General features: G+C 68.9%; 105 protein-coding genes (1 of these 105 cut by a window edge). 72 read left to right on the top strand and 33 right to left on the bottom strand.

Annotated elements, in window-relative coordinates:
* Positions 1–416: 416 nt before the first annotated feature.
* Entirely contained in the window at positions 417–650 is a 234-nt protein-coding gene (locus B0293_RS30490) for a hypothetical protein (RefSeq protein ID WP_039918717.1), read from the bottom strand.
* Positions 651–711: 61 nt separating this feature from the next.
* Between B0293_RS30490 and B0293_RS30495 the strand changes: the two genes are divergently transcribed.
* The 3 genes from B0293_RS30495 (at position 712) to rraA (ending at position 2379) form a co-directional block, all read left to right on the top strand.
* Entirely contained in the window at positions 712–1311 is a 600-nt protein-coding gene (locus tag B0293_RS30495) for a TetR/AcrR family transcriptional regulator (protein ID WP_005159802.1), read from the top strand.
* A 136-nt stretch (positions 1312–1447) separates the two neighbouring features.
* A complete protein-coding gene (locus B0293_RS30500; RefSeq protein ID WP_005159803.1) occupies positions 1448–1897 on the top strand; it encodes a hypothetical protein in 450 nt (149 codons plus the stop codon).
* Positions 1894–2379, top strand: coding sequence for a ribonuclease E activity regulator RraA (gene rraA / locus B0293_RS30505; protein WP_005159804.1), 486 nt, complete (start codon positions 1894–1896; stop codon positions 2377–2379). The genes B0293_RS30500 and rraA overlap by 4 nt, the downstream gene beginning before the upstream one ends.
* A 6-nt stretch (positions 2380–2385) precedes the next feature.
* On the opposite strand, the gene B0293_RS30510 is transcribed toward rraA, so the two are convergent.
* The gene (locus tag B0293_RS30510; protein ID WP_039918722.1) at positions 2386–3279 is read right to left on the bottom strand and encodes an NADP-dependent oxidoreductase; all 894 of its coding nucleotides are present in this window, start codon (positions 3277–3279) and stop codon (positions 2386–2388) included.
* Positions 3280–3349: 70 nt separating this feature from the next.
* On the opposite strand from B0293_RS30510, the gene B0293_RS30515 reads away from it, so the two are divergent.
* Positions 3350–3919: a TetR/AcrR family transcriptional regulator gene (locus B0293_RS30515; RefSeq protein ID WP_005159813.1), complete on the top strand. Its 570-nt coding sequence runs from the start codon at positions 3350–3352 to the stop codon at positions 3917–3919.
* 7 nt (positions 3920–3926) lie between these two features.
* Here B0293_RS30515 and B0293_RS30520 read toward each other — a convergent pair whose 3' ends face one another.
* Genes B0293_RS30520 through B0293_RS30535 form a run of 4 tightly spaced genes read right to left on the bottom strand, consistent with a single transcriptional unit; the run spans position 3927 to position 6998 of the window.
* Positions 3927–4538 (bottom strand): class I SAM-dependent methyltransferase, encoded by a 612-nt coding sequence (locus B0293_RS30520; RefSeq protein WP_005159815.1) that lies wholly within the window; start codon positions 4536–4538, stop codon positions 3927–3929.
* A gap of 10 nt (positions 4539–4548) precedes the next feature.
* Entirely contained in the window at positions 4549–5211 is a 663-nt protein-coding gene (locus tag B0293_RS30525; RefSeq protein ID WP_005159817.1) for a cation transporter, read from the bottom strand.
* Positions 5208–5546 (bottom strand): Cd(II)/Pb(II)-sensing metalloregulatory transcriptional regulator CmtR, encoded by a 339-nt coding sequence (cmtR, locus tag B0293_RS30530; protein ID WP_005159818.1) that lies wholly within the window; start codon positions 5544–5546, stop codon positions 5208–5210. The genes B0293_RS30525 and cmtR overlap by 4 nt, the downstream gene beginning before the upstream one ends.
* 33 nt (positions 5547–5579) lie before the next feature.
* Complete coding sequence (locus B0293_RS30535) at positions 5580–6998, bottom strand: alpha/beta fold hydrolase (protein WP_158081887.1); 1419 nt, start codon at positions 6996–6998, stop codon at positions 5580–5582.
* Between the two features lie 78 nt (positions 6999–7076).
* Between B0293_RS30535 and B0293_RS30540 the strand changes: the two genes are divergently transcribed.
* The 6 genes from B0293_RS30540 (at position 7077) to B0293_RS30565 (ending at position 14100) form a co-directional block, all read left to right on the top strand.
* On the top strand, positions 7077–8159 hold the full coding sequence (locus tag B0293_RS30540; protein WP_005159820.1) for a sensor histidine kinase: 1083 nt from the start codon (positions 7077–7079) through the stop codon (positions 8157–8159).
* Positions 8156–8806, top strand: coding sequence for a response regulator (locus B0293_RS30545; RefSeq protein ID WP_005159824.1), 651 nt, complete (start codon positions 8156–8158; stop codon positions 8804–8806). Before B0293_RS30540 ends, B0293_RS30545 begins: the two co-directional genes overlap by 4 nt.
* Before the next feature lie 404 nt (positions 8807–9210).
* A complete protein-coding gene (locus B0293_RS30550) occupies positions 9211–10632 on the top strand; it encodes a family 2B encapsulin nanocompartment shell protein (protein ID WP_005159827.1) in 1422 nt (473 codons plus the stop codon).
* Positions 10629–12017, top strand: a complete 1389-nt coding sequence (locus B0293_RS30555; RefSeq protein WP_039918729.1) for a family 2B encapsulin nanocompartment shell protein — start codon at positions 10629–10631, stop codon at positions 12015–12017. The genes B0293_RS30550 and B0293_RS30555 overlap by 4 nt, the downstream gene beginning before the upstream one ends.
* Before the next feature lie 53 nt (positions 12018–12070).
* A complete protein-coding gene (locus B0293_RS30560; protein WP_005159830.1) occupies positions 12071–12934 on the top strand; it encodes a geranyl diphosphate 2-C-methyltransferase in 864 nt (287 codons plus the stop codon).
* 26 nt (positions 12935–12960) lie between these two features.
* A complete protein-coding gene (locus B0293_RS30565) occupies positions 12961–14100 on the top strand; it encodes a family 2 encapsulin nanocompartment cargo protein terpene cyclase (protein WP_005159832.1) in 1140 nt (379 codons plus the stop codon).
* A 39-nt stretch (positions 14101–14139) separates the two neighbouring features.
* Here the strand turns inward: B0293_RS30565 and ligA are convergent, their stop codons facing one another.
* The 3 genes from ligA to B0293_RS30580 all read right to left on the bottom strand — a co-directional run bounded on the left by ligA (position 14140) and on the right by B0293_RS30580 (position 18133).
* Positions 14140–16131, bottom strand: coding sequence for an NAD-dependent DNA ligase LigA (ligA, locus tag B0293_RS30570; RefSeq protein WP_005159834.1), 1992 nt, complete (start codon positions 16129–16131; stop codon positions 14140–14142).
* A gap of 54 nt (positions 16132–16185) precedes the next feature.
* A complete protein-coding gene (locus tag B0293_RS30575) occupies positions 16186–17283 on the bottom strand; it encodes a calcium:proton antiporter (RefSeq protein ID WP_039918776.1) in 1098 nt (365 codons plus the stop codon).
* Between the two features lie 313 nt (positions 17284–17596).
* Positions 17597–18133 carry a TetR/AcrR family transcriptional regulator gene (locus B0293_RS30580; protein WP_077241428.1) on the bottom strand — a complete coding sequence of 179 codons (537 nt, stop codon included), beginning with the start codon at positions 18131–18133 and terminating at the stop codon, positions 17597–17599.
* 78 nt (positions 18134–18211) lie between these two features.
* Here B0293_RS30580 and B0293_RS30585 point away from each other — a divergent pair, with 78 nt between their 5' ends.
* Positions 18212–19663 carry an aldehyde dehydrogenase gene (locus B0293_RS30585; RefSeq protein WP_005159844.1) on the top strand — a complete coding sequence of 484 codons (1452 nt, stop codon included), beginning with the start codon at positions 18212–18214 and terminating at the stop codon, positions 19661–19663.
* Positions 19664–19676: 13 nt separating this feature from the next.
* Here the strand turns inward: B0293_RS30585 and B0293_RS30590 are convergent, their stop codons facing one another.
* On the bottom strand, positions 19677–19928 hold the full coding sequence (locus B0293_RS30590; protein ID WP_005159846.1) for a hypothetical protein: 252 nt from the start codon (positions 19926–19928) through the stop codon (positions 19677–19679).
* Positions 19929–20172: 244 nt separating this feature from the next.
* Here B0293_RS30590 and B0293_RS30595 point away from each other — a divergent pair, with 244 nt between their 5' ends.
* Entirely contained in the window at positions 20173–20706 is a 534-nt protein-coding gene (locus B0293_RS30595) for a hypothetical protein (protein WP_005159848.1), read from the top strand.
* Positions 20707–20775: 69 nt separating this feature from the next.
* Here B0293_RS30595 and B0293_RS30600 read toward each other — a convergent pair whose 3' ends face one another.
* From B0293_RS30600 to B0293_RS30610, 3 genes are all read right to left on the bottom strand, one after another.
* Entirely contained in the window at positions 20776–22239 is a 1464-nt protein-coding gene (locus B0293_RS30600) for a trypsin-like serine protease (RefSeq protein WP_245191984.1), read from the bottom strand.
* Positions 22240–22364: 125 nt separating this feature from the next.
* Entirely contained in the window at positions 22365–22766 is a 402-nt protein-coding gene (locus B0293_RS30605) for a hypothetical protein (protein ID WP_245191985.1), read from the bottom strand.
* A 557-nt stretch (positions 22767–23323) separates the two neighbouring features.
* Positions 23324–24154 carry a helix-turn-helix transcriptional regulator gene (locus B0293_RS30610; RefSeq protein WP_005159851.1) on the bottom strand — a complete coding sequence of 277 codons (831 nt, stop codon included), beginning with the start codon at positions 24152–24154 and terminating at the stop codon, positions 23324–23326.
* A 101-nt stretch (positions 24155–24255) separates the two neighbouring features.
* Between B0293_RS30610 and B0293_RS30615 the strand changes: the two genes are divergently transcribed.
* Positions 24256–24525 (top strand): Atu4866 domain-containing protein, encoded by a 270-nt coding sequence (locus B0293_RS30615; RefSeq protein ID WP_039918734.1) that lies wholly within the window; start codon positions 24256–24258, stop codon positions 24523–24525.
* Positions 24522–25292 (top strand): SDR family NAD(P)-dependent oxidoreductase, encoded by a 771-nt coding sequence (locus tag B0293_RS30620; protein ID WP_005159862.1) that lies wholly within the window; start codon positions 24522–24524, stop codon positions 25290–25292. Before B0293_RS30615 ends, B0293_RS30620 begins: the two co-directional genes overlap by 4 nt.
* A gap of 12 nt (positions 25293–25304) precedes the next feature.
* Here the strand turns inward: B0293_RS30620 and B0293_RS30625 are convergent, their stop codons facing one another.
* Positions 25305–26345 (bottom strand): DUF2891 domain-containing protein, encoded by a 1041-nt coding sequence (locus B0293_RS30625; RefSeq protein ID WP_005159864.1) that lies wholly within the window; start codon positions 26343–26345, stop codon positions 25305–25307.
* A 10-nt stretch (positions 26346–26355) separates the two neighbouring features.
* Here B0293_RS30625 and B0293_RS30630 point away from each other — a divergent pair, with 10 nt between their 5' ends.
* Complete coding sequence (locus B0293_RS30630; protein WP_005159866.1) at positions 26356–27066, top strand: class I SAM-dependent methyltransferase; 711 nt, start codon at positions 26356–26358, stop codon at positions 27064–27066.
* A gap of 1 nt (position 27067) precedes the next feature.
* On the opposite strand, the gene B0293_RS30635 is transcribed toward B0293_RS30630, so the two are convergent.
* The gene (locus tag B0293_RS30635) at positions 27068–27529 is read right to left on the bottom strand and encodes a nuclear transport factor 2 family protein (protein WP_039918779.1); all 462 of its coding nucleotides are present in this window, start codon (positions 27527–27529) and stop codon (positions 27068–27070) included.
* 87 nt (positions 27530–27616) lie between these two features.
* Here B0293_RS30635 and B0293_RS30640 point away from each other — a divergent pair, with 87 nt between their 5' ends.
* Positions 27617–28195, top strand: a complete 579-nt coding sequence (locus B0293_RS30640; protein ID WP_005159871.1) for a TetR/AcrR family transcriptional regulator — start codon at positions 27617–27619, stop codon at positions 28193–28195.
* Here B0293_RS30640 and B0293_RS30645 read toward each other — a convergent pair.
* From B0293_RS30645 to aztA, 3 genes are all read right to left on the bottom strand, one after another.
* Complete coding sequence (locus B0293_RS30645) at positions 28176–30185, bottom strand: acyltransferase family protein (RefSeq protein ID WP_005159872.1); 2010 nt, start codon at positions 30183–30185, stop codon at positions 28176–28178. The two genes, B0293_RS30640 and B0293_RS30645, sit on opposite strands and share 20 nt — an antisense overlap.
* A gap of 296 nt (positions 30186–30481) precedes the next feature.
* Positions 30482–31087: an SMI1/KNR4 family protein gene (locus B0293_RS30650; RefSeq protein ID WP_005159874.1), complete on the bottom strand. Its 606-nt coding sequence runs from the start codon at positions 31085–31087 to the stop codon at positions 30482–30484.
* A gap of 68 nt (positions 31088–31155) precedes the next feature.
* Positions 31156–31866 (bottom strand): zinc ABC transporter ATP-binding protein AztA, encoded by a 711-nt coding sequence (gene aztA / locus B0293_RS30655; protein WP_005159876.1) that lies wholly within the window; start codon positions 31864–31866, stop codon positions 31156–31158.
* A gap of 48 nt (positions 31867–31914) precedes the next feature.
* Here aztA and aztB point away from each other — a divergent pair, with 48 nt between their 5' ends.
* From aztB to aztD, 4 genes are read left to right on the top strand one after another with little or no spacing between them, the layout of a single operon-like run.
* A complete protein-coding gene (gene aztB / locus B0293_RS30660) occupies positions 31915–32766 on the top strand; it encodes a zinc ABC transporter permease AztB (protein ID WP_005159878.1) in 852 nt (283 codons plus the stop codon).
* On the top strand, positions 32763–33959 hold the full coding sequence (locus tag B0293_RS30665; protein ID WP_039918738.1) for a hypothetical protein: 1197 nt from the start codon (positions 32763–32765) through the stop codon (positions 33957–33959). The genes aztB and B0293_RS30665 overlap by 4 nt, the downstream gene beginning before the upstream one ends.
* Positions 33956–34855, top strand: a complete 900-nt coding sequence (gene aztC, locus B0293_RS30670) for a zinc ABC transporter substrate-binding protein AztC (protein ID WP_005159882.1) — start codon at positions 33956–33958, stop codon at positions 34853–34855. Before B0293_RS30665 ends, aztC begins: the two co-directional genes overlap by 4 nt.
* Before the next feature lie 27 nt (positions 34856–34882).
* On the top strand, positions 34883–36049 hold the full coding sequence (aztD, locus tag B0293_RS30675; RefSeq protein ID WP_005159884.1) for a zinc metallochaperone AztD: 1167 nt from the start codon (positions 34883–34885) through the stop codon (positions 36047–36049).
* Between the two features lie 120 nt (positions 36050–36169).
* On the opposite strand, the gene B0293_RS30680 is transcribed toward aztD, so the two are convergent.
* Positions 36170–36805: a response regulator gene (locus tag B0293_RS30680; protein ID WP_005159887.1), complete on the bottom strand. Its 636-nt coding sequence runs from the start codon at positions 36803–36805 to the stop codon at positions 36170–36172.
* On the bottom strand, positions 36802–37977 hold the full coding sequence (locus B0293_RS30685) for a sensor histidine kinase (RefSeq protein WP_005159888.1): 1176 nt from the start codon (positions 37975–37977) through the stop codon (positions 36802–36804). Before B0293_RS30685 ends, B0293_RS30680 begins: the two co-directional genes overlap by 4 nt.
* A gap of 171 nt (positions 37978–38148) precedes the next feature.
* Here B0293_RS30685 and B0293_RS30690 point away from each other — a divergent pair, with 171 nt between their 5' ends.
* The 6 genes from B0293_RS30690 (at position 38149) to B0293_RS30715 (ending at position 43456) form a co-directional block, all read left to right on the top strand.
* Entirely contained in the window at positions 38149–39231 is a 1083-nt protein-coding gene (locus B0293_RS30690) for an ABC transporter permease (protein ID WP_005159890.1), read from the top strand.
* Positions 39228–39911 carry an ABC transporter ATP-binding protein gene (locus B0293_RS30695; RefSeq protein ID WP_005159892.1) on the top strand — a complete coding sequence of 228 codons (684 nt, stop codon included), beginning with the start codon at positions 39228–39230 and terminating at the stop codon, positions 39909–39911. The genes B0293_RS30690 and B0293_RS30695 overlap by 4 nt, the downstream gene beginning before the upstream one ends.
* 65 nt (positions 39912–39976) lie before the next feature.
* Positions 39977–40861 (top strand): GAF domain-containing protein, encoded by an 885-nt coding sequence (locus tag B0293_RS30700; RefSeq protein ID WP_143254675.1) that lies wholly within the window; start codon positions 39977–39979, stop codon positions 40859–40861.
* 153 nt (positions 40862–41014) lie between these two features.
* A complete protein-coding gene (locus tag B0293_RS30705) occupies positions 41015–41941 on the top strand; it encodes a universal stress protein (protein WP_005159896.1) in 927 nt (308 codons plus the stop codon).
* Positions 41942–41954: 13 nt separating this feature from the next.
* Entirely contained in the window at positions 41955–42560 is a 606-nt protein-coding gene (locus B0293_RS30710) for a CBS domain-containing protein (protein ID WP_005159899.1), read from the top strand.
* Positions 42557–43456 (top strand): universal stress protein, encoded by a 900-nt coding sequence (locus B0293_RS30715; protein ID WP_005159902.1) that lies wholly within the window; start codon positions 42557–42559, stop codon positions 43454–43456. The genes B0293_RS30710 and B0293_RS30715 overlap by 4 nt, the downstream gene beginning before the upstream one ends.
* A 138-nt stretch (positions 43457–43594) precedes the next feature.
* Here B0293_RS30715 and B0293_RS30720 read toward each other — a convergent pair whose 3' ends face one another.
* Positions 43595–43912, bottom strand: coding sequence for a hypothetical protein (locus B0293_RS30720; RefSeq protein WP_005159904.1), 318 nt, complete (start codon positions 43910–43912; stop codon positions 43595–43597).
* A 65-nt stretch (positions 43913–43977) separates the two neighbouring features.
* Between B0293_RS30720 and B0293_RS30725 the strand changes: the two genes are divergently transcribed.
* On the top strand, positions 43978–44940 hold the full coding sequence (locus B0293_RS30725; RefSeq protein ID WP_005159906.1) for an Acg family FMN-binding oxidoreductase: 963 nt from the start codon (positions 43978–43980) through the stop codon (positions 44938–44940).
* Between the two features lie 199 nt (positions 44941–45139).
* Here the strand turns inward: B0293_RS30725 and B0293_RS30730 are convergent, their stop codons facing one another.
* Together B0293_RS30730 and B0293_RS30735 are read right to left on the bottom strand one after the other, a co-directional pair.
* Positions 45140–46189, bottom strand: a complete 1050-nt coding sequence (locus B0293_RS30730; RefSeq protein WP_005159909.1) for a hypothetical protein — start codon at positions 46187–46189, stop codon at positions 45140–45142.
* Between the two features lie 159 nt (positions 46190–46348).
* On the bottom strand, positions 46349–46609 hold the full coding sequence (locus tag B0293_RS30735; RefSeq protein WP_407640110.1) for a hypothetical protein: 261 nt from the start codon (positions 46607–46609) through the stop codon (positions 46349–46351).
* 526 nt (positions 46610–47135) lie between these two features.
* On the opposite strand from B0293_RS30735, the gene B0293_RS30740 reads away from it, so the two are divergent.
* On the top strand, positions 47136–48869 hold the full coding sequence (locus B0293_RS30740; RefSeq protein WP_005159914.1) for a sensor histidine kinase: 1734 nt from the start codon (positions 47136–47138) through the stop codon (positions 48867–48869).
* Here the strand turns inward: B0293_RS30740 and B0293_RS30745 are convergent.
* Positions 48866–49528 (bottom strand): response regulator transcription factor, encoded by a 663-nt coding sequence (locus B0293_RS30745; RefSeq protein ID WP_005159916.1) that lies wholly within the window; start codon positions 49526–49528, stop codon positions 48866–48868. The genes B0293_RS30740 and B0293_RS30745 overlap by 4 nt on opposite strands.
* 218 nt (positions 49529–49746) lie before the next feature.
* Here B0293_RS30745 and B0293_RS30750 point away from each other — a divergent pair, with 218 nt between their 5' ends.
* Positions 49747–50733 carry an Acg family FMN-binding oxidoreductase gene (locus B0293_RS30750; protein ID WP_039918744.1) on the top strand — a complete coding sequence of 329 codons (987 nt, stop codon included), beginning with the start codon at positions 49747–49749 and terminating at the stop codon, positions 50731–50733.
* A 12-nt stretch (positions 50734–50745) separates the two neighbouring features.
* On the opposite strand, the gene B0293_RS30755 is transcribed toward B0293_RS30750, so the two are convergent.
* On the bottom strand, positions 50746–50979 hold the full coding sequence (locus tag B0293_RS30755; protein WP_039918746.1) for an SHOCT domain-containing protein: 234 nt from the start codon (positions 50977–50979) through the stop codon (positions 50746–50748).
* Between the two features lie 158 nt (positions 50980–51137).
* Here B0293_RS30755 and B0293_RS30760 point away from each other — a divergent pair, with 158 nt between their 5' ends.
* The 3 genes from B0293_RS30760 to B0293_RS30770 all read left to right on the top strand — a co-directional run bounded on the left by B0293_RS30760 (position 51138) and on the right by B0293_RS30770 (position 54349).
* A complete protein-coding gene (locus tag B0293_RS30760) occupies positions 51138–52532 on the top strand; it encodes a DUF4389 domain-containing protein (protein ID WP_005159921.1) in 1395 nt (464 codons plus the stop codon).
* A 120-nt stretch (positions 52533–52652) separates the two neighbouring features.
* Entirely contained in the window at positions 52653–53555 is a 903-nt protein-coding gene (locus tag B0293_RS30765) for a universal stress protein (protein ID WP_039918785.1), read from the top strand.
* Positions 53552–54349, top strand: coding sequence for a ribosome hibernation promotion factor (locus B0293_RS30770; protein ID WP_005159923.1), 798 nt, complete (start codon positions 53552–53554; stop codon positions 54347–54349). The genes B0293_RS30765 and B0293_RS30770 overlap by 4 nt, the downstream gene beginning before the upstream one ends.
* 32 nt (positions 54350–54381) lie before the next feature.
* Here B0293_RS30770 and B0293_RS30775 read toward each other — a convergent pair whose 3' ends face one another.
* Positions 54382–56964 carry a helix-turn-helix transcriptional regulator gene (locus B0293_RS30775; protein ID WP_245191987.1) on the bottom strand — a complete coding sequence of 861 codons (2583 nt, stop codon included), beginning with the start codon at positions 56962–56964 and terminating at the stop codon, positions 54382–54384.
* 186 nt (positions 56965–57150) lie between these two features.
* Between B0293_RS30775 and lanL the strand changes: the two genes are divergently transcribed.
* The 12 genes from lanL (at position 57151) to B0293_RS43795 (ending at position 78303) form a co-directional block, all read left to right on the top strand.
* Positions 57151–59901, top strand: a complete 2751-nt coding sequence (gene lanL / locus B0293_RS30780) for a class IV lanthionine synthetase LanL (RefSeq protein WP_005159929.1) — start codon at positions 57151–57153, stop codon at positions 59899–59901.
* 5 nt (positions 59902–59906) lie between these two features.
* On the top strand, positions 59907–60068 hold the full coding sequence (locus tag B0293_RS43255) for a listeriolysin S family TOMM bacteriocin (protein ID WP_005159933.1): 162 nt from the start codon (positions 59907–59909) through the stop codon (positions 60066–60068).
* Between the two features lie 82 nt (positions 60069–60150).
* On the top strand, positions 60151–61824 hold the full coding sequence (locus B0293_RS30785) for an ABC transporter ATP-binding protein (RefSeq protein WP_005159936.1): 1674 nt from the start codon (positions 60151–60153) through the stop codon (positions 61822–61824).
* The gene (locus tag B0293_RS30790) at positions 61821–63503 is read left to right on the top strand and encodes an ABC transporter ATP-binding protein (protein ID WP_005159940.1); all 1683 of its coding nucleotides are present in this window, start codon (positions 61821–61823) and stop codon (positions 63501–63503) included. Before B0293_RS30785 ends, B0293_RS30790 begins: the two co-directional genes overlap by 4 nt.
* Positions 63503–64087: a DUF3105 domain-containing protein gene (locus B0293_RS30795; RefSeq protein ID WP_005159943.1), complete on the top strand. Its 585-nt coding sequence runs from the start codon at positions 63503–63505 to the stop codon at positions 64085–64087. The genes B0293_RS30790 and B0293_RS30795 overlap by 1 nt, the downstream gene beginning before the upstream one ends.
* 738 nt (positions 64088–64825) lie before the next feature.
* A complete protein-coding gene (locus B0293_RS30800; RefSeq protein ID WP_280620676.1) occupies positions 64826–66094 on the top strand; it encodes an aspartate kinase in 1269 nt (422 codons plus the stop codon).
* Positions 66091–70155 carry a Pls/PosA family non-ribosomal peptide synthetase gene (locus B0293_RS30805; RefSeq protein ID WP_005159949.1) on the top strand — a complete coding sequence of 1355 codons (4065 nt, stop codon included), beginning with the start codon at positions 66091–66093 and terminating at the stop codon, positions 70153–70155. Before B0293_RS30800 ends, B0293_RS30805 begins: the two co-directional genes overlap by 4 nt.
* Complete coding sequence (locus B0293_RS30810) at positions 70152–71516, top strand: diaminobutyrate--2-oxoglutarate transaminase family protein (protein WP_039918749.1); 1365 nt, start codon at positions 70152–70154, stop codon at positions 71514–71516. Before B0293_RS30805 ends, B0293_RS30810 begins: the two co-directional genes overlap by 4 nt.
* 231 nt (positions 71517–71747) lie before the next feature.
* Positions 71748–72569 carry a type I methionyl aminopeptidase gene (gene map / locus B0293_RS30815; RefSeq protein ID WP_005159952.1) on the top strand — a complete coding sequence of 274 codons (822 nt, stop codon included), beginning with the start codon at positions 71748–71750 and terminating at the stop codon, positions 72567–72569.
* 172 nt (positions 72570–72741) lie between these two features.
* Positions 72742–73092 carry a beta/gamma crystallin domain-containing protein gene (locus B0293_RS30820; RefSeq protein ID WP_005159955.1) on the top strand — a complete coding sequence of 117 codons (351 nt, stop codon included), beginning with the start codon at positions 72742–72744 and terminating at the stop codon, positions 73090–73092.
* A 77-nt stretch (positions 73093–73169) separates the two neighbouring features.
* Entirely contained in the window at positions 73170–78041 is a 4872-nt protein-coding gene (locus B0293_RS30825) for a DUF6531 domain-containing protein (RefSeq protein WP_005159958.1), read from the top strand.
* Between the two features lie 112 nt (positions 78042–78153).
* Positions 78154–78303, top strand: a complete 150-nt coding sequence (locus B0293_RS43795) for a hypothetical protein (protein WP_005159959.1) — start codon at positions 78154–78156, stop codon at positions 78301–78303.
* Positions 78304–78319: 16 nt separating this feature from the next.
* Here the strand turns inward: B0293_RS43795 and B0293_RS30830 are convergent, their stop codons facing one another.
* Complete coding sequence (locus B0293_RS30830; RefSeq protein ID WP_005159960.1) at positions 78320–78994, bottom strand: hypothetical protein; 675 nt, start codon at positions 78992–78994, stop codon at positions 78320–78322.
* Between the two features lie 280 nt (positions 78995–79274).
* On the opposite strand from B0293_RS30830, the gene B0293_RS30835 reads away from it, so the two are divergent.
* The gene (locus B0293_RS30835; RefSeq protein WP_052014498.1) at positions 79275–79640 is read left to right on the top strand and encodes an ArsR/SmtB family transcription factor; all 366 of its coding nucleotides are present in this window, start codon (positions 79275–79277) and stop codon (positions 79638–79640) included.
* A 272-nt stretch (positions 79641–79912) separates the two neighbouring features.
* Here the strand turns inward: B0293_RS30835 and B0293_RS30840 are convergent, their stop codons facing one another.
* On the bottom strand, positions 79913–80962 hold the full coding sequence (locus B0293_RS30840) for a GlxA family transcriptional regulator (protein WP_245191988.1): 1050 nt from the start codon (positions 80960–80962) through the stop codon (positions 79913–79915).
* A gap of 121 nt (positions 80963–81083) precedes the next feature.
* Here B0293_RS30840 and B0293_RS30845 point away from each other — a divergent pair, with 121 nt between their 5' ends.
* Both B0293_RS30845 and B0293_RS30850 read left to right on the top strand, forming a co-directional pair.
* The gene (locus tag B0293_RS30845; RefSeq protein ID WP_005159966.1) at positions 81084–81674 is read left to right on the top strand and encodes a cysteine hydrolase family protein; all 591 of its coding nucleotides are present in this window, start codon (positions 81084–81086) and stop codon (positions 81672–81674) included.
* Between the two features lie 152 nt (positions 81675–81826).
* On the top strand, positions 81827–83983 hold the full coding sequence (locus tag B0293_RS30850; RefSeq protein ID WP_005159968.1) for a DUF6461 domain-containing protein: 2157 nt from the start codon (positions 81827–81829) through the stop codon (positions 83981–83983).
* Here the strand turns inward: B0293_RS30850 and B0293_RS30855 are convergent, their stop codons facing one another.
* Complete coding sequence (locus B0293_RS30855; RefSeq protein WP_005159970.1) at positions 83984–84562, bottom strand: TetR/AcrR family transcriptional regulator; 579 nt, start codon at positions 84560–84562, stop codon at positions 83984–83986.
* A 190-nt stretch (positions 84563–84752) separates the two neighbouring features.
* Here B0293_RS30855 and B0293_RS30860 point away from each other — a divergent pair, with 190 nt between their 5' ends.
* Genes B0293_RS30860 through B0293_RS30870 form a run of 3 tightly spaced genes read left to right on the top strand, consistent with a single transcriptional unit; the run spans position 84753 to position 87564 of the window.
* Positions 84753–85937, top strand: a complete 1185-nt coding sequence (locus B0293_RS30860; protein ID WP_005159971.1) for an oxidoreductase — start codon at positions 84753–84755, stop codon at positions 85935–85937.
* Positions 85937–86635, top strand: a complete 699-nt coding sequence (locus B0293_RS30865; RefSeq protein WP_005159974.1) for a type 1 glutamine amidotransferase domain-containing protein — start codon at positions 85937–85939, stop codon at positions 86633–86635. Before B0293_RS30860 ends, B0293_RS30865 begins: the two co-directional genes overlap by 1 nt.
* Before the next feature lie 17 nt (positions 86636–86652).
* On the top strand, positions 86653–87564 hold the full coding sequence (locus B0293_RS30870; RefSeq protein ID WP_005159976.1) for an acetoacetate decarboxylase family protein: 912 nt from the start codon (positions 86653–86655) through the stop codon (positions 87562–87564).
* Here B0293_RS30870 and B0293_RS30875 read toward each other — a convergent pair.
* Positions 87545–88381 carry an alpha/beta fold hydrolase gene (locus tag B0293_RS30875; RefSeq protein WP_005159977.1) on the bottom strand — a complete coding sequence of 279 codons (837 nt, stop codon included), beginning with the start codon at positions 88379–88381 and terminating at the stop codon, positions 87545–87547. The two genes, B0293_RS30870 and B0293_RS30875, sit on opposite strands and share 20 nt — an antisense overlap.
* 80 nt (positions 88382–88461) lie before the next feature.
* Positions 88462–89037 (bottom strand): TetR/AcrR family transcriptional regulator, encoded by a 576-nt coding sequence (locus B0293_RS30880; protein WP_005159980.1) that lies wholly within the window; start codon positions 89035–89037, stop codon positions 88462–88464.
* 224 nt (positions 89038–89261) lie between these two features.
* Here B0293_RS30880 and B0293_RS30885 point away from each other — a divergent pair, with 224 nt between their 5' ends.
* The 3 genes from B0293_RS30885 to B0293_RS30895 are packed head-to-tail and all read left to right on the top strand — an operon-like array spanning position 89262 to position 92834.
* Positions 89262–89714, top strand: coding sequence for a (2Fe-2S)-binding protein (locus B0293_RS30885; RefSeq protein ID WP_005159984.1), 453 nt, complete (start codon positions 89262–89264; stop codon positions 89712–89714).
* Positions 89701–90660 (top strand): FAD binding domain-containing protein, encoded by a 960-nt coding sequence (locus B0293_RS30890; protein ID WP_005159992.1) that lies wholly within the window; start codon positions 89701–89703, stop codon positions 90658–90660. Before B0293_RS30885 ends, B0293_RS30890 begins: the two co-directional genes overlap by 14 nt.
* The gene (locus B0293_RS30895) at positions 90660–92834 is read left to right on the top strand and encodes a xanthine dehydrogenase family protein molybdopterin-binding subunit (protein WP_005159995.1); all 2175 of its coding nucleotides are present in this window, start codon (positions 90660–90662) and stop codon (positions 92832–92834) included. Before B0293_RS30890 ends, B0293_RS30895 begins: the two co-directional genes overlap by 1 nt.
* Before the next feature lie 299 nt (positions 92835–93133).
* Here B0293_RS30895 and B0293_RS30905 read toward each other — a convergent pair whose 3' ends face one another.
* Together B0293_RS30905 and B0293_RS43595 are read right to left on the bottom strand one after the other, a co-directional pair.
* Positions 93134–93859, bottom strand: a complete 726-nt coding sequence (locus B0293_RS30905) for an AfsR/SARP family transcriptional regulator (protein ID WP_005159998.1) — start codon at positions 93857–93859, stop codon at positions 93134–93136.
* 114 nt (positions 93860–93973) lie between these two features.
* Positions 93974–94150 (bottom strand): hypothetical protein, encoded by a 177-nt coding sequence (locus B0293_RS43595; protein WP_005160001.1) that lies wholly within the window; start codon positions 94148–94150, stop codon positions 93974–93976.
* A gap of 209 nt (positions 94151–94359) precedes the next feature.
* Between B0293_RS43595 and B0293_RS30910 the strand changes: the two genes are divergently transcribed.
* The 19 genes in view from B0293_RS30910 to B0293_RS31000 are tightly spaced (at most 16 nt apart) and all read left to right on the top strand, a layout consistent with a single transcriptional unit that may run on beyond the window.
* Positions 94360–94932: a DUF4255 domain-containing protein gene (locus B0293_RS30910; protein WP_005160002.1), complete on the top strand. Its 573-nt coding sequence runs from the start codon at positions 94360–94362 to the stop codon at positions 94930–94932.
* Entirely contained in the window at positions 94929–95657 is a 729-nt protein-coding gene (locus tag B0293_RS30915; RefSeq protein WP_005160004.1) for a hypothetical protein, read from the top strand. Before B0293_RS30910 ends, B0293_RS30915 begins: the two co-directional genes overlap by 4 nt.
* A 15-nt stretch (positions 95658–95672) precedes the next feature.
* On the top strand, positions 95673–97940 hold the full coding sequence (locus tag B0293_RS30920) for a phage tail sheath family protein (RefSeq protein WP_005160006.1): 2268 nt from the start codon (positions 95673–95675) through the stop codon (positions 97938–97940).
* 16 nt (positions 97941–97956) lie between these two features.
* Entirely contained in the window at positions 97957–98415 is a 459-nt protein-coding gene (locus tag B0293_RS30925) for a phage tail protein (protein ID WP_039918755.1), read from the top strand.
* A gap of 10 nt (positions 98416–98425) precedes the next feature.
* The gene (locus B0293_RS30930; protein WP_005160015.1) at positions 98426–99889 is read left to right on the top strand and encodes a phage tail sheath subtilisin-like domain-containing protein; all 1464 of its coding nucleotides are present in this window, start codon (positions 98426–98428) and stop codon (positions 99887–99889) included.
* Complete coding sequence (locus tag B0293_RS30935; protein WP_005160017.1) at positions 99886–100386, top strand: phage tail protein; 501 nt, start codon at positions 99886–99888, stop codon at positions 100384–100386. The genes B0293_RS30930 and B0293_RS30935 overlap by 4 nt, the downstream gene beginning before the upstream one ends.
* A gap of 11 nt (positions 100387–100397) precedes the next feature.
* A complete protein-coding gene (locus B0293_RS30940) occupies positions 100398–100586 on the top strand; it encodes a putative phage tail protein (RefSeq protein WP_005160019.1) in 189 nt (62 codons plus the stop codon).
* A complete protein-coding gene (locus B0293_RS30945) occupies positions 100583–101245 on the top strand; it encodes a CIS tube protein (RefSeq protein ID WP_005160021.1) in 663 nt (220 codons plus the stop codon). Before B0293_RS30940 ends, B0293_RS30945 begins: the two co-directional genes overlap by 4 nt.
* A gap of 13 nt (positions 101246–101258) precedes the next feature.
* A complete protein-coding gene (locus B0293_RS30950) occupies positions 101259–102452 on the top strand; it encodes a phage late control D family protein (protein WP_005160023.1) in 1194 nt (397 codons plus the stop codon).
* A complete protein-coding gene (locus B0293_RS30955; protein ID WP_039918757.1) occupies positions 102449–103081 on the top strand; it encodes a phage baseplate assembly protein V in 633 nt (210 codons plus the stop codon). Before B0293_RS30950 ends, B0293_RS30955 begins: the two co-directional genes overlap by 4 nt.
* Positions 103078–103482, top strand: coding sequence for a GPW/gp25 family protein (locus tag B0293_RS30960; RefSeq protein WP_005160026.1), 405 nt, complete (start codon positions 103078–103080; stop codon positions 103480–103482). The genes B0293_RS30955 and B0293_RS30960 overlap by 4 nt, the downstream gene beginning before the upstream one ends.
* Positions 103479–105392, top strand: a complete 1914-nt coding sequence (locus tag B0293_RS30965; protein WP_005160028.1) for a baseplate J/gp47 family protein — start codon at positions 103479–103481, stop codon at positions 105390–105392. Before B0293_RS30960 ends, B0293_RS30965 begins: the two co-directional genes overlap by 4 nt.
* Entirely contained in the window at positions 105389–107422 is a 2034-nt protein-coding gene (locus tag B0293_RS30970; protein ID WP_005160032.1) for a putative baseplate assembly protein, read from the top strand. The genes B0293_RS30965 and B0293_RS30970 overlap by 4 nt, the downstream gene beginning before the upstream one ends.
* Entirely contained in the window at positions 107419–109344 is a 1926-nt protein-coding gene (locus B0293_RS30975; RefSeq protein ID WP_005160034.1) for a phage tail protein, read from the top strand. Before B0293_RS30970 ends, B0293_RS30975 begins: the two co-directional genes overlap by 4 nt.
* A 15-nt stretch (positions 109345–109359) precedes the next feature.
* Positions 109360–110589, top strand: a complete 1230-nt coding sequence (locus B0293_RS30980) for a hypothetical protein (RefSeq protein ID WP_005160039.1) — start codon at positions 109360–109362, stop codon at positions 110587–110589.
* Complete coding sequence (locus B0293_RS30985; RefSeq protein WP_005160042.1) at positions 110586–112559, top strand: coiled-coil domain-containing protein; 1974 nt, start codon at positions 110586–110588, stop codon at positions 112557–112559. Before B0293_RS30980 ends, B0293_RS30985 begins: the two co-directional genes overlap by 4 nt.
* Positions 112556–113686 carry a hypothetical protein gene (locus B0293_RS30990; RefSeq protein ID WP_005160044.1) on the top strand — a complete coding sequence of 377 codons (1131 nt, stop codon included), beginning with the start codon at positions 112556–112558 and terminating at the stop codon, positions 113684–113686. Before B0293_RS30985 ends, B0293_RS30990 begins: the two co-directional genes overlap by 4 nt.
* Before the next feature lie 2 nt (positions 113687–113688).
* On the top strand, positions 113689–114213 hold the full coding sequence (locus B0293_RS30995; RefSeq protein ID WP_005160047.1) for a hypothetical protein: 525 nt from the start codon (positions 113689–113691) through the stop codon (positions 114211–114213).
* On the top strand, positions 114210–115343 hold the 5' portion of the coding sequence (locus tag B0293_RS31000) for a hypothetical protein (RefSeq protein WP_005160050.1). Its footprint extends 528 nt past the window's final position; 1134 of the gene's 1662 nt are visible here — the first part of the coding sequence; the start codon lies at positions 114210–114212; its stop codon lies off the right edge, out of view. Before B0293_RS30995 ends, B0293_RS31000 begins: the two co-directional genes overlap by 4 nt.

Raw genomic sequence — 115343 nt, forward strand, 5'->3', positions numbered from 1 at the left:
GTGGCTTTCGCAACGCTTCGGGTACTCCGCCGCCCACGAGGACGGATGCCCCGGGGTGAAGGGGACTTTCCGCTCGCGCGATGAGGGGAAAGTCCCCCCTCACCCCGCTGACCACTGCCGAACGCCGGTCCGTGAAGGCCTCCTTGAGGGACCCAGAGTCCCTCAAGGAGGCCTTCACGGACTTGACACCCGACAGGACACCTTCGCCTTTCTGCTCAATAGAACGCTGTTTATCACTCACGATCCCTTCGTAAAGCGCCTAAAACGGGCACCTCAACGGGAAGGAGAGTCCCCTGTGGGCAGTCAGGGTCGCGATCGGCTCCCGCGGACCAGTTCAGGCTGCACTTGGAAGACCCTGCCCTGAAGCCGACGGAGAAAGCCTGCCCGACAAGAGACCCGATCGCGCCATATTTGCCTTACCTCCCAATAAGTTCGGGCGGATCGCCAGGGGAGGGCGTCTCCGGACTGCGTTCGGCCTCGATCTGGATCTCGATGTTGGTCTTGTGCGAGATCGGGTCCCAGATCTCCTCGATCGGCGCCAGCAGGGATTGGCTCACGCCGCGAGCACGGGCTCGCATGGCGTACCACGCGAACGCGGCCAGGAAGAGGGGGAGACTGAGGAATGCAGCCGCGGGGGCCAGGAACTCCATGCGCCCGACGATACAGTAACGTCGTGTTTCCAGAAACATCCTGTTACTGAATTGGTGGACGATGACCAGGCTGACGCGGGCCGAGCAGCAGCAGCGCACCCATGACCACCTGCTGGACGCCGGGCGCCAGGTCTTCCTGCGGCGCGGTTTCCTGGCGGCGACGGTCGAGGAGATCGCGGTCAACGCCGGTTACACGCGAGGCGCCGTCTACAAACACTTCGGCGGCAAGGAAGGGCTGTGGCTCGCGATCGTCGGGTCCGACGCGGACGGTCATCTCCAGGGGCTGCGTGAAGCGCTCGCCCGTGCCGCCACGCGTGACGACGTGATCGCGGCGCTGAACCCCGTCGATGTGGCGGACAAGGACGCGGCGAAATGGAGTGCGGCGGCCGCGGAGGTGCTCGCCGCGACGGCGCAGCAGCCGGAGACCGCCACCCTGGTCGCCGCCATCCAGCGACGTCACGACGACGAAGTGGCGGCTCTGCTCTCCAGGCATTCCCGGCGTTTGGGTCTCGAACCCGCGTTGCCCCTGGATCAGGTCGTCGTCATGCTGGGCGCACTGGGGATCGGGCTCGCGCTGCGTCAGACGGTCGCCCCGGCGTCGGATCCCGTCGCCATTCTCACCCACGTGCTGGAAACCGTGTTCCCGCCCGAGGCAACGTAAGGGGCAGGGCGGACGTACTCCCGGTGAAGATCCTGGGAGGGGTTCGATGCACACGTATCCGTTGCAAGAGGGCGAAGAAGTGCTGTGGACCGGAGCGCCAAAGCGCCCGCGAAAGTGGTTTCCGGAGCACACGCAGATGATCGAGGTGGTCGTGGCGTTCGTCCTGCTGATGGTCTATTGGGGAGACTTGCCGGTCTGGGCCCCGTTCGTCGGCTTGTTGATCGGCAGCCTGATTTTTCTCCATCAGCGCTTGACCGACCGGCGGTCGCGGGAGACCGTCCTCTCGTACCTGGTCACCACCCAGCGGATCGTGTTCGTCGCGAACTGGCCGAACGCCGCGGAGTTCCGCTGGGTCTGGTTCCAGTACCTCCAGTTCGCACCCTCGGTCAAGGTCGACGAGACGGGTGTCGGCACGATCACCTACGGAAGCCATTGGCGCCGCTTCAAGATGAAGAACGAAGAGCTTCGCGGCGCCTGGGCGCCGCCGGCGCTGGAACTGCGGGCGATCCGGGACGCCCGGCGTGTGGCGGATCTCATCGAGCAGGGGCGAAACCGGCTGATCGGCACCTACACTCAGGCGCCGTGATCGATTCCTTCACCACCGCCGACCTCGTCGACGAACACGGCGACCGGCTGCGCGTCTGCGACACCCAGTTCCGCCAGTTCGGCGGGCACCGGAAGTTCTCGGGTCCGATTCGGACGGTCTCCTGTCACGAGGACAACGGCCTGGTCAAGAAGCTGCTGAACACACCTGGTGAAGGCAGTGTCCTGGTGGTCGACGGCGGTGGCTCGCTGCACAGCGCGCTCACCGGCGACATGATCGCGAAATCCGCCGTCGACAACTGCTGGGCGGGCGTGGTCGTCCACGGCGCCGTGCGCGACAGCGCCGAGCTCGCCGGACTCCCGCTCGGCGTGAAGGCGCTCGGCACCAACCCGCGCAAGAGTTCCAAGGCGGGCGTCGGCGCTGTCGACGTCCCGGTCGGTTTCGGGGGAGTGACCTTCACTCCCGGCGACACTCTCTACTCCGACGACGACGGCGTCGTGATCCTTCCTGCCGCCACCGCCTGACCCCGCTCAGACGACGATGACCCGGCGCCCGCGGGTGTGCCCGGCGTGGCTGTCGGCGTGCGCCGCGGCCGCGTCGGTGAGCGAGTAGGACTTCTCGACCGGGATGTGCAGCTTGCCCCGCGAGATGAGGTCGATGGCCTCGGCCAGCGCGTCCGGCACACTCCCTGCGACGCCGGAGAAGCGGACGCCGAACTCGGGGGCGCCGAGGTCGGCGATGGTGATCACCTTGGCCGGGTCCCCGGTCAGCTCGACCAGCTCTTCGAGCACGCCGGACCCGGCCAGGTCGAGAGCCGCGTCGACCCGGCCGAGCCGCCGGACCCGCTCCACCCAGCCCTCGCCGTAGGTCGTGGCGACCGCGCCCAGTTCGCGCAGGTAGTCCTGGTTTGAGGCGCCGGCGGTGCCGATCACCGTGATGCCGCGTTCGCGCGCGATCTGGAGCACCGCCGATCCGACCCCGCCGGACGCACCGCTGACCAGCAGTGTCTCGCCGGGCCGCACGCCGACTTCGCGGATGACGCGCAGCGCGGTCTCGACCACGGACGGGTATCCGGCCGCCTCTTCGAACGACAGGCCTTCGGGCATCCTGGCCCACGCCGACAACACGGCGAACTCCGCGTAGGTATCCGAACCCTCGCCGAACACCGAGTCCCCGACCTCGACACCGGTGACGCCCTCGCCGACCTCGTCCACGATCCCGGCGGTGTCCAGACCCACCCCCGACGGCAACACGGTCGGATGGGCGCCCAGGACCTGGCCCTCGCGGATCCGCCAGTCGACCGGGTTCACGCCCGCCGCTCGCACCGCGATGCGCACCTGACCCGGTCCCGCGTGGGGATCTTCGGCGTCGACCAGCTGGAGGACTTCCGGACCGCCGAACTCGGTAAAGATCACTTTCTTCATACGACCGACCGTAGCACTAACGGTTAGTATTTTGGAACCGTTGTTGTTTTGGATCTGATAGCGTCGTCGCATGACCGCACCGCCGGGACGTCGCGAGCGCAAGAAGGCCGCGACGCGCCAGAAGATCGCCGACACCGCCCTGCGGCTCTTCCTGGAGCGCGGGTACGACGAGGTGGGCATCCGCGAGGTCGCCGCGGAGGCAGACGTCGCCGTCACCACGCTCTTTTCCCATTTCGGCTCGAAAGAGGCCTTGGTGTTCGAGCAGGACGCGGACTTCGAGCAAGGGCTCACACGGGCGGTCACCGAAAGGGCTCCGCACGAGCCGCTCATCCCCGCGCTGCGTCGTGAGATCCACGCGATGGTGCGGCACTGCACGGCGGACGGCTCGGCGCCGATCTTCCGCATGATCGACGAATCGCCCGCGCTGCGGGACTACGAGGACTCGATGCGGTTGCGCCACGCGGAATCGCTGGCGACGGCCATCGCCGCCGATCCCGATCTGGCGCGGTCCGCGACGGCTTGCCGCACGATCGCGCGGTTCGTGATCGACGCCTATTCGCTCGGTCGTGAGGCGGCCGATCCGGAGGCCGCGGTGAACGAGATCTTCCGGATGATCGAGGCGGCCTGGGAAGCCGCCTGACCCCTGTTCATTTACGGGCGACGAGCCGTTCCACCAGACCGAGTTTGAACCGTTCCCGGCGTTCCACGGTCAGGCCGAGGTCGCCGATCTTGCCGAGCGGGCGCCGGAGGAAGTGTTCGCCCGCCATCGGCACGGTGACCTTTTCGGTGAGCCATTGCAGGCCGCGGACCACACGTGACGAACTCGCGATGTGGTCGAGCAGGATGAGCCTGCCGCCGGGGCGGAGGACCCGCGCCATTTCCCGCAACGCCTTGCCGTCGTCGGGGATGGCGCAGAGCCCGAGGGTGCAGACCACGGTGTCGAACGAATCGGCCTCGAAGGGCAGGTCGTGCGCGTCGGCCTGTTTCAGCGTCACCGGATGACCGAGGCGTTCGGCGCGGTCGCGGGCGATGGCGAGCATGCCGTCACTGAGGTCGATGCCGGTGAGCGTGACGCCGTCAGGATAGAGCGGCAGGTTCAGGCCGGTCCCGACGGCGACCTCGAGGACTTCGCCGGTGGCCTGACCGCACGCCCACGCCCGGGAATCGCCGAAGAGCTTCCGGTCGAGGAACTGCATCTCCCGGTCGTAGTTCCGGGATTTGCTGTCCCAGTACCGGTTCCAGCGCGCTGTCCGGGTCATGGCGGTCCTTTCAGCAGCAGTGCTCGCCGCGCCAGGCTTCGCGGCCTTCCTTGATCGCGACGGCGGCGATGACGAGCGCGACCAGCGGATCCGCCCAGTACCAGCCGAAGAGGCTGTTGAGCAGCAACCCGACCAGCAGCACACCGGAAAGATAGGTGCAGAGCAAGGTCTGCTTCGAATCGGCGACGGCGCTCGCGGAGCCGAGCTCGCGTCCTGCGCGACGCTGGGCGTGGGACAGGAAAGGCATCACGAGCAGCGAGACCGCCGCCAGCACGATGCCGACGGTGGAATGCTCGGCGGGGTCGGCGCCGAACAGGGTGCGGATCGATTCGACGGTGACATAAGCGGCCAGCGCGAAGAAGGACACCGCGATGACCTTCAGCGCGGTGCGCTCACGGGCTTCGGGATCCTTGCCGGAGAACTGCCAGGCGACGGCCGCGGCGGACGCGACTTCGATGACCGAGTCCAGGCCGAAGCCGATCAGCGCGGTCGAGGAGGCGACGGTGCCCGCGGAGATGGCGACGACCGCCTCGACGACGTTGTAGGTGATCGTCGCGGCGACCAGGAGCCGGACCCGGCGTGACAGCACGGCGCGGCGATCTGCGTCCACAGTGGACTCTACGGGCTTCGTGGCGCAGCAACCGTCCGCGCAGGAAACACTCTCGACGCTCATCGGCGCACCTCGACGACGGCATCGTCCACACAGGGCTCGGCGGTGTCGACCGCGAGCACGACCTGGACCAGTTCCCGCAGAGCGCGGGCCAGATGCGCGTCTGCCAGCGCGTAGCGGACCTGCCTGCCTTCGTAGGTGGCCACGACCAGGCCGCAGCCCCGCAGACAGGCGAGGTGATTCGACACATTGGAGCGGCTCAAGCCGAGTTGCCCGGCCAGCTGGCCCGGGTAGCTCACGCCGTCGAGCAGGGCGACCAGGATGCGGCACCGGTTCGGGTCGGCCAGGGCGCGCCCCAGCCGGGAGAGCGCGGCACCCTGAGTCTCACATGTCAGCACCCGCAGAACAGTACAGTGACGAGTGAACAATACTCAAGGCGCCAGCTCCGCGGGACAGAACGTGCCGTCCGGGGGCAGGACACCGTCGAGCAGATACGCGTTGCCGAGAGCGCGCAGGCACGCATTGCCCAGCAGGTAGGCGGCGTGGCCGTCGCCGTGCCGAACCGATCGTGCCCGCGGGAACTGCCGGGCGACGTGAGCGGCCCCGAGGTGGCCGGTGTTGTTGTCGAGTTCGCCGATCGTCACCAGGACCGGGGGCGTACCCGACGCCGAGAGCGGGTGCGGGGGATAGGCGGGCTCACCCGGGATACCCAGGCAACGCCCGACCTCGTAGCGTCCTTCGATCCAGCCGAACCGTGGAGCGACGGCCTTCAGGCGGCGCTCGATCTCGAGAAAGCTCGCGTGATCGGGCAGCACCGGCATGAAGTCGTGGCACAGCGTCGCCGCTTGGACCGAGCCGGTCGGACCGGTGGGCGGATAGTCGAGGACCGTGCGGAAGTCGGAGTCGTCCCCTGCCCGCGCCTTGGCGATGGCACGGGCCAGATCGGGCCATCGCGGTGGATTCATGCCGACGAGCGCGCCAGCGAAGAGGTCGCCGGTCACGGCGGACGCCGAGAGGAGGTCGTCCCAGGCTTTCGCGGCGTCCTCACCGTGCAGCGCGCAGGACGGCTTGGACGCGCACCAGTCGCGAAAGCGCAGGAGCTGGAGTTCCTGGGCGCGTGCGTGGTCGGCGAGCCAGTCGATCAGCCGGGGGCGGGTGTGGTCCGCGACGCCGTCGAGGTACATCCGGTCGAGCCGGGCGCCGAACAGTTCCGCATAGGCCTGCCCGTAGGTGGTGCCATAGGAATTACCGAAGTAGCGCAGCTTCTTCTCGCCGAGAGCGGCCCGGAGCGCGTCCAGATCGTGTGCGATCTGCCAGGAGTCCAGTCCCGCGAACGCCGGGCCCGCGGCCTGTCGGCATCCGGCGTCGTACGCGGCGTTCTCCCGCGCGTGTGTCGTCCACGCGGCATCGTCCTGTCGTCGTACCAGGCCGAGGATCGGCGCCGGTGGTCGAGGACAAACGGTCTGCCGGTCTTCCCGTCCGAGCCCGCGAGGATCGAAGACGACGACGTCTGAGCGTTCGGTCAGCTGATCGAGCCAGCTCTGGATCGGCGCGGACCGCGGGCCGACGATCGCGGCGGTGCTGTTACCCGCCCCGAGGTTGGCCACGACCGTGCCGGTTCCACGCGCAGGGTCTTTCGACGGCACCCGCACCACGTCGACGCCGGTGACCGGCCCCGCCGGATCCGCCCAGTCCACCGGGACGGTCAGCACCGCACACTGAGTGTCCGCGCCGCAGTCGCGCCACCGCAGCGCGGGCTCCGGCGCGGCCGACGCGGGCTGCGCTGTCACCGCCAGTATGACGGCGACGATCGCCACGCGGTATCGTCCGGACATCCCCCGAATCGTCATCCGTCCTCCCTTGATCACCGCCTCACGCTGGCACCACGAGCGAGGACGGCGCATCTGCCGTCCGGCATAGGGGGAACGATGAAATCGGGCGCGACCTGGTGGACGGCGTACTCGGCGCCGACGCGGGACATCCTGATCACGACGGGCGTCCTGCTCGTCTCTCTGGGGTCGCCGTTGGTCGATGGCAGACCGCTGTCGACGGCCACGGTGTCCTTGACGGTCGCGGCCTGTCTGCCGCTGCTCCGGCGCCGCCGATTCCCCGTCACGTCGGTGGCCGTCGTCGGCGCGGTGACCCTCGGCTCGCTCGCGATCGGCCTGACCGTGCCCCCGTGGCCGGCGATGATCGCGGTGTTCTCCGCCGCCTGTCACCTGCGCCGTCACCGCGTTCTGCTCGCCGCCGTGGCCGTGGCCTGGATGCTCGCGGCGGCCATGCTGCGAGTGGGCACGATCGTGCCCTCGGACCTCCTCACCTCCGCGGCGCTCGCGGTACTGCCGGTCAGCCTCGGCTACGTGTGGCGGTCGCAAGCGGACCGGGCGGAGGCCCTGCGCCTGCTCGTCGAATCGGAGGCGGGCCGGGTGCGGGAACGCGAACGGAACCGGGTGGCCAGGGAGGTACACGACCTCGTCGGCCACCAGCTCAGCGCCATCCGGCTGCGGGCCCTGGGCGGCCGGAAGGCGGGCACGGACAGCGAGGAAACGCTCGCCACCGTCGCCGGGTTGGCGGAGGACGCGCTCGAACAGGTGAGAGCGCTCGTGGACACACTCCGGGAGGACAGTGCACCTGGACTGTCCGAAGTGGACGAACTGGTCGCCTGGATGGACGGCGTGCTGACCATGAAACTCAGGCGGGACCTCGGGGACGAGGACCTGCCGGTACCCGTGCAGGCAGCCGCGTACCGGATCGTCCAGGAAGCACTCGGCAATGCCGCCCGCCACGCTTCGGCGAGCCGGGCCGAGATCGTGATCGCCGTGAGGGGCGGGGAACTGCTGGTGACGGTCGACGACGACGGCAAGCGGGCCGGGAACCCGGTCGAGGGCAACGGGATTCGCGGAATGCGAGAACGGGCGGCGCTGCTCGGTGGCGCGCTGGACGCAGGCCCGCGCGAAGCCCGGGGATGGCGGGTCCGGGCGACGATCCCGCTGAACGGAGGCGCCTCGTGATCAGGTTGCTCATCGCCGACGACCAGGCCGCGGCCAGGGACGGCCTGCGACTGCTGCTGTCGTGCGAGCCGGACATCGAGGTGATCGGCGCGGCGGCGGACGGCGCCGAACTGGTCGCCCTCGCCCGGTTCCGGCGGCCCGATGTGGTGCTGACCGACATCCGCATGCCCGGAATGGACGGGATCGGCGCCATCCGGCGGCTGCGTGAGCTCGAGCCGGAGCCCGCCGTCGTCGCGGTGACCACCTTCGACCTGGACGACTACCTGTTCGGCGCATTGCAGGCCGGAGCGGTCGGCTTCGTCCTCAAGAACAGTGCGCCCGAACTGTTCGTCGAAGCGGTACGTCTCGCCGATGCCGGTCAGGGCCTGATCGACCCGCAGGTGACCCGGCGCCTGGTGACCCGGTTCGCCCGCGTGTCACCGCGCCGGGTGCCACCGGACCTGCCTCCCCTCACCCCGCGGGAGGTGGAGGTGCTGGGTGGGCTCGCCCGCGGCCTCGCCAACGCCGAAATCGCCCGAGAGTTCGGCATCGCCGCCGGCACGGTGAAAGTCCACGTCGAACGGATCCTGGCCAAGTTCGGCGTCGCGACCCGGGTGCAGGCGGTGATCCGGGCGTACAAGTACGGATTGGTCACCTGGGACGACTGACACGACGGAGTGTCCGGACGCGACCCTCTGTTTCGTCGCTGTCCGTCAAGCCGACGTCGAACACGGACGCCGGAGTGACCCGAAAGAGTCCGATGTGCCCACTCCAACGGCCGCATCCCGGGTACGGCGGGGAATCCCGGCGTGGTCCGGCGTAACACCTCAGAACAATCGCTGGACCACTTGTGTGCGGGTATTAAAGCATCGAGTAATTGCGGTGAATGCCCTCTTGGGGAATGGGAAATTCGGCATTCGGGTGGCCTTTTCGTATTACCTGATAGTGCGCTTGTGCGGCGAAAACACCTTGCTATGTTGATCCCCGTGGGGCCGCACATCGGGGCATGACCGGCACGCCACGGTTGGTGGATCTTGTTTGTTCACGTGACTATCGAAGGGTGGACCTTGCTGTGACCGTGACCGAATCGGGCACTTCCGCCGAAGGTGTCCAGGGGTCGGACAACCCGCAGCTGAGCTTGGGCCGGGCCGCCGCGCGCAACCTGGCGACCACGACCAAATCCGTCCCGCAGATGCAGGGCATTTCATCCCGCTGGCTGCTGAAGATGCTCGATTGGGTCCAGGTCAACGGCGGCGCCTATCGGGTCAACCGGCGGCTCAATTACGCGGTCGGCGACGGCCGGGTGACGTTCTCGAAAGCGGGCACCGAAGTGACCGTGATCCCGGCGGAACTCGGGGAACTGAAACCGCTGAAGGGTTACGACGACGAAGAGGTACTCGACGAACTCGCGCGTCGCTTCGAACAGCAGGAAGTGGCGGCCGGTGACGTCCTCGTCGAATTCGGGCACCGGGCCGACCGGGTCTTCCTCATCGCGCACGGCAAGATCACCAAGACCGGCCCCGGCCATTACGGTGACGAGACCGCGCTCGGCGTGGTCAAGGACGGCGACTACTTCGGCGCGCAGGCCCTCGTCGACGACGACGGCATCTGGGAGTTCACCGCGAAGGCGGCCACCGCCTGCACCGTGCTCACCCTGACCCGCCAGGCCTTCGAGCACGTACTGGAACAGTCCGAATCGCTCCAGGCGCAGATCGCGCAGTCGTCGCAGGACTCCGGGCGTTCCAACGATTTCGGTGAGGCCGAGATCGACATCTCCTCCGGCCACGACGGTGAGCCGCTGCTGCCGGGCACGTTCGTCGACTACGAGACCTCGCCGCGGGAATACGAACTGAGCGTCGCCCAGACCGTGCTGCGGGTCCACAGCCGAGTGTCCGATCTCTACAACCAGCCGATGGACCAGACCGAGCAGCAGCTCCGCCTGACCATCGAGGCGCTGCGCGAGCGGCAAGAGCACGAAATGATCAACAACACGGACTTCGGCCTGCTCCACAACGCCGACTTCACCCAACGCATCGCGACGCGCACCGGTCCGCCCACCCCGGACGACTTCGACGACCTACTCGCCCTGGTCTGGAAGGAGCCCGGCTTCTTCCTCGCGCATCCGCGCACGATCGCCGCGTTCAGCCGTGAGTGCAGCAAACGCGGCATCTACCCGACCGGCGCCGATCTCGGCGGGCACAAGGTGCCGTCGTGGCGCGGGGTCCCGATCCTGCCCTGCAACAAGATCCCGGTGAGCCAGACCAGCACCAGTTCCGTGCTGCTGATGCGCACCGGCGAGCAGAACCAGGGTGTGGTGGGCCTGCGCCAGATCGGCCTGCCGGACGAGTACGAGCCCGGGCTGAACGTCCGCTTCATGGGGATTTCGGAGCAGGCCATCATCTCGTACCTCGTCAGCACGTACTACTCCGCCGCCGTGCTCGTACCGGACGCGCTGGCCGTCCTCGAAGCCGCCGAACTCGGCCGCGAAGGATGACCGCCGCTACGCCGGAGGCCGACCGGCGGCTCAGTCTCGGCCCCGCCGCCGCGCGGAACCTGGCGACGACCACCAAAACGCGGCCGCAGATGCAGAGCATCACGCCGCGCTGGCTGCTGAAGATGCTGCCCTGGGTCGAGGCGATCGGTGGCACCTACCGGGTCAACCGGCGCCTGACCTACGCCATCGGCGATGGCCGGGTGAGCTTCACCAACGTCGGCACCGAGGTCCGGGTCGTCCCGCAGGAACTCGCGGAGTTGGCACTGCTGCGCGGTTTCGACGACGAGGACACGCTCACCGCGCTCGCCGACCGGTTCGTGCAGCACGAGTACCAGCCCGGCGAGACCATCGTCAGCCACGGCTCGCCGCTCGACGAGGTCGTCCTGGTCGCGCACGGCAAGGTCGCCAAGGTGGCACCGGGTGAGTACGGCACCGAATCCACCATCGGCGGCATGGCCGACGGCGATCACTTCGGTGACGAGATGCTCGCCGGCATCGACCGGAACTGGCCGTTCACCGTCAAGGCCGTCACCCCGGTCATCGTGCTGACCCTGCGCGCCGACGACTTCGCCGACCTCAACGGCCGGTCCGAGGCGATGCGCCGTCACGTGCAGGACATGCTGGCGCACAAGGGTAAGCCGCAGAACGCCAAGGGCGAGTCCGAGATCGGGATGTCGTCCGGTCACGACGGTGAGCCGCTGTTGCCGGGCACGTTCGTCGACTACGAGATCTCGCCGCGCGAGTACGACCTGGCCGTCGCGCAGACGGCCCTGCGGGTCCACACGCGGGTGACCGATCTCTACAACGGGCCGATGGACCAGTTCGACGAGCAGCTCCGGCTGACCGTGGCCGCGTTGCGGGAGCGGCAGGAGTACGACCTGATCAACAACCGCGAGTTCGGCCTGCTGCACAACGCCGATCTGAAATCGCGGTTCCAGACCCGGTCCGGCCCGCCGACACCCGACGACATGGACGAACTCGTCAGCCGCCGCCGCAAGACGAAGTTCTTCCTCGCCCATCCCCGCGCGATCGCCGCGTTCGGCAGGGAATGCACGCGCCGCAGCCTCTATCCGGAGGGGACCACGGTCGACGGCAAGGTGGTCGCCGCGTGGCGCGGGGTCCCGCTCCTGCCCTGCGACAAGATCCCGGTCACCGAAAGCGGGACGACCTCCATCCTCGCCATGCGGACCGGTGTGGAGGACAACGGTGTGATCGGGCTGCATCAGACCGGCCTGCCCGACGAGTACGAGCCGGGCCTGAACGTGCGCTTCGACGGCATCTCCGATCAGGCCGTCGCCAGCTATCTGGTCAGCACCTACTACTCGGCCGCCGTGCTCGTGCCCGACGCGCTCGGCGTTCTCGAGAACGTCGAGGTCGCGCGTTGACTCCTCGCCCCTCAACGACAACGAACACCAAGGCTCCAGAAAGGACCACACACGTGACCATCGCCCGCACTCCCGCTCCCGCCAAGGTTCTGCGCACCGAATACCAGAAGTCGGTGGCGTCGTACTGGAACGAGGAGAAGGACCCGGTCAACCTGCGGCTGGGCGATGTCGACGGGCTGTATCACCACCACTACGGGGTCGGCGAGGTCGACTGGTCCGTGCTGGAGGGGCCCGAGGAGACCCGCGACGAGCGGATCATCGCCGAAATGCACCGCCTGGAGACGGCGCAGGCGGACGTCCTGCTCGACCACCTCGGTGACGTCAAACCGGACGACTGGCTTCTCGACGCCGGCTGCGGACGCGGCGGGTCCAGCATCATGGCGAACGCGCGGTTCGGCTGCCACGTCGACGGGATCTCGATCTCGGAGAAGCAGGTCGAGTTCGCCAACCACCAGGCGGACATCCGAGGCGTCGGCGACAAGGTGCGCTACCACTTCCGCAACATGCTCGACACGGGCTTCGAAACCGGGTTGCGCAAGGCGATCTGGAACAACGAAAGCACCATGTACGTGGACCTCCACGAGCTTTTCGCCGAGCACGCGCGGCAGCTGGAGTTCGGCGGCCGGTACGTCACCATCACCGGGTGCTACAACGACGTGACCGGCGGCCGGTCGAAGGCCGTCGCGCAGATCGACCAGCACTACACCTGCAACATCCATCCGCGCAGTGAGTACTTCAAGGCGATGACGGCCAACGGCCTGGTGCCGATCTCGGTGGTGGACCTGACGGCGGACACGATCCCGTACTGGGAGCTGCGGACGAAGTCGTCGGTGGCGACCGGGGTCGAGAAGCCCTTCCTCGACGCCTATCGCGAAGGCAGCTTCCACTACCTGCTCATCGCCGCGGACCGCATCTGATCCCGCGAGACCCATCGGAGTCAGTGATGACGGAACAGGGTGCGCTGGCCACGCTGCTGGCCGGGCCACGCGGACTGGGTACGTCCGCCGCCCGGCTGGTGGCACGGCTGACCGCTGTACCTCCGGCGGCGGAGGAGACTCCGCCGCCGGAGGCACCCGCTCTCGACCCCGCGTACGCGTACCGGCCGTGGGGTGACGGCTCGGCACCGCCGCTGTACTGCCCGGTCACCGAACGGATCAACGACCCGCTCGCCGACGAGGTCGACCGGCGGCTGGCCCTGTGGGCGGGGGAGTGCGGCTTCGACGAAGAGGAGTGCAAGCAGATCGGGAAGGCGGGCTTCGGCAGGCTGATCATGCTCGCCCACCCGGACTGCGACGATCCGGACAAGCTGCTGATCTCCGCGCGGCTCAACGCGGCGTGGTGGGCGGCCGACGATCTCTACGCCGACGACACGTCGCTCGGGGCGGTGCCGGCGGAGCTTCCGCCGAAACTCGCGCTGGCGATGGCGGCCATGGACCCGGTGCCCTCCTTGGGCGAATTCAGCCGCGATCTCGACGAAACGCTGCGGAACGACCGGGTCCTGGTGGCGCTGAACTCCGGGATCGACTTCTTGCGGCGGAACGGGACGGCCGCGCAGGTGCAGCGGGTCTGCTATTCGACGTTCGCGATGTTCGTGAGCTGGTCCGCTTATGCGGCATGGCGCCACAGCGGGAAGTACCCGCCGGCGTGGGAGTACCTCGCGGCCCGGCAGCACGACAGCTTCTACACCTCGATGACGTTGATCGACGTCCTCGGGGGCTACGAACTGACGTCGAACCTCTACTACGACCCCCGTGTCCGGGAGGCGGCGATCCAAGCGGGCACGGCGGCCGTGCTCGTCAACGACGTGCATTCGGTCGCCAAGGATCTGGAGGACGAGTCGCCGCCCTGCAACGCGGTACTGCTGATCGCCGACGACCGGAAGTGCTCGATCGAAGAGGCCACGGCGATCACCGTCGAGCTGCACAACGACGTCGTCCGGGACTTCCAGGCCGCGCACGAGAAGCTGAGCGCGGTGCCTTCCCTCGAGCTGCAACGGTTCATGCGCGGGTTGCGGGGATGGATGGGCGGCGGCTTCGAATGGCACTCGACAAGCCCCCGATATCGGACGAAGCCCAGCGTTTAGTCCTCTGAATGCGCTAGGACGAAACGCAGGAGGAGAGGGTTAGACGACGCCCGCCTCGATCAGCTGTCCCCAAATGACGCCTTGGTCCACGACCTCGACTTCGAGCTTCTCGGCCTTGGTGAGCTTGCTGGCCCCGACATCGGCTCCGGTGATCAGCAGGTCGGTGTTCGCGGAGACCGACGACGCGATGGCCGCGCCCGCCCTTTCGCACAACCGCTGGAAGGTCGGGCGCGGTACCTTCTCGCCGGATCGGGGGTCGCTGATCGACCCGGTGACCACGACCGTCTTGCCCTCGAGCGGCGCCCCGGCCGCGACGACCGGCGGAAGGTCCTCTTCGCGCACGTCCAGCGAGACACCGACTTCCCGCAGCCGCTCGAGTTCGGGACGCAGCCGGGTGAGGTGCTCGATCAGGGACGCGGCGACCTTCGGACCGATGTCCTCCACGGCGACAAGCCCCTCTTCGCCCGCGTCGGCGACGTCCTCCAGCGAGCCGAAGCCCGCCCGGCACAGCCGAGCGGCGGTGCCCTCGGAGGCCATCGGGATGGCCAGGCCGATCAGTGCCCGGCGCAGGCCGACGCCGCGGCTCGCGTCGATCGATTCGATCATGCGGGTGGCGGAGATGTCGCCGATGCGGTCGAACTCCAGCAGCGTTTCCTTGGTGAGCCGGTAGAAGTCCGACGGGTGCTCAAGGATCCCGGCCTCGGCGAGCCTTTCGATCCAGACCCCGCCGATCGCGTCGATGTCCGCGGCCGCTCGCGAAGCCCAGTGGATCAGCCGCCGGACGGTCTGGGCGGGGCAGGCGACGTTGGTGCAGAACAGTTCGCGGCTGTTGCCCTGTTCGGTCAGCGGTTCTTCGCACGACGGGCAGACCGAGGGCGGCACGATCTCCCGCTCCTCGCCGGTGCGCTTGGCCGCGTCGAGGACGCCGGCCACGAACGGGATCACGTCACCGGCGCGGCGGACCAGCACGGTGTCGCCGATCTTGATGCCGCGGGCCTTGATGACCTCCTGATTGGCCAGCGTCGCCCGGGTGACGGTGGTTCCGCCGACGAACACCGGCTCCAGCCACGCGACCGGAGCGATCTTGCCGGTCTTGCCGACATCCCAGACCACGTCGGCGAGCACGGTGGTCTTCTCCTCGGCGGCGAACTTGAACGCCAGCGCGCCACGCGGTGAGCTGGACCGGGTTCCGGCGGCGGCGTAGGCGTCACGATCCGCCAGGCGCAGCACGGCGCCGTCGAGGTCGTAATCGAGGTCGTTGCGCTGCTGCTCGATGGTCGTGATGACGGCCTGCGCCGCTTCGGCGCCTTCACAGTGCCGCATGTCGGCGGCGGCGAACCCGAGCGTTCGCAGCGCGCCGTCGAGATCGGTTTCCGCGCTGTCGGGCTCCGTGGTGAGATCGAAGGCGAAGAACTGGAGACGCCGCTCGGCGACGGTGGCCGGATCCTTGGCGCGCAGTGTCCCGGCGGCGGCGTTGCGCGGGTTGATCAGCGGCTTGTCCGGGTGGACCTTGTTGTACGCGGCGAAGGTGGAGCGGAGCATGACGGCCTCGCCGCGGACCTCGACCCGGCCGGGCGCGTCGACCTTGTCCGGGACGCCGTCGGTCAGCGCTCGTACCAGCATGGTCACGTCGTCGCCGGTGGTCCCGTCGCCGCGGGTGACCGCCCTGGCGAGCCGCCCGTTTTCGTAGACGAGGGCCAGCGACAGGCCGTCCAGCTTCGGCATGACGACCACCGGCTGCCCGGGGAAGCGGGCGAAGAAGGCCTCGACCTGTTCGGGTTTGGTCGCCTTCTCCAGCGACAGCATCGGGCGCGAGTGCCGGATGGGGGCGTGCAGGACGGCGGGCGCGCCGACCTGGTCGAGCGGGTTCGGGTCCGGGGTCAGCTCGGGGTTGGCCTCGATGAGCCCGCGCAACTCGTCTTCGATCGCGTCGTAGTCGGCGTCGGCCACTTTCGGCGAGCCCCGGTAGTAGGCGTCGCGAAGGACGACGATCTGATCGGCGAGTTCTTGGATGCGGTCCCGAGCGTTCACGGGGCAGAGATTACCCGTGACCACCGACAGAACCGTGTCCGAAGAGGACTCGTGTCACGGGTTGATGGCGAGCACCAGGAAGGAGGCCAGCAGGACCAGGTGCACGCCGCCCTGCAGCCGGGTCGCGCGGCCGGGGACGACGGTGAGCACGCTGACCGCGATCGTCAGCGCCAGCAGCACGATGTGGGTCGCGCCGAGGCCGAGCAGCAGCGGCCCGTCCAGCCAGATCGACGCCAGCGCGATGGTCGGGATGGTGAGCCCGATGCTCGCGATCGCCGAACCGTAGGCGAGGTTCAGGCTGGTCTGCATCCGGTCACGGCGCGCGGCCCGTGTCGCGGCCAGGGTTTCCGGCAGCAGCACCAGCATGGCGATCACGACGCCGACGAACGACTGCGGGAAGCCCGCCGCCCGCACGCCCGCTTCGATCGCGGGTGATTCGACCTTCGCCAGGCCGACGACGGCGACCAGCGCGACCAGCAGCAGCCCGAGGCTGGTCAGCGCCGCCTTGCTGCTCGGCGGTTCGGCGTGATCCTCCTCCTTGACCGAGCCCTCGCTGTCGACCGGCAGGAAGAAGTCGCGGTGGCGCACGGTCTGGGTGAGCACGAAAAGGCCGTACAGCAGCAGCGAGGCGACGGCGGCGAAGGTGAGCTGGGTGCCGTTGAAGGCTGGCCCCGGCGTGCTGGTCGTGAACGTCGGCAGCACGAGGCTGACGGTGGCGAGCGTCGCGACGGTGGCGAGTGCGCCGCCGCTGCCTTCCGAGTTGAAGTGCGTTTCGCCGTAGCGGCGCGCGCCGACCATGAGCGAAATGCCCGCGATGCCGTTCATGGTGATCATCACCGCGGCGAACACCGTGTCCCGGGCGAGCGTCCCGGCTTCGGGACCGCCGGAGGACATCATCGTGACGATCAGCGCGACCTCGATGACCGTGACCGCGATGGCCAGCACCAGCGAGCCGAACGGTTCCCCGACGCGATGCGCGACCACTTCGGCGTGGTGCACCGCGGCCAGCACGGTCCCGCCGAGGGCGATCGCGACGATGGCGACCGGGATCGGGCCGAGGTCGCGGCCCCAGCTCAGCGCCAGGACGACGATGGCGAGGACCGGCATGACGGTGGTCCAGGACACGGGGAATCGTCTGCGCGAAGCTGCCATGCCGTCACCTTCGCACACCCTGCGTGACCTTGCCCCTCCACGAGGGGCGCGGGGTGACGAAGTTCTTATGGGGAGTTTCGTGTCATTGGAGGGACGACACACGTGACTGGATGGACGACACGCGTGTCCAGGCGGACGACTCGCGGCGAGGTCCCGGTCATGAGCGTGTCGTCCGTTCAGTCACACGTGTCGTCCGTCTGATCACACGTGCCGTCCGCCCGGTCACGTGGCGGTGAGGCGTCGGTGCGGGCAGCGCCGAGCGTCGCGAGGCTGTTCCGGAGGCGGCCTTTATGACACGTCTGCTCTACCACTCTTAGTGGGCACCCACTCCGCGCAGGAAGGTGCCGACGAGCAGGTCGGCGGCGCGTGGGGCGTCCATGTCCTCCCGCGAGGCCAGATGGAGGAGCTGGATCAGCAGGCGGCTCGCCCAGCCCTCGGGGATGTCGGCGCGGAGGAAACCCTCGTCCGTGGCTCGCTGGAGGAACGTGTCCACTTCGGCGGTGAGCCGGCTTCGGCGGTCCTGGATGGACGGTTCGGTGCGCATCCGGGTCAGCTCGACCGGCCACGCGCGGTTGACCTCGATGATGCCTTCGACATAGCGGTGCAGGGCCACCGTGACCGCGGTCTCGGTGAACCGGGCGGCGCGGACGACTTCTTCGACCGCGGTCAGCCGTGAGTCGTAGATGGCCGCCAAGAGGTCTTCACGGGAGGCGAAGCGCCGATAGACGGTACGCCTGTCGACACCTGCTTCGGCGGCGATCGCGCCGATGCTCGCCGACGGGTCGTGAGCGAGCATCCGCGCACCCGTGGTCAGGACCGCTTCGAGATTGCGCGCCGCATCAGCTCTCATGACCGGGAATGTATCACGCGACTGTGTTGTTAACCGTCATAAGTGCTACGTTGATGTGACAGTTGGAGAGGTGGAACGATGATCACGAACGACAAGCTCTTCATCGGAGGCGAGTGGACGGCGCCGAACGACCCGACACCGCTGGACATCGTGTCCCCGCACGATCAGTCGGTACTGGGGCGCGTCGTCCAGGCGCTGCCCGCCGACATCGACCGCGCCGTCGCCGCGGCGAGGACCGCCTTCGACGAAGGGCCGTGGCCGCGAACCTCGCCGGAGGAGCGGATCGCGGTGCTCCGGCGCCTGAACGCGCTGAGGGAGGCCCGCGCGGACGAGGTCGCGGAGGTGATCTCGGCGGAGAACGGTTCGGCCCTCTGGTTCACCCGGGCCGGGCAGCCCGGGGTGGGTCGTCTGGCCGTCTCGTACCTGAAGGCGGCCGAGGAATTCGGCTGGGAGGAGACGCTCACGCCGTCGGATCCGAGCGCGCCGTTCCGGTCGATCGTGCGCCGCGAACCGATCGGTGTGGTCGCCGCGATCATCCCGTGGAACTCGCCGTTCTCGGCGTCGATGGCCAAGATCGTCCCGGCACTGCTCGCGGGGAACACGGTCGTCCTCAAGGTCTCTCCGGAGAACTCGCTCAGCATGAGCCTGCTCGCGGACATGCTGGCGGAGGCCGGGCTGCCGTCCGGGGTGATCAGCGTGCTGCCCGCGGACCGGGAGACCAGCGAGTACCTGGTGAAACACCCCGGCGTCGACAAGATCGCGTTCACCGGGTCGACCGCCGCCGGCCGCCGGATCGCGTCGCTGGCGGGGGAGCGGCTGAAGCGGGTCAGCCTGGAGCTGGGCGGCAAATCCGCCGCCGTGATCCTGCCCGACGCCGTCCTGGCCGACGTGATCGCCGGACTGAAGTTCGGCTCCCTGCTCAACAACGGCGAAGCGTGCATCGCGCAGACGCGGATCCTCGCGCCGAGGAACCGGTACGACGAGGTCGTCGCCGGGCTCAAGGAGATGATGGAGTCCCTCGTCGTCGGAGACCCGGCCGACGAGAAGACCTTCATCGGCCCGATGGTGCGGCCCGGCCAGCAGCAGCGGGTGCGCGACTACATCGAACTCGGCGTCGCCGAAGGCGCGCGGCTGGTCACCGGCGGTTCCGGAGTCCCGGTGGGCCTGGACAAGGGCAACTACGTCACGCCGACGTTGTTCGCCGACGTCGACGGCGAGATGCGCATCGCCCAGGAGGAGATCTTCGGGCCGGTGCTGGTCGTCATGCCTTACGACGACGAGGACGACGCCGTCCGCATCGCCAACGACTCGGAGTACGGGCTCTCCGGCGGCGTCTGGTCCGCCGACGAGGAGCACGCGCTCGCCGTCGCGCGGCGGATGCGCACCGGGACCGTCACCGTCAACGGGGCGCCGATCGGCTTCGACGGCCCCTTCGGTGGCTTCAAAGCCAGCGGCGTCGGTCGCGAATACGGTGCGGCGGGCCTCGCTCAGTACGTGGAGCTGAAGACCGTCACCGTGCCGGCACGGTGACGGTCGCGAGCCGTCACGACGGACGGGTGCCGGGGATGCGGATCGTGATCCGCTCGTCCTCGGCCACGATCCGCTGAAGCCGGAACCGGCAGAGGGCGTGGAACATCTCGCCCAGTGCCTCGGGGTCGATCCGGCCTTCGAGGTCCCGCCTGCTCGCGTTGAGCACCCTGCTGATCACGGCCGCGGGCACACGGCCACCGAACTCGCCCATCAGCCAGACACCGATTTCGCCGATCTCCTCCGTGATCGTGCACTGCGCGGTCATCAGCCTTACCCCTCTGCGTCGGAGTTCCGCCGGGCTTGTCCCGGTGAAATCGCGACGCGCGAGGCAAAACCCCATGACGGGAAACCCGCGAGATTGCTCTACTCGGCCTAACGGGTCCCAGGTTGCACGGAACCGTGCAGCGGGCCGGAGTGATCTCCGGGGAAACCCTGATGCGATCGACTGCCGCTTGTGTAAGCCTCGAAATTGACCATTGTGGACAGTCGGAGAGGAGGGCGCACGCGTAGTGGCCCCACCAAGGGATGAAGAAACCGAGCAGTGGATAGCGGAGCTGACGGCGCTCAGCGACCTTTACCGGTCGGCCGAGAGCGGCGGATCGGCGGAAGCGGTGTCGCACGCCGGGTGGCACACCGGGGCCCGGCTCTGGCCAGGCAGCGCGAACGGGCGGCTGCTGGCCTACAACGATTCGGGCGTCGAAGCGGAATGCATCTTCCGTGAGGGCGAGAAGACGCTTTTCAACATCATGAGCACCGGCTACGGGAACGACACCACCGAACGCGGTTTCGCGGTGTGGAGTTCGCGGCCGGGCGCGCTGGGAGCGATCGACCCGAGCGTGACCCGGTTGGAGGTGGCCGACGCGGAGGGCGCCGTCGTCCAGGCCGACATCGTGGCCCACACCTTCGCCGTGGACGTCGACCTGGGTCCGGCGCCTCGGACGATCGACGAGGTGTTCGCCCCCTGGGAGCCCCCGGAGCTGACGGTCCGGGTGTACGGCGAGGGCGACGCGTTGCGCTACGAAGGTCCATTGCTGGTCCAGTGACGGGTAAGTACGTGAAGGCCCCCTTCATTGCGTTAGGCGCAATGAAGGGGGCCTTCACGTACTGGGGAATCAGCCGTTCGGAGTGGTGATCACCGCGAACTTGGATCCCTGACTCGCGATCCGCTCGCTGAGATCGGTCGTGATCGTCTCGATCGGCGCGTAGTTGTTCAGCTCACCGGCCTGGCAGGGACCCGACCGGGACTGCTGGTTGCCGATCAGGATGCCCAGTGCCGCGTGATCGGCCTGGCTGAACAGCGGTCCGCCGCTGTCGCCCGGACGGGCGCACAGGTCGGTGTTGATGCCGACGTCCGTGGACAGGACCCGGCCGCAGCGGGTTCCGACGAGGTAGCCGGCGCCCGCGCCACTGTCGACGGAGTCCGGGTAGTTCACCGCGCTCGACGCCGTCCCGGAAGCACAGACGACATACCCCGCCTTGATGTCGGCGAGCTTGCGGGCGCCGGTGATGTACTCGTCGACCGAGGTGGCCTGCTGACCGCACGGGGTGTCGCCGTTGCTGTCCATGCCACCGTTGCGGCAGTACTTCAGCACCCGGTTGCGGCCGGTCTGGCCTTCGAGCCACTTCGTCGATGCCGCGTCGTTGACGTACGGCAGCGCCGCGTAGTCGTACGGGTAGGAACTCTTCTCGATGCCGTGCTGCTGCACGACCTCGTTGCCGTTGTGCTGGGTCGGCGTGTTGTTGGTCTTCGTCCGCATGCAGTGGCCCGCGGTCAGGACCCAGCCCTTGCCGGGGAAACCGCCGCCGGTGGACCGCAGGTTGAAGGCGCTGGTGCAGCCGCCCCAGGTGCCGTCGTCCCGCTTCATGTCCAACCGGAGGCCGCCGCGCATCGGGCCGTAGTTCGTGCAGTAGAGCGGATGACAGAAACCCAGGTCCACGTTCGGCGTGGACAGCGCGTTCGGGTTCTTCAGCACACGTGAGACGACCATGCCGGATTCCGCCGACGCGGCCGCTTGAGCCGTGTTCGCTTCGGCGGCGGCGGCGCGAACAGCCGCCTTCTCCTGTGCCACCCAGTCGCGTTCCCACAGCACGACGCGGTTCTCGGACTCGCTCACCGACGGCAGGTAGACCGCTTCCGGCCCCGCGCCGACCTTGGCCGCGACACGGTCCTTCGCCGCCGTGAGCTGCCGCAACGAGTGCTGGACCTGTTGCGTGCGAACGCCGGAACGGTCCGGCATCGCCTTGAGATACGGCTCCGCCGCCGCGGGCTTGGTCATGGCCACGACCAGCTGGCCCTTGTCCTGATCGAGCCACAGGCCGCCGTACTCGGCGCCGCGATCGCGTCGCAGCAGCTCGTCCAGTTTGAGGCCGTCCGTCTGCAATTCCAGACGGCGCAACGCTTCCTGTTCGTTAACCCGGTAGTTGTCGACCAGGTATCGCACCGATTCCCGTACCGAAGCGGGATCGAGCGAGGTGTGGAACGACTGTACGGTGTCGGCCGACGCCGAGCCGCTCAGTGCCGCTGTCGCCGCCAGCACCGAAACGGCCAGGCCCCCCAGTCTTCTAGCTCTCCGCACGAGATCTCCTCACATGTCGGGGACTTCGCGATCATTTAACCGGAGGTCGCCGAACAGGTGTGGAGAGTTCCCGGCAATGCTGGGAACCCCGTGCCGGCCAACCGGACGGCACGGGGCAAAACACGCTACAGACTCGGCTCCCGGCGCTGCTTTCCTTGGCGGGCTTTGACGATCCAAGCGCCGAAAAGGGTCAGCAGGCCGACGAAGGTCCCCGCCGACGCGCCGATCTCCGGCGTGCTGATCCTGATGACGCCGACGACGATCGCGCCGCCGATCGTCAGCAGGAGGCACATCCGCAGTGTCGGGGCCCAGCCGGCGAGAACGGCCATCGCGAGGCAGAGCCAGCTGTCGCGGGTCTGCACTTTGCGGTGGCGTCCCGGTGTCCGCAGAAGAGGCCGCGCCGCGCGGATCATCTCCGCGGACGTGGCGACCCGGCGACGGGGCTCCTCGACGTGCTCGATGACGACTTTGACCCGTCGGGGCGGGCTGTTGTCTGGTGTCTTCGCATTATCAGGCTGTAAGGTCACGGCGTCCTGTCCTTGTTCTAGCGAGCTGGGCGAATGGACATCCGCGTGGCCTCCTGTTACCGCAGGGGGCCACGCGCGCGTTACCGGTTCTTGACCCGGTGCGGCTGAGAACATCTTGGCGAAAGCAGTCTGTGACCGTTCAGTAGTACTGCGTGTGTCGCGCTGAACGGTATGCCTGCGTCGCTCAACGGTCTGGGTGACTCCGAAAACTACTAAAAGTAGTCATTGGCGCCGAATGGACGAGCGTCGTCAAACAGCCTCGGCGGGCCGACGGCTTGCCTTCCCGGCGTCTGGCCAGGTCATCACGGGTTGCGTCGCCGCACTGATCCACGCAGGTGGAGAAGCATGTCGTCGAAGTCGTGCGCGGTACTTCCGCGGTATGAAAAATGCTGATCGCAACGGCAGGCTACGGTCAACTTCGACCAAATCCGAGCATCGATGCTCACGGTGAGTTCACTCGATCAGGCGGTCGAACGACCGTGACTACGGCACTTGGCTCACCAACAGCGAGTGACTGCTCTTTCCGGGTGGTCACACTCCGGACATGTGCTCGTGGATCAGGCGTCGGCCGTGCGCGTGGCGTGAAGGCTGCTCAGCAGCGTGAGGGCGTGGGCACTCGGTGTGGCGGGTTCCGCGTGGTAGATGATCAGTTGCTGTCCAGGCGCGCCGCGGACGTCGAGCGCCTGGTAAGTGAGTGTCAGCGGACCGACGTCGGGATGCACGAGGTGTTTGGGCTCGCGGGTCTTGCCGCGCACCTGGTGGGTCTCCCAAAGCTCCCGGAATCGCGCGCTGCCTTCGCCGAGTTCCGCCACCAGTGCTCGCAGACCGGGTTCGTGCGAGCCGAAGCCCGCCGCGACTCGGAGATTCGCCACGGTCGCCTGTGCCGTCCAGTCCCAGCGTGCGTAGAACCGTTGTCCCGCCGGATCGAGGAAGGTCATGCGCGCGAGGTTGTCCGCCGTGCGGAACGCCGAGAACAGCGCGTCGGCGAGGGTGTTCGTGGCCAAAATGTTCAGGAGGGGATCGAGGACGAAGGCGGGAGTGTGCGGGTAGCCGTCCATGAGCCGGCGCAGTTCGGGGCTCACCGCCTGGGACGTCGGCGCGGGTGTGTCGCCCGGTGTCGCCCCGGCGAGGCGGTACAGGTGCTCGCGCGCGTCGGGATCGAGATCCAAGGCGCGAGAGAGCGCGTCGAGCACCTGCGGTGATGGATGGGTTTCGCGGCCCTGTTCCAGGCGCGTGTAGTAGTCGGCGTTCACTCCGGCGAGGACGGCCACTTCTTCGCGGCGCAGCCCGGGCACCTTGCGACGGCCGGAATAGAGGACGCCCGCGTCTTCGGGGGTCCGCCCCGCGCGGCGTGCCCGCAGGAACGCTCCCAGCTCACCGTTGCCCATGACGCCAGGGTAGGTCGGTGCACGCCGGGTTGGCTGGGTGTGGCATACCCAGCCAACCCGGGTCCTGCCATCGGTTCCCGCCGTCGCCGACGCTGGTCGTTATGACAAGCGAAATCGACGTGGTCGGCATGTGGGTCACCGCGGACGGCCACATCCGGCAGGAACTGCGCGCGGACGGTCGCTACGACGAAGCGCGCGGTGCCCGCCGCAGCGCCTATACCGGCCGCTATGTGGTGACCGGGAACCATCTCGACTATGTGGACGACACCGGGTTCACCGCGACGGGCGACATCCGTGACGGCGTGCTCTATCACGAGCATCTCGTTCTGTATCGCGAGTCCGACGATCGACGTGCGCAGGTGCGGCGATGAACCTGTCGCAGTCCGGCCGCGCGCTGGCGGGCAAGGTCGCGCTGATCACCGGCGCGACCGGTGGCATCGGCCGGGCCACCGCGGAACTGTTCGCCCGCGAGGGTGCCCGCCTGATCGTCACGGATGTCGCTCAGGGGGCTGTGGACGAACTCGCCGCGCGCCTGGCGACCGAGGGCGTCGACGTGGTGGGGGCCCGGCTGGACGTCTCGTCGGCCGAGAACTGGAGCGAGATCATCGACCTGACCAGGCGGCGGTTCGACAGGCTCGACGTCCTGGTCAATCTCGCCGGCATCGTGGACTGGCCCGGGATCGAGGACACCACACAGGACGCCTGGGACCGGGTGATCGCGGTCAACCAGACAGGCACCTGGCTGGGGATGAAGACCGCCATGCCCCTGCTGCGTGCCTCCGGCAACGCCTCGGTCGTCAACACCTCCTCGGTGCTCGGCTTGGTCGGCAGCGGAGCGGCCGCCGCCTATCAGGCGTCCAAAGGCGCGGTGCGGCTGCTGACCAAGACCGCGGCCGTCGAATACGCGACCCGCGGCGTCCGGGTCAACTCGGTGCACCCCGGGGTCATCGCCACCCCGATGATCCAGGATCTGCTCGACGAACAGGGAGATGAACAATCCGACATCGTGCGCACTCCCATGCGGCGCGCGGGGGTCCCCGCCGAGGTGGCCTCGGTGATGCTCTTCCTGGCAAGCGACGGATCTTCGTACGTCACCGGTGCGGAACTCGTCGTCGACGGCGGGCTCACCGCCTACTGAGGTCACGTCGACTCAACTCAGCAGAAGAAGCGCGTAATAGGCCAGGAAGTGCTCGACCATGTACGCGCCGCCGGTGGTCTGCGCGAGTGAGGCGTGGGTGTGGGCTCGCGCGGTTTCGCGCATGGCGGGGATCCGGGCGTCGTCGTCGGGGAGGGTGTGTGCGAGACGGTGCCAGCACCAGGCACGGTGCAGGTTGAGGCCGTGCAGGTGGGCGATCTGCCCGTCGGAGGAATCGGTCACGGTCGCCGGGGTGAACAAGGTCGCGGGTTCCCGCTCGGCGATCCGGGGCAGGAACCTGTGGAGCCAGTCGGCGAACTCGCTCGCGGGCAACAGGCGGGTCATGAGTTCGGCTTCGGCGAGGGCGGGGGACAGGAAATCCGCACCGGACGGCTCCCAGGCGCCGGGGTAGTCGCGGTCGGAACCGAACCACTGCCGGGCGGCGTCGCCGATCAGCTGACGCAGCATCCGGTCGCCGTGATCGGCGAGGTGGTCGGCGTAGGGCAGCGCGCGGGACAGTCCGAACGCGCCGTTTTCGTGGATGCCGTACCGGATCGGGTAGACGGCCCGCGGCAGCCAGTGGTTGTAGCGGGTCACGAAGAGCTCGCTCAACTCCCGCAGGCCTGTCGACCAGCGCGCGGCGTCCGGGTCGTCCCAGGTGACGGTCTCGAAGGTGAGTTCCAGCAGCGCCGACCAGCCGTAGGGGCGTTGGGTGGTGCGGTGCTCCTCGGGAGTGAAGAAAGCGACCTCGTCCGCGAGCGCCTCGGCGGTCAGGTGTTCGTTGAGGACCTTGCGGATCTCCTCGGCAGGCACGAGTTCGGGGTGGTGGCGCAGCAGGCGCACGAGTACCCAGAACATCTCCACACAGGAATGCCAGTCGAAACTGCCGTAGAAACACGGATGCGACTGTTTCGGGGTGGGGATGGGTACGCCTTCGTGATGCCAATGGCTTTCGTGGTGCGGATACTCGCGCACCACGTTGGCCAGTGCCGTCCTGGCCAGTGCGCCCGCGTTCGCCTTCAAGAGGTGGGTTCGTTCGGTTTCCCATTCGGTCATGGACTCGAGGATGCCCGAATCGATCTACGATGATGGTGTGGACGAACGACCGATCACCACCGCGCAGGTCAACTTCCGTCGGGTCGCCGAAGAGCTCGAAAGCCTGGGGACCCAAGATCGTTTCACCTACATCTTCCGGTCCCGATTGTGGGAATCCTCCTCGGTTTCCGGTCCCGGATCCGAGTCGGTCCAGACGCGGGAACTCCGCGAGCAGCTTCCGGTTCTCCTCGAACGCTTCGGCGTACGCACCCTGCTGGACCTGCCGTGCGGGGACTTCGGCTGGCTCAGCGAGGTGGAACTCGACCTGGACCGGTACATCGGCGCCGACATCGTCACCGATCTGGTCGAGGCGAACGCCGCCCGGTTCCGGGATGATCCGGTGCGGGAGTTCCGTAGCCTCGACCTGACCGGTGATCCGCTGCCTGCCGCCGATCTGGTGTTGTGCCGGGATTGCTTGGTGCACTTGAGTTTCGCCGACATCGAGCGGGCGTTGCGCAACCTCCGGCGCAGCGGCTCCCGGTACCTGCTGACCACGACTTTCACCGAACTGGGCACCAACGACGACATCGTGACGGGGGACTGGAGGCCGTTGAACCTGTGCCGGGAGCCGTTCGGGTTCCCGGAGCCGCTGGCCGTGCTGGTCGAGGGCTGCACCGAAGAGGGCGGGGCCTACGCCGACAAGTCCTTGGGGCTGTGGGAGATCGCCACGATCGTGGACTGAGCTACCGGAGCGGGAACTCGGCCCCGTGCTCCTCCGCCGGACGCGGACCGCGGATCCGCCGCTCGCCTTCGGGGATGGCCACGTCGTTGATGCTCGCCTCGCGACGGCTCATGAGACCGTGCTCGTCGAACTCCCACAGCTCGTTGCCGTAGCTGCGCCACCACTGTCCGGCCTGGTCGTGCCATTCGTACTGGAACCGGACGGCGATCCGGTTCCCGGTGTACGTCCAGAGGTTCTTGCGCAGCGCGTAGTCCTGTTCCCGCTCCCACTTCCCGGTCAGGAACGCGACGATCTCCTCGCGACCCCGGACGAACGTGTCCCGGTTCCGCCACACCGAATCCGGTGTGTACGCCGACGCCACCCGGCGGGGATCGCGGGTGTTCCAGGCGTCCTCGGCCGCTTGGACCTTCTTCAGGGCCGTCTCCCGCGTGAACGGCGGTAAGGGCGGGCGTTCTTCCGACATCATTGACCTCCTCAGGTGGAGAACGTGCGTTCTCTACTTCTGAAGACTAGAGTAGGGAACGTACGTTCTTGACGTCAAGGAGTCCCGATGCCTGCCGCTGTCAGCGAGGAGCAGAACCGCGTGGATCGCGAGCTCCTGCTCGATGCCGCCGAGATGCTCTTCTACGAGAACGGCATCCAGGCGGTCGGCATGGATCAGGTCCGCGCGGCGTCCGGACTTTCGCTGAAACGGATCTACCGGTTCTTCGAGGCCAAGGAGGACCTCGTCGTGACGATGCTCCGACGTCGGGATCGGCGGTGGAGAGGCAGCCTGGCCGACCGAGTGGAGCAGGTCGCGGATCCCCGTGAGCGGGTGCTCGCGATCTTCGACTGGCTCGCGGACTGGTTCGCCGAACCCGGTTTCCGCGGCTGCGCCTGGATCAACGCCCACGGTGAGTTCGGCCCGTCGTCCGAGGCGGTACTGGCCGAGGTGCGGTCGCACAAGCGGGCGTTCCACGAACAGGTCGACGCCTGGGTGCGGGCCACCGGGCTGGCGGTGACCGAACCGGTCTACCTACTCGCCGAAGGTGCCATCGTGACCGCGGGCATCAGCGGCGACCCGGCTCCGGCCCGGCAGGCACGCGACGCCGTCGCGGCACTGCTCGGGCTCACCAGCCGAGCGCGCTGATCATCCCTCGTTCCAGCACGGGGGAGAGCGTGGTCATGAAACTGGCGGTGACGTGGTTGTCGTCCATGTACACCAGCACGTTCCCCACGACCGGACGGCAGCGGTCCTGGCCGCAGAAGTAGTCGCTGAAGTCGAGCAGCGAGACGTTCGCGGGGATGTCCGTGAGCTTCTCGTACGGTGGGTCGGCGAGCAGCTGTTTCCGGGGAACGCTGCATTCGCGAGCCTTGACGCCGTTGGCTTCGATACAGGCGGGCGGGGAGAATCCGGGACGGGGACTGTCGCGGATCGCCACGACCGGGATCCCGGCGCGATCGAGGACCTTCCACTGGTCGACGAAACCTTGCGGGGTCATTTCGGTGGGGCCGACCCGGACGTCGCGAGTGGACAGGGTCAGTACGGCGTCGGGCCGCATCGCGAGGATTTCCTTCTGTGCCGCGGAGTTCCACGCGAGACAGCCCGCGTCGCCCGGCATCGCGTCCGACGTCGTGGAAAACGGGCAGGCTCCCTTGAGCATGAAGGTGACCTGGTAGCCGTTCTTCTCCGCCATCGGTTTGATCGCGGCGAGATACTGCTGCATATGCGAATCGCCGACGGCGACGATCGTCCTCGTCGGAGTCCCCTCCGGACGCGAGGTGCAGACATCGAGGATCTGGTCGAACCGGGAGGGTGTGCACTGCGCGTCGGCGATGCCGCCCCAGTCGTTCGGGACGGCGATCAACGGCGGCACGGCTTCCTTGCCGGGGACGGGTTTCTTCGGTGTCTCCGGGTCGCGGGCCATCGCTCCGGGGTGATGGTCGTCGTCGAGCGCGATCGAGAAATCGGCCTTCTTGGCGCTCACCACCTGCCAGGTGCTCGCGACCAGCAGCACCGGGAGCAGCGCGAGCGCGGCGAACCGGTAGGAGCCCCAGCGCGTCCGTTCGCCGACCGCGGACTTCCGCACCGGCTCTTCGACGAACCGGTAGGTGGCGGCGGCCAGGACCAGGGACACTCCGATCACCAGCGCCCCGCCGAGCAGACCGACGGCCTCGCGCTTGCGGGCGATCAAGTAGAACAGCAGGACCGGCCAGTGCCAGAGGTACAGCGCGTAGCTGAGGTTGCCGAGGTACACCAGCGGCCGGGACGAAAGGATCCGGTCGGCGCCCATCAGGCTGCCGGTCGCGCCGGCGACGATCACCAGCGCGGCGGACACGGTGGGCCACAGTGCCGCCCAGCCGGGGAACACCTCGCCGACGTCGAGGATCATCCCGCAGGTCACTAGCCCGGCCACGCCGATCCAGCCCAGCACGATCCGGAGCAGCCGGGGGAGCACGAACCGGTCGATGGCGAGGGCGAGCAAGCCGCCGAGGGCGAATTCCCAGACCCGGGTGAGCGAGTGGAAGTAGGCCAGCGGCTGGTTGGTCGCGGTCAGCCGCACCGAATAGGCCAGGGACACGGCGAACAGGACGCCGAGTGTGATCGCGACCGTGCCGTTCAGGGAGCGGCGCAGCCGGGTGGCGGCGAGGGCGACGAGCCCGATCAGCAGCGGCCACACGATGTAGAACTGCCCTTGGATGGACAGCGACCAATAGTGCTGGACGACGCTGGCCGTGTTGTGCTGGGCGAAGTAGTCGACCGAGTCGGCGGCGAGCCGCCAGTTCTCGACGTACAGCGCGGAGGCGAAGACCTCCTTGATCGTCTGGAACCACCGGTCCTGCGGGAGTAGCCAGATCGCCAGCGCGAGCACGGCGAGCAGGACGGTCAGCGCGGCGGGGAACAGCCGCTTGATCATCCGGCCCCACAGCGGCCGGAACTCGATCCGGCCGCGGCCCGCGGCCCGGACCAGCTGGCCGGTGATCAGGAACCCGGAGATCAGGAAGAAGACGTCGACGCCGCCGGAGATGCGGCCCAGCCAAACGTGGTAGACCACGACCAGCAGCGCCGCGACCGCACGCAGTCCCTGCAGCTCGGGCCGATAGCGGCGACGCGTTTCCGCTGCTCCGGCGGTTGCCATACGCGGTTTCCTCACACTGATGGTCGGACGTCCTGGCAGCCTAGGTGGTCACCCTGGGTGATTTCGTACCCGCTATCAGGTAACGCAACCAGACGTGAGTGGCAAGTCCCGAGCGCCACGTTCGAGACGATGAGCGTCCCGGGCGAGGCGCTCGGGACGTGGGTCGTGAGTGGTAAGTCGTGTTCTAACGACACTTGCCACTCACGATCACCCCGGTCCGGCGGCGCCCCTCTCGTCGCCCGCGAGACCGCTCTTGCGCGGCCTGAAACCAGCTGGCACTCGATCGCCGGTGCGGGTCAAGGCCAGCTGAGCACGCCGTCGGTGATGTCGGGATGCTTTTCGCGATAGGGCAGTTCGCGGTCGTGGACGTAGTTGTCGAGGCGTTCGGCGATCTCGTCGAGGATTTCGGCGACGCTCCGCCAGTTCGACTCGTAGATCCCTTCGCTGGCGTACCACTCCATGACGCATCCGTGGTACTCACCCGGCCTGAGATCGACGCACAACAGGCCGCCGTCGATGACCCGGCCGATGGGGAGAACCGCGGTGCAGAAAGGAAAGCTGTCCTCACCGGCCTGCTTGCCGTGCGTTCCTTCGGGCGTGCAGCAGCCAGGGTCGGGGTACTGCGCCTGCCTGACGTACTCCTCCTCCGCCCGCGCGACCGACAGAGGCAGGTAGTCACGCGGGATCAGATGCGCGGATCGGTTCCCGGCTCCGTGGTCGCGCCGGTCGTCGACGCCGTCCATGAGAGCCCACCAGGCACGCAGTTCGGATGGCAGTTCGAGGCCGACACGATCTCGCAGGCGCTCGACGTGCTCGGCCGGGGCGGGCGGCCGGATCTCCCGGGCGGTGGCAGGTGCGTGCTCGGACAGCAAAGCCATGATCCGTCGCCATGCCTGTTCCATCGGTGCCCCCTTCGCTCGGCGGACCACCGTAGCGAACGTCGGCTGCTTCAGGGACAGAAAGTAGGTGACTAATTGCGGGTTCGCAGGCCCCAGGCGGCGGTCACGCGTTCCGGGGTCAGTACCGAATCCGGAGGGCCCTCGCCGACGAGGCGGCCGTCCTGCAGCAGCAGGCAGTGATCTGCTCGCCCCGCCACTTCGAGGTCGTGCGTGACGCGCACGACCGTCGTGCCTTCGGCGAGTGCGGCGTGGAGCGCGTCGTCGATCAGGTTGCGTGCGTGCAGGTCCAGACCGGCCGACGGCTCGTCGAGCAGGAGCAGCCCGGCCCGCTGAGCCAATCCCTGCGCGACAAGCGCTCGCTGGCGTTGTCCACCGGAGAGCGTGCCGATCAACCGGTCGGCGATCGAGGTGATGTCCAGTCGCTCCAGGCATTCTCCGACGATCTCCCGGTCCATCTTGGACAGACGCCGCCAGGGGCCGCGGTGCGCCCAGCGTCCCATCGTGACGGTGGCGCGCACGGTGATCGGCAGCGACTGGGACACCTCACTCTGCTGGGTCACGTAGGCGACGAGGCCCGGGTCGCGTCGGGTCACCGATCCGCTGGTCGGCGGTAGGACGCCGGCGACGAGGTTGAGCAGTGACGACTTGCCTGCGCCGTTCGGTCCGGCGATCGCGGTGAGCCGTGCCGAGGGTACGTGGGTGGTGATCCCGCGCAGCACCTCGCGGGGCCCGTAGTGCGCGTGTGCGCGGTCGATCGTGAGTGCCGCTGTGTCCGGGGTCATCCCCACCTCTTTCAGAAAATGACAATCATTACCACTATAGTGTGACGCGTGGAATGGTTGCTGATCCCCTTCGAGGTGTCGTTCGTGCAGCGTGCGCTGGTGGCGGGAGTGCTCGTATCGGTGGTGTGCGCCGTCGTCGGGACCTGGGTGGTGTTGCGTGGCATGGCCTTCATCGGGGACGCCATGTCGCACGGGATGCTGCCCGGGGTCGCGATCGCCTCGCTGACCGGCGTGAACCTGCTGATCGGCGCCGCGATCAGCGCCGGAGTGATGGCGCTCGGCGTCACGGCTCTCGGGCGGTCGCGGCGGCTGTCCGAGGACACCACCATCGGCCTGCTCTTCGTCGGCATGCTCGCGAGCGGCGTGATCATCGTGTCGCATTCGAGGTCCTTCGCGGTCGATCTCACCGGATTCCTGTTCGGTGACGTGCTCGCCGTCGGATCCGGCGACCTGGTCGGCCTCGTGATCACCTTGGTCGTCGTGGGGACGGTGGCTCTGCTGGGACACCGCTCGTTCACCGCGCTCACCTTCGATGTCCGGAAGGCGCACACGCTGGGCCTCCGCCCAAGGCTGGCCAACGCGGTGCTGCTCGGGCTGGTCACGCTGACGATCGTCGCGTCGTTCCGCGTGGTGGGGACGCTGCTGGTGTTCGGGTTGCTCATCGCGCCCGCCGCGGCGGCGCTGTTCTGGTCGCGTCGGATCACCACGATCATGCTCATCGCGGCCTTGCTCGGCATCGTCGCCACGGTCGGCGGCCTGCTCGTGTCCTGGCATGGGGGCACCGCCGCGGGCGCGACCATCGCCGCCGCCGCGGTCCTGTTGTTCTTCCTTTCCGCCCTCTTGTCGTTCGTACGGCGGCGATTCCGTTCCCTGACCCCGGAGATCGAGAGCTCACGATGAAACTGAAAGCAGTGACGGCGGTCGTCGCGGCGCTGACCTTGGCGGCGTGCGGCGGGGAGCAGCCGAAGGAGGTGGCCGCGGAGGTTCCGCACGGCTATGTCGAAGGTGCCGAGGAGGCGGCCGAAGCCCAGTCGCGGCTGATCGTCGCCGACACCGAGACGGGCGCTGTGCGCGTGGTGGACCTGATCACCGAGGAGGTGCACGAAACCGGGCAAGTGGACGGAGTGCGCGCTCTGGCCACTGACGGCCGCTTCGGGTACCTGACCGCGCGCGACGGGACGGCCCGAGTGATCGACAGCGGCGCCTGGATGGTCGATCACGGTGACCACGTCCATTACTACCGGGCGAAGGTCCGCGATGTCGGTGTGGCGCCGGGAAAGCAGCCCCTGACGGTCTACAGCGATCCCGCTGTTTCGGCTCTGTCCTATTCGGACGGTACGACGACGTTGCTCGACCGGGCCAAGCTCGACAAGGGGTCCGTGGCGGAGCTGGGGAAGATCACGCGTGAGCCGCACGCCGGTGTCGCGATTCCCTATGGCGAGCACATCCTCGCTTCGGTGGCGGACCCGGGGAAGCCGCTGGCCCGTGGAGTGCGCGTTCATGACCGTCAAGGCAAAGCCGTGGCGGAGATCCCTGAGCCGTGTCCGGATTTGCAGGGGCAGGCGGTGACCCGGCGCGGCGTGGTGTTCGGTTGCGCGGACGGCGCGTTGCTCGTGAGCGAGAAGGACGGTGCGTTCACCGGCGCGAAGATCCCGTATCCGCGCAGTGTCACGGCGCAGGAGCGCGCCACCGCGTTCTTCCAGCGACCGGGCGGCGCGACGCTCGCCGCACGGGCAGGGGAGACCGCCGCGTGGTCGCTGGACGTCGGCCGTCGGAGCTGGCAGTACGTCGAGACCGGACCGGTCGCCGCGGTGAACGCCGTGGGTGAGGGCGGCCCGCTGCTGGCCCTGACCCGTGACGGAATGTTGCGTTCCTTCGACGGCAACGGGAAGGAGCAGGCGGCGATCCCGCTTCTGACATCGGAAGCGGCCACCGCCGGCGGCCCGTCCATCCACATCGACACGACCCGCGCCTACATCAACGACCCGCGATCCGCGGATGTGTACGAGATCGACTACAACGACAACCTCCGCCGCGCCAGGACGCTGAAGGTCGGCGGCAAGGCGGGCCTCGTCGTGGAGACCGGCCGATGAGGCGCCGGGTACTCGTACTGTGCCTCGCGGCATTGCTGGCGGCGGCCGGATGTTCCGGAAGTGGCGGAAAGAGCGCGTCGGTCGTCGTCACCACGAACATCCTCGGCGACATCACCCGCGCCGTCGTCGGCGATCAGGCCGAAGTCACCGTGCTGATGAAGCCGAACGCCGACCCACACTCCTTCGGTATCTCCGCGCAACAGGCGGCCCAGGTCGAACGCGCCGGTCTGATCGTCTACAACGGACTCGGGCTCGAAGAGGGCATGCTGCGCACGGTCCACACCGCCGAGGAGAACGGTGTGCCGGCACTGCCCGCGGGGGATCGGGCGAACCCGATCAGCTTCGCGGGAAACAAGCCGGATCCCCATTTCTGGACGGATCCAGCTCGGGTGCGCGACGTGGTGAAGGCGATCGCCGACGAGGTCGTCGCCCATGTCAGAGGTGTCGACGAAGCGGTGATCAGGGCCAACGCCGAACGCTATCGCGGGGAGATCGACGCACTCGACAGGACGATGACCGAGAAGTTCGGCGGGATCCCGCCCGAGCGCCGGAAACTCGTCACCAACCACCACGTGTTCGGCTACCTGGCCCAGCGGTACGGGTTCGAAGTCGTGGGTGCGGTGATCCCCGGCGGCACCACGCTCGCTTCACCCAGCTCTTCCGATCTGAAAGCACTCGCGGACACCGTCCGCGCGGCGGGAGTGCCGGTCGTCTTCGCCGATTCCTCGCAACCGGACCGGCTCGCGCGAGTCCTGGCCGAGCAAGCCGGTCTGCACGTCGCGGTGACCCCGCTGTTCTCGGAGTCGCTCAGCGAACCAGGCGAGGGCGCGGCCACCTACCTGGAAATGATGCGCGCCAACACCGAATCCATCACCACCGGTTTGACCCGTTCCTGATCGGAAACAGACGAAAGGCACAAGGAAATGGCACGAACCACCCGATACGTCGCGCTGGTGGCGACGACGGTGAGCACGCTCGCGCTCGCCGCCTGCGCGACCGAACAGCCGGCGGCGGAAGCCCGGAAGGACGCGGCGCCCGTCGTCTCGGATCCGCTGGCCGTCACCTACGACGGAGGAATCGCGCTCCTCGACGGGAAGACCTTGAAGGTGGCCAAGGACTTTCCGCTGGAAGGCTTCAACCGGATCAACCCCGCCGGGAACGACCGGCATCTCCTGGTGTCGACGTCCACCGGTTTCCGGGTGCTCGACGCCGTCGATGCCGTGCTGACGGACAACGAGGTGAAGGCAGGCAAGCCGGGTCACGTCGTCCGGCACGCGGGCAAGACGGTGCTGTTCGCCGACGGGACCGGCGAGGTGACGGTGCTCGATCCGAAGACGATCGGCACCGTGGCTCTGCCCGCGCCGAAACACAAGACGCCGGAAGCGCATCACGGCGTGGCCGTCGAGCTCGAGAACGGTGAACTGGTCACGACGATCGGGAACGCGGAAAAGCGGTCCGGAATCGTGGTGCTGGACAAGGACAAGAAGGAGATCGCGCGCAACGAGCAATGCCCCGGCGTGCACGGTGAAGCCGCCGCGCGCGGCGAAGCGGTCGTCGTCGGCTGCGAAACCGGTGTGCTGATCTACCGCAACGGTGTCATCACCAAGGTGACCAGTCCGGACGCTTACGGACGGATCGGCAACCAGGCGGGCTCGGACGTCTCTCCGATCACCTTGGGCGACTACAAGGTGGACAAAGACGCCGAGCTCGAACGCCCGAACCGGGTGAGCTTGATCGACACGGAGAAGGCGACGCTCAAGCACGTCGACCTCGGGACCAGCTACACGTTCCGGTCTCTGGCCCGCGGCCCTCAGGGCGAGGCGTTGGTGCTGGGCACGGACGGCCAGATCCACGTCATCGATCCGGTGTCGGGTGCCGTGACGCGGAAGATCGCCGTACTCGGTTCCTGGCAGGAACCGCTCGAATGGCAGCAGCCGCGTCCGGCGATCTTCGTCCGGGGCGGAACGGCCTACGTGACCGATCCCGGCAAGAAGGAGATCCACTCGGTCGATCTCGCCTCCGGCACGAAGACCGCGACGGGCACGCTTTCGGGCACGCCGAACGAGGTCAGCGGCGTACTCGGCGGCTGACAGGTCCCGGCTGCGGTCGATCACTGTTCCGGTCCGTGAAGGCCTCCTTGAGGGACTCTGGGTCCCTCAAGGAGGCCTTCACGGACTTGGCACCCGGCAGGACACCATTCACGGGGTCCGTCAGCGGCGGATGAGACCGAGGTCGGTCGCGGTGGCGACGGCGGCGGTGCGGGAGTCGACGCCGAGCTTGGTGTAGCTGCGGGCCAGGTGGGACTTCACGGTGCCCTCGGTCAGGTGGAGCCGGTCGGCGATCGCCCGGTTGGACAGGCCGTCGGCCACCAGGACCAGCACTTCGATCTCCCGCAGGGTCAGTGCCGTGGTGGGCATCCGCACGCGGTTCATGAGCCGGTCGGCGACGGTCGGTGCCAGCGTGGTGCGTCCGGCCGCGGCGGTCCGGACGGCGGCCGCGAGGTCTTCTGGAGGGGCGTCCTTGAGGAGGTAACCGGTGGCACCGGCTTCGATGGCGGGCAGGGTGTCGGCGTCCGTGTCGTAGGTGGTGACGATGAGAACCCGCGGCGCGTCCGGCCGCGCGGTGATCACCGCGGTCGCTTCGGCTCCGGTCATGCCGGAGCCGAAGCGCAGGTCCATCAGCACGACGTCGATGTCGCCTTCCGCGGCGCGGGCCACCGCTTCCTCGGCCGTCGCGGCTTCGGCGGTGACGACGAGACCGGGTTCGGTTTCGAGCACGGCACGCAGTCCGGCCCGGACGATGGGGTGGTCGTCGGCCAGCAGGAGGCGGATCGGGGGGTCGGTCACGGGCGTTCCTCGGTTTCGACGGGCAACTGCACGGACACCGTGGTGCCGTGTCCGGGGGCGGACCCGACGGAGAAGGTTCCCTTGAGGGCTTCGGCCCGGCTGCGCATCGCGGTCAGGCCGAAGCCGCTGTGCCCGGAGTCGAAACCACTCCCGTCGTCGACGATGACCAGGGTGACGTATCCGCCCAGATAGCTCAGGGCGACCTCGGCGGTGGACGCGTCGGCGTGCCGGACGGTGTTCGCGAGAGCGGCCTGGCCGATGCGCAGCAACGCGACTTCATGCGTGGTCGGCAGCGGCACGGGAATACCGCTGAGGTGGAAACGCGCGGTGATCCGATGCCGGACGCCGATGGTGGCGCACAACCGTTTCAGCGCGTCGGCCAGCGTGGTGTCGTCGAGACCGGGAGGGGACAGGGCGACGACGAAGCGCCGGGCTTCGGCGAGGTTGTCCGCCGCCGCCTGCCGGGCCTGCTCGACGTAGCGGGCGGCGTTCCCGGCGGTGTCGGGAAGCGTTCTTTCGGCAGCGGCCAACAGAAGCTGGATGCTCGACAGCCCCTGGGCGAGGGTGTCGTGGATCTCGTGGGCCAGCCGCTCGCGCTCGGCGTGCACGCCCGCGTCGTGCTGGGCTTCGGCCAGGTCCGCCCGGATCGCGGTGAGCTTCTTGATCAGGTTCCGGCGCCGTTCGCTCTCCCGGTACAGCGCCTGATACCCCCAGACGACGGCGACCGCCACCGCGGCACCGAGGGCAGGGCCGATCGCCGCCGCCGGGACGAGGGCGCCTTGGTGGGCTGCGAACGCGGTGATCGCGGCCAGCGCGGTCGCGATCACCGCGACCAGGCCCTGGCGGCGTGAGAGCAGGTGCAACTGCAGGAAGTACAGGGGGAACGCGACCCATACGGCGTCGGCGGTCATCGCCAGCAGGACCACCCACACGACACCGACGGCGAGCAACCACCACGCGGCAGCCCGCCGCGACGTCCTGACCCTGGGCATGAGCGGGCCGGCCGCGTACACCACGCCACAGGCCAGCGCCGTCGCGACGACCACCGCCGCCCGGGGTGAGCCTGCCGCCACCGCCCGCACGGCCGCCAGCCCGAGCAGGGCGAAGAACAGCAGGTGCAGACACCAGGTCAGCAGCCTGCTGGTCGGGGTCAGAACGGACGCGGTGATCACAATGCGTCCAGGCTACGGAGCCGGATCGGGGAGCGCCTCTATCCAAAGGTAGAGGCGGCGTGCCGTCTTCCGGCCCGCGAAATGTGGTCTCCGGCCAGATGTCCTCGAGAAGGCCGACGGCGATCGTGGAGTGGTACCCAGTCCCCCCGCCGGAAAGGACAGACCGGAGCCGTGTTCGTCGCCTGGAGAGACCTGAGATTCGCCAAAGGGCGATTCGCCCTGATGGGTGCCGTAGTCGTACTGATCACCCTGTTGGTCGGCCTGTTGTCCGGGCTCACCGCGGGGCTGGGCGAGCAGAACATCTCCGCGATCACCGGCCTGCCCGCGGAGAAGATCGTCTTCGCCGCTCCTGGCGACGGGCAGAGCCTTTCCTATGCCAATTCCGCGCTCACCGAGACACAGCGGCGGCAGTGGGCCGAGACCCCGGGTGTCACCGGCGCCGAGCCGCTGGGCATCGCCACCACCAAGGCCACCGCGGGGAACCGCAGCGCCGGGATCTCCGTGTTCGGCGTCCGGGCCGGTTCGGCGCTCGCTCCGGACAGCGGCGCGATCAAGGGCGATTCGGTGGTGCTGTCGACGTCCGCCGCCGAGGACCTGGGCGTCCGGGTCGGGGACACCCTCTCTGTGGCCGGACGTCCGCTGACGGTCGCCGCGGTGTCGGGGGACGCCTGGTTCAGCCACACGCCGGTGGTGTGGGCTGGCCTCGACGTCTGGGCGAGGACGGCCCCGCCCGCGGGCGGAACGCCGAGTGCGACCGTGCTCGCGCTGACCACCACCGCCGACGTCGATGTCGCGGCCACGGACAGTGTCCTGGGCACGAAGACGGTCTCGAAAAGCGACTCGTTGTCCGCGATCGGCTCCTACACCTCCGAGAACGGTTCGCTGCAGCTGATGCGCGGCTTCCTGTTCGCCATCTCGGCGCTCGTGATCGGGGCCTTCTTCACCGTCTGGACCATCCAGCGCAGCGCGGACATCGCCGTTCTCAAGGCCCTGGGGGCCAGTACCGGCTTCCTGTTGAAGGACGCGCTCGGCCAGGCTGTCGTGCTTCTCGTCGGCGGCACCGCCGTCGGAACCGGACTCGCCGTCGGGCTCGGCGCACTGGTCGCCGGTTCCGCCGTGCCCTTTCTGCTGACTCCGGCCACCGTGCTCGTCCCGGCCGCCGTGATGATCCTGCTCGGCGCGCTGGGCGCCGCGCTTTCCGTCCGCCGCATCACCTCCGTCGACCCGCTGACCGCCTTGGGGAGTGCCCGATGAGCCTGAACCTGACCGGTGTCACCCTCACCTATCCCGACGGCGATTCCCGCCTCACCGCCCTCGACGACGTCACCCTGGCGGTTCCGGCGGGTACGCTCACCGCGGTCGCCGGGCCGTCCGGCTCAGGCAAATCCAGCCTGCTCGCGGTCGCCGCCACCCTCATCACCCCGGACGACGGGATCGTCACCGTCGACGGCACCGCGACCATCGGACTGACCCGCGGCGAACTCACCGAACTGCGGCGCCGCAAGATCGGGATCGTCTTCCAGCAACCCAATCTGCTGCCCTCGCTCACGGCCGTCGAGCAACTCCAGGTGATGGCCCGGATCGACGGTCGCCCTCCGGTCAAGGCCCGCGGGGCGGCCATGGATCTGCTCGACGCCGTCGGGCTCGCACCGCAGGCGGGACGACGTCCGCACCAGCTCTCCGGCGGTCAACGGCAGCGGGTGAACATCGCCCGCGCGCTGATGAACGAGCCGACCGTGCTGCTGATCGACGAACCGACGAGCGCTCTCGATCACGATCGTGGCGCCGCTGTCATCGACCTGATCACCCGGCTCACCCACGAACGCGCGACCGCCACCGTGCTGGTCACCCACGACCGTTTCCATCTCGGAGCGGTGGACCGGATCGCCGAGGTCCATGACGGGAGGTTGAGCGTCCCCACCGCGGTGGGCTGAGTTCGTGATGCCTTCGGTGGGAAAACCATCTTGTCGGGTAATACCGGAGAGCGGATAGTAGATTCGTGGCGTGTCTCGATGCGGCTACCGCCTGGATGCCGCGCGACAGCGATCCGCCTGGAGCGATGTCGGGCGACAACGGGATCCAGCGGGCGTCGACTGCCGTGAACGGGCAGCCGACCGACATCGATGACCTCCTGACGCATTTGCGTGACCGGGCGACCTTGGAGCACGCGGCCGGGGTACTGATGGCGCGGTACGAATTGGCCGACGTCACGACCGCGATCCAGGCCCTGCGAATCGCCGCTCTTCGGCATCATGTGGGCTCGAACGCGCTGGCCAGGGCGTTGCTCGTCGCTCCTCGGCCGTGGGGCGATGGCCGTTGGTTCCCGCCACGGGTCTGGCGTAGCGCGCCGGAACTCGATTTCCCCTCTGCCGCGTCCGCGATCCGGCCGGCGGGGCTGCTGTGGGCGGCCCTGGACCGCGTGACCGACCGAGCCCAGGCCGCCCAAGGTGACATCCAGTCGGTGACCACGAGCCGGACGGGCCTGAAACTGGAACGAGCCGAGGGATTCTCCACGGAGTTCTTCCAGCACTTCGCTCATGTCGAAGGTGATGCCACCGCTTGCGGTATCGCTCTGCGAGTACGTGAACCGGTCATGGTCGCCGACGTCACGAAGTCGGGCATTTTCGATCGGCCGGCGCTCGAAGCTCTTGTCGTGGAGAAGGTCCGGGCCGTGTACAGCGTCCCCCTGTCCGGGCCGAACGGGTGTGCGGGCGTGGTTTCCGTTCACTACCACCGCCCCGGCCAGACCCCGTCGAGGGCGACCCGCGACGAACTGTCCCGGATCGCTTCCCAGACGGCGGCTTGGCTGCACTGGTATCGCCGGACAGCCACGCTCGACGCTCTCGAAGACCTCCATCGCCATCGAGGCCGCTTCCCCGGCTGATTCCCGCGGATAGGGACTTTCGCCCTTTCGTACCGGGCCGCGCCGCACCGTGAACGGGACCGACGGCCAAGGGCCGCGTGACTTCATCCTCTGCGATCAGACTGCTCCTTCGTTCGAGACTGGGGCCGTCGAAACACGTCGAGAGGAGCAGGCATGCCGGTCGTCACGGAAGGGTCGATCGTCGCCGGGATCGACGGTTCCCGGCCCGCGAGGACCGCGGCGTTGTGGGCGGCGGACGACGCTTCACTACGCGGATTGCCGCTACGGCTGGTCCACGTCTACCGGGTCCCGGTCGCGAAGATGTCGGGTGTCCTTCCCCCGGAGGACGCGATTCGAGCGGGATTCGCGCGACAGGGCCAAGAATGGGTTTCCCAGGCGCGGGAAGCGATCCTGAGCCGGTTTCCGAAGCTGGTCGTCGAGACCGCTGTCCGGGAGTGGAGCGCGGTTCCCGCGCTGATCCAAGAATCGACGACGGCGACGATGGTGGTGCTGGGGTCACGAGGGCTGGGCGGGTTCACCGGACCGTTGATCGGTTCCACCGCGGTTTCGCTCGCGCGCGACGGCCATTGCCCGATCGTGGTGGCCCGCGGACGTCGGCCCGAAGACCCCTTGCCCGAGAAGGGCGGGATCGTCGTCGGCACGGACGGTTCTCCTACCAGTGAAGCCGCCCTCGGGTTCGGCTTCGACGAAGCGAGGTTGAGGGACACCGAGCTGATCGTCGTCCGGACCTGGTCCGAAGTCTTCGACCACGGCGCGATCCGGCCGCACTTCCTCGACGTCGACGCGGCCAGGATCGAGTCTGACGAGCGGAAGTCGGTCGAAGAGCAAGTGGCCCCTTGGCGGGACAAGTACCCGGAGGTTCCGGTCCAGGTCGTCGTACGCCGGGGGCGGCCCATCCGCACCCTGCTCGAATTCGGCACCCGGGCCCGTCTGGTCGTCGTCGGCTGCCGGGGACGAGGCGGATTCGAAGGAATGCTCCTCGGTTCGACGAGCCAGGCACTGGTCGCCCATGCGGAATGTCCCGTCGCCGTCATCCGGCCCGCAGAGCCGATCGAGACCGATGTCGACGCGCGATCGTGAGGTGGGAGAGGGCATGCGGGCGAGGGACCTGATGACGAGACCGGTCGTGACCGTCACCCCGGAGACGACCGCCAAACACGCCGCCGAAGTGCTTGCGGAACACGGCTTCACCGCCCTTCCGGTGGTGGATGACGACGAGCGCCTGATCGGCATCGTGACCGAGGCGGACCTGATCCGTGACCGGTTCCCCGACGACATCCGGTCGGCGAAGCAGCCGTCCGGTCAGGCGGCGCCGGGAGCGACAGTGGCCGAGGTGATGACGACGCCCGTGACCGGGATGAGCGCCGGGTCGGATCTCGCCGAGGTCGGCAGGGCACTGCTCGACGGAAGGATCCGCGCGATGCCCATCGTGGACGGTGCGAAGGTGGTGGGCATCCTCACGCGGGGCGACTTCGTCCGCGCGTTCGCCCGGGCCGACGAGGCGATCGCCGCCGACGTGCGGCATCACCTCGCGATCTACGGCGGACCGGGCCGATGGACGGTGGACGTCCACGACGGCCTGGTCCGCATCGGTGACCGATACGGGAGCGACACGGACCACCACGTGGCGAAGGTCATCGCCGAAGGGATTCCCGGTGTCGTGCAAGCGAAGGTGACCTACCAGGAGGGCGAGGAATGACTGCCGCGCTGAACAGGATCGTCGTCGGGGTGGACGGGGCCGAGCCGGGACGCGCGGCCGTGCGCTGGGCGGCCGCGTGCGCCGCCGAACGGGGCCTCGGCCTGCTGATCGTGCACGCCCTCCACGTGGAGCAACGGGCGTACGGCGGCGGGCTCGCCGGCCCCGCGCCATGGTTCGACGTACTCGCCGCGGACGGGCGGCGAATCCTCGACGAAGCCGTGGAAGCGGCCGGGGCGGCGGTTCCCGGTGTCCGGGTGGACACCCTCATGCCCACGGATTCGCCGGTCGCGATCCTGGTCGACGTGTCGAAGTCGGCGGCGATGGTGGTGATCGGCGGGACGGGCAAGGGATTCTTCGGGGAGATGACCATCGGTTCGACGGCGTCGGCGATCATCGCGCACGCGCACTGCCCCGTGGTCGTGCTCCGGGGAAGAAAAGGCACGACGAACTACCCCGATACCGGGCCGGTGGTCGTCGGGGTCGATGGAAGCCCCTTGAGCGAAAAGGCCCTGGCGGCCGCGTTCGAGGAAGCGTCGCGCCGGAAGGCGTCGCTGGTGGCGGTGCACGCCTGGTCGGATGTCACCTATGACGACGTCTACGGGATGGCTCGGCTGGTCACGCAGTGGGAGTCCATCGAGGGCGACGAACGCAGACTGCTCGCGCAACGCCTGGCGGGCTGGCAGGAGAAGTACCCGGACGTCGCGGTGGAACGCTCGCTCGTGCGTGACCGGCCGAGACAGGTCCTGCTGGAATGGAGCGCGAAGGCGCGGCTCGTGGTCGTGGGCAGCCGCGGACGCGGTGGCTTCACCGGCCTCCTGCTCGGCTCGACCAGCCAGGCACTGGCCCATCACGCCGAATGCCCGGTGATGGTGGTCCGGCCGAGGCCCGCCCGGTGACCGCTGCCGGTTCCGTTTCCAGCTGGTGATCGACCGGGTGCCAGGCCCGACGCGCGGGAGCGCCACCGGCGCTGGATCGTCGAGCACGGGGAGGACCTCCCGGAAATCCGGACTGGAGTTCGGACGGCGGCGTGGTCGCTACCGGAAGCCGGTGACGACGCCGCGGTGGTGGCTCAGGCACTCGAACGATGGTCCACAGTGGACGCGGTCGCGATCCGCGCTGTGTGCGGCGGACAGCAGTTCCGAAGCCGGGTCACCGGTGCGGACGTGGCACGTCACGTCCACCTCCACCGCGAGTTCTTCACGGGTCCGCGCGACCGCGGCCGCGAGCGGATACCCGTGCCGGACCGGGATCCGTCCGTGGGCTGAAGAGCCAGGGAGGAGATGGTCCTTCGGCCGGACCACCGGTGTCCCGGGATCCGGCGGTGCCGAAGGTCCCGGCTCGACGGGGCCCACGGCACTCCCGCGCGACCGGGCACCGCGACAGGCTGGAAACTCCAACGACCGGCTAGGAGCGCAGGATGATCCTCACCGATTTCCCGGTGATCACCACGGCGCTGAAGGCAGCGGTGAGAGCGCCGTCGCCGCACAACACCCAGCCCTGGTTCTTCGAGGTGGGGCCCGAGGTGATCGATGTACACCTCGACCGGGACCGCGTGCTGCGGGTGTGCGATCCCGACGGCCGCGAGGCCTGGCTCGCTTGCGGCGCGGCGTTGCTGAACGTGGATCTCGCGATCGCCGCCGCGCGACGGCTTTCGGGCGTCGAGTTCCTGCCGGACCCGACGCGGCCGTCATTGCTGGCCAGAGTCGAACTCGGCGGCAGGCACCGGCCCAGCTCCGAGGAACTGCGGCTCGTCGCGGCCATTCCGCGCCGGTACAGCAATCGCCGCCCGTTCGCGGATCAAGCGGTACCCGCCCACCTGCGGGCCGCCGCCAAGCACGCCGCACACGCGGAAGGCGCCGGCCTGGTCCTCGTCGACGAGGCGGGCCTGCTCGAAGCGACCGCGTCGCTGATCAGGCGTGCGGACCACCTGCTGACCCAGGACGACGCGTACCGGGCGGAGTCGCGAGCCTGGACCGGCGGGGACCGCCGGTACGACGGGGTACCGGCTTTCGCCGGCGGACCCCGGTCGGCGGGTGGCCTGCTGCCGGTCCGGCATTTCCACGAAAGCGAGGTTTCGCGGCCGTTCGAGCGGGACCCGGTCGTCGCTGTGCTGACGACCCCCGACGACAGGCCGGAGACCCGGCTCCGCGCGGGACGGGCCATGCAACGGGTCCTGCTCTCCGCGACCACGGCGGGACTGAGCGCCTCGTTCTACTCCCAACCCATGGAGATCCCGTCCACACGTGCCGAACTGCGCGAGCTGATCGGCGGAAACCGTTACCCCCAAACCCTTTTCCGGCTCGGCTACGGCTACCCGGGGGTCCCGACCCCGCGGCGTCCGCTCGAAGCCGTCGTCACCGAGAAGCCGCGGCCGGAATGACACGGTCGATCAGGTACTGGACATTCATCTGAAGGAACTCGAAGCGGCGACGTCGACCGTGAAGGACCACGGGTCGAATACAGCGCGCCACTCGGCGACCCCGGCGCGGACGCCCGAGACCAGACTGGGCCGCCTGCTGGCGACGGTCTCGTACGAGCCCGGTCCGATCGTCTGATCTTGGACCTGGATTCGGGAAGAATCAGGAGCGATACCAGGCGATGCCGCGATAGGTGGCTCGAGCGCGGTCGTAGCCGTAGCCGATGATGACGTTCCCCGTCGTCGTGATGTGCTGAGCCACGATGGCGTCCAAGCCGTCCGGGGAGGGCAGCGGGTGCGGTGCCGCGTTCTCGTCCCACCAGACCGGGCGCACTGTCGTGCCGCCCGCCGACTCGCCGACGACCAGGCCCGCGTCGTTGATGTCGAAGCAGGTACTGGCGGTGTCCAACGGCAGCGGGGGCAGCACGGTGGGCTCACCCGACCGATTCCAGCGGACGCCGATCTGCTGCCCGTCCGTCGTCGCGCCCCAGCCGATCGTCGCCCCGGTGTTGGTGATTTTCAGCGTCTGCCCGGCCCGGAAAGCCGGGCCACCGGTCAACAGGGTGGCCCGGCCGTCGCGGCTCCACGACACTCCGTCGGCGGCCACCACGCCCTCGTCGTTGACACAGCAGGCGGTCGCGCGACGGGGCGAGGGCAGCCGGCTGACCTCTCCCGAACCACTCCAGCGCACCGCGGTGCGTACGCCCGAGACGTCCTTGGCGGTCCCGGCGACCTCGTCCAGCTCGTTCAGGTCGTGTGCCTGGGTCTCACCACCGACCGTCAACGGTTCGAGTTCCATCAGCCGACCCTCCGAAGTCCACCGCACCGCGCGCCAGCGATAGCCGGGTTCCATCGCGCCGCCCAGCATCGAACCTCGCTCGTTGATCCGGTTCACCGCACCCGAGACCGTGCCGTCGGGCAGTTCGAGACCCTGTACTTCGCCGGTGGGATCCCAGCGCACCGGCCGGAGGTCGTCGCCGATGTGAAGAATTCCCGCGATAGCCCCGGTTTTGTTGACACCGCAGGCACGCCCGCCAGAGTAGCCGTCGAGGACGGCCAAGGCGGACGGGTCGCCCTCGCGGTTCCAGCGGGCCGGTGTTGAGCCTGACTCGCCGACGACGAATTCGTTGTCACTGACCGAATACGCGCTGGTGCCCGCATCGCCTGCCAGGGGCCGCAGGTCGATCGCGGTGTAGCCGGGTCGGTCGAGCATCGCTACCGCCTGGGTGGTGGACGGGGGCCGGGCACGAGTGCGCAGCATAGTGCGATCCGGCGCGCGGCGACGAAGAACGGACTGACCGGGTGAACACCGGGCTGTCATCGGGACGCTGTGTGGCCGGATTTCCGCCCGCATCGCATCCCGATGGTGGTTTCAGCGAAGCCGGCGATTGTGCTCCACAAAGGACCGATCATGAACAGCCAGTCCGCCCAAGGGGCGCCTGCCCGCGAGCGCAGTGTCCCGGCGCGGCCCCACGTCGATGTGGCTCAGGAAACCTTTCGTCGGCGAGCCGCCGTTGACCCAGGCGTTGGCCGACGTCGTGGCGTAGCCAAAACCGAATGCCTTGTCCGCGAACGCCCGCAGGAAGAGCGACCCCATGGTGACGCGGAGGACGGCCAGACTCGTACTTTTCATCGTTGTCCTCTTTGGAGGGAAGAGACGCGGGCGAGCCGCCGGTCGCCTGCCGAGAAGGGTGACGACGCCGCCGGCGACGGTGACCGAGGCCTGACCGGGTGGCACCCGCAGCGTCTTCGCGAGGACATCGTGTTCGACGGACGCGCGGATGTCGTCGTCGGGCCGGCGGAAGGTGGAAAGCAGGTCGCGGCGCGAGACCACGGCGGCGGTGACGGACTCGTCGGCGGCGATGGTCCAGACGGGTGAGCAGGTCGGCCTCCGACACCACTCTGACGCGCCCACTTCGGGTGCCGGCGATCAGAAGTCTGTTGATCGCCGAACTGGCGCTTCCCGGTGCCCCGGCTTGATCATGCGCTTGGGCTATCCGGCTGGGTGAGTCGGGCGCATTCCGGCCGTCGCCGGTACGTCCGGCCGGGTCGTCCCTGAGCATTGGCCGTGTCATGTCTTGGCAGCGGGTCCGCTGAGTGGAACGCTAGGCCGGTCCTGACGATGAACGAGTCGTCATCCGACCGGAAGGAGACCGGCGATGTCGGCCGAGCCGCGACCGGCTGGCAGTCCGCCTCCGCCCAGCGCGGCGGTGCTGACCGGGCTACGGCTGGACGAGTTGCTGCACGAGGTCCAGGAGCGGCTCTCGGAGATCGTGAAGACCCGCGACAGGCTGCAAGGGCTGCTCGACGCGGTCCTCGCGGTGGGCACCGGGCTCGAACTCGACTCGACCCTCCAGCGCATCGTCCAAGCCGCCGTGGAGCTGGTCGACGCCCAGTACGGCGCGTTGGGCGTGCTCGGTGACGAGGACGGGCTCTCCCAGTTCGTGTACGTCGGCATCGAGCCGGAGATCCGGGCGACGATGGGGCATCTGCCCGAGGGACGAGGGCTTCTCGGCTTGCTCATCGAAGAGCCGCAGCCGGTCCGGGTCCCGGATCTGTCGGCGCATCCGGCCTCGGTCGGCTTCCCCGCCAACCATCCGCCCATGCACAGCTTCGTCGGCGTTCCGGTCCGAGTGAGGGACGAGGTGTTCGGGAACCTGTACCTGACCGAGAAGCGCGGAGCCGCCGAGTTCACCGCGGACGACGAGGTCGTGTTGCAGGCGCTCGCCGCCGCGGCGGGCGTGGCCATCGACAACGCGCGGCTGTTCGAACGCTCACGGACGAGGGAACGGTGGCTGGAGGCGGTGGCGAAGGTCAACGGCGAGCTGCTCGGCGGTGCTTCGGTGATCGACACGCTGGGGCTGATCGTCACGAGCGTCCGGGAGCTGGCCGGGGCCGACGAGGTGATGATCCTGCTGGCCGAGGAAGGTGCGACGGGAACGCGACAGCTGACGGTGACCGCGATCTCCGGCGAGCGGCAGGGTGTCCTGCAAGGGAAGTCGATCTCCAGCGAGCATCCGCTGCTCGACGAGGTGTTCGAGGCCGGGCAGACCTGCCTCATCGCCGACCTCGGCACGGTCTTCACCTCGGTGGACAAGGCGCTGTCCGGTCCCGGGGCGGTGGCGCCGCTGACCAGCGCGGCGGGCGTCGGCGGCGTTCTGGTCGCCAGCCGGGAGAAGGGCACTCAGCAGTTCAAGGCCGACCAGATCCCGATGTTGTCCTCGTTCGGCGACCAGGCCGCGGTGGCACTCGAATTCGCCGAGAAGCAACGCAATCAGCGGCTGCTGGACGTGCTCGCCGACCGCGACCGGATCGCGCAGGATCTCCACGATCACGTCATCCAACGGCTTTTCGCCACCGGCATGAGCTTGCAGAGCATCCTGCCGAGGGTGCCGGACGACTTCGCCCGCAACCGGGTCACCCAGGCCGTCGAGCAGCTCGACCGGACCGTTCGCGAGATCAGGACCTCGATCTTCGACCTGCACACCGCGGGAGCCGAAGAGTCGGCCGGCCTGCGACGGCGGCTGCTCGACGTCGTCACCGAACTGACGACGGCTCTGGCGGTGACGCCGTCGGTCCGGATCGCCGGCGCCGTGGACACCCTCGTTCCGCCCGAGCTGTACGAGCACGCCGAAGCCGTGGTTCGGGAGGCGCTGAGCAACGCCATCCGGCATTCCGGCGCGGACGAGATCTCCGTGACCGTCGAGGCCGACACCGAACTCGCCATCGAGGTCAGCGACAACGGAGTCGGGCTGCCGTCGACAGGCAGGCGCAGCGGGCTCGACAACCTTTCTCAGCGAGCCGAGAGGTGCGGGGGACATGCCGAGTTCACCGACCGCGAAGGCGGTGGGACCAGGATCGCGTGGCGGGTTCCGCTGTCGCGCGGCGATTAGTGGTCCCCGAAGAGCGGGATCCGGTCCTCCTTCTTGAGCTGGGTCGCCAGCACGGCGGCCTGTGTCCGGCGCTGGATGCCGAGTTTGCCGAGGATCCGGGAGACGTAGTTCTTGATGGTCTTCTCCGCCAGGAAGAGCCGGTCGCCGATCTCGCGGTTGGTGAGCCCTTCACCGATGAGCTCGAAGACCGCCCGTTCCTGCTCGGACAGCCCGGCGATCGGATCCTCGCGGTCGTTCTCCCGGCGGATGCGGTTCATCAGCGCGGCGGTGGTGCGGCTGTCGAGCAGGGAGCCGCCGTCGGCGATGGTCCTGATCGCGGAGACGAGGTCGTTGCCGAGCACCTGCTTCAGGACGAACCCGGAGGCGCCCGCCATGATCGCGGTGAAGAGGGCCTCGTCGTCGGCGTAGGACGTGAGCATCAGGCAGCGCAGACCCGGCCGGGTGGAGAGCAGTTCGCGGCACAGCTCGATGCCGGTGCCGTCGGGGAGGCGGACGTCCAGCACCGCGATGTCGGTGTCGCTCGCGGGGATCCTGGTGAGGGCCTCCGACACCGACGCGGCTTCGCCGGAGATCTCGATGTCGGGCTCGTTGCCGAGCAGGTCGAAAAGCCCGCGCCTGACGATTTCGTGGTCGTCGACCAGGAACACCTTGGTCGCCATGGCTCGTCCTCCTGCCGCAGGATCCTGGCCGTGTGCCGAAGGTACTCCCAGTGTCCGTACCGGCACACCGGCCTGGACGTCCTGCCGCCGGAGGGCTTTGGTCCTTCACCGGACAACGCCGGGGCTTAGGTCCCGGTGATCCGAGCCCTCCGTACCTGCGCACCGGCCCCCGGCTCGGCGCACGGTGGGAACCCGGCACGAGCGCGGAGGGCGGGAACATGGTGCGGCGAGAGGTCTGGTCGACGGCGGAGACCGAGGTACTGGCACGGACCTTGCTGCGAGCGCCTTCGGTGCACAACACCCAGCCGTGGCTCCTGGAGTTCGAAGGCGACCGGCTGCTGCTGGTCGAACGCCGGGACCTGAGTCTCCCGGAACACGATCCGCTGGGCCACGACCGCGTGATCTCCTGTGGGGCCGCGCTCGCGAACCTGGAGATCGCCATCCGCGTACTCGGGTACGAGCCGCGCACGGAGACTTTCCCCGAACCGGGCCGCCCGGACGTGGTCGCCTCGCTCGCACCGGGTGAGCGGACGCTGCCTTCCGCCGCCGACCTGCACCGGTACTCCGCCATCGAGCGACGGCGTAGCTACCGAAGACGCTTCTCCGGACGGCCGGTCACGCGTCAGCGGATCGGCGACCTGGTGGTCACCGCCGCTTCGGCGGGTGTGGAAGCCAAGCCGATCCTCGACGAGCTGGAATTGACGCGCGTCGCCGAGCTGCTCGAGTTCGCGGCGGAGGCTCACCAGCACGACCACGGATATCAGCGTGAGCTCGCCTTGTGGACGATCCGCGACGAGGTCTCCCATCGGCACGGGGTTGGTCTCTCCGCGACAGCAGTTCCGCCGGGTTCGCTGCCGTGGGCGGGGTTGGTGCGGCCCTCCACCGCGCTGCCGGACAGCGCGGTCCTGACGCGACGGCTGGCCGAAGAGACGCTGCTCGTGTTCTTGACCCTCGACGACACCCGGCACGATCACCTGGCGGCGGGTCACGCGTTGCAGACCACCTGGCTCGACGCGGTCGACGGAGGTCTGGTCGGCTCGGTGCTGACCCAGCCTTTGCACCTGCCCGAGGTCCGCTCCACATTGTGCGAAGACCTTGAACTCGCCGGTTTCCCGCAGGCACTAATGCGGTTCGGCTACCCCTCCGGGGCGGTACCGGCCAGCCCGCGCCGCGCGGTCGAAGAAGTGCTCGGACACGGCTTCTGAGCGACGGTCGGCTCAGCTTCGCATCGAGGCGCGGCGCTCTTCGTACTCGTCCTTGTCGATCTCGCCGCGGGCGAAGCGTTCGTTGAGGATCCGCAAGGCGTCGTCGTGGCTGGAGGCAGGTTTCGCGTACCGGCGCAGCAGAATCACCGCGACGGTGACGACGCCGGCGATCACGATGACGCCGATGGCGAGGATCAGCACCACGCCGAGCCAGCCGCTGCCGCCGTAATAGTGTCCGTAAGGCATCACTGGAGTTCCCTTCGGTCAGTGGTGTTCCCCATGGTTCTTGCGACTCGCGACGCCGAGGAGGGCCGGAGGACCCGCCTGGCAGGGTCCTTCGTTCCTGTCCAGGCGGCGCGGAATCCCGGATCGTCGAGCTGTCCGCTCCGCGTCGAGGAGGAGTCGTGAACCAGGCAGTTCGTGTCGAAGCCAGGCTCGATCCCGGTCTGTCCCGCTGGTTGTGGCTGGTGAAGTGGTTGCTCGCGATCCCGCACTATGCCGTGCTCGCGTTCCTGTGGCCGGCCTTCGTCCTGCTGACGGTGTTCGCCTTCTTCGCGATCCTCGCCACCGGCCGATATCCGAGAGCGATCTTCGAATTCAACGTCGGTGTGCTGCGCTGGTCCTGGCGCGTGCACTACTACGCCTACGCGGCGCTGGGCACCGATCGCTATCCGCCGTTCACCCTCGCCGACGTCCCGGAGTACCCGGCGAGGCTTGAAATCGTTTACCCGGAGCGGTTGTCGCGTGGACTCGTGCTGGTGAAGTGGTGGCTGCTGGCGATCCCGCACTACATCGTCGTCGGCCTGTTCGCGGGCGGCGGTCTGTGGCTGGCCTGGCGGTCCGGCGACGACGGGTTCAGCTGGGGCGCCGGCGGACTCATCGGCCTGCTGGTGCTCATCGCCGGGTTCGTGCTGCTGTTCACCGGCGAGTATCCGAAACCGATCTACGATTTCGTGCTGGGCATGGATCGCTGGGTCGTCCGGGTCGGTGCCTACGCCGCGCTGATGACGGACGAGTACCCGCCGTTCCGGCTCGACACCGGCGGAGCGGAGCCGGATTACCCGACCGGCGAAGGAGTTCCGCCCGCGCGAAAACCGGGCGAGTCCGGCTGGACGCCGGGTCGCATCGTCGCGGTGGTCGTGGGCATCGTTCTCGGCCTCACGTCCATGGGACTGCTCACCGGCGGTGCCACGGCCCTGTGGCTGGATCGGGTCGCTCGTGACAGCGACGGCTATCTGACCACCGCGGCGTCTTATCGCACCGAAACCTTCGCATTGGCCAGTGAACGAATCCGGTTCGCCCGTGCCGCCGACGATTCCGTGCCTGCGCTGGGCGCGCTGGGCGATCTCCGGGTGACCGTGACGGACGACGTGACCCGGAAGCCGGTCTTCATCGGGATCGCGAGGTCACAGGACGTCCAGCGGTACCTCGCGGGAACGGCGTACGCGACGGTCACCGACCTCTCCTCCGGTGCGGTGGTCACGCATCAGGGCCCCGACTCGCCGGGACCACCTGAGACCAGGGACATCTGGAAGGTGAAGTCCAGTGGACCCGGGTCGCGGGCGGCGAGCTGGCCCGATGAGCCGGGGGACTGGACGGTCGTGGTGATGAACGCCGACGGATCGCCGGACGTCCAGGTCCGTTCCGAAACCGGGGCGACCGTTCCCGCGCTCGGCTGGTTCGCCTGGTCGCTGCTGCTCATCGGCGCCGCCGCGCTGGCCGGTGCGGTGGCGCTCGTCGCCTTCGCGGTCGCGAAGGCGTCCCAGGGAATTTCGACCGCAGGACAAGGAGAACGCTGATGCGGGCGATGGTGGTGGGCGACGTCCGCTCGCGCACGGGTCTCCGCGAGTGGGGTGCGGCGCTCGGCAGAAGGTTCGCTTCGGCTCGAAGGATCGGCTGACCGGAAGGCGGTGGTGTCGATGGGGAAGCGTGAACCCGTCACGACGGGAGTCGACGGCTCCGAAGCCGCGTTGCGGTCGGTGCGCTGGGCGGCGGGCGAAGCAGTGCGGAGCGGGCGGCCGCTGCGGCTGGTCCACGCCTGTGTCCCGCCGGGACACGACTATCCCAACCTGGAGGTCACCGAGGCCGAGGTCCGTGAGGCCATGTGGGCGACCGGTGCCAGACGGCTTGAGATCGCGGCAAACGTCGCCCGGACGTCGGAGCCGACATTGGAAATCGAAGCCGAGGCCAGATCCGGGGACCCGCGTGCCCTGCTGGTCGACGAGTCGTGGCGGGCGGCGGTGGTGGTGCTGGGTTCACGTGGGCTCACCGGCGCCGGCCGGTTGCCGCTGGGATCGTCGGGACTCGCGCTCGCGGTCCACGGTCATTGCCCGGTCATCGTCGTCCGAGGCGATCGGAGCAGGTCGGGACCGGTGCTGGTCGGGGTGGACGACTGGGCAGGCTCGGCCGCGGCGGTGCGGTTCGCGTTCCAGGAGGCCTCGACGCTCGGCGTGCCGGTGACGGTGCTCAAGACCTGGCGTGAGATCGATCCCGCGGGTTCGGGAGGAGCGCGCGAGTTCTTCCTGCGCTCCCTGGAAAACCACCTCAACCGGGTCGCCGCGGAGTTCCCGCACGTCGTATCGGAGTGCCTCGTGGTCAGGGGGCGTCCGGGCCGGGTGTTGATGGAATACGGCGAGCGCGCCGGGCTGATCGTGGTCGGGACCCGTGGCGACAGCGGGTTCGGCGGACTCCTGCTCGGCTCGGTCGATCAGAACTCGCCGGGACGCGCGCCATGCCCGATCGCCGTCGTCCGTCCGGGGGTGGTTCCCGCGTTCGAGATCCGGGACGAGCAACCCCTGTCGGTGAAGGGAGACCGAACGTGACCGGGACAAAGATGACACCGGACGTGCACGTGAAGGTGCGCGGCGATCTTCCGCCCGCCCTCGCCGAACGTGCCGGGCGGAAGGTGAAACGGCTCTTCGGGCTCGCTCATCGGCCGGTGCTCGCCGCGTCGGTGCGGTTGAGCAGACACGGGAATCCCGCCATGGAGCAACCCGTGGTCGCCCAGGCGAACCTCGACGTGAGCGGACGGCGGTTGCGCGCACAGGTCGTCGCGCCGACCGCTGAAGAGGCGATCGACCGTCTGGACGCGAAGTTGCGGCGCCAGCTGGAGCGGAGCGTGCTCCACTGGGAGGCCAGGCGCGGGCGGTGGACGGACGTCGATCCCGCCGAATGGCGTCACGATTCGCCCTCCGGTCAGCCAACTCGAAGGTTTTCCAGGCTGGAAGACGAACGAGAGATCGTGCGGCGCAAGTGTTACTCCCTCGCTCGCTCCACTGTGGACGACGCGTTCTTCGAGATGCACCTGCTCGACTACGATTTCCACCTGTTCACGGAATCGGGTACCGGGCAGGACAGCGTGCTCTACCACGCGGGCCCCACCTTGCACCGGTTGGCGCAGTCGACGCCGCCGGGGCCGCACCGGCTCAGTCCGTTCCGGCTCGCGGTGACCGTCAGCGGGCAACCGGCGCCGATCCTGGCGACGAACGACGCGGTGGACCGGCTCGGCCTGCTCGGCTTGCCGTTCCTGTTCTTCCTCGACCTCGATCACGCGCGGGGCAACGTGCTCTATCACCGGTACGACGGGCACTACGGCCTGATCACCCCGGTCGTCTGATCACGTGAGTCGCGCCCCCTGGCACAAGCTGTTCACCGGAACAGCGCGGTGAGTTCGATCCTGCTGGAAATACCGAGCTTGTCGTACACGTGGGCCAGATGGTTGTCGACGGTCCGGACGGACAGCCGCAGCCGGCGCGCGATCTCCGGACTCGTCTCCTGGCTCGCGGCCAGCCGGGCGACCTCGCGTTCCCTCGGGGTGAGCTGCTGGGTGCCCTCGCCACTGTCGAGCCCCGGAGACCGCGAGGTCGGGCAACATCGCGCCAACTCCCGTGCTCTCGCGAGGGCGGCACCCGCTCGCCGTGAATGTCCCGCCTCCTGCGCCACTCGCCCGGCCGCTGTCAGCATCTCGGCGGCGTGCAGGGGAGCGGGCAGTGCGGCGAAGGCGTCCGCTGCGGCGAGCAGGCCGGGTTCGTCGCCCGCCGCCAGCGCGACGGCGGCGTCACAGTAGACGCGGGCGAGGTCGCCCTCGACGCTCTCTACGAGCACCTTCAGGCGTTTCTCCACCTGTCTCGCCGCGCCGAACCGCGCGGCCTCGTACAGCACGACCGCTTCCATACAGGGAATTCCGGCGTCCCGGGCGAGCGCCGCACCACCGAGCGCGATCTCCGCGGCGCCACGGACGTCGCCGCGGGCGGCGCTGACCCAGGCGCGATGAGCTTCGGCGTGTGGCCGGAAGAGCCGTTTGACCGCGGTTCGCGATCGGTCCGGACCGGCGTTGTCCAGGAGTTCGGCCGCTTCGTCGACGGCTCCGCTCATCGCCAGCGTTCCGGCGAGGATCATTTCGTGCAGGTGGAGGCTGCCGGTCGGGTCCTGAGCCGTTTCGATGGCGACGGTTTCGCGCAGCGAAGTGACGGCGGCGCGAAGTTCCCCTCGCAGCTGCGAGATCATCCCGGACAGCGCCGACCACGCCGCGATCAGGCCGGGATCGCCGACCTGCACGGCGGACTGACCACCGTCTTCCGCGACGTCCTGCGCCTCGGAGAGCCTGCCCGCGAACAACAGCGTGTACCCCTCGGCGAGCCGGAGATACGGTAATCCGGTGCGGACAAGGTCGTCGTGACGTTCCGCGAGCCGCCGGCCCTGGCGTGCGAAGGAGAGCGCCGTCGAGGCCTTGCCCAGCATCGCGTAGGCGTTGACGGCCGTGGTGAAGGCCCAGAGCCTCGCGTCGATCGGCGCCGATTCCAGGTCGGTGATCTTGAGCGCGATGTCGAGCGCCTCCTGGCAGTTCCCCTCGGCGAGCAGGATCAGCGCCCGGGTCACCGTCGGGTCGTCCGGGAGCATCGTGGTGGCCTCGTCGTGCCTGGCGAGTCCCCAGTACAGGAGCCTCGCCCTGGTCGTGGTCCAGCCGCTCGGTTCGGACCGCCCGCTCTCCGCGAGGACCGCGATTCCGTCCTGATGCCGTCCGCACCAGCTGAGCACTTCGGCGAGCAGGGTCCGCGCCTGATCGGATCCCGCGTCGACGGCGGCGCGCGCGAGCCGTTCCGCGAGCACGAGGTCGTGGCGGGCAAGGGATTGCCGGGCCGCGGCGAGCATGTCCGGCACGCTCGGCCGCAGACCGGTGGCGAGCTGCCAGGTGGTGAGGCGCAGCAGATCGTCCCTGCGGCGCAATGAGGTCGCGCCGAGACGCTCGGCGAGGGTCCGGTGGATCTCTCTGGCGCGCAAGGGTTTCAGGGCCGAACGGAGCACTTCGCCGTAGATCGGATGGGCGAGCCGGGCCTCGGAGCGACGTCCATCGCCGGTGACTTCGAGGAGTCCGGCGCGTTCGGCCGCGAGCAGTCCCGGTTCGGGTTCGACCAGTTCGAGTGGCAAGGGTTCACCGCAGGCCACCAGCTCGACGACCGCCCGCACGTCCGCGTCGCAACTGTGCAGCCGCGCCTCCACGAGCTCGTGCAGCCGCCACGCGCCGACCACCGGCCCCAGCCACCGCCAGGTCCCGTTCTCCTGCACCAGTGCACCGGATTCGAGACCGTCGAGCACCAAGGCCTGGAGGTGCAACGGGTTCCCGTCGGCCAACCGGCGCAGGCGCGTCCGGACGGAGGTCGGAACGTGGCCGTCCAGGGCATGTCCGATCAGATCGTCGACGAACGTGTCGGACAGCGGTGGGACTTCCGTTCGGCGGACCAGCCCGTTCTTCCACAAGGTGAAGATCGCGTCCGGTGTGCTCGCTCCCGTCGCCACCGTCGCCACCACGACGACCTTCCGATGGGTGCACAGGTGATGGACCAGTGCCGCCGACCCTTCGTCGAGCAGATGGGCGTCGTCGACGGCGAGGACCGCGCCGTCCTCGTCCCATCCTGCGGACGCCCACCGGAAAAGTGTTGTGCGGTCGGGTTCTTCGTCGGACGATGAGGTGACGGGCAGGAGATGGGAGGCCGCGCCGAGCGGGATCGACGATCCCGCTCCGGTCGCGGCCAGGAGTTCGACGCGGCGCCCGGCCGCGGCCGCGCGATCCATCGCGACCCGCAGCAACCGGGTCTTCCCGACACCCGGCGGACCGGCGAGCAGGAGCCCACCGGTGGTCCCCGCCAGCGCTTCGTCGATCGAGGAAAGCTCTCTTCGCCGTCCTGCCAGCGGCCACGTCGAATCCAAGGTGGCACCCCCCTCAGATGTCATCCGCGGAAACCCTTTCGTCCCAGCCTTGATGCGGTACCGGGATACGTCAAGCGACGATGCTCCATTCGCATTGAGTAATCGAAAGACCCGTCCGATTACGGACTTGAGTAGTGCCTCTGCTCTGTCGGAGCGGATTCACCGCGGCCTACGTTCGTGTCCTCAAACCGACCACGTCGAGGACACGCAATGGCTCTCCCGCTTGTTCGTGAAGAAGACGATCTCCAGACCATGCCGCGGACGGTGGCGCTGTCAGTGGATTTCCCGGAACCCGACGAACTGGTTGCCGAATCTCTGGCGGGCTGCGTGCTTTCCGGCTGGCTGCTCGAACGTTCCGACATCTGGACCTACCTGCATCCTCCCGTGGAGGAACGTCGTGTCCAGGGCTGGAAGCTGCATGTTTCGGCCACGGTGCTGTCCGCGCCGTGGGTGCTGCAGGCCTGTTTGCCGATCCTGCTCGCCTCTTCGGCGCAGTTCAAATTCGCCTCCACTTCGGCCGGTGTACTGAAACTCAACGACTTCCGGTGCCCGCGCGGTAATTCCGGTAAATTCATCACCGTCTATCCGCCGGATCGTGATTCTTTGCTGGAACTGGCCGAGAAGCTGCACGATGCGACCGCGGGTCTGTCCGGTCCGGCGATCCTTTCCGACGCCCGATATCGCCCGGGAAGCCTGGTCCATTACCGCTACGGGGCGTTCGACGGTTACCGCACACTGACCCACGACGGCGGCTATCGCGATTGCGTCCTCGACGAGAACGGCGCGCCGGTGGAGGACCGGAGGCAGGGCTTCTTCCAGGTTCCGTCCTGGCTTCCGGACCCGTTCGGACGCGAGGACAACGCTCCGGCGGCGTCGGTGCTGCTGCGGGACCGGTACGAGGTCACGAGGGTGGTCCGCCACGCCAACAAGGGCGGCGTCTACCGCGCGCTGGACCGGGAGACTGGACGCGAGGTGATCGTCAAGGAGGCGCGGCCGCACGTCGGCACCGATCGCGAGGGTCTCGACGCGCGCGACTACCTGCGGCACGAAGGTTTCGTGCTGCGGCACCTGGCCGGCACCGGGCTCGTTCCGGAGTACCTCGATCTGTTCGAGCAGCAGGAGCACGTCTTCCTGGTCGAGGAGTTCCTGGACGGCGTGGGGTTCCGTGAGCGGGTCGACGACATCCTGCGCAACGGTGAGGGACAGCTCGACCCCGCGGAAAGCGCCGCTCTGGCGGGAAAGCTCGCGCGGTTGCTGCGGGGCCTGCACCGACGAGGCGTCGTCGTCCGTGACTTCACCCCGAACAACCTGCTGGCCATGCCCGACGGCTCCGTCCGGCTGATCGACCTCGAACTCGCGGCGGTCCGCGCCGGGACCCCGGCCGAGTGGGTGGTGCTCGGTGCCGGCAGCGGAACCCCGGGGCTCAGCGCGCCGGAGCAGTTCGCCTGCGTGGACCCGGATCCGTCCGTGGACCTGTTCAGTCTCGGAGCCACGCTCCTGCATCAGATCGCCCATGTGAACCCCGACTTCGCCGAAGATCTCCCCGAGGTACGCCCGTTGGAGGAACGAGTGGCCGAATGGCTCGCCCCGCCGTTGTCCCGGCCTGTGTCGCGGACGCTGAGCCGGGTGATCAAGGGGCTCATGCGCACCGACCCCGCTGAGCGGATGCCTCTGGCGGAGGTCGTCGAGCTGACCGAAAGCCCGGCACCGGCGCTCACCGGTTCGAGGGAACTGCTCTGGGCTCCGGAGCAGTGGGACGAACTGGTGGAGGGAGCACTCGGACATCTGGTCGACACGGCCGCGGGCGAACCCGCGCCGAGGCCCTGGCCCGAAACCGGGTTCGGGGAGCTGAACGAACCCTGTTCCGTCCAGCACGGGCTCGCGGGAACCCTCGCCGTACTGGCCAAGCTCAGCGAGAACGGCACACACGTCGAGCAGCTCTACGACATCGTGCTGTCCCGGATACTCGGGCATCTCGACGGTCAGCACCATCGTCTTCCCGGCCTGTATTTCGGCTTCTCCGGGACAGCTTGGGCGCTGTACGACGCCGGCCGGGCGCTGGGGCGCCCCGATCTCACCGACCGCGCCCTGCGGCTGGTGAAGAGCCTCATCATGGCGTGGCCGAACCCCGACGTCACGCACGGTCTCTCGGGGCTGGGCACCTGTTTTCTCTACCTGGCGGGTGAAACCGGTGACGCGGAACTCGCCCGTCGCGCGGTTCACTGTGCCGAGTCCGTTTTGGCGGCCGCGAATCCGGGGCCGGACGGTCTCTTGTGGACGATCCCGATGTCGTTCGATTCGGACCTGGCCGGATATCGATCCTACGGTTTCGCCCATGGGGTGGCCGGGATCGGCGCGTTCCTGCTCGCCGCGGCGGGGGCCGCCGGACGTGAAGACTTCGCCGACGCCGCTCGGCGCTGCGGCGACACGCTGCTGACCGCGTCGAGCGTCGATGCCGGGGCGGTGCACTGGCCGGACTGTCCGGGGGCGTCCCGGGCACCGGTGTGGTGGTGCAACGGCTCGGCGGGAATCGGCACCTTCCTGTGCCGTCTCTACTCCGAGACCGGCGACGAGCGCTACCTCGAAGCCTCGATCGGCGCGGCTCGCGCGGTGATGGCGACCCGGCAGTGGGCGGGAACCGCCTACTGTCACGGACTTCCCGGCAACGGCGACTTCCTGCTCGACCTGGCGGGTGCGACCGGCGACCCGACCTACCGGGCCTGGGCGGAGTCGATCGCGCAGCTGATGTGGGCGCGGCGGATCTACCGGAACGGCCGGGCCGTGCTGCCGGACGAAGGCGGCAAGGACGTCACCAGCGGCTACGGCGCGGGGATCTCCGGGCAGCTCGCTTTCCTCACCCGCCTGAGGTTCGGCGGTCGGCGGCTCTTCCACCCCGACCCATCGGCCTGGCGTGACGGTCTTTCGCCGGAGCGCTCCGGAACTCATTCCGAGAGGAGGTGACCGAAATGGCCATTCCCAACGTCGAGGCGCTGCAGGCGCTCCCCGAGCCGGGAACAGGTCCGTCCTACATGGACTACGCCGCGGGCTGCTGCAGCTTCACGTGCGGCAGCCAGTCGTGTGGTGCGACCTGCATCAAGCAGCCGACCCTGCCGATCAAGGACAGCTGATCCAGATGGCAGACGAACTCGCCGGAGGCGTGACCACGACTCCGCCTCCGGCGGGTTTTCCATGATGAGGGGAACCCCGACCATGACGTCCGTACGCAGAGTCGTGCTGCGCGATCTGCTCAGGCGGCGGCCGGTACTGACGGTGTTCGCGGTCGCCGGTGCCGCGGTGGCGCTGGCCTGCGAACTCCTGGTGCCGCCGTCGCTGGCGGACGTGGTCGCGAGCATGTCGGGCCGGGGGGTGGCGACCGGGCCGCTGATCACTCTGGCGGCGGTGCTCGGCATCGGCCTCGTGGCGTCGGTCGTCGCGGGTCAGGTGACGGTGCGGGGGATGGAGGAGACCACCGCGCGTCACCGCCGGGACCTGCTGGAGAAGACGCTGCGGTTGCCGGTCCGGCAGCGGGACTTCTCTCCCGGCGACCTGCTGACGCGGTTCTCCAGTGATGCGAACGCTCCCGCGCAGCTCGGATTCGGTGCGATCGGCGTGCTGATCACCGCGGCCGGATCAGTGGTCGCGATGGTCGCGTTGTGGTTCCTCGACCCGTGGCTCACCGGGCTCGTCGGGGCCGAACTCCTCGTCAGCTGGTTCGCGGTGCGGGTGTTCCTGCGTCGGGTGGGCGACGCCGAGACCCGGTACCGGACCGCGCGTGGCAGGCTGGCCGCCCTGCTCGTCGACGCGCACGCGGGGGTACGGACCATTCGCGCCGGTCGGACCCGCGATCGTGAGCTGCGCCGGATCCTCGGTCCGCTGACGGACCTGCGGAGCGCGGGCCTCGACGCCTGGCGGTCACAGCGGGAGATCGGCTGGCGGATGGGGCTGCTCATGCCGATCCAGGAGGTGGCGCTGCTGTCCGTCGCGGGTTTCGGCGTGATGTCCGGACGGCTCGGCGGCGGCGAAGTCCTCGCCGCGCTCTTCTACAGCCGGCTCGCACTCGGCCTGCTGGAACAGGTGGACGCGCTGGTCGGCATGGTCTACAGCGCGGCGAACTCCCGTCGCCTGCTGGAAGTCCACGACGCGCCGACCACGCCGGTTCCGGTCAGGCCGCGGGCCATCCCGGCAGGCGACGGCGAGATCCGCTTCGAAGATGTCGGCGTCGGGCCGCTGCGCGGGGTGACGTTCACGGTTCCGGCCGGAACGCACGTCGCCCTCGTCGGCCGATCGGGTTCGGGTAAATCGTCGCTGGTGGGAGCGGTCGGAAGGTTGTCCGACATCGAGTCGGGACGGGTGCTGCTGGACGGCGTCGACGTCCGTGACGCGGAGCCTTCGTCGCTGCGACGTGAGGTCGCCTATGCCTTCGACGAACCTTCGCTGTTCGGCGTCACGATCGGCGACGCGATCGCCGCGACGGCGCCACTGTCCGGGTCCGCTGTCGCGCGGGCGGCCGGACAGGCGCGAGCCGACCTGTTCGTCCGGCGGCTTCCGGACGGCTACGGTACCTCGGCCGATCATCTTCCGTTGTCCGGCGGCGAGATCCAGCGACTCGGCCTGGCGAGGGCGCTCGCCAGGCCCGCGCGCGTGCTGGTCCTCGACGACGCGCTGTCCAATGTGGACACCGCGACCGCGGCCGAGATCACCCGCGCGATCGGGTCGGCGTGGCGATCGCGGACGGCGCTGGTGGTCGCGCACCGCGTGGTCACCGCGGCCGGTTCGGATCTCGTCGCGTGGCTCGACGAGGGTGGGCTGCGCGCTCTCGCGCCGCATCACGAATTGTGGCGGGACAAAGGCTATCGCGAGTTGTTCGCCCAGGGGGAGCCGTGAAGGCGCGCGACGGAGTACGGCTCCTGCTTACGGAGATCGCGCCGTACCAGCGTTCCCTGTTCGCCGTCGCGGGATTGGCCTTGCTGCTGTCCGTGCCGACGGCGACCTCCGGAATTCTGATCGCGCGGGCCTTGGACGACGGCTTCTTCGTACGGCAGGCCGAGACCGGGCTGTGGTGGCTGGCGTTGCTGGTCCAGATCCAGCTGGCGGGCGCGGTGCTGACCAGGGCGTTGTTCCGCCCGCTGGCCCGGATCGTCGAGCCGCTCCGGGACCGGCTGGTCACCATGATCACCGCGGCGGGCCTCGACCGCGCGTTGGCGGGGGAGAGCACCGAACCCGGGGCCGCCGTTCGGCAGGCCACCGACGAGACCGAGTCGGTCCGACGCCTGGTCGCGACGGTGCTGCGCAACGTGCACACCACCGTTTCCGTCGCGATCGGCGCGTTCACCGGGCTCGCCGCCGTCGTCCCGGTCGCGGCCCTGGTGCTGCTTCCGGGACTGCTCGCGGCCGCCGCCGTGTATCGATGGCTGGTGCGGTTCGCCTGGAAATGGCAGCGGAAGGCGATCCTGATCGAGGAACACCTCGCCGACGACGCCACCAAGGTGTTCACCGCACGCCGGGACATCGTCGCCTTCGCGGCCGAACCGACGGCGACCCGGCAGGTGCGCGAAGGTGCCGAGGCGTCACGGCACGCGGCCGTCAGGTACGCCAGGGTCGGGGTGCTGCGTTCCCTCACCGTGAGCCTCGGTGTCGACCTCGGGTTACTGTCCCTCCTGGTCCTCGCGCCGGTCTTGATCTCGGAGGGCAGGCTGTCGTCGGGCGATCTCGTCGCCGCCGTGTACTACGTGATGTTCGGGCTCGGTCCGGCGGTCAAGTTCCTCGTCCACGGCGGTGCGGGCTGGCTGCTGGACCTGATCGGGACGATGGCCAGGCTCGGCGAGGTCGCCGAGGGGACCGGGAAAACCGAGTCCGCCAGGCCGGTGCGTGGTTCCCGGAACATCAGCCTGCGCCACGTCTCTTACGCCTACTCCGCGACGGCCGACCCGGTGCTCGACGACGTCAGCCTGGACATCCCGTACGGGCAGCACGTCGCCGTCGTCGGCCCCAGCGGGGCCGGGAAATCCACCCTGGCCTCACTTCTTTGCGGGCTGCGGACGCCGACCGCCGGCTCGATCCGTGGTGGCCGTTCGGTCGCCCTCGTCCCGCAGGAGGCCTACGTCTTCGCTGGAACCGTCCGGGAGAACCTCGCCTACCTGGCGCCGGGTACCCCCGACAAGGACCTGCTCCGCACCGCACGGCTTTTCGGTCTGGACGAGCTTGAACTCGACCGAGAGCTACCTCCAGGCGGTGCGGGGCTTTCGGCGGGCGAGCGGCAGCTCATCACGCTCGCCCGCACTCATCTTTCCCCCGCGCCGGTGGTGATCCTCGACGAAGCGACCTGCCATCTGGATCCGGCGGCCGAACAGCGCGCGGAGACGGCCTTCGCCCGCCGCGGCGGCACGCTCGTCGTGATCGCCCACCGGATCAGCAGTGCCTGGCGCGCCGACCGGGTCCTGCTCGTCGACGCCGGACAGGTGGCGGACGGGACGCATTCGAGCCTGCTCGCCGTCAACAGCCGATATCGGGAACTGGCGACGAGCTGGGAAGCCGAACCACTCCACAAAGGACAGACAGCCTGATGCACCGAGCGGCGGACGAATTCGCACTGGACCCCGTGCCGAGGCGGCGTGGCGTCGTCCGGGTGTTCATCCTGGCCGCGACCCTCGCGATCCTGGCGGCCGACCTGGTCGGGTTCACCAGGCTCACCGGAGAGCGTGAGCCGGAGATCGCCGGCGTCGAGCGGTTCGACATCCCCGAGCGCGGCCACACCACGGACCCCGTCACGTACGACCGGATCCCGCCCGCGGGCGGCCCGCACGATCCGGCGTTGCAGAACTGCGGCGTGTACGCCGAGCCGCTGCGCGACGAGAACGCGGTGCATTCGCTCGAACACGGTGCGGTCTGGCTCACCTATCGCCCCGATCTGCCTGCCTGGCAGGTGGACATGCTCAGCGGGCTGATCAAAGGAAAACACCACGCTTTGCTCAGTCCGTACCCCGGCTTGCCCGCCACCGTGGTGGCGACAGCGTGGGGCAGGCAACTCGCCGTGGACGATCCGGCGGACCCGCGGATCGCGCGATTCGTCGATGTTTATCGGGCAGGTCCGCAGTCGGTCGAGAAAGGAGCACCGTGCGACGGGGGCGTCGGAAACCCATTGCGTTAGGGGTGGATCGGTTCTTCGGCGGCGTATCCTGCGATAAATCCCATTGGTGGAGTTTGTGAGTGCCGAACCGGTTTCCGATGTGGTTCGCGAGACACCGACCGGGCGGACTTGAACAACAATCCATCCCGATCGGTGGCGCGTTCCCATCCGGTTCGACGGCATCCGGCGGGGAGTGCAAACAGTGGCGGCGGGCGCAACTCGACCCGCATTATGGGATTCACTCACCCGAAGATGCCTTGTGTCCTGTTCCTGAACGGCGTCGGCGTCCGGGGTGGCCCGACTCTGAACGGCGGGAAAATGCTGGGTTTCGTCCGCCGAGGGCGGCATGGCCCCTTTGACGGGTTTCTCCCGGCTGGTGGAGAGGTAAAAGGATCTCGTAACTTCCGATGGGTGGTTAAATTCGTTCCGTCTTGCCGATGTGCTGTTTTCTCGAATTTCGAAGTGAATCCGAATACTTCATTCGTCTGCCCTAATTCCATCGAAGTGGGCTGTTCGTACGTATGCCCTTGCGCATTGTCGTCGACTTATGTCGTGCGAACCCCATGATTGACCTTTCGTACGGATGGAGGTACCCGTTCAAAGTTTCTCGCACTACTTTCCAATGCTGTCATCCCGACTGCGCGACGCGCTTGGCCCGCTCGCAGCAGTACAACCCGTGAATGCCCGTATTCGCGGCGGGCTTATTCGGGGTGGCTGTCCAAATGTAAACCCAGCCATAACGGCGTTCTATTAAGGAAAATGGTGAATTCGACCCAAGATCTTGAAGTCAGCTTGGACCCGCCTTTACGAAAGGTACAAAACGGAAGGCTGGTCGTACGGAAATACGGTGGATCATCGCTGGCGACACCCCGGATGGTGGGTGATGTCGCCACCGAGGTGGCCTCGCTAGTCGAGGCGGGGGCTCGGGTGGTCCTGGTGGTGTCGGCCATGGGGGACACCACCGACCGGCTGATCGCTTTGGCCGGGGAGTTCGCCGAGCCGCCGTCTCCACGTGAACTCGATCAGTTGATGGCGACTGGGGAACAGGTCTCCGCGTCGGTGCTGGCCATGGCGCTGGGCGAGCGCGGTGTCGATGCCGTTTCGTTGTCCGGCGATCAGGCGGGGATCGAGGTGAGCGGCGAACCGGGGGCGGGAACCATCGTCCGGATCGATCCGGAGAAGATCAGCGCGCGGCTGCGTGACTCGCAGGTCGTCGTGGTCGCCGGTTTCCAGGGGCGTGACGCCAACGGTGAGCTGCTGACGCTGGGAAGAGGCGGCTCGGACACCACCGCGGTGGCGCTGGCGGCCGCACTCGGCGGCCCCGAATGCGAGATCTGCACGGACGTCCACGGCGTGCGCACGGCCGACCCTCGGATCGTGCCGGACACCCAACCCGTAGAAGAGATCTCCTACGACGCCATGGTGGAACTCGCCGGAGTCGGCGCCCGGGTGCTGCATCCCAGATCCGTCGAACTCGCCCGCCGTCACGGGGTGGCCGTGCGGGTGACGCATTCCTCCGATCCCGGTCCCTCCACCGTCGTCACGGCGGGAGAACTGTCGCTGGAAGGCACTCCTCGCGTCATCGGCATCGCACACGAACGCGACGTGCGGCTGGTCAGGGTCGAGGTCTCGGCGAACAACCCGGACCAGTACGCCCGCGTGCTCACGACGCTCGCCGGTTGCGGCGTGAAACCGGAGAACCTGAGCTGGCCCGATCCCGGCGAACTGCGCTTCACCGTCCGCGGCTCGGAGCCGCTCGGACAGCCGATCACGGAACTCGCGATGGAACTGGACGCCCGTTCCACGGTTTTCGAGGAACTCGGCTCGGTTTCCGTCGTCGGTACCGCGCTGCTGGATCCACCCGGCTTCCTACCGGAGCTGCTACGGGTCCTCGCCGACCACCGGGTCACGGTGCCGGCGATGACGACGTCGCAGTCTCGCCTCACGGCGGTGATTCCCGTCGACGCGGTCGATACGACCGTCCGTGCCCTGCACGAGTCGTTCGGCCTCGCGGAGGACCGGACATGAGCCCGTACGGTCAGCCGTCGGGTCTGTTCACCACCGACGGCCTGGTCCTGACGTGCGACGGCCACGAACAGCGCGTTCGCTGGCACGTCGGCGATCGGCTCGAGCAGTTGTACGAGCGGCTCTGCGACCGGTTGCGGGCCGACGGCTCGGGCGATCGCCTCGCGGTGGACGCCGGGGGAACGAAGCTCACCTTCGCCGGGTTGGACGAGCGGGCCAATCGCCTCGCCCGGCACCTGCGAGCGCATGGGGTGCTGCCCGGCGATCGGATCGGGCTGCTGTTCGACGAACCTGTTCATCCGTACGTCGCGATGCTGGCCGTGCTGAAGGTCAACGCGGCGTACGTGCCGCTGGACGCGGGCTTTCCCGACGACAGACTGGCGTACATCGTCCGCGACGCCGGCGTCCGGCTGGTGGTGTCGATCTCCGGTCTGCGTGACCGGTTCGAGCCGGGCAGCGTCGACGTGCTCTGTCTCGACGAGGACGCGGACCGGATCGCGGCCCTGCCGGGTGATCGGCTCAGTGCGGCGGAGAAGGGCATTCCGGCGGACGAACTCTGTTACATCGTCTACACGTCCGGCTCGACCGGGCGGCCGAAGGGCGTGACGATCGACCACGCCGCGATCTGCAATTTCGTCCTCGTCGCCGCCGACGTCTACGGAATCCAGGGAACCGACCGGGTCTACCAGGGGATGACGATCGCGTTCGACTTCTCGGTCGAGGAGATCTGGGTCCCGTTGCTGTGCGGCGCGACCCTTGTACCGAAACCCGGTGGCACCAGCCTCGTCGGGCACGAGCTCCTCGAATTCCTGCGGGACAACGAGGTCACGGGGCTGTGCTGCGTCCCGACCCTGCTGGCCAGCCTCGACGAGGACCTGCCGTTGCTGCGGTTCCTCCTGGTGTCCGGTGAGGCGTGTCCGGAGGATCTCGTCCGTCGCTGGTACCACCCGGACCGGCGATTCCTCAACGTCTACGGTCCGACCGAGGCGACGGTCACCGCGACGTGGTCGGTGCTGAGACCGGACCGGCCGGTGACCATCGGGGTGCCCTTGCCGACCTATTCGGTCGTGATCCTCGACCCGGACGAGCCGAGAGCACTGGCGGCTGGGGAACTGGGGGAGATCGGGATCGCCGGGATCGGGCTCGCCGGGGGCTACCTGAACCGGGCGGACCTGACCGAGCGCGCGTTCATCCCGGACTTCCTCGACATCGGGCACAACCCGTCGCACCGGATCTACCGCACCGGCGACCTCGGCCGGATCACCCCGGACGGTGAGATCGAGTACCACGGTCGCGCCGACACACAGGTGAAGATCCGCGGCTACCGTGTCGAGCTCACGGAGATCGAATCGGTCCTGTTGCAGATAGACGGGATCGCCCAGGCGGTGGTCGAGACCCACCATCCGGAGGCGGGTACGACCGAACTGGTCGCCTACTACAGCCTGCGCCGCGACCGGGCGTCCGTCGATCCCAGAGAACTACGTCGCCGTCTGGGGGAGTTGCTGCCGGGCTACATGGTGCCCGCCTACCTCGAACAGCTCGATCACATCCCCCTGACCCCGGCGGGCAAGGCGGACCGCAAGAACCTCCCGGCGCCGACCAATCCGCGAAGAACGGCGAGTGACGTCGACTACGTGGCGCCGGCCACCGAGACCGAACGGCATCTGGCGGAGACTTTCGGACGTGTCCTCGGCATCGAGCGGATCTCGGCGACGGGGCACTTCTTCGACGACTACGGCGCGGACTCGCTGCTGCTGGCCAAGTTCTGTGCTCAGGTACGGGAACGCGGCGAAGTCGCCTCGTTGTCGGCGAAAGACGTGTATCTCAATCCGACCGTCCGCGGTCTGGCCGAACTGGCTCCAGCCTCACCCAGGGGCGCGGTCGCCCTCGCCGAGGAACCGCGCCGGGCGTCCACCGGCGCCTACGTCCTCTGTGGACTGTTCCAGCTCGTCGTCTTCCTCGCCTACGCCGCGGGTTCGGGCTGGATCCTGGACAAGGGTTTCGCGTGGATCACCGCCACGACCGGACTCGTCGACATCTACCTGCGCGCGGTCGGCTTCGGACTCGTCGCGTTCGCCGTTCTGTCGGTGGTACCGATCGTGGCGAAGTGGACGATCGTCGGACGGTGGAAACCCGGGGAGATCCCACTGTGGAGCCTCGGCTATCTGCGCTTCTGGACGGTCAAGACACTGGTCAGGTTCAGCCCGCTGATGCTGTTCACCGGAACCCCGCTGTACACCTGGTACCTGCGGGCGCTCGGCGCGGACATCGGCAAGGGCGCCTTGATCCTGTCCAGGAATCCACCGGTCTGCACGGATCTGCTCCGCGTCGGAGCCGGAGCCGTCGTCCGGAAGGACGTCTTCTTCTCCTGCTATCGCGCCAGGGCAGGCTGGATCCAGACCGGCAGGGTCACCTTGGGCGACCACGCGTTCGTCGGTGAGATGACCGTGCTCGACATCGACACCGCGATCGGCGACGACGCGCAACTCGGTCACTCGTCGTCGTTGAACACCGGGCAGACCGTGCCCGACGGTGAGTCCTGGCACGGCTCGCCCGCTCGGCTGTCCACAGTGGATTACCGGGCGTTGGGAACGGTGGCGCGCAGCCGGTTCCGGCCGTTCGCCTTCTGCGTGTCCAGCCTGCTGCTCATGCTGCTGGTGACGCTTCCGGCGACACTGGGTGGTACGGAACTGGTCGTCGACCGCCTGTTCACGGCGACGTCGGACTTCACCAGCTGGACCTTCTACCGTGACCAGATCGCCGGTTCGGCACTGTTGTACTTCGGTGGCACGCTCGCCGGGCTGGCGTTCGTCGTGACGTTCCCGCGACTGCTCAACCTGTTCATCCGGCCGGGCAAGATCTATCCGCTGTACGGCGCGCATTTCGGGATCCAACGGCTGATCGCGAGACTGACGAACCTGCGCGCGTACACCTACCTGTTCGGCGACAGCAGCTACATCGTGTACTTCCTGCGCGCACTGGGGTACGACCTGTCGAAGATCCGCCAGACCGGTTCCAACTTCGGGGTCGAGGTCAAGCACGAGACACCGTTCCTCAGCACCGTCGGCACCGGGACGATGGTCTCGGACGGCCTGTCGATGCTCAACGCGGACTTCTCCGCGTCGTCGTTCAGGCTGCGCCGGACCGCGATCGCGCCCGAGGCTTTCCTGGGCAACGAGATCGCCTACCCACCGGAGGCGCGAGTCGGGCGCAACGTCCTCTTGGCCACCAAGGTCCTGGTCCCGCTGGACGGGCCGGTCCGGGAGAACGTCGGCCTTCTGGGGTCACCGGCGTTCGAAATCCCGAGGAACGTCCGGCGCGACAGCGGGTTCGAGCACCTCAGCACGGGCGAGGGCCTGCGCCGGAGCCTGCGGGCGAAGAACCGGCACAACATCGGCACCATCGGCGTCTACCTGCTGGTGCACTGGCTCCACCTGTTCGGTGTCACCCTCATCGGGGCGGCGGCCAGTATCGCGCACGACCGGTTCGGTGCCCTCGCCGTCGGTGGCGGCATCGTGGCCTCGCTGCTGTTCACGGTTTCGTTCTTCATCCTGGCCGAACTCGCCGTGCAGGGCTTCCGGGCGCTGCGACCGCGGTTCTGCTCGATCTACGATCCGGTGTTCTGGCGGCACGAGCGATACTGGAAGCTCAGCCCGGCCCGTTTCCTCGCGTTGTTCAACGGGACACCGTTCAAGTCGTTCCTTTACCGCCGCCTCGGCGTCCGGATGGGACGCCGCGTCTTCGACGACGGATGTGCGATCCCGGAACGGTCCTTGGTGAGCATCGGCGACGACTGCACGCTCAACCTGCACACCGTCCTGCAAGCCCATTCGCTCGAGGACGGCACGTTCAAATCCGACCACATCGACATCGGCCCGGCCTGCACGATCGGCACCGGTGGCTTCGTCCACTATGGAGTGACGATGGCGGAGGGGGCGATCGTCGAGGCCGACGCGTTCCTGATGAAAGGCACGGCGGCCCCGGCGCGAACCCGCTGGCAGGCCAATCCGGCGGTCGAGCTCGACACGACGGACGTCATCACCGCGGCTAGGAGGCTGCCATGACCCACACCCACACCGCGAGACCGGCGCCCCGGGTCCACGGCGACCTGCCCGGTCCGCGCTCGGCCGAGTTCCTCGAACACCAGCGACAGTGGGAGTCCAGCGCACGGGCCTACCCGCGCAACCTGCCGATCGCGATCGCGGGCGGGGAGGGCAGCTACATCCGGGACATGGACGGGAACGTCTTCATCGACTTCCTCGCCGGCGCGGGTGTGCTGTCGCTCGGGCACAACCATCCCGAGCTGGTGCAGGCGGCCACCGACCAGCTGCACGTGCTCACCCACGGCCTGGACTTCCCGACGCCTGCCAAACGCGAGTTCGTCGACGCCCAGCTGTCCATGCTGCCACCGGACATGCGCTCGCGGATGAAGATGCACTTCTGCGGTCCGGGCGGGGCCAACGCCGTGGACGCCGCGATCAAGCTCTGCAAGACCGCGACCGGACGCGGCGACCTGGTCACCTTCCAGGGCGGGTTCCACGGGTCGAGCCACGCGGCGATGGCGTTGACCGGGCTCGTCGCCCAGAAACAGCCGATCGCCAACGGGGTGCCCGGGGTGCACTTCTTCCCGTACTCCTATTGCTCCCGCTGTCCGTTGGGGCTCTCACGGGACACCTGTGAGACCAACTGCGTGGGCTTGCTGGAGCGGTCGTTGCGCGATCCCAACGGCGGCATTCCCCTTCCCGCGGCCGTGATCCTGGAGATGGTGCAGGGCGAGGGCGGGCTCATCCCGGCGGACCGCGATTTCGTGCGGCGGGTCCGCGCGTTGACCGCGGAGCTGGACATCCCGCTCATCGTCGACGAGGTGCAGACCGGCTGTGGCCGCACCGGGACCTGGTTCGCGTTCGAGCAGTACGACATCGAGCCGGACGTGATCATCGCCTCGAAGGCGTTGAGCGGGATGGGGTTGCCGGTGGCGGTGATCTTCTACGACGAACGGCTGGACGGCTGGGCGCCCGGTGCCCACTCGGGCACGTTCCGGGGCAACCAGGCCGCGTTCGCGGCGGGGACCGCGGCCGTCCACATCGTCCGGCGCGACGACGTGCTCGGCAACGTCCGGGACCGCGGGCGGCAACTCGAAAGACGGCTCGGGGTGCTGCGAGGTCATCCCTGGGTCCGTGAGGTCCGCGGTCTCGGGCTGATGTGGGGGATCGAGCTGGCCGATCCCCGCGACGGCCGCCCGGCGAGCGGGTACGCCCGCGCCGTCCAGGCGTACGCGCTGAGGCAAGGGCTGATCATCGAACTCGGCGGTCGCGACGACGGCGTGATCCGCCTGATGCCCCCGCTCACCGTGACCGAGGAGGAGATGGAGCTGGCCTGCACGATCGTGCTCGACGCCGTCGAGCACTGCGTCTCGGACCGGTAGGGGTACCGGGAGCGGAGACGGCCAGGTAGAGGGACCGAGCGCGGAGGCGCTTGGGGCAAGTGGGTCGTGAGTGTTTTGGGTCGTTCTAACGACACTTAACACTCACGACCACCCCGACCAAGCTGGGTCCGGCGCCTTCACGCGAGGCCGCTGGTTACACAGGTTGGTATTATTATACCGTGCCGTGCTACGGTGCCGGTATAATAATACCAACCTGGACGCGAGGTTTTCGTGATCGAACTGAAGACGCCCGCCGAGATCGAGCGCATGCACGTGACCGGGCGTTTCGTGGCCGAGGTGCTCACCGAGGTCGGCAAGCTCGCCGACGTGGGCGTCAACCTCATGGACCTGGAACACCACGTGCGCGGCATGATCGAACGACGCGGTGCGGAGTCGTGTTACTGGGACTACGCGCCGTCCTTCGGCAAGGGGCCGTTCCGCAACGTCATCTGCCTGGCGGTCAACGACGCCGTCCTGCACGGCCTGCCTCACGACTACACGCTCCGCGACGGTGACGTGCTCAAGGCGGACATCGCGGTGAAGATCGACGGCTGGGCGGCCGACTCGGCGCGCACCGTCATCGTCGGGACGGCCGCGGAAGAAGACCTGCGGATCGTCCGCGCCACCGAGGAGGCGCTGGAGGCGGCGATCGACGCGGCCCGCCCCGGCAACCGGCTGGGCGACATCTCGGCCGCCATCGGGGCGGTCGCCCGTGAGTACGGCTACCCGGTCAACACCGAATTCGGCGGCCACGGCATCGGCCGCACCATGCACGAGGAACTCCACGTTCCCAACAAGGGCAAAGCGGGCCGCGGCCTGAAGCTCGAGCCGGGACTCACTCTCGCGCTCGAACCCTGGTTCGCCCGAACGACGGATCGGATCGTCTTCGATCCCGACGGCTGGACCATCCGCTCGGCAGACGGCTCACGCACGGCCCACACCGAGCACACGGTGGCCGTCACCGAGGACGCCCCCTTGGTGCTCACCCGTCGCGAGCAGGAGAATCCCTCGGCGCAGGCCGGGCCCGGCCTGCTGTCCACAAAGGATTCCTGAGTCCACCGTCCGAGTGACCCTCGGCACTTTCCTGCCTTTTCGGTCAGTGTCGGGGCGCACAACAGGCACTGTCGCGGACTTTTCGGTCTCCGTCGTCGCGGCGTGGATACGCTCCCTCGTGCCCGGTGAGTGAACGGGCGATCATCCTTGCGAGGAAGGAAATCCAGCCACCATGCGAAAGAGTCTCAAGAGGCTTTCGGTCGTCGGCGCGGCCGCCCTCGGTCTGCTCGTCGCGGTTCCGGCGAGCCCCGCCTTCGCCATCGGTGAGGTCGCCTGCGGCAACAGGGACGACTTCGTGAAGCTGGACATCTCGTTCGGCAATGGGATGGGCACCAACAAGTGCTTCGCGAACGCCGGCGTCACCGGCACGAACATCGGCGGTGTCTACAACGTCTTCTCGGGCAACAACAAGGTGACCGTCAACTACGAACGCAACGGCCGGTACGAGACGTCGACCCTCGGCTACTGGCAGGGTGTGGGCTTCTCCGGCACCGTCCGGGTGTACGAGGTGCGCATCTGGTGACAGCCCGCTGAGCTGTGTCATCCGATGGCCGGGCGGTGTGACGCCGTCCGGCCATCGCTCCATGCTTGAATCAAGTCATGAGCAACCCCCTCGTCGCACCGGTGAAGGACTCGACGACCGCGGTGTCGGGCGTCCCGTTGCTGGAGGGCGCGCTCGACCTGAAGTCGGCGATCGAGAGCGGCGACTGGGCATCCGTCGCGATGGGCGCCGTGGGGACCGCCCTGGACGCGCTGACCGCGGTCATGGACCCGTTCGGCGCGGTCTTCGCGGCCGGTGTCGGCTGGTTGATCGAGCACGTCGGCCCGTTGAAAGAGGCCCTCAACGCTCTCACCGGCAACGCGGACGAGATCGCGGCGCAGGCGGAGACCTGGAACAACATCGCCAAGGAGCTCGGGGAAGTCTCGGTCGAGCTGGTCAATCTGGTCGACAAGGACCTCGCCAGCTGGACAGGCGAAGCGGCAGACACGTACCGGACGCGGGCGAAGGACACGGCGACGCTGATCGAGAGCGCGCAGAAGGGCAGCGAGGGCGCCGGAAGCGGCGTGAAGACGGCGGGGGAGGTCGTCGGCGCCGTCCGGATGCTGGTCCGGGACATCATCGCCGAACTCATCGGGCACCTGATCTCGTGGGCGTTGCAGGTGGTGTTCACCCTCGGGATCGGGCTGGCCTGGGTGGTGCCGCAGGTCGTCGCCGCCGTGGCCAAGACCGCGTCGAAGATCACCCAGCTCACCACAAGGCTGGTGAAGGCGCTCAAGGCGCTGGCCCCGCTGCTGAAGAAGGCGGGCGATCTGTTCGACGACGCCGCGAAGGCGTTGAAGAACCTGAAGGGCGGGACGGTCAAGCCGTCCGGCAAGCCCAAGGACATCAAGACCAAATCGCCCGATTCGAAGCCCAAACCTAACCCGAAGGACGAAAACACCAGTCCGTCGGGGGACCACACCAACCCTTCGGGTGATCACGGCCCGTCCGGTGACAAGGGCAACACCGGTGGGGACAAGGGCGGTTCCGGCGGCGGGGACAAATCCGGCAACACCAATCCCAACGGCGATCACGTCACTCCTTCGGGGTCCGGCGGTGGTTCCGGCGGGGGAACCAAGAGCCCGCCTCCCGGTCGCGGCGAGAACCCGCCGAACAAGTCCGCCGCGCCCGACGACCTGAACCTCTGCGGCGACCCGATCGACATCGCCACCGGCGAGGTCGTGATGGTGCAGGACGACCTGTCGCTGGCAGGCCCTTTGCCCATCCGGATCCGCCGCACGCACATGTCGAGCTACCGGGAGGGCACCGGCTTCGGCCCGTCCTGGGCGTCGACCGCCGATCTGCGGCTGGAGTTCACGGCCGAGCACGTCCATTTCTTCTCCGACGACGGCACGGTCCTGATGTTCCCGCGGCCGCAGCCGGGGCTGCCGATGGAGTCGCTCGCCGGGCCCTCGCGCGCGCTGATGGTGGACGAGGACGGCGTCTACCGCCTGCTGACCTGGGATTCCGGGATCACGCTGTGCTTCGCTCAGGTGCCCCATGCCCCGGCGGGAGTGCTGCCGCTGACGGCGTTCGAGCTCGGCGAGGACGGCCCGCGGATCGAGGTGGACCACGACGGCGACGGCGCGGGCGTGCGCTGGCGGCATTCCGACGGACGAGTGCTGGAGATCGACCGCGCCCGCGGCCGGATCCACGCGCTGCGGATGACCGATCCGTCGCAGGGCCAGAACGTGGTCGTCATGCGCTACGGCTACGACGACGCCGGAAACCTCGTCGAGGTGATCAACTCCTCCGGCCGGGCCCTGCGGTTCGACTACGACCAGCACGGTCGCCTGGCGGAATGGCAGGACCGCAACGGGATCTGGTACCGCTACATCTACGACGCGGCCGGGCGCTGTGTGCGCACCGTCGGCGACCGCGGTTTCCTGGACTGCACCTTCGAATACGAGCCCAGGCGGACCCGCTACACCAATTCCCTTGGCCACGTCACGGTTTTCGAGCTCGACGCCGCGCATCACGTGGTGCGCGAGACGGATCCGCTCGGCGCGTCCACGGTCTTCACCTGGGACGACCGGGGCAAGATGCTGTCGAAGACCGACCCGCTCGGCCGCGTCACACGGTTCGACTACAACGCCGAGGGCGAGATCTCGAAGGTCACCCGGCCCGACGGCAGTCTGGTGCTGGTGAACCGGTCCGAGAACGGCGCGGTCGACGGACTCATCGCCGACGAAGGCGACCACACCCGTTACCGGGCGTACCCGGACGGTCTGGGGCCGGATCCGCGGGAAGATCCGGTCGGCGTCTCCCGCTCGATCACCATCGACACCGGCCCGGACTCCGACGACGCAGGTACCGAGGACCACGACCTGTTCGGCAGGCCGCGTTCGGTGCCGCACGGCAGGGGACGGGCCCGGATCGGCTGGACCGTGGAAGGGCTTCGGGCCTGGCGGGTCGGCTCGCTGAGCGAGCGCCAGAGCTGGCGCTACGACAGCGAAGGCAACGAGATCGAGCACGTCGATCCGACGGGCCGCACGACCCGGCGCGAGTACGGCCCGTTCGACATGCTGACCGCGGAGGTCGATTCGGCGGGCGGACGCACCCACTACGCCTACGACACCGAACTGCGACCGGCCACGGTGACCAACCCCGCCGGGCTGACCTGGACCTATGAATACGATCCGGTGGGCCGCCTCGTCCGGCAGACCGACTTCGACGGCCGGGCGACCACGTACGCCTACGACGTCGCGGGCCAGCTCGTCCGTTCGGTCGACCCTGCCGGGCGAGCCACGGAGTACGACTACGACCTGATCGGCAACCTGGTCCGGATCCGTACCGGAGACTCGGAAACGACGTACGCCTACGACGTGGTCGGTGAACTGGTCCGCGCCGACGACGGTGAGTCCGTCGTGGAGTTCGAACGGGACGAGAACGGCCGGACGGTGCGCACCGTCACCGACGGGCTGGAAGTCGTCTTCGAGTACGACTCGGAGCAGGGCGCCATCAGCCGGCGTACCCCGTCGGGCGCGACCAGCGTGTGGTCCTTCGACAAGGAGGAACGGCCGAGCGCGCTGTCGACCGCCGATCACCTCGTCGAATACGCCTACGACACCGAAGGCCGTCCGATCGACCGGCGCGTCGACGGAGGTGCCCGGCTGGGCCAGCAGTTCGACGCCGACGACCGGATCGTCGGCCAGACCCTGACCGACGCGACCGGCACCGTGCTGCGGCACCGGGAGTTCGCCCGGTCGGCGGACGGCGACCTGACCGCGATCCGTGACGCCATGGGAGGCGAGTCCTTCGGACGCGACGCGGCCGGCCGGATCACCACCCACCTGGTCGACAGCGTCCGCGAGGACATCGCCTACGACCAGGCCGGGAAGGTCGTGCAGTGGGCCACGAACGTCGCCCATCCCGAAGCCGGGCCGCGCACCTATGACCGCAACACGATCACCGGCGCCGGGGCGGCCCGCTACGAACACGACGTGACCGGTCGCCGCACCGCCCGGCACGAAGGCGACCGGATCTGGCGGTACGACTGGGATTCCCGCAACCGGCTGACCGGTCTCACCACTCCGGACGGTCGCCGCTGGCGGTACCGCTACGACCCGCTCGGGCGTCGCACGGCGAAGGAACTCATCGGCCGGGACGGCCAGGTCCTCGAACAGGTGCGCTTCGTCTGGGACGGCAACGCACTGATCGAGCAGGCGCACACCGGACCGGCGGGCGTCACCGTCACCACCTGGGAGCGGCGGCCGGACACCGAGGAACCGGTCACCCAGACCGACCAAGGTGCCGGAACCTTGCGGTTCCAGGCTTTCGTGACCGACTCCATCGGCACTCCGACCGATCTGCTCGACCCGGCGGGCGTGCCGAACTGGACCGGCCGCTGGACCCTGTGGGGCCTGCCGTTGCCCGGGTCCCCGTTCCCCGGCACACCGCTGCGGTTCCCCGGCCAGTACCTCGACGCGGAAAGCGGGCTGCACTACAACCTGCACCGTTACTTCGACCCGGCCACCGCGCGGTACCTCAGCCAGGATCCGCTCGGTCTCCCCGCCGGACCCGATCCGGCGGGCTATCCGCTCGACCCGACCTCGGGCTCGGATCCGCTCGGCCTGGTCTGGTGCCCCAAGAAACGCAAGTTCGTCGACGGCCCCGGCACGTCCGGGACCGGGCACAACGCGGGCAACACCGGCGGCAGCGCGAAACGTCCGCGGACCGAGAACGACAACGCCAACCGCGGTGGCCGCACCAAGAACCAGGCGGGGACCACCGAAGAGGTCAAGGCCACCTACGACAAGAACTCCACGCGCGGGAAGGACTTCATCAACCAGCCGGACCCCAAGCAGGTCACGGATGTCGACGACTTGAACAAGAACTCCGTCATCCACAACAAGGTGGACACGGACGGGTCGGTGTACGGGGAGAACAAGCTGAGCGACGAGCTCGTGGAGACCCTGGAGAACACCAAGAGGAACAAGCCCGACGCGGACGGGAACGAGTACCTGCGGGCCGACGAGAAGTGGATCCGCGGGCACCTCGAGAACGGCGACATGGGCGGGCCGGGCACCTCCGACAACATGATCCCGCTGACCCACACCGCGAACATGAACTACAAGAAGCTCGAATCGAGCCTGCACACCTACGTCGACCTGAAGACCGCCCTCGGGAACCGGGACGCCTCCGACATCGGCATCGACTTCAAGGTCAAGCCCAGCGACGAGGTGAAGTTCCCCCACTCGAACAACGACTTCGAACGCGGCATCCGCGACCATGTCGAGATCAACACCCAGTACACCGGGATCACCCCGGACATCGCCAAACGGCTGATGGACAGCAAGATGGACGTCCCGTTGCCGGACCTGCCTCCGCTGGGCACCAAGTTCGACACCATCAGCGGCAAGTTCACCAAGCCCGACGGCACCGAGTGGGTCAAGAACCCGAAGGGCCACGACCTCAGCCAGTACCTGTGAGCACCGCGACGGCGGGAAATCCGGTCGAAAACACCGAATACGCCCCGTCACCGTCGCGCGGCCGTTAGAGTGAACGGTCGCAGTAACCGTCACTCTTGAGGAGCAGCAGTTCATGATCGCCGACAGTGCGAATCAGCAGAGCGTGACCTTCCCGCAGGAAGCGACGCCGATCTTCGATCTGGTCGCGAAGATGGTGTTGCGGAAGCGGACCGAGGACGAGAACGACCTCGACCGCGAAGCCGGACTCGCGACCTCGGCGTAGCTTCGGTTCGCCGAGATCACTCGGCAGCTGTGCCCGCGGCGTCGGCGCGGAGTTCCGCGGCGGTGCGGCGGGCGTGGGCCAAGCCGTCGAGGATCCACTGGGGCGGCTGCCTGTCGTTGGTCGCGATCCGCTCGTAGGCGGCGACCAGCCTTTCCGCGATCTTCAGCCGCGTGTCCGCAGCCGCCGGTTCGGTCCCGGTTTCGTCCTGCCCGGCGGGGATCGTGACGAGGGCCAGGCGCGTGGCCTGCGGGGGAGCCGCTCCCGCGCCGGACTCCACAGGAGCTTCGGGTTGCCGTTCCGGGACCGGCAAGCGGCGCAGGCGGAAGGACGTCTGGGCCGAATGTCCCGGCACACCGTCGAGGCGGGCGTTCTGCGAGGGGACGGGATCCGCCCGGAATCGCACGACCGCCGGCCAGTACCGGGTGCGCGCCGATTGCGGTGTCGCGCCGTCGAGCGAGCGCGCGATCTCCTGCCAGGTCTTTCCGTCGAGCCTCGCGGCGACCACGGCCGCGTCGAGGATCTGCTGCGCCATCCCGATCAGGCCTGAGTGGTCCGGTGCGGCACGCGTGTCCTGATCGGCTGCCGTGTCCGCCCGGGCGGCGTTCACGGCGAGATCGGCCAGTTCCGCGGCGCGCGCGGCGAGCACCAGATGGGCCCGGGTGGTGGCGGGGACCGGGCGGCGTGTCGTCACCGTGCGCTCCTCGTGGCGGACCGGGAGGTCGACGAGGGGCTCGCGGGCTCCCGCATGCCGTGGCTCACAGGTGTACTCACCTTCTCTGAGTGTGCAGACTTGCATAATTATGCAATTTACCGGTGTGTGCTGGGGTTGAAGAAAACGCAGGCTATGACCTGATCGGGTGCGGTCGCGGTCGTTCCGCGCGGGGTGCTGTTTCGTGAGCGGCGAGGTCGGGCACGATTGTCGTCATGCGGACGGCCGGACCGATCCCTCCCTGTGCGGCGGACGGATATCGATGAGCAGACCCCTGTATCAAGTGAAGGCGGAATTCTTCAAGACGCTGGGGCATCCCGTCCGGATCCGTGTGCTCGAGCTCCTCAGCGAGCGGGACCACCACGTCTCGGAACTGCTCGCCGACCTGGGCATCGAGCCCGCCAACCTGTCCCAGCAGCTCGCGGTGCTGCGCCGGGCCAAGCTGGTGGTGCCCCGCAAGGACGGTACGACCGTGTCCTATTCCTTGACCAGTCCGTCGGTCGCGGAACTGCTCGCGGTCGCGCGGGGAATTCTCACCAGTGTCATCACCGGCCAGATGGAATTGCTCGACGATCTGCAGAATTCCGCCGGTGTTCCCGATGAAGCGAATTCGCCGGAAACGTCATGAACGACCATGCGGGCTATCGGGACGTGCGATCGTCTTCGATTTCCTGACCGGTATCGGCATGCTTCCCGGTCAATTCGGAATTGCCGTCGCCGCCCCGAGAGGCTGCCCTCCTCGTTTCCTCGACCAGCGAGTCGAAGATGGGGGTTCCGCACAGCTCCACATGGTCCTCCATCGTGACGGTACGTCGTGCCCGGTCATCTTGCCCCGGAGCGGGTCGCTCGATCCAGTCCCGCCGGGCAATGCACTCGATAGAGCTCACCCTCGGGGGTGAGTTATTCACTCACGTGAAAATCAAGTGCAGGACACGTCGTCGTTCTCGTTTTCGCGGATGAAGCGGAAAAGGATTTCCTGGGTGTGCCGGTCAATTCAGCCGGCCCGGCGAACTCGACCCGGTAGCGGGTCGGAGTGGTGCCCAACGCGGCGGTGAAGTGCTCGCGCAGCCGGGCCGGAGTGCCGAAACCCGACTGGGCGGCGACGGCGTCGACACCGAGCGCGGTCGTTTCGAGCAGGTGTCGAGCCAGTGAAAGGCGCTGTGCGACAAGCCAGTGGTGAACGGTGGTCCCGGTCCTGGCGCGGAAGGCGCGAGTGAAGGTGCTCCGGCTCATATGTGCTCGCGCGGCGAGCCCGTCGATGCTGTGCGGTGTCTCCAGCCGGGACTGCGCCCAGTTCATCACCTGGGTGAGGGGATCCTCGTCCGGGGCGGGGACCGGCAGTTCGATGAACTGGGCTTGGCCGCCGGGGCGGTGCGGCGCCGCGACGATCCGGCGGGCGACGCGGTTGGCGACGACCTGGCCGGCCGTGCGGGCGAGCAGGTGAAGGCAGGTGTCGATACCGGCGGTCGCGCCCGCACCGGTCACGACGTCGCCTTCGTCCACGTACAGCTCTTCGGGACACAGTTCGACGGAGGGAAAGCGCCTCCGGAACGTTTCGACCCATTTCCAGTGGGTGGTCGCGGCGCGCCCGTCGAGGATGCCGGCGTCGGCGAGGGCGAAGACTCCCAAGCAGAGCCCGACGACGAGCGCTCCCCGTTCATGCGCGGTGCGCAGGGCGGCGGACACGGGGGAGGGCGTCGGAGTCTCCGGGTCGGACCACCATGGCACGACCACGATGTCGGCCTCCGCGAGCGCGCCGAGGCCTGCGGGGACGTCGATGGCGTAGCCGGCGCTCGTGGTGAGACTGCCCGGTTCCAAGGCGGCGACCGTGATCGGCCACGGTTCCATGTCTCCCGCCGGTGATTCCGGCCCCCACACCAGCGACGGCACGGCGAGATGGAACGGGCTGATCCCCTCGAACGCCAGGACGGCCACGTGTGGAGCGCTCATCGGGTCTCTCTTCTCGCGGATGTCGGCCGATCTCGACCATGGCTGACCCGAATCCGTATCTCGATATCGGATCGGGTCAGGGATCATGGTAGCCGTACCCACCGAAAGCGAAGGAAACACGATGACCAGCACCACTCTCCGCGAAATCAGCACCTTGCCGACGACACCGGCGGCGCTCTCGGACGCGACGGTGATCCTCGTCGACTACCAGAACACCTACACCCGCGGCGTGATGGAACTCGACGGCTGGGAAGCGGCGCTCGACGAGGCCGCCACCTTGCTGGCACGCGCGCGGGCCGAGGGCGCGACGGTCATCCACGTCAAGCACGACGGCGGCGAGGGCAGTCCGTACGACCTCGAGGAGGAGATCGGCCAGATCCACGAACGCGTCGCCCCGGCCCCGGGCGAGCAGGTCGTGGTGAAGACCGCGCCGAACTCGTTCGTCGGCACCGAGTTGGGGGACCTGGTCGACGCCGCCGGACACCAGAACGTCGTCGTGGCCGGATTCATGACCCACATGTGCGTCACCTTCACCGCGGAAGGCGCGTTCCTGCGCGGAAACGCCCCGACCGTGGTGGCCGCCGCCTGTGCGACGCGCGCGCTCCCGTCCGTCGCCGGACCGGTGACCGCCGCGGACCAGCATCGCGCCGCCCTCGCCACGATCGGGGATCTCTACGCCGTCGTCGTCGCATCCACGGCCGACCTCGGCTAGGGCCGTCGTGGCCGGTCCGAAGGCGTAACTCGCGTGATTGGAGGCGGAACTCATGTGATTGGACGGCGAACACGCGTGATCAGACGGCGAACTCGTTGTTCTGTCGGTGGCCCCCGCTACCGTGCCCGCGTTGCCGAACTGGGAGGGCTGGCATGGAAAGACAGACAGAGGTACCGGCGGGGCTTGCGGACGCGCTCGTGCCGGTGGTCACGGAACTGATTCCGTTGCTGCGCGAGCGGATTCCACGTGATCCGGCGGCGGCGCTCGGCAGGCTCGGCGCGCCGGAAGCGAAGCCGGGTATGTTCGGCGTCGTCGCGGGTCGTCTGAGGGCGGACCCCGGCGAATTGTCGATGGCGAGCCGGCTGAGTTCGCTCGGCGTCCCCGTGTCCGAACGTTTGCTCGGTGCGCTCGAACTGACCTTGGACGAGTTGCCGGTCGCCGTTCCTGATGAAGTCGAGGCGGCGATTCCGGGGCCGGACGCGACGCCGTCGAGCTTCGGCTTCGGAATGGTGGGTGGGCCGAGCGCCGCGACCGACCTCGCGGTGCGCTTGCTCGACCAGCTGCGTCCGGGGATCTCGGACCTGGTCGTGACACTGGTCGCGGAACTGGCCGAAAATGCCGCCGTGGCGCCGTTGCTGACGGCCGCCCCGGAACTCACCGGCGAAGAAGAACTGGCGGCGGCGCACGGGGCGGCGCATCTCGCCTTGGCCGTCGCGGTCGCGCTACCGGTTCTGCGGCGAGTGGAAGCTCCGCTGGTCGCGGGGACCTCTGCGGCGGTCGTCGGTGTCGCCTTGGGTGCGGTTGCGGCTCTGTTGAGCGAAATTCCGATGCCGCCCGCGTATGCGGCGGCGCTGCTGGAGAAACGCCGGGCCGAGTACGTGCTGCCGGTTTGGGCGTCGTGTGCGGCGGAGGTACGCGAGCATCGCTTCACCCTGGCCGAGCGTTCCGTCGTCGGCGAGGCCGACTTCAGCGGAAACGGCCTCGCCGTCGCGGTCGCGGGCGGGATCGCCGTACGGACCGGTCTCGATGAAGGGCACATGGGGGTCTCGCTGCGGATCCTCGAGGGGCCACCGGACGAGCTGAACGTCGACTGGTGGGACGAGGTCGTCGAACTCTCCTGGCGAGCCGAGCGAGGCGACGCCGCTTTCGGCGAGGGCGACTCGCACCACTCGAGAACGCCGCCATGGCCGGGCGACTACCGGGTCCGGGTGCACGCGATCGGCAGGGACGGCGAGGAGCGTGAGCGCTACGAAATCCTGCTGTGGCAGGCACCTCCGGGCCCGGACATCGTGCACAAGCGCAGCGATCGGCTCGGTTACGTGGTCCGTGGCGAACCCGTGCCCGACATCGAGCCGCCACCGGAAGCCGCCCACCGGTGGATCAACGAAAGCCTGCTGGGAGAGGCCGCGACGGTCACCATGGTCAGCGGGGAATCGCTCGAAGACGTGCTCCGCGGCTTCGGGGCGGACCCGGCCGAGCCGGAGTCCGCCGAGGAACTCTCGCAAGAGTTCGACCTCGACCCCTGGGTTTCCGTGGTGGCCGTCGAGGGCGGTGTCCTGGCCGTCGAGTTCAACGGCTATCAGGGTTCGTACCCGAGGGTCCTGGAGTCGGTGTCCCAGGCGGGCCGGACGGCGAGCTTGTTCTGGAACATCAACGCGCTGACCCGGCTTTCCTTCGCCGACAACGGGAATGTTCTCACCTCGTTCGAACTCGGGCACGGGGGAGATGTCTCGGACCCTGAGGTGCACGATGCCGTCGCCGACCTCGAATTCGACAGCTATCGCGACAGGCTGGAGAAGGGCCTCGTCGCCGTCGAGCGCTACAGCGGCTGCCGCCTGCGGCAGGAGGACATCCAGCGGATAGCCGAGGAGGACGTCGCCTACCGCATCTTGCCGCATCTGCCCGAGCTGTACCCCGAGGCGCGGAACCCCGACGGTTCGCGTGCGTTCCCGGGGAGCGGCCCCTTGGACGCCGAAACCGATCGGCTGGCCTTCGTACCCGAGGAAACGTTGCGGGAGCTGGCCTGGCGGGCGGCGTCGGCAGCGGCGGAGCACGCCGGTGTCGCCGAAGATCCCGTCGTCGCCGCCGCACTCGCGGAGCGTCGTCTCAGCCCTGAGGCGGAACACCTGGCCAGGCGATCACAACTGCGGGAGGGGCGGGAACACGCCTGGTTGTGGCAGGCGATCCACAACGCCACCAACCCGGACGCGCTGGCCGCCGCGATCACCTCACTGGCCGCCGCCAGGTATGCCTCCGGGCCGAAAGGGGAGGAGTTGCTGGCGTACGCCCGGAGACTGGCTCGCGAGTAGTCACCTGCTTGCGGACAACAGGGCCCGGACGGCGCCGCGGACGCGGTCGGCGGCCTCGTCCGGCGTGGTGGCGTCGAGCTTGCCGTCCAGTTGCAGGAACGCGAGACCGTGGACGACGGCCCATACCCCGATCGGGAGCGCGTCCGGATCGGCGTCCGGGAACACGCCGCCGACGATGCTCTTGAGGTAGCCGTTGATGGCGGCGGTCGCGGCGGCCCGTTCTTCGTCGCCGGGGTCACAGGGTTCGGTGAACATCACCTTGAACAGTGCCGGGTGCTCGATGGCGAACGAGACATAGGCGACGGCGATCTCGACGAGGTCTTCGGGCGTCGCGGGTGACGGATGGGCAGCGGCCAGCTTGACGGCGAGTTCGCGGTAGCCCTCGGCCGCGACGGCCGAAGCAAGTGCGTCGCGGTCCGCGAAATGCCGGTACGGCGCCGTCGCCGAGACACCCGCGCGGCGCGCTACCGCCCGGAGCGACAGGCTCGCGTCCCCGGTTTCCTCCAGCAGCTCCCGCGCCGCGCGGACACAGGCGTCTCGCAGGTCGCCGTGGTGGTACGACGCGTTCGCTTGCGACACGGATCACCCTCCCTGATGTTTACAGTGCACACATCATCTGGTTAATGTGAGCACTGCACACATTGTAGGCGAGGGAGATCCGAGAGGAGAAATGGGATGACGAGCGCGCTGTTCTCGCCGTTGCGGCTGCGGTCCGGACTGGAACTGGGCAACCGGATCGCGAAGGTGGCCATGGAGGAGAACATGGCCGGTGACGGGCAACTGCCGGGCGAGTCCCTGCTGGAGTTGTACCGGCGCTGGGGGCCAGGGCGGCGCCGGGCTGCTGATCACGGGCAACGTCATGGTGCACGCCGAGGCGCTGACCGGCCCCGCCGGCGTGGTGCTCGACGCCGCGGCCCCCTTGGAGCCGTTCGCCGAGTGGGCGAGGGCGGGCAGGTCCGGCGGCGCGGCGATGTGGATGCAGATCAACCATCCGGGCCGTCAGGTGCAGGCCGACATGCCCGGCGTCGTCTGGGGTCCCTCCGCGGTCGGCGTCGACGTCGGACGGCACAGCAGCCGCTTCGGCCGTCCCAGCGCGATGACCCCTGAGCAGATCGAGGCCACCGTCGCGCGGTTCGCGGTCACGGCCGCCCGGGCCGAACAGGCGGGGTTCGACGGCGTGGAGATCCACGCGGCACATGGCTACCTGCTGTCGCAGTTCCTCTCGCCGCTGGTCAACCGGCGTGACGACGAGTGGGGCGGCTCGCTGCCGAACCGGGTCCGGATGCTGCTGGACGTCGTGCGCGCCGTGCGCGAGGCCGTCTCGCCGTCGTTCGCCGTCGCGGTGAAGCTGAACTCCGCCGATTTCCAGCGCGGTGGATTCGACGCGGACGACGCTCGCGAGGTGATCGCGATGCTCGAACCACTCGGTGTCGACCTGGTCGAGCTTTCCGGCGGCAGCTACGAGAGCCCGGCGATGTCCGGCCGTCCCGCGGACGCGCGCACTCAGGCCCGTGAAGCCTATTTCCTCGATCTGGCAAGGGATCTGGTGAAGACGAGCCCGCTGCCGCTGATGCTGACCGGCGGCATCACCCGCCGCGACACCGCCGAAGGCGTCCTCGAAGGCGGCGTCGCCGTGGCAGGGATGGGTACCGCGCTGGCCGTCACCCCGGATCTGCCGAACCGCTGGCGGGAGGGTGGCGAGGCCGTGCGGAACCTGCGCCCGGTGACCTGGTCGGACAAAGCACTCGCTTCGGCCGCGAGTATGGCTCAGGTCCGGCACCAGTTGCGCCGGATCGCCCGTGGTCGCCGTCCGGCGCCCGGCACTCACCCGGCTTGGGCGCTGCTCGCCGAGCGACGTCGGCAGCGGAGCGCGTTGCGCGGCTACCGTGCCTGGCTGTCCACAAGGGAGCACGATGTGGACGTCATGCCCGAAGTGACGGGAAAGGTGAAGTGATGACCAAGGTTCTGTTCGTGATCTCGGCGGCCGACCGCTGGACGCTCGACGACGGCACGGTGCATCCTTCGGGTTATTGGGCCGAAGAAGTCGCCGTACCGCACCGAATCTTTTCGGAAGCAGGCTGGGAAATCACCGTCGCGACGCCGGGTGGGGAGGCCCCGACGCTCGACCGGCTCAGTCTCGGCGTCGCCGGTGGAATGCCGGGCAAACGCCGCGAGGTGAAGGCTTACCTCGACGGCATCGAGAGCGCGCTCGCACATCCGGTCGCGCTCGACACGGTCGACGCGAACGAGTTCGATCTCGTGTTCTACCCGGGCGGCCACGGCCCGATGGAGGATCTCGCCTACGACGCCACTTCCGGCGCGCTGCTGGCCGAGCGGTTGGCCTCCGGGAAACCGCTCGCGCTGTTGTGTCACGCACCGGCGGCGATCCTGGCGGCCACCGGAACCGACGGCGCCTCACCCTTCGCCGGATACCGGATGACCGGACTGTCCAATCGGGAGGAACTGCTCAACCGGTTCGCGAAGAAAGCGCCCTGGTTGCTGGAGGACCGACTGAAGGACGCAGGTGTCGATTACTCGAAGGGGCTGGTCCCGCTGCGCCCCCACGTCGTGGTCGACAGGAACCTCTACACCGGACAGAACCCGCAATCCTCGAAGGAACTGGCCACGCGGCTACTCGCCGACGTGGGCTGAGCTACAGGAGTTCACTCATGGCAGCGACACGGCAGCAAACCATCGACGTCGATCTGGGCGGACGCACGGTCCCGGTCCCGAAAGGCGGCCTCTACGACCGGTACCGGATGAACACCGAACTCGACGAGATCGCCCGTGACCCGCGGGTCCCCGGTGTCGAGTTCTTCCGGCGGTTGCCGAAGACCAGGGTCGACTCGCGAATCGGTCCCACGCTCACACCGAACTTCTACTACCGGATCTCGACGGCCCGGCTCACGATGATCGCCCGCTCCCGGTCGATCCGCGCCCGCCTGCCCCGCGAACTGGCCCCGTTGGAGGTCGCGCCGGGCTTCGGACTGGTCTCGGTCATGTTCTTCCGCTACGACGTGTGCGACATCGACTTCTACACCGAAGCCGCGGTCGGCATCGCCGTCCGTCCGGCACGCCACGGGAAGCTCGGGCTGGTCGATCTCGTCGCGGGGCTCAAGAACGACCACCTCGACACCTACGTGCTCTCCTTGCCGGTCAGCACCGAAATCGCCCAGGTCCGCGGCCACGACGGCTACGGCTTCCCCAAGTGGGTCACCGAGCTCGACGTCGACATCGACGCGAACCGCACCACCGCACGCGTCGCCGATGATGACGGCGACACCGACATCGCGCTTTCGGCGAGCACGCCGGCTCAGTCCACTTATCCGACGGGGACCCGGGTTTCGGCGCTCACCTCGTACACCACGATCGACGGCGCCTGGCACTCGACGCTGAGCCAGACCAACGTGCTCTCCGCCGGGACCGCGCGCTTCCCGCGTGACGTCGACCTCCAACTGGGACAAGGGCGGATGGCCGAAGACCTGCGATCGCTCGACCCGAGCAAGACCGTCCAGTTCGACGTCGTCACCGAAGGGCAGCTTGCTCTGCACCTGCCCGCGCCTATCTCGGTCCGGAGCTGAAGAAACCGGCAAGGGCGCGGGCGATCGGCTCCGGGGAGTTCTCGGTCGGGATGTGGCTCGCGCCCGGGACGCGGACGAGGGTGGTTCGCGGGATCTCCGAGGCGAACTTCTCGGCGTACTCCACTCTTTCGAAGGCGTCGTCTTCGCCCCAGATCGCCATCTTGGGCGTCGAGGAGCGCCGCAACGCGGGAACGAGATCGAGGGTGTAGCGGCTTTCGGCCGCGCCCGCCATGGCCAGCCAGGAGCGGCGGCACCTCGGATCGGACCACGGTTCCAGATACTCGGCGACCAGCTGCTCGGTGGCGGCCCCCGCGAGGTCGGTCGTCACGGCCCGGCGGCGGGCGAGGAGAAATTCGTCGGCGGTGGCCGCCCGCGCCAGGAGCCGGGCCACGTGGGGCGCCGGCCAGGAGTCGTAGGTGACCGAGTTGACCAGGGCCAGCCGGGTGATCTCCAGGTCTCCCTGGGCGAGGAGATGCTGGGCGACGGCGCCGCCGATGTCGTGACCGACGACGGCGATCGGCTCGGAGAGCCCCAGCGTCGCCGCGAACCGCGCCACCCACTCCGCGAGCGCCGGGACGGTCGCCGTTTCCACGGTGAGCTCACCGCCCGAATGCCCCACGCCGGGAAAGTCGACCGCGATGGGCCGCAGTCCCGCCTCGGTGAGTCCGTTCAGGACGGGAAGCCACACTCGGCTCCAGTATGTTCCGTGCAGCAGCAAGACGGCCGGGCCGTCCTGTCCCGCCGTCAGGTAGCTGATGGTTTCGCCGTCGACCTGGACCGTGGTCCGCAGGACGCCTGTTTCGGTGGTCTTGCCCATGAGACCACTGTGGATCCGGGCAGGCTCCCGGTCGAGGGGCCGGGAAGACAGTCATCGTCGCATTCCTGCCAGGCGTCCGTTCAGGAGCGGCAGGTGCCCATCCCGCGCCACAGCAGGTCGAGCAGGTCCGCGACGTCGCGCCGCCACTCGCCGTTCGGATCCAAGTACAGAAGGCCGCCCAGGCCGCGCAGGACGGTCTCGGGTTTCAGGTCGGAGCGGACGGTTCCGGCGTCGACGTTGGCTTTCAGCAGCGTGAAGACCGCGCCGACCATCGCCTCGTAGGCTCCGGCGGGCAGTTCGCCGCGGGAGCTGGTCACGGCGCGCAGGGCGTCGGCCAGGCCGCGTTTGGTCATCATGTAGTGCGCCAGGTGGTCGGTCGTCCACTTCCGGAAAGCCTGCTCCGGCGAGTGCTTTTCGAGCAGGATCGGCACGATGTCGACGAGCTGGCGCACTTCGCGTTCGTAGACCGCCAGGATGAGGGCCTCCGGGGTCGGGAAGTGCCGGTACACCGTGCCGACGCCGACCTCGGCCTGCTTCGCGATGGCGTTGAACGAGACCTCGCCCGACCCGGCCAGTGACTTCGCCGCGGTGGCGAGGATGCGCTCGTGGTTGCGCCGGGTGTCCGCCCGCCGGGGACTCACCGATCCCGTCGTCATCGCCGCTCCTGTCCTCCGATCCCGCTCTCCGGTGAATGTAACCGAGGAATCCACCGGACCTGGAGTGACTCTAGGGCGAGTATCGACATTGCGGAGCGGTTTGCATTCCGCTAGCTTGAAATCGAAGCGGATGAATATCCGGTTCGATTTCGCGAACGGACTCCCCACCACCACAACCTACGCCGTCGGGCCCTCGGCCCGCACGATCGGCGGAAAGAGATCCAGTGGACATCTCTCTCGAAGTCAATGGCAGGACGGAACAGCTGAGTGTCGATCCAGGGGTGACACTGCTGGACACACTGCGGGAGCGGCTCGCCGTCACGGGTCCGAAGAAGGGCTGCGACCGGGGACAGTGCGGCGCCTGCACGGTGCACGTCGGTGGACGGCCGGTGCTCTCCTGCCTCACCTTGGCCGCCACCGTGAAACAGCCGGTGACCACGGTCGAAGCATTGTCCACAGAGGACGGACTGCATCCCGTCCAGCAGGCGTTCGTCGACCAGGACGCCCTTCAGTGCGGATTCTGCACCTCCGGGCAGATCATGTCGGCGGTCGCGGCCGTCGAGCAGGACGTCGAGGACGTCCGTGAGTTCATGTCCGGCAACCTCTGCCGATGCTCGGCCTACCCGAACATCGTCGCGGCGATCGAGCAGGCGAGGCGGGTCGATGCGTCCCTTTGAGCTGCTCGCACCCGAGACCGTCGAGGACGCCGTCTCCTCGCCCGGCACGTTCCTGGCGGGTGGAACAACCCTTGTCGACCTGATGAAACTCAACGTGCTCACCCCGCAGCACGTGCTGGACATCAACGCGGTGCCGTTGCGCGGCATCGACACCGCCGACGGGCTGCGGTTCGGCGCGCTGGAGCGGATGAGCGACATCGCCGGGCACCCGGGCGTGTACCCGGCGATCTCCCGCGCGCTGCTGCTCAGCGCCTCACAGCAGATCCGGAACATGGCCAGCATCGGCGGGAACCTGATGCAGCGCACGCGCTGCTCGTACTTCCGTGACGTCGCCATGCCGTGCAACCGCCGGGTTCCCGGCAGTGGCTGCCCGGCGATCTCGGGCGCGAACCGGATGCACGCGGTGCTGGGCACGAGCGATTCGTGCGTCGCGACCCACGCCAGCGACGTGGCCGTCGCCCTGGTCGCTCTGGACGCACGGCTCCGGCTGATCAGCGCGACCGGGACTCGCACCGTCGACCTGGCCTCGTTCTATCGCCTGCCCGGTGACACCCCCGAGGTGGAGAACGACCTGCGCCCCGGTGAACTGATCGCCGAGGTCGAGGTCCCTCGCCTGGACTGGGCGTCGAACTCCACGTACGTCAAGGTGCGGGACAGGCAGTCCTACGAGTTCGCGCTGTGCTCCGCCGCGGTCGCGCTGCACGTCGAGGACTCGCGCGTCGTCGACGCCAGGGTCGCGGCCGGTGGCGTGGCGACCGTGCCGTGGCGGCTGCCCGCGGTCGAGGAGGCCCTGCGCGGCGCGCCCGCGACCGTCGAGGCGTTCGAAGAGGCCGCGGCACTGGCCGCCGAGGGTGCGCGCCCGTTGTCCGCGAACGGATTCAAACCGTCGCTGCTGCGCCGGACCATCGTCCGCGCGCTGCTCGAACTGACCGAGGGGAACCGCTGATGGCCGGCAGGGTGGACGGACCGCTGAAGGTCACCGGCCGGGCCGATTACGGGGCGGACCACACCTTCCCCGGCTTGGTTCACGGCTACGTCGTGCTCAGTACGATCGCGCACGGCGAGATCGAGGCGATGGAGGTCACGGCGGCGAAGAGCGCTCCGGGCGTGATCGGGGTGTATTCGCCGTTCGATCCCCTGGAACTGAAGACACCGGCCACGGCGTTCCTGGGCGCGACCTGGGTTCCGTTGCAGGACAAGGAAGTCGCCTACTACGGTCAGCCGATCGGCTTCGTCGTCGCCGAGACCTACGAGCAGGCGCGCGATGCGGCGATGCTGGTCGAGGTCACCTATCGGTCCCGGCCCGCGCTGACTTCGTTCGAAGACGGCCTCGCGACGGCCGAGGAGGCGCCGGCCTCGAGAGGCGTGCCGGCGTCGCTCTCGGTGCTCGCGCCCGGGGTCGAGTCCATCGAGGAAGCGCTGGACGCGAGCCCGGTGGTCGTCGAAGCCACGTACTCCACCGCGACCCAGAACCACGCCGCGATGGAACCGCATTCCGCGGTCGCGGCGTGGGGCCCCGACGGCCTGACGATCCACAGCGGCAACCAGGGATCCGATATCCAGGCCGCGGAGCTGGCCGGTGCGCTGGACGTGAGCCCGGCCGACGTGCACGCGGTGAACCCGTTCGTGGGCGGGGCGTTCGGCGGCAAGGGCCGCACGTCCGTGCCCGCCTTCCTGGCCGCGGCTGCGGCGAGGGTCCTGGACAGGCCGGTGAAGGCCGCGCTAAGCCGGGAACAGGTCTTCACCGCGACAGCGGGCCGCGCCGCGACCGTGCAGAAGATCGCCCTCGGCGCGGAACACGACGGCACGCTCAACGCCCTGCGCCACGACTCCTGGTGCAGCACGGCGGCGGACCGGTCGTTCGTCGAGCCGACGTCGCACGGCACCTCGCGCGAGTGGTACGCGACCAGGAACCTGGCCATCAGCCAGAAGATGGTGCCGCTGAACATCCCGCCGACGACGTTCATGCGGGCGCCGGGGGAGGCACCCGGGTCCTTCGCGCTGGAGAGCGCGATCGACGAGCTCGCCGTGGCGCTGAAGATGGATCCGATCGAGCTGCGCCAGCGGAACAACTCGAACGCGCCGCCCGGCAACGATCTGCAATGGTCGAGCAAGCACCTCGACGAATGCTTCCGCGTCGGCGCGGCCCGCTTCGGCTGGTCGGACCGTTCACCTCAGGGGAAGACCGACGGTGACTGGCTCGTGGGCATCGGCACGGCCACCGCCATGTTCCCCGCGCTGCGGTTCCCGGCCACGATCGAGGTCACCCTGCTGCCCGACGACACGGCCGTCGTCGCGACCAGCGGGGCGGACCCGGGGACGGGACTGCTGACGGTACTTTCCTTGGTGGGCGGGGAATCACTCGACATTTCACCCGACCGGGTGGAGCCGCGGCTCGGTGACTCGACGCTGCCGCCCGGGGGCATGTCCGGTGGTTCGACGGCGACGGCGAGCGCGGGATCGGCCATCATGATCGCCGCCGCCAAGGCGATCGACGACCTGCTGAAGCTGGCGTCCGCACCGGGCGCGCCGTTCGAAGGCCTGGAAGTCTCCTACGCGGACGGCAAGGTGTTCGCCGAGGGCCGGACGATGACGTTCGGCGAGCTGCTGCGGGCGTTGAACCGCCCGTCGCTCTCCGTGGCCGGTTCGTCGGCGCCCGGCGAAGAGCTGACGAAGCACTCGTTCAGCTCGTTCGGTGCCCAGTTCTGCGAAGTCCGCGTGCACAAGTGGACGCGGGAGATCCGCGTGTCCCGCATGCTCGGCGTGTTCGACGCGGGCCGGATCATCAACCCGGTGGCGGCGCGCAGCCAGATCATCGGAGGCATGATCTGGGGCGTGTCGGCCGCACTGCACGAGGGACTGGAGATCGAGGCGAACGGACGGCTCGCCAACGGTGACTTCGCGAGCTACCTGATCCCGGTGAACGCGGACATCCCCGAGGTCGACGTCCATTTCGTCGAGTACCCCGACACGCTGCACAACCCGGTCGGCGCGAAGGGCATCGGCGAGATCGGCACCGTCGGGATGGCGGCCGCCGTCGCGAACGCCGTCCACAACGCCACCGGTATCCGGGTGCGACACATCCCGATCCAGATCGAGGACCTGCTCGAGGACTCGTAGGGCTCGGGAGCGGTAAGGCAGTGTCGTCGTGATGGCTCGGTCGCCCGAGTACCGGTTTCTGTTGTCGCGAAAGCCACTTTCGGGACGTCTGGTGTCCCGAAAGTGGCTTTCGCGACAACGTCGGTCCGGTGCGCGTCTGCGTCACCCCACGCCGAGGGCCTTTACGCACAGCGGAGAGGCCGGACGTGTGTCGTGTGCTTTCCGGCGGCGCCCAGCGTTGCGAAAGCCACTTTCGCAACCTTCAACGTTGCGAAAGTGGCTTTCGCAACCTCCGAAGCCTCCCGGGAGGGGCAGGCGGGCTAGCGCGAAGTCATGTAAGGCAGAAGGTGGCGGAGGGCCTCGGAAGGTTCGAGACCCAGTTCCTCCAGCAAGGTTCGACGGCACTGCAAGTACTGGTGCTGCGCCGCCGCGCGGTTGCCGGCGGCGAGGTGCGCGTCGATGAGCGCCTGATGCGCGCTTTCCCGCAACGGCTCGGCATGGACGGCGGCCAGTCCGGCGGCGACGGCCTCACCGTACCGGCCCGCGGTGGTGAGCCGCTTCGCCATGGCTTCCAGCGCATACAGCCGCAGTTGGTGGTACTGCTCCTGCTCGATGAGCACCCACTCGTTGTCCGACCACTCGGGCAAAAGGTCCGCTGAGAGGTCGTCGCGGGTCTGCCGGTTCAGGATGTCGTCGCACCGGCAGGACTCGTCGAGGAGGCGGTGCGCGTGGGTGACCGCGTCGTGAATGTCGACGGTTATGTTGTCCACCAACGCCATTTCGTGGACCGACGCGTCGATGACGTGGTGCCCGGTGCGCGACGCGCGCCAGAGCGACGAGCGCAGGTTCGCGTTGGCGCGTGTCGTCGGCGCCTCCGGCCACAGCGTGCGCGCCACGAAGGTTCGCGGCTGAGGCCGATCCTGCAACGCGAGGAAGGCGAGTAATCGCTGCGCGCTGGACGACAGCGCCACCCGGTCGTCCCCGACGAGCAGCGCGAAACCCTTGAGCAGGCGCAATGTCACGATCTGTTCTGCTTCTGTGCGCATCGGTTCCCCAACCTCTGCCCGGCGCCGATCCGATCGTTCCCGCTGTTGGGACAATTCGCGTCCGCAACGCGGAACGTTACCGGGAAATTATCGGACCGCGGCGTCAACGGGGCGTCACGAGAACGTCATCGTGCCTGTTCCGAGCTCTTCCAGCCAGGTCTGCACCGCCGCGTGCACCGCTTCCGGTGACGAGACCACGAGCGATCTGGCGTCGTTCGTGCCGACGGTGAAGATGACGCGGACCCGCAGCGCTTGGGGCTTCCCGCCTTCCAGCCACGCTCGGAGAACCATGCTGGCGGAACGTTCCTCGGGTGGCTTCACCGGAGCAGGATGCGCGCAGGCACGTCACCACCGCGTAGACGCCGCGTGTGCGGGCACGTCAACAGCCGCGGAGGCGACGCCGTGGTGACGCAGGCGCGACGCGCGGATCGCGGACCTGCCACGGCACCCCTGCGATGCTGCGCCCTGGCACGTCATGGATGCGCCAGGGGAGGACCGGCATGGGCGATTTCGGTGTCATCGCCGACGTTTCGACGATCATCGTGGACCGGCTCACCGAGGCGTTGCGCGGCCTGGACCCGACCGATCCGCCGACCGCGATACTGAGCGACCTCGAGAACCGGCCGACCACGGCGACGCTCACGGTCTTCCTGTACGAGATCGCGGAGGACCCGACTTCGCGCAACCGGCCGCCGGTCCGGTCGCTGCCACCGGCCGCGCCCACGAGCCGCAAACCGCCGATGGCGCTCCTGCTGCGCTACCTGATCACCCCGTGGGGCGGCAGCCAGGAAACCCAGCATCAGATGATCGGACGAGCCCTCCAAGTCTTCTACGACGACGCGATCTGGACCGGCGAGGAACTGTCGGGCAGCATGGCGGGCACCACGGAAGCGTTGCAGTTCACCTTGACGCCGCTGACCCTCGATCAGAAGTCGTGGATCTGGTACGCGATCCAGAAGCCGTACCGGCTGTCCCTCAACTACGAGGTCCGGGTCGTCAACCTCGACTCCCTCGACGTTGCGGAGCTTCGGCTCGTGCAGAGCCGGACACTCACGGGGACGCCGGTGCCATGACCCGCTTCCGCCCCGTCGAGACCTCCGTCCTGTTCAGCCCGGCCTGGTTCGTGCCGTTCGACGAGTTCGCCCAGCGCATGCGGTCGGCCGACGTCGTCACCGAACTGGACCGCTTCGACCCGGTCGAGAACGTCTGGGTGGTCCAGGACACGCCGTCGATCCGGACCCCGAGCGCCGCGATCGCGTACCCGCAGCTGGGCCGCCGACGGGGGCCGGGCGCCAGGCCGGAGCGGTTCCGCGTCCGGTTCTCCGGCATCGGGCTCGCGCCGCTGTACCCGGCGGACGGGGAGAACTTCGACGCCGCCGTGGTCGGGATCGGCTTCACCGCGTACCCGTACGACGACGTCACCCCGCCCGCGGTCCGGAGCGAACCGCGGCTGGTCCGGTTGTTGCCGAGTGTCGCGTTCCCGTACGGGCCGGGCACCCGCACGGTGTACGGCGTCGTCGTCGACAAGGTCACCCGGGTGCCGGTGGCGAACGCGCTGGTGGAGGCGAGAGGCCTCACGAGCAGGGACCGGACGCCGTGGCTGGAGCGGACCCTGACCGACACGACGGGCTCGTTCCGGCTCGCCCTGCGGTGGGAAGGCGAGCCGGTCGCGGGACCGCCTCCGGAGCAGATCTTCCACCTCAAGGCCACCGAGCGGCCGGGGCGGACCGGGGTGCTGGACGTCCGGCTGCCCTCCGGACGCGACCGACGGCACGTCATCGAGATCGTCGAGCAGTAGAGAAGGAGCCAAGCCATGCCCGAGTACCTGAGCCCCGGCGTCTACGTCGAGGAGGTCGACGCGGGGCCGCGGCCGATCGCGGGGGTGAGCACCAGCACGGCGGGCATGGTCGGGGTGACCCAGCGCGGCCCGACCACCGGGAAACCGAAGCTGGTCACGAACTTCCTCGAATTCCAGACCACTTTCGGCGGCTTCCTGCCCGAGCCACCCCCGACGATCCGGAACGCCTGGGCCGAGAACCCGACCGAAGGGGGCCGTTGGTGGCTGTTCCCGCTGGCGGTCAAAGGCTTCTTCGACAACGGCGGCCAGCGCCTCTACGTCAAGCGGGTCTTCAGCCGCACCGCGCAGGCCGCGTCCGGCACGGTCGGCTCGGGGCTGGTCAGCCCGATCACCCAGGACGCCGCGGCCGGGTCCACCACGCTTCAGCTCGGACACCTGGTCGGGTTCACCGGTACGGACGACATCACCGTCTTCCGTGGCAGCGACAACGTCCCGATCGGCCCCGCCAAGATCACCGCGTACGACGTCACCACCGGGCGGGTCGCGCTCAACACCGGTCTGCAAGCCGAGGTGAAGACGGCGCGCGGGGACTACGTCCAGAAGGGTGCCCGGGACGCCACGCCGAGCCTGCGCTTCTCCGCGTCGAGTCCCGGTTCTTGGGGCAAGGGCGTCCAGGTCCGGATCTCGCCGTCGGTCAGCGCCTCGCTCCCGGTCCTGCCCGACCCGAACGAGGGCCCGCTGTTCGTCACCGCGCTCGCCGCCGACGCCGCCAAGGACGCCGTGTCGATCGAGGTGAACGAGGTGTCCGGGCTCGACCCGGATCCCTTGCCGGACGACGTGTGGGTCCTGATCAACGAGCGGCGTTTCAAGGTCACCGTCGCCCAGCCCGCCAACGGCCGCGTGACGCTCACCTTCCCGGCGGGCACCACGCACGCGCCGTGGAAGACCGGTCTCACCGTCCGCCGGGTCCGCCGGGCCAACGCCGGCGCCGGCCGCGAACTGCGGATCAGCGGCTCCAGCAGGCTGTACGCCGGCGCGGCCACCCAGCTCGACACAGGTGACAAGCTGACTCCGCTGCACGTCGTGACCATCGGGGCCGACGACGTCGTCACCTTCGACGCGAACACGCCGGACCTGCTCTTCGAGACGGCGAGGGTCCAGCTGATCGAGTCCACTGTGGACACGCGATTCGCCGACCCCGGCGGCGGTTCGGTCACCGAGACGTTCCGCAACCTGCGCCTGACCGGCGACGGGCCCGGGACCTTGGTGGGCACCTTGGCGAGCCGGTCACAGCTGGTCCTCGCGACCACGTTGGCCGGGCTCAGCACCGATCCCGCCAAGTTCCCCACGCCCGGAAAGGGTTCCTGGCTGCCCTTGGCCGACGACGGCGACGACGCGTACGGCGGACTCACGGTCGGGGACTTCGTCGGCACGGACGGCGGCAGCGGCAAGCGCACCGGGATCGTCGCGCTGGAGGACATCGACGAGGTCTCGATCTGCGCCGTGCCCGGCGTGTGGTCGGGCACCGTCGAGTCGGCGCTGATCACGCATTGCGAGCAGCTCAAGGACCGGTTCGCCGTCCTCGACCCGAAGGACGGCCTCGACATCGAGGGCATCCAGACGTTCCGCGAGCCGTTCGACACCAAGTACGCCGCCCTGTACTACCCGTGGCTGGTCGTCAACGACCCTTCGACCAACCAGTTCGTCGAAGCGCCCCCGTCCGGACACATGGCCGGGATCTACGCCCGCACCGACACCGAACGGGGCGTCCACAAGGCGCCCGCCAACGCGGTGATCCGCGGTATCCGGACGCCCGGCGGGATCGCGCAGGACGTCGTCAAACGGCAGCAGGACCTGTTGAACCCCAAGGGGATCAACGCGCTGCGGTTCTTCCCGAATCTGGGCCAGCGGGTGTGGGGCGCGCGCACGCTGTCGTCGGACAGTTCGTGGAAGTACATCAACGTGCGACGCCTCTTCCTGTTCCTGGAGGAATCGATCGACGAGGGCACGCAGTGGGTCGTGTTCGAACCGAACGACGAGGCGCTGTGGGCGCTGGTGCGGCAGACCGTCACGAACTTCCTCACCACCGTCTGGCGGAGCGGGGCGCTCTTCGGCGCCACCGCGGACGAGGCGTTCTTCGTGCGGTGCGACCGCTCCACGATGACCGACGACGACATCGCCAACGGCAGGCTCATCTGCGTGATCGGGGTGGCGCCCGTGTTCCCGGCGGAGTTCGTGATCTTCCGGATCCAGCAGAAGACCCGCGAGCCCCAGCTCGTCTAGTTGAAAGGCAGAGGAAATGCCACCAGTGACGCGGGACGACCCGTATGCCGCGTATAACTTCCTGGTCATCGTGACCAACGTCAGCGACGACGGCGTCGCGGTGAGCGGGTCGTTCACCGAAGTCAGCGGGCTGGACGTCGAGTTGCCGCCGATCGAGTACCGCACCGGCAGCGAGGACATCACGGTCCGCAAGCTCGTGGGGCTCAAGAAGTTCCCGAGCGCGCTGACGTTGAAGCGCGGGGTCACCGGCCACGTCGGCTTCTGGAACTGGGTGAAGGAGTCGCTCGACGGCCGGGTGCGGCGCACGTCGGGCTCGATCATCATGCTCGACGAGAACCGCCAGGAGGTCATGCGCTGGAACTTCGACCGGGCCTGGCCGACGAAGTACACCGGACCGTCGTTCAACGCGACCAAGAACGAGATCGCCATGGAGACGCTCGTTCTGGCCGTCGAGAGCCTCTTGATCGACGCATGAGCGGGCACCGATGACCCTTCCCGGCGTTTCCCTGACCTTCGAGCGAGCGGTCGCCGACGACGAGCCGCTGCGCACGGACGTGGCCGTGTTCCTCGGCCGTACCCGGCGCGGCCCGGTCGGCGAACCCGTCCGCGTCGAGAGCTGGAACGACGTCGTGGGCACGTTCGGCCCGCCGGACGGCGCGTCGGCGACGACGTACGCGCTGCGCGGGTTCTTCGAGAACCAGGGCCGCACGGCGTGGGTGCTGCGGGTGGCCGGGCCCTCTGCGACCGCGAGTGCACCGTGGACGGACGGTTTCCGCGTGGTGGCGGCGAGTCCCGGCGCGTGGGCGAACGGCGGCCGGGTCTCCGTGCAGTACCGGAAGAGCAGCGTCGCGGGCCCGCCCACGGTCTCCGTGCGCGTGCGCGTGCCGGGGGAGCCGCCGGAGACCTTCGCCGGTATGGCTCCCCGTGAGGTCGCGGACCGGCTCACCGCGTCCCGTCTCGTGCGGGTGGTATCGGTGGGCGCGGCGGATCCGATCCCGCCGGGCGCGCCGATCTCGATGTCGTGGGAGCTGACGCTCGCCGGCGGCACGGACAGCCCGCCGGGGCGGGCCGAATACGAGTCCGCGGTGGCGGCGCAGGCCGAGCTGCCGGAACCGGCACTGGTGGCGCTGCCGGACGTCGGTTCAGACCTGCGCGCCGACGACCACCGGGAACTGGTGCTGGGCCTGCTGGGTGTCGTGGCGCCACTGCTGGACCGGCTGGTGCTGCTGGACGTGCCGCCCGATCTGTCCACAGTGGACCAGGTCGCCGGATGGGTGGAAGCGCTGGCGAGCCTCGGCGACGAAGCCTTGCTCGCCGCCGTGGCGGCGTACCACCCGCCGCTTCGCGCACCGGAACTCGCGGGCACCGGTCTGCGGACCGTCCCGGCTTCGGGGCACGTCGCGGGGTTGGTCGCCAGGCTCGACGCCGAGCGGGGCGCCGCGTACACCCCGGCGAACGCCACGCTGCTGGACGCCGTCGACCTGGAGGTCGAGTACCCGGAGGCACAGCAGGTCCGGCTGTTCGAAGCGAACGTCGACCTGGTGCGCTGCCTGCGCGGCCGCGGTCTCGTGGTGTGGGGCGGGCGGACGCTGTCCGGCGACCCGCGTCGCCGGTACGTCGCCCATCGCCGATTGCTTCATCTGCTGGTGCGGGCGATCCGCCGGGCCGCCGCGCCGCTGGTGTTCGAGGTGAACTCGCCGGAGCTTCGGCTGTCGCTCGTCCGCGCGATCACGTCGGTGCTGCTGGAGGCGTTTCAGACCGGCGCGCTCGCCGGCACCCGGCCGGAAGACGCCTTCCGCGTCGTGTGCGACGAGACCACGAACCCGCCGGAGCAGGACCCCGGCCAGGTCGTCTGCGAGATCGAGGTCGCGCCCGCCGTTCCCATGGAGTTCATCGCGCTGCGGCTCGTGCTCGGCCAGGACCGCGGCCTGGAGGTGATCGAGCGGTGACCACACCGGCCGACCAGTTGCTCGCGCTGAACGAGCCGCTGCCGAAGTTCCGCTTCCTCGTGACGCTGTCCCCGGCGGACGTGTACCTGCCGCCCGCGCAGGCACTGCTGTTGCAGGTGGTGGCGTCGGGTGCCTTCCAGGAGGTGACCGGGCTGGGGGCGCAGCTGGAGGTGGTGAACTACCCGGAGGGCGGCCGCAACGACTCGGTGCACCGGCTTCCGCTGCGGCATTCGTGGAACCCGATCACCCTCAAACGCGGCGTGGTCCGCGACCGGCTGCTGTGGTCCTGGTACGAGACAGGCCTGCACGACTCGCTTGGCGCCCGCCGGGACGGCGCGCTGATCATGCTCGACGAGGCCGGGCTGCCCGCGAAGTCCTGGATCTTCCACGGCGGGCTGGCCGCCAAGTGGAGCGGTCCGGATCTGCACGCCGAACAGAACGCGGTCGCCATCGAGTCCTTGGAAATCGCCCACGAACGCCTGACGGCCGTCCTCTAGGAGACACGAGCGTGCCCAAGAACCTGATCATCCACAACCTCGAAGTGCGGTTCCAGGTGGAAGGCGACGACAAGGGCCTGTTCACGATCCTGTTCAACAAGCACATCCAGGCGTGGGCACGGCTGTACGAAGAGGAGTGCGCCAGGGCCGAGCGCAGCGGCGACGACCGCAAGCTCGGGGACTCGGGAGGCCACCGGTGAGTGTCACGCCGTTCTCGGCGGTGAGCCAGGGCGCCGAGGCGCACCTGGAGATCGACCGCCCGCCCAACCGGAGCCCGCAGGTGATCCCGCTGCGGTTCAACCCGACCGAGTACAAGCTGAGCAAGAGCAACACCTTCGCCGAGATCACCATCCCCGGGTTGGAGACGCCCCCGATCCAGTTCATCCGCGGCGGCTCCGAAACGCTCTCGCTCCAGGCGCTGGTCGACACGTCGGACACGCTGAACGACGTCCGGACGTCCTATGTGGACGCCATCCGCGACCTCATGCGCGTCGACACGACCGAGCACGCGCCGCCGATCGTCCGGTTCCACTGGAACGGGCCCGTGTTCAAGGGCGTGCTGGAGAAGCTGGACGTGAACTACGTGCTCTTCGCCAAGAACGGTGTGCCGTTGCGGGCGCAGCTGGACCTCACGCTGAAGGAGTACCGCCTGGCGAAGGACCAGGCGGTGGATCCGCCGCGTTCTTCGCCGACGGTGGAGAAGAGCTACGTGGTGCGTCGAGGCGACACGTGGGACCGCATCTCTTCTGCCGTGTACCGGCGTCCGGACGCGTGGCGGGAACTGGCTCGTGCCAACGGGATCGCCGATCCCCGCGACCTGCGGCCGGGGCTGGTGCTGACCGTGCCCCGGCTGCCGTGAGAGGGAGTGTGCGATGACAGCGCCCGCGGGCACGAAGCCCGAGATCGCCGACCCGGACGGCTACGCCCCCGAGTTCGAGGTGGTCGTCGAGGGTCTCCAGGCCGATCCGACGACCAAGAACGACATCCTCGACATCAAGGTGCACCGGGACATCGACGAGATGTCCGGCTTCGATCTGGAGCTGAACAACTGGGACGACGTCACGCTCAAGTTCAAGCACAGTGACTCGGACAAGCTGAAGATCGGCACGCGGGTCTCCGTCCGGCTCGGCTACGCGGACAAGCTGCTGACCGTCGGCACGGGGACGATCAGCTCGCTCGCCCCCAAGTTCCCCGACGGCGCGTCGCCGACGGTCTCCATCACGTGCGTGGACGGGATGCTCGCGCTCAAGGATCGCAAGCCCACCAAGGAAGAGGACAAGAACTTCGTCCGGAAGACGGACTGGGAGATCGCCGAGCAGATCGCCCGGCGCAACAAGCTGGCGGTCAAGACGACCCGCGAGGGGCCGAGGCACGACCTCGTGGTGCAGAAGAACCAGACCGACGCGCAGTTCCTGATGGAACGGGCGAAGCGGATCGACTTCGACTGCTACATCCTGCCGGATCCGAAGACGGGTGAGCAGACGCTCTATTTCGTCAAACCCACCGACGGTCGCGACAGCCGTCCGATCCGGCTGTTCCGCCTCGCGTACAGCCCGGGGCTCGCCACCGGTCCCAGCGGGCAGCCGCCGGGGCTGGTGCCCAACCTCCTCGACTTCACGCCGACGCTGACGGTGTCCAACCAGGTCAGCAAGCTCACCGTGCACGGCTGGGATCCGGTGAAGGCGCAGCCGATCGAGTACGTCGCGACCTCGAAGGACCTGCCAGGCGGGCAGAACACGGCCGAGGGCCAGAGCGGACCGGAGGCGGCGGAGAGCGCCGCGGGCGGCCGTCAAGAGGTGATCGTGGACGCTCCGGTCCTCAGCCAGGAGGAGGCCAAGGAACTGGCCGTCGCGCTGCTGCGGGAGCGGGCGTACGAGTTCATCACCGCGACCGGCCGGGTGGCCGGGCTGCCGGAGCTGCGGCCGGGGGACAACCTGGAGATCTTTGGTCTGGGCAAGCGGTTCTCCGGCAGCTACTTCGTCAAACGGGTCGAGCACACGCTCAACACGAGCGGCTTCTTCACCACGTTCACCGGCCGGAGGATCTTCCAGGGGGACAAGCGATGACTATCAGGCCGCGCGCCATGTCGAGCGACCAGCGCTACTACGGTGTCGTGCCGGCCGAGGTCGTCCAGAACGACGGGGACGACGAAGGCCGGGTGAAGGTCAAGTACTACTGGCTGGACGGCGGCGCGTCCATCAGCCCGTGGGTCCGGGTCAGCCAGCTCTACGCGGGTGGCGGTTACGGCTCGCTGTTCGTGCCCGAGGTCGGCGACGAGGTGCTGGTCGCCTTCTTCCAGGGCGACATGCGGCAGCCGTACGTCCTCGGCGGGCTCTACAACGGCAAGAAGAAGCCGCCGACCGCGCACAGCGAGGGACGCGACCAGAAGGTCATCCGTACCAAGGCCGGGCACCGGATCCTCTTCGACGACAAGGCGAAGGAGATCACGATCAACACCTCGGCGGGCGCGAAGGTGGTGCTCAAGGACAGCGGGGAGATCACGGTCGAGGCCAAGACGGTGACCGTGAAATCCAGCGGCATCGACCTCGGCGGTGGTTCGACCGAGCCCGTCGTGCTCGGCAACGCGCTCCTGCAGGCCTTCATCCAGCACACCCATCCGGCGCCGGGTGGCGTCACCGGTCCCGCGACGCCGCTGCCGCCGTCCGTGCTCGCGAAGAAGGTGAAGGCGACGTGACCGAACCCTTCCTCGGCACCGGCTGGCGGTTCCCGATCCTGCCCGACGAGGCGGGCCGTCTCGCCTACGCCGTCGGCGAGACCAGCATCGAGCACTGCCTGCGTGCGCTGCTGCTCACCGCCACGGGCGAACGCGTGATGCGGCCGGACCTCGGCACCACGGTGAGCGAGTCGGTGTTCGCGCCCGGCAGCGCGCAGAACCTGCGCGACCTCGAACGGTCGATCGCCGAAGCAGTGCGCACCTTCGAACCTCGGGTGGAGCTTTCCAGCGTCCTCGCCGAGACCGACCCGGCCGACGAATCCCGCGTCACGATCTCGGTCGAGTACCGGATCCGGCGCACCAACACCAAGGCCAACCTGGTGTTCCCGTTCTACCTAGGGCTGACGGGAACCACGCCATGACCGTTCCGGCGCCGAAGCTCGACGACCTGACCTGGGCCGATCTGATGTCGGCCGTCACCCGCCGCATCCCGGCCGAGTCGGACGGAACGTGGACTCTGCACGCGCCCGTCGATCCCGGCATCACCCTGCTGGAGCTGTTCGCGTACCTGTTGGAGCAGCGGCTCTACTGGCTGGACCAGGCTCCGGACGAACTCGTCGTCGCGATCCTGAACCTGCTGGACCTGGAACCGCCGCAGCCCGCGCAGTCGGCATCGACCGTTCTCGCGTTGACCACCGACGAGGAAACACCGACGGCGGCCCCCGCGGGGACCGTCTTCGCCCGCGATCCGGCCGCGGCCATCAGGTTCACCGTCGACGACGACGTCGTCGTCTTCCCGCTGTCGGGCGAGGTGACGGTGTTCACCGACCGCGACCGGACGGCGGACCTGCTGGCCCGCCGCGGGGTTCCGCTGCTGGGCAGCGACGGATCCGCCGCTTCGGCGCGGTTCACCCTGCCGTTCACCGGTGCGTACTCCACGTCCGACTGGCTGTCGCTGTTGTTCGAGCTCGACTCGCCGGTGGCACCGTCCTGGTCGTCGTCGGCCGTCGCCGATGTCCGCCCGCCCGCCGAACTGAGCTGGTCCTGGTTCCGGCCCGACACCGAGATTTCGGGCGTTTTCGAGGAAGTCCAGGACGGAACCGGTGGACTGCGGCGGTCCGGGGTGGTGCGTCTGCGACCACCGGCCGGATGGTCCACAGTGGACCGTGGGCTGCTCGTGTCCACCGCGGCCGCGACCTACGCGTCGTCGCCGCGGCTGTTGGGGCTGGCGGTCAACGTGTCGGCCGCCCGGCACCTCGAGAAGCGCACGGTGACCGACCTGGCGGATCAGGCCGAGCGCTGGCTGAAGCTGCCCGGCCAGCGGCTCGTCCTGCCCGATGCCGCGGACCGGCTGCTCGCCGCGACGCTGCGCCTCGCCGGGGAAGACTGGAAATCGGTGCTGGACTTCACCTTCGGCACCTCCCGGGACCAGGTCTTCCTGCTGGACCGGGACGACGGCGCGCTCGTGTTCGGCGACGGGCTCACCGGCCGGATCCCTCGTCCGACCGCGGACGTGCAGGTCGAGTACACCATCGGCGGCGGTCGCGACGGAAACGGCGGTCTGACCGGCAACTGGCTGCCCGTCGACATCGCCCTCCCAGTGCGTGCCGCGAACCTTGTCCAGGCCGACGGCGGCGCGGACCCGGAGACCGTGGCCCAGGCACGCGACCGGGCCGCAGGTGCGCTCGGCGAGGTGACCAGGGCCGTCACCCCCGACGACTACGTCACCCTCGCGGTGACGACTCCCGGCGTCGCGGTCGGCAGGGCCTACGCCTCGGTTGGCGAACACCCGGGCTTCCCCTGCGCGCGCGTGCCCGGCGCCGTTTCCGTGCACATCGTCCCGACCGTGCCTCGCGAGGACTTCGCGGCCCCGGACTTCGTGGCGGCGCCCGTGCCGGACCCGGGCATGCTGCACGCCGTCGCGCGACGGCTCGGCGAGACCCGCCTCCTGACGGCGGAGGTCTTCGTGCGCGCCCCGGCCTATCGCGAGGTCAGGCTGCGGGTCGACCTGGCAGGCACGCCCGCGGACCGGGTCAAGGTGTCCACTGTGGTCGGTGAGGCGCTGCGCCGGTTCCTCGATCCGTTGCTCGGCGGGGACGACGGGACGGGCTGGCCGTTCGGCGAAGCGCTGCGGCCGTCGGCGTTGCTGCGGGCCGCGCAAGAGGCACTCGGCGACCTGGCCGACGTCGCCGCGGTCGCGATCGGCGTCGACGGCGCGGACCCGGCGGAGACCTGCGACGACGTACCCCTGCGAGCGGGCGAACTGCCTGTGGTGCGGGAGATCCGCACGCAGGTCGTGCCCGCGGCCGAGCCGGGGGAGGGCTTGCTGTGACCGACGTCTGGTGGGCGCGCGATTCGGGCGAAGAAGCGCACCTGGTCCCCGGTCCGGGGCCGTCCGGGGTTCAGCCGGAGCTCGTCGACTCGACGAGAGAAGCCGTCCGCAAGGCGGTCCGCGACCGCATCCCCGGCTACACCCCGGACTGGACGAACCCCGACCGGCAGGACGCCGGTGTCGCCTCGGTGCGGCTCTTCGGCACGCAGGCCGAACCCGTGCTCATCCGGGTCAACCGGCTGCCGGAAAAGATCCTCGCCGAACACCTGAACACCGCGGGCGTCCGTCGCCGTCCCGCCACCGCGGCGGCCGCGCTACTCGAGTTCACCGTGAACCCGCCTGACGGCGCGTCAGTCCTCGTCCCCGCCGGTTTCCAGGCCGCCGCGACCGGCACCGACGGCGACATCGTCTATGAGACCGACCTCGACCTGTACGCGACTCCGGCGACACTGGCCGCGATCGCGGTGCAGCGAGGCGGCGCGCTCGAACCGATCCCGCCGGGGCCGAACGGGCCCGGCCGCCCGTTCCCTCCGTTCGGGGCCGAACCCCGGCCGGGCAACGCGCTGTGGCTGGGTCTGGACGGCATCGCGAGCCCGTATCCGTCGCTGTCGCTGGGTTTCGTGGTGGCGGCCGCGCCGCCGGTTCCCGCGACCGCCGGCGGGGTCGCTCCGTCGGCGGCCCAGCCGTTGCTGCGCTGGGATGTCCTGGACGGCGGCCGGTTCCGGCCAGCCGAGGTCGTCCGCGACGAGACGGCCGGGTTGCGGTCAAGCGGCACGATCGAGCTGCGGCCGCCGCGGACGTGGGCGCCCGGCAGCCCGCCGACGGCGCGGCCGGGGCCGGCACTGCGGTGGCTGCGGCTGCAGGTCGTGCAGGGCCTTTTCGAGGTCCCTCCGCCGCTCGTTTCGGGACTGCGGCTGAACATGGTCGCGGCCACGGCCGCACGCACGATCTTCGACGAGCCCTTGGAGCCGATCCAGGACCCCGCCACGCCGGCCGAGCGGCGGCGGCTGCGGCTGAGCCAGGTCCCGATCCTCGCGGGCAGCGTCGTGATCGAGGTCGACGACGACCCCGGTATCGACCTGTTCGGGACGACGGAGGAGACCGCGTCGCCGTGGCAGGAAGTGCCGAGCCTGGCCGCCTACGGCCCGGCGGACCGGGTGTTCGTCGTCGACTACGACACCGGTGTGGTCACCTTCGGCGACGGCGTCAACGGCGCGCCCGTGCCGCCGGGCTTCCGCAACGTCCGTGCCGTGCGGTACCGCGTCGGCGGTGGCGCGGCGGGGGTGGTGGCGGCCGGCGCGGTCAACGGTGTGGTCACCGCGCGGCCGTTCGTGACCGGCGTGAACAACCCGTTCCCCGCCACCGGCGGTGCGGACGCCGAGCCGGACGAGGAGGTGACGCGGCGTGGGGTGGAGGAGTTGCGTGCCCGCGGCCGGGCCGTCGCACCCGCCGACTACGGTCTGCTGGCCCTCCGCGCGCCGGGCGCCTCGATCGCCCGTGCGCACGGCGTGCCGGGTCTGCATCCGGACTTCCCCGGCACGCCCATCCCCGGTGTCGTCGGAGTCCTCGTGGTGCCGCCGATCGAGGTCGGCGCCACGGAACCACCGGTGCCCTCCGCGGCCACATTGCGCGCCGTGGCCGACTACCTCGCCCACGAGGTCACGCCCGCCGGGATCACCGTTGTGACCGGCCCGGTCGCGTACCGGCGGATCGGCGTCGAGGCACGGGTGGTGCTCGACCCCGGCCAGGATCGGGCCGCCGTCCTCGCGCGGGCGGAGGACGCGGTGACCACCTACCTGGACCCGTTGCGGGGCGGGGAGAACGGCGGAGGCTGGCCGTTCGGCGGCGCGGTACGGCACACCCCGCTCGTGCGACGGCTCCTGGCCGTGGACGGCGTCCTCGCGGTGTCCGGGCTCTCTCTCACCGCCGGCGGACTGCGGCTGCGGCCGTGCGCCGACCACGCGATCCCGCCGAACGACCTGGTCTGGCCGGACCGGCCGCTGCTGATCCCGGTGGAGGAATCCCCATGACGTGCGCTCCCACGAACGTCACGTTCCGGCTCCTCGACGACGTCGTCGGGTGGGACGAAGCCGCCGTGACCGATCTCGTCGGGTTCGCCGACCCGGCTGGCGTCCGGCTGGCCCACCCCGGCCCTTCGCCGGAGGGGCCGACGCGGACCGACCTGCTGCCGTGGTTCCCCGACCCGCGTCTCGCGCCGGGCTGCCGTCCGTGCGCGTGGTACCTGCTGAGCGGCGATCAGGTGCTGAGACGGGACATCTGTACGGGTGACTGGTCACCGCTCTGGCCCCCGTACTGTGACCCCCGGCTGCTGCGCGCACCGACCGCCGTGGCCGCGCGAGGTCATCGGATCGCGGTGGTCGACTCCGGCCGGGTTTTCGTCTGGCGCAACGAAGGCGACCACCTGACCGCGGTGATCCGGCTTCCGCGCGCCAGGATCGTCGCACTCGCTCAGGACGAGCAGATCCTCGTCTCCTATGACGGCAGCGACCGGCTTCGGAGATACGGTCCCGACGGGCGACTGTGCGAGGTCATCCGCACCGGCGTCGGCGGCGAGATCATCGGGATCCGCACCGGACCCGGCCGCACGATCTGGCTGCTGACAGAGGAAGACGGCCGGTTGCGGATCTTCCGCGGCCGTCACCGGTTCCGCGAGTCCACAGTGGACGAACTGGCCGCGGCGCTGCGGCCGAGCGGTCTCGTCGCGGCGGACGAGGACGGTTTCTGCCTAAGGGAAAAGGGACCGGACGGCGAGGTGACCTCCTGCTACGACTGGGAAGGGCGGCCGCGCGAGGCACCAGGACCGGAATCCGGCCAGTACGTCACGCGGGGCGAGGTCACCACGAAGCCGATCGACAGTGGCATCTCACGCTGCCGCTGGCACCGGGTCCGCCTGGACGCGGACGTGCCGGCTGGGACGGCGGTGTCCGTCGCGATCGTGGTGTCCGAGGACGGTCTGTTCGCCGAAAGCGACTGGCAGACAGCGACGGCGGGCGCCACCGACTTCCTCGTGGACCAGCCACCAGGCCGCTTCCTCACCGCTCGGGTGCGGCTTTCCGGTGACTCGTCGGCGACACCGGTGCTGCACCGGATCCGGCTCGACTTCCCCCGGTCCACCAGCGCCGATCTGCTTCCCGCGGCATTCCGGCAGGACCCGGCAGCGGACGACTTCACCGAGCGGTTCCTGACCCTGTTCGACGCGTCCACCGCCGAGATCGACCGGGTCATCGAGCGTTATCCCGCCCTGCTCGACCCGGCGGGCGTGCCGGACGGGGCATTGCCGTGGCTGGCGGGATTGCTCGGTTTGGCGTTCGAGGCGGGCTGGAACGCGGAGACGCGCCGGAAGCTGATCAGGGCGGCGCCCAGCCTCTACCGGCGACGCGGCACTCCCTGCGCGCTCGCGGAGGCGATCGAGATCGTCTTCGGCGTCAAGCCGGTGATCGAAGAACTGGCCGGAGACCGCCACTGGGCTCAGGTGCGCGCGACAGCGTCGCCGTCGACCGCCCGCGGCCTCGGCTCCGTGCGACTGTTCGGCCGCTCGTCGTCGCGGTTGCGGCTGGACACCTCGACGTTGGGCGCGGCGCCGCTGCGGGCGTTCGGTGATCCGGACACCGACCCTCTCACCGAGCACGCCCACCGGTTCCGGGTCCTGCTGCCCGCGGTGGCGGCCGACGAGGACGCGTTGCGGCGTTTGGTGGTCCGGCAGGCGCCCGCGCACACGCGCGGGTCGGTGCGCGCCGCCGGATCCGGATTCGTGGTCGGCAGCCGTTCGACCGTCGGGGTGGACACCGCGTTCGTCCCGCTGCCGCCGCCCGTGCTGGGCGGGGTGCGCCTGAACCACGACGGAGTACTGAGGCCAGGGCCGCGAGGCGCCCGCCACGGGGTGAGCGTCGGCGTGATGTCCGCGGTCGGGGTCCACACGCGAGTGTCTTGAGAGGACAGAAGAGAGATGACCGAGGCAACATCACTGCCGGCGACCGAGACGTCAGAGCACGAAGGAACCGGCCAACCGCCCTTCCGCAGGCTGCGGTACTTCAACGGCCAGCTGCTCTCCGCCCGCGACTTCCAGCGAGAGCAGGAGTACTTCCGCGAGAAGCTGAAGCTGCGGATGCGCTGCCTGCTCGGCTACGGCGTGGTCTGCGGGCTGCTCGTCGAGCCCGCTCCGGCGGAAGAGGGAAAGACCGAAGACGACAAAGGCCATCAGGCCAAGGTCCGCATCACCGCAGGGCTCGGCATCGACTGCGAGGGCAACGAGGTGCTCGTCCCCGGCAGCTGTGTCATCGACCTGGCGGCCGCGCTGCACGAAGAGGAACGCACCGGCGGCACGACGGTCTGGGTCGGCGTCGAGTACTGCGAACGCGCCGTCGAGCCGACCAGGACCGTCTTCAACTCGGCCTGCGCGGACACCTCGGACTGCGATTTCGGCTACACGGAGGAGAGTTACGCCGTCCGTGTCACCACCAAGACACCGCCGAAGGACGACCGCTGCGAGACGTGCTGCACCCGGTGCGAGCACAAGGTCCTGTGGCTGGCCAGGATCGACGACGTCGACTTCGCCCGCCCGGTCCGTCAGGAGCAGATCCACCTGAACGTCCGCCGCTTCTTCGGCACGCGCGTGCCGACGGTGATCACCGGCATCAACTGGCGGCACGGCCACACCTACACCGTGGACGAGGCCAAGGAACTGCTCGGCACGCAGAAGAACACGGGCGGTCTCGTCGTCGAGTTCTCCGACGACGTCCGCGTCGACAGCCTGCGCCGCGGCGTGGTGGAGATCCAGGTGATCGAAGGCGGCGCCGGCCGCAACGCCGACACCTGGTACATGGGCGGCAGATTCGAGGAACCGACCGGCGGCGAGTTCACCCGGCGCTTCCGGTACCGGCAGACGACCCGCGAGACCCTGCAGGACAGCGACCGCGTGCACATCACGGTCCGCGCGGCGTTCATCCTCGATCGCTGCTGCCGTCCGGTCGACGGCACCAACGTCGGCGGCCGGGTCCCGTTCACCGGCAAGGCGAAGAGCGAGACGGACACCGACCACGGTCACGACCCGAAGCCCGAGCCCGACCCGACCGGCTGCCTGGTGCCGCCGTCGGGCATCGGGCCGTGGACGTCCGGCACCGGCGCGGGCGGCGACGTCTTCGAGAGCTGGTTCTTCATCACCGAGGAGCGTTCATGAGCACGTCTGATTGCGGGTGCGGCTGTGGCGGGGAGTCCGCCTTCCCCGCCGCGTTCGTCCGGCCGCGGTTCTTCGCGGGTCAGCTGCTCACGGAGGACGACCTCACCCTGCTGACCGACTACGTCGCCGGGAAGGACCGGCTGCACAACCGGACACTGTTCGGCCCGGGTGTCGTGTGCGGTCTGGAGGTGCTTTGCGACTCGTGCCCCGGCGGGACGGTCAGCGTCCGCCCCGGGCACGCCCTCGACTGCTGCGGTAACGACATCGTGCTGTCCTGCAAGGAGAAGGTCGACGTGGCCGCGCTCGTGCGGGAACTGCGGGTGACCTCGCCGGGAGTCCACTGCGGTGATCCGTGCGACGACGACCAGCGCCATTTCGGGCTGTTCGTGCGGTATGAGGAGATCATGGCCGACCCGGTCGCGCCGTACGCCACCGAGGAACCGTGTCCGACGCCGGGCTGCGCGCCGTCACGTGTCCAGGAGGGTTTCCGGTTCGTCGTCAAATGCGACACCACCGACGACCACCGGTACAACCCCGCCACCAAGCTCCTGGCGCGGATCGGCGGCAAGGAAGCCTACGAACAGATCCTCCTGCTGAGCAGGCGGCTCGCGCGCTACCTGGACCCGATGTCCGTCGCCGGTCGATTCTCCACCCGGACGCTCAAGTTCGACGAAGCGGACGCCGTCCGTTACACCGACAATCTCCGGTTGCTGCAGGAAAGCGGCGAGGGCGTTCCGAAGCCACCTGAGGCCCGGCAGCAGACGGAGTACGTGCGGGCACTGGCCAGTGCGATCGCGCGGTACGACACCTACGACGAGGCAGGGCAGAAGGAACTCCAGGAGAAGTTCAAACTCAAGGAGATCGACGCCGCCAGGAAGGTGCTCGGGACGGCCTGCGACCGGCTGGCCGGGACCAAACCCGAGGAAGTGTGGCCGGAACCGGCGCACCGTCAGGTCGCGCTGGCCGTCGTGGCGGAGGCGAAGAACCGGGTCGCGACCCCGGATCCGAACGCTCCCATCGAGGTCCGCCTCGTCGCCCAGAGCGCTCCGCTGGACAACGTGCTGGAGGCGCGGTTCCGGGCCGACCTCGTGCGGATCCGGGACTGGCTGCTCGGCAGGCTCGATCGGGTGCACGGCGTCGCGGACTGCCTCCTGCACGACGACGTCCGCAAGGTCGCCATCCCGCAGCCGCTGCCCATCCCGCAGCCGGATCCCGCCAAGCACCTGTCGGTCGCGGATCTGGGGTTGCTCACGACAGCGGCCGGACAGCTGACCACGTGCGTGCAGCGTTTCGTCACCGACGCGGCGTGCTCGACGCTGAACCCGCCGTGCGTCGAATGCGCGGACAACGACGTGCTCCTCGCGCATCTGGAGCTGGACGGCTGCGACGTCGTGCGCGTCTGCTCGGCGACCCGGGAGCAGGTGCTTCCGGGTGGCTCGGCGTACGGCGAATGGCTGCCCAAGCTCTACCAGCTGCGCCATCTCGCCGAGCAGGTGTGCTGTCAGCCGACGCCGGTGTACAAGCCGCCGGACGTGCCCGCGTCCGGACCGATCCCACGCCCGTACGTGCCCGGGCTGCTCGAAGAGTGGGGCGGCCGGAGCCCGCTGGATCGGATGTGGAACCTCCTGGTGACCCCGGCACCGGGGGAGACCGTGCCGAAACCCGTCCGCGAGCAGGTGTACACGGTGCCCGCCGAGGTGACGGACAGCCTGCAGGAGATGAACGCGCTGCGCGCACAGGTCAGCGACCTGATCGCGACCGTGGAGTCGCTGCGGGGGAAGCTGGACACCGCCTCGGAGCAGGTTTCGCAGGTGCGGGACGAGCTGCCGGAACGCCTGTCCGACCGGCTGTCGGAGCTCGAAAGCGCCCCGGAACCGGAGACCGAGGAGAAACCACCCGCGAAACGCACCCGGTCGACATCGAGCCGGAGCAGCTCCACCCGCAAGCCGCGATCGGGTGAGTCGTCGTGACCGGTCCGCTGCGCCCGGAGTTCCACGAGGGTCAGGTGCTCGCCTCCTTCGACCTCGCTGCGACCGTTTCGTATGCCCGCGCGACGGCTCTCCGGCACGCGCGCCTCGCGCACGACTGGGGTATCGCCGACGGACTCGCCATGACGACCGAGAACCGGACCGACCCGACCACCGGCGCCCGGTACGTCGAGGTGAGCGTGCAGCCGGGGCTGGCGATCGACGGGACTGGCCGGGAGATCGTGGTCCCGGCGCCGGTCGTGTTGTCGGAGGCGGACTTCGAGGCCGTCAACGGCGCGGACCGCCCGACGACCGAGCCGTATCCGGTGTTCCTGACCGCCGTGGACCGGGCGCAGCCGTCGACCGGCCTTGGGTCGTGCGCCGGCTCCACCGGGCCGACCCGCGTGGAGGAGTCCTATCAGATCCTCTTCCGGCGGCTGGGGGACGAGCGGCTCGTCGCCGACCAGCAACCGCCCGCGGTGAACGCCGCTCCGGCCGCGCCGCCCGTGTTGTGGCTGGTGCTGCTGGGCTTCGTCCAATGGACCGATGGCCACTTCACCGCGGTGTTCCCGAACGCCCGGGGCGTCGGCCCGCGATACCTCGGGGTGCGCGCGGACACCGTGTCGGCCCGATCGGGCTCACTGTCGTTGCGGACCCAGCCGGAGGCGGGCGAGGGCAAACCCGCGCTGGTGCTGTCCGGAACGACCGCGCCGACGCTGGTTTACGGGCTCTACAAAGGAACCGGTGATGTCGATCCGTTGCTGACGGTGGAGTCCAACGGGAACCTGACCATCGCGGGGAGCTTCTCCGGCCAGATCTCCGCGGGCAGCGTGCTGGTGACCTCCGGCAGCGCGACCGACGGGATGGTGCTGCCGTTGCCGTCCGGGGTGACACCTGAAGAGGTCGCCGACGGCCGGGTGTCCTTGCACGTCTCGGTGACCCCGCGGGTACCGCCGTCCGCCAAAGGGCTCACCGTCCCGGCCGAAGCCACTGTGGACGATCAGCGGCGCGTCCGGTGCCGTCTGCGGTTCTACGACCCCGCCGCCGGTTCGACGACCGTGAAGGAACGGTCGGGCGCGGTCGACTTCCTGGTGCTGGCGACGGTCGCGGCGACGAGTGGTGGAGGGTGAGGATGAGCGTCTTCGCGGTGTACGAGTCGAGCACCGGCAACGTGGTCGGTGCGGCCAAGGCGATCGGCATCCCGGTGCCGACGGCGCAAGCGCTGGTCGGCGACGCACTGCCGGTGCGGCTTTCGCTCGGAACGGGCGAGGTCGTGACCTTGTCCCTGCGTGGCAGGGAACTCGCCTTGCACGAGGCCGACGACCAGCCGGAGGTGTTCGTCGAGCCGCTGGCCTACGGAGTCACGCGGGTACTGGGTCAGCCACCCAAACCGGCGCTGGCGAAACTGCCGGTACTGCCCGAGGCGCCTACCTTCGACACTGTCGGGCTGCTCGTCAAGCTTCCGAAGAATCCGGCTGAGGACACCGCCGTGTTCGCGCTGGTTTCCGAGGGGCAGGAGACGCTGCCGCTGACCGGGACCATCCGGAAGGAAACCGACCACGTGTCGCTGCCGGTCACGGTGACCGCGGGAGCGCACGCCGTCCTGCTGCTGGTGGCGGGCTGGGCAGGCCGGCTCGAGGAGGTCAAGAAGCCTTGAGCGCACCCACCGTCGGCGAGATCACTGTGCGCCAGTGCGTCGTGCGGGTGATCCGGCGCGGCGGGTGGAGCTGGGGACCTGATCCGCGAGGTCTCGTCCAGCGGGTACTCGACGCGCTGCCGGATCTGCTGGCCGCCGAGTTCGACGAGCACCTGACCGGCGACGGACCGGACCTGGAGATCACCGAGCCCGTGCTGCTGACGGTCCGGCTCGCCGCGCTCGCGGGACTTGGGCGGTCGTCGGCCGTTCTCTCCCTTGAACGGGCCGTGGTGGACGGCGGTGGTCCGGCGCCCGAACCGATTCCGCTGTCCACATCGACCGAGTCCGAGGCCAGACCGTCCACTTCGGACACAGTTGGTACGTCGTCGCTCTATTCCGCCTCTGACCTGGTGGAGAGCCCGGATCCGTCGGTGACCACATTGTTCGAGGAGCTGTCGGCGCGGGATGAACTGGTCGCGTTGCTCGCGCTGCTTCCCGACGAAACGGTGTGGGTGTATCTGACCGCGTTGGCCGGAGAATCGGCGTTCCCGCCCACTTCGGATCCGATCGAGGGGCCGGTCGTCGAGACGATGGCGGAGCTGGCTCGCAGGCCGGCGCTTCCGGAGCCGCCGTCGACGCGCGCGGAGCTCGCCGAGATGGTGAAATCCCCGCAGGGAGAGCTGTCGTCGTCGGTGCCGGTCGGCGAAGACGTCTCAGAAGGCACCCGCGTGACCACCACGACGAGGTCGTCGGAAGAGACGAGAGCCGGTCCCGTGCTCCCGTTTCTGCTGGCCGGACCCCTTGCCAGAACCGGCTATCTGGACGCGATCGGCCCGGCGCTGTCCGGAGTGCGGCTGGCCGAAGACGCCTCGCTGTTCGCCGCGGCGCTGGCGTACAAGGTCCTCGGGCGCACAGCCGCGGCTGCGATGTTCGCCGGTCTGGAGACCGTGCCGGACCTGACCGGGTTCGCCCGCCTGGTCCGTCCCGCTTTGCCGGTGCTGGACGGTGTACTCGCGCTGTCGTTGTGCCGGGGCCACGACCCTGCGGACCCGCTGCTCGTCACCGGCGTGGACGACGGCCTGCTGCTGGTCGACGCTCAGGGCCTGTTCCCGATCGCGTGGGCCCCTGACGCGAACGGCCTGATGCCGCAC

This window comes from Amycolatopsis azurea DSM 43854 (assembly GCF_001995215.1).
Lineage (GTDB): Bacteria > Actinomycetota > Actinomycetes > Mycobacteriales > Pseudonocardiaceae > Amycolatopsis > Amycolatopsis azurea.

Excerpts from the sequence above, each read along its gene's own strand:
- B0293_RS30490 (WP_039918717.1), bottom strand. The coding sequence starts at position 650 with ATGGAGTTCCTGGCCCCCGCGGCTGCATTCCTCAGTCTCCCCCTCTTC.
- B0293_RS30495 (WP_005159802.1), top strand. The coding sequence starts at position 712 with ATGACCAGGCTGACGCGGGCCGAGCAGCAGCAGCGCACCCATGACCAC.
- B0293_RS30500 (WP_005159803.1), top strand. The coding sequence starts at position 1,448 with ATGATCGAGGTGGTCGTGGCGTTCGTCCTGCTGATGGTCTATTGGGGA.
- B0293_RS30510 (WP_039918722.1), bottom strand. The coding sequence starts at position 3,279 with ATGAAGAAAGTGATCTTTACCGAGTTCGGCGGTCCGGAAGTCCTCCAG.
- B0293_RS30515 (WP_005159813.1), top strand. The coding sequence starts at position 3,350 with ATGACCGCACCGCCGGGACGTCGCGAGCGCAAGAAGGCCGCGACGCGC.
- B0293_RS30520 (WP_005159815.1), bottom strand. The coding sequence starts at position 4,538 with ATGACCCGGACAGCGCGCTGGAACCGGTACTGGGACAGCAAATCCCGG.
- B0293_RS30525 (WP_005159817.1), bottom strand. The coding sequence starts at position 5,211 with ATGAGCGTCGAGAGTGTTTCCTGCGCGGACGGTTGCTGCGCCACGAAG.
- B0293_RS30535 (WP_158081887.1), bottom strand. The coding sequence starts at position 6,998 with ATGACGATTCGGGGGATGTCCGGACGATACCGCGTGGCGATCGTCGCC.
- B0293_RS30540 (WP_005159820.1), top strand. The coding sequence starts at position 7,077 with ATGAAATCGGGCGCGACCTGGTGGACGGCGTACTCGGCGCCGACGCGG.
- B0293_RS30555 (WP_039918729.1), top strand. The coding sequence starts at position 10,629 with ATGACCGCCGCTACGCCGGAGGCCGACCGGCGGCTCAGTCTCGGCCCC.
- B0293_RS30565 (WP_005159832.1), top strand. The coding sequence starts at position 12,961 with ATGACGGAACAGGGTGCGCTGGCCACGCTGCTGGCCGGGCCACGCGGA.
- B0293_RS30575 (WP_039918776.1), bottom strand. The coding sequence starts at position 17,283 with ATGGCAGCTTCGCGCAGACGATTCCCCGTGTCCTGGACCACCGTCATG.
- B0293_RS30580 (WP_077241428.1), bottom strand. The coding sequence starts at position 18,133 with ATGAGAGCTGATGCGGCGCGCAATCTCGAAGCGGTCCTGACCACGGGT.
- B0293_RS30585 (WP_005159844.1), top strand. The coding sequence starts at position 18,212 with ATGATCACGAACGACAAGCTCTTCATCGGAGGCGAGTGGACGGCGCCG.
- B0293_RS30590 (WP_005159846.1), bottom strand. The coding sequence starts at position 19,928 with ATGACCGCGCAGTGCACGATCACGGAGGAGATCGGCGAAATCGGTGTC.
- B0293_RS30610 (WP_005159851.1), bottom strand. The coding sequence starts at position 24,154 with ATGGGCAACGGTGAGCTGGGAGCGTTCCTGCGGGCACGCCGCGCGGGG.
- B0293_RS30615 (WP_039918734.1), top strand. The coding sequence starts at position 24,256 with ATGACAAGCGAAATCGACGTGGTCGGCATGTGGGTCACCGCGGACGGC.
- B0293_RS30620 (WP_005159862.1), top strand. The coding sequence starts at position 24,522 with ATGAACCTGTCGCAGTCCGGCCGCGCGCTGGCGGGCAAGGTCGCGCTG.
- B0293_RS30625 (WP_005159864.1), bottom strand. The coding sequence starts at position 26,345 with ATGACCGAATGGGAAACCGAACGAACCCACCTCTTGAAGGCGAACGCG.
- B0293_RS30630 (WP_005159866.1), top strand. The coding sequence starts at position 26,356 with ATGCCCGAATCGATCTACGATGATGGTGTGGACGAACGACCGATCACC.
- B0293_RS30635 (WP_039918779.1), bottom strand. The coding sequence starts at position 27,529 with ATGTCGGAAGAACGCCCGCCCTTACCGCCGTTCACGCGGGAGACGGCC.
- B0293_RS30640 (WP_005159871.1), top strand. The coding sequence starts at position 27,617 with ATGCCTGCCGCTGTCAGCGAGGAGCAGAACCGCGTGGATCGCGAGCTC.
- B0293_RS30645 (WP_005159872.1), bottom strand. The coding sequence starts at position 30,185 with ATGGCAACCGCCGGAGCAGCGGAAACGCGTCGCCGCTATCGGCCCGAG.
- B0293_RS30650 (WP_005159874.1), bottom strand. The coding sequence starts at position 31,087 with ATGGAACAGGCATGGCGACGGATCATGGCTTTGCTGTCCGAGCACGCA.
- aztA (WP_005159876.1), bottom strand. The coding sequence starts at position 31,866 with ATGACCCCGGACACAGCGGCACTCACGATCGACCGCGCACACGCGCAC.
- B0293_RS30665 (WP_039918738.1), top strand. The coding sequence starts at position 32,763 with ATGAAACTGAAAGCAGTGACGGCGGTCGTCGCGGCGCTGACCTTGGCG.
- aztC (WP_005159882.1), top strand. The coding sequence starts at position 33,956 with ATGAGGCGCCGGGTACTCGTACTGTGCCTCGCGGCATTGCTGGCGGCG.
- aztD (WP_005159884.1), top strand. The coding sequence starts at position 34,883 with ATGGCACGAACCACCCGATACGTCGCGCTGGTGGCGACGACGGTGAGC.
- B0293_RS30695 (WP_005159892.1), top strand. The coding sequence starts at position 39,228 with ATGAGCCTGAACCTGACCGGTGTCACCCTCACCTATCCCGACGGCGAT.
- B0293_RS30705 (WP_005159896.1), top strand. The coding sequence starts at position 41,015 with ATGCCGGTCGTCACGGAAGGGTCGATCGTCGCCGGGATCGACGGTTCC.
- B0293_RS30710 (WP_005159899.1), top strand. The coding sequence starts at position 41,955 with ATGCGGGCGAGGGACCTGATGACGAGACCGGTCGTGACCGTCACCCCG.
- B0293_RS30715 (WP_005159902.1), top strand. The coding sequence starts at position 42,557 with ATGACTGCCGCGCTGAACAGGATCGTCGTCGGGGTGGACGGGGCCGAG.
- B0293_RS30725 (WP_005159906.1), top strand. The coding sequence starts at position 43,978 with ATGATCCTCACCGATTTCCCGGTGATCACCACGGCGCTGAAGGCAGCG.
- B0293_RS30730 (WP_005159909.1), bottom strand. The coding sequence starts at position 46,189 with ATGCTCGACCGACCCGGCTACACCGCGATCGACCTGCGGCCCCTGGCA.
- B0293_RS30735 (WP_407640110.1), bottom strand. The coding sequence starts at position 46,609 with ATGAAAAGTACGAGTCTGGCCGTCCTCCGCGTCACCATGGGGTCGCTC.
- B0293_RS30740 (WP_005159914.1), top strand. The coding sequence starts at position 47,136 with ATGTCGGCCGAGCCGCGACCGGCTGGCAGTCCGCCTCCGCCCAGCGCG.
- B0293_RS30745 (WP_005159916.1), bottom strand. The coding sequence starts at position 49,528 with ATGGCGACCAAGGTGTTCCTGGTCGACGACCACGAAATCGTCAGGCGC.
- B0293_RS30750 (WP_039918744.1), top strand. The coding sequence starts at position 49,747 with ATGGTGCGGCGAGAGGTCTGGTCGACGGCGGAGACCGAGGTACTGGCA.
- B0293_RS30755 (WP_039918746.1), bottom strand. The coding sequence starts at position 50,979 with ATGCCTTACGGACACTATTACGGCGGCAGCGGCTGGCTCGGCGTGGTG.
- B0293_RS30765 (WP_039918785.1), top strand. The coding sequence starts at position 52,653 with ATGGGGAAGCGTGAACCCGTCACGACGGGAGTCGACGGCTCCGAAGCC.
- B0293_RS30775 (WP_245191987.1), bottom strand. The coding sequence starts at position 56,964 with ATGACATCTGAGGGGGGTGCCACCTTGGATTCGACGTGGCCGCTGGCA.
- lanL (WP_005159929.1), top strand. The coding sequence starts at position 57,151 with ATGGCTCTCCCGCTTGTTCGTGAAGAAGACGATCTCCAGACCATGCCG.
- B0293_RS43255 (WP_005159933.1), top strand. The coding sequence starts at position 59,907 with ATGGCCATTCCCAACGTCGAGGCGCTGCAGGCGCTCCCCGAGCCGGGA.
- B0293_RS30785 (WP_005159936.1), top strand. The coding sequence starts at position 60,151 with ATGACGTCCGTACGCAGAGTCGTGCTGCGCGATCTGCTCAGGCGGCGG.
- B0293_RS30795 (WP_005159943.1), top strand. The coding sequence starts at position 63,503 with ATGCACCGAGCGGCGGACGAATTCGCACTGGACCCCGTGCCGAGGCGG.
- B0293_RS30800 (WP_280620676.1), top strand. The coding sequence starts at position 64,826 with ATGGTGAATTCGACCCAAGATCTTGAAGTCAGCTTGGACCCGCCTTTA.
- B0293_RS30805 (WP_005159949.1), top strand. The coding sequence starts at position 66,091 with ATGAGCCCGTACGGTCAGCCGTCGGGTCTGTTCACCACCGACGGCCTG.
- B0293_RS30810 (WP_039918749.1), top strand. The coding sequence starts at position 70,152 with ATGACCCACACCCACACCGCGAGACCGGCGCCCCGGGTCCACGGCGAC.
- B0293_RS30820 (WP_005159955.1), top strand. The coding sequence starts at position 72,742 with ATGCGAAAGAGTCTCAAGAGGCTTTCGGTCGTCGGCGCGGCCGCCCTC.
- B0293_RS30825 (WP_005159958.1), top strand. The coding sequence starts at position 73,170 with ATGAGCAACCCCCTCGTCGCACCGGTGAAGGACTCGACGACCGCGGTG.
- B0293_RS43795 (WP_005159959.1), top strand. The coding sequence starts at position 78,154 with ATGATCGCCGACAGTGCGAATCAGCAGAGCGTGACCTTCCCGCAGGAA.
- B0293_RS30835 (WP_052014498.1), top strand. The coding sequence starts at position 79,275 with ATGAGCAGACCCCTGTATCAAGTGAAGGCGGAATTCTTCAAGACGCTG.
- B0293_RS30840 (WP_245191988.1), bottom strand. The coding sequence starts at position 80,962 with ATGAGCGCTCCACACGTGGCCGTCCTGGCGTTCGAGGGGATCAGCCCG.
- B0293_RS30845 (WP_005159966.1), top strand. The coding sequence starts at position 81,084 with ATGACCAGCACCACTCTCCGCGAAATCAGCACCTTGCCGACGACACCG.
- B0293_RS30850 (WP_005159968.1), top strand. The coding sequence starts at position 81,827 with ATGGAAAGACAGACAGAGGTACCGGCGGGGCTTGCGGACGCGCTCGTG.
- B0293_RS30865 (WP_005159974.1), top strand. The coding sequence starts at position 85,937 with ATGACCAAGGTTCTGTTCGTGATCTCGGCGGCCGACCGCTGGACGCTC.
- B0293_RS30870 (WP_005159976.1), top strand. The coding sequence starts at position 86,653 with ATGGCAGCGACACGGCAGCAAACCATCGACGTCGATCTGGGCGGACGC.
- B0293_RS30875 (WP_005159977.1), bottom strand. The coding sequence starts at position 88,381 with ATGGGCAAGACCACCGAAACAGGCGTCCTGCGGACCACGGTCCAGGTC.
- B0293_RS30880 (WP_005159980.1), bottom strand. The coding sequence starts at position 89,037 with ATGACGACGGGATCGGTGAGTCCCCGGCGGGCGGACACCCGGCGCAAC.
- B0293_RS30890 (WP_005159992.1), top strand. The coding sequence starts at position 89,701 with ATGCGTCCCTTTGAGCTGCTCGCACCCGAGACCGTCGAGGACGCCGTC.
- B0293_RS30895 (WP_005159995.1), top strand. The coding sequence starts at position 90,660 with ATGGCCGGCAGGGTGGACGGACCGCTGAAGGTCACCGGCCGGGCCGAT.
- B0293_RS30905 (WP_005159998.1), bottom strand. The coding sequence starts at position 93,859 with ATGCGCACAGAAGCAGAACAGATCGTGACATTGCGCCTGCTCAAGGGT.
- B0293_RS43595 (WP_005160001.1), bottom strand. The coding sequence starts at position 94,150 with ATGGTTCTCCGAGCGTGGCTGGAAGGCGGGAAGCCCCAAGCGCTGCGG.
- B0293_RS30910 (WP_005160002.1), top strand. The coding sequence starts at position 94,360 with ATGGGCGATTTCGGTGTCATCGCCGACGTTTCGACGATCATCGTGGAC.
- B0293_RS30915 (WP_005160004.1), top strand. The coding sequence starts at position 94,929 with ATGACCCGCTTCCGCCCCGTCGAGACCTCCGTCCTGTTCAGCCCGGCC.
- B0293_RS30920 (WP_005160006.1), top strand. The coding sequence starts at position 95,673 with ATGCCCGAGTACCTGAGCCCCGGCGTCTACGTCGAGGAGGTCGACGCG.
- B0293_RS30925 (WP_039918755.1), top strand. The coding sequence starts at position 97,957 with ATGCCACCAGTGACGCGGGACGACCCGTATGCCGCGTATAACTTCCTG.
- B0293_RS30930 (WP_005160015.1), top strand. The coding sequence starts at position 98,426 with ATGACCCTTCCCGGCGTTTCCCTGACCTTCGAGCGAGCGGTCGCCGAC.
- B0293_RS30950 (WP_005160023.1), top strand. The coding sequence starts at position 101,259 with ATGACAGCGCCCGCGGGCACGAAGCCCGAGATCGCCGACCCGGACGGC.
- B0293_RS30955 (WP_039918757.1), top strand. The coding sequence starts at position 102,449 with ATGACTATCAGGCCGCGCGCCATGTCGAGCGACCAGCGCTACTACGGT.
- B0293_RS30965 (WP_005160028.1), top strand. The coding sequence starts at position 103,479 with ATGACCGTTCCGGCGCCGAAGCTCGACGACCTGACCTGGGCCGATCTG.
- B0293_RS30975 (WP_005160034.1), top strand. The coding sequence starts at position 107,419 with ATGACGTGCGCTCCCACGAACGTCACGTTCCGGCTCCTCGACGACGTC.
- B0293_RS30980 (WP_005160039.1), top strand. The coding sequence starts at position 109,360 with ATGACCGAGGCAACATCACTGCCGGCGACCGAGACGTCAGAGCACGAA.
- B0293_RS30985 (WP_005160042.1), top strand. The coding sequence starts at position 110,586 with ATGAGCACGTCTGATTGCGGGTGCGGCTGTGGCGGGGAGTCCGCCTTC.
- B0293_RS30995 (WP_005160047.1), top strand. The coding sequence starts at position 113,689 with ATGAGCGTCTTCGCGGTGTACGAGTCGAGCACCGGCAACGTGGTCGGT.